The 115,343-nt window shown below is 43.3% G+C and carries 89 protein-coding genes and 1 tRNA gene (2 of these 90 running past the window's edge); 25 read left to right on the forward strand and 65 right to left on the reverse strand.

Going from position 1 to position 115,343, the window contains the following annotated elements; translation table 11 throughout:
- The 3 genes from QK890_RS06965 to QK890_RS06975 form a co-directional block, all read left to right on the forward strand.
- A protein-coding gene (locus QK890_RS06965; RefSeq protein ID WP_367627268.1) for a TonB-dependent receptor crosses the window boundary here: on the forward strand, window positions 1-525 show its final stretch. It extends 2,175 nt beyond the left edge of the window; only the last 525 of its 2,700 coding nucleotides appear in the window; its start codon lies beyond the left edge, outside the window; the stop codon is at window positions 523-525.
- 78 nt (window positions 526-603) lie between these two features.
- Window positions 604-1,878 (forward strand): hypothetical protein, encoded by a 1,275-nt coding sequence (locus tag QK890_RS06970; protein WP_367627269.1) that lies wholly within the window; start codon window positions 604-606, stop codon window positions 1,876-1,878.
- A 169-nt stretch (window positions 1,879-2,047) separates the two neighbouring features.
- Complete coding sequence (locus QK890_RS06975; protein WP_005818443.1) at window positions 2,048-3,196, forward strand: hypothetical protein; 1,149 nt, start codon at window positions 2,048-2,050, stop codon at window positions 3,194-3,196.
- Between the two features lie 482 nt (window positions 3,197-3,678).
- Here QK890_RS06975 and QK890_RS06980 read toward each other — a convergent pair whose 3' ends face one another.
- The 21 genes from QK890_RS06980 to QK890_RS07080 form a co-directional block, all read right to left on the reverse strand.
- A complete protein-coding gene (locus QK890_RS06980; protein ID WP_259444569.1) occupies window positions 3,679-3,813 on the reverse strand; it encodes a hypothetical protein in 135 nt (44 codons plus the stop codon).
- A gap of 32 nt (window positions 3,814-3,845) precedes the next feature.
- Window positions 3,846-4,976: a Rid family hydrolase gene (locus QK890_RS06985; RefSeq protein ID WP_234058647.1), complete on the reverse strand. Its 1,131-nt coding sequence runs from the start codon at window positions 4,974-4,976 to the stop codon at window positions 3,846-3,848.
- Window positions 4,977-4,979: 3 nt separating this feature from the next.
- Window positions 4,980-6,440 (reverse strand): PD40 domain-containing protein, encoded by a 1,461-nt coding sequence (locus QK890_RS06990; protein WP_005818439.1) that lies wholly within the window; start codon window positions 6,438-6,440, stop codon window positions 4,980-4,982.
- A 6-nt stretch (window positions 6,441-6,446) separates the two neighbouring features.
- A complete protein-coding gene (locus QK890_RS06995; protein WP_367627270.1) occupies window positions 6,447-8,210 on the reverse strand; it encodes a DUF6057 family protein in 1,764 nt (587 codons plus the stop codon).
- Between the two features lie 69 nt (window positions 8,211-8,279).
- On the reverse strand, window positions 8,280-9,458 hold the full coding sequence (locus QK890_RS07000) for an AGE family epimerase/isomerase (protein ID WP_032540861.1): 1,179 nt from the start codon (window positions 9,456-9,458) through the stop codon (window positions 8,280-8,282).
- An 11-nt stretch (window positions 9,459-9,469) separates the two neighbouring features.
- A complete protein-coding gene (locus tag QK890_RS07005) occupies window positions 9,470-10,849 on the reverse strand; it encodes an MFS transporter (protein ID WP_032531190.1) in 1,380 nt (459 codons plus the stop codon).
- 25 nt (window positions 10,850-10,874) lie between these two features.
- Window positions 10,875-12,047, reverse strand: coding sequence for a 4-O-beta-D-mannosyl-D-glucose phosphorylase (locus tag QK890_RS07010; RefSeq protein WP_367627271.1), 1,173 nt, complete (start codon window positions 12,045-12,047; stop codon window positions 10,875-10,877).
- A gap of 36 nt (window positions 12,048-12,083) precedes the next feature.
- A complete protein-coding gene (locus QK890_RS07015; RefSeq protein WP_032540826.1) occupies window positions 12,084-13,208 on the reverse strand; it encodes a glycoside hydrolase family 26 protein in 1,125 nt (374 codons plus the stop codon).
- A gap of 91 nt (window positions 13,209-13,299) precedes the next feature.
- On the reverse strand, window positions 13,300-14,304 hold the full coding sequence (locus tag QK890_RS07020; protein WP_367627272.1) for a uroporphyrinogen decarboxylase family protein: 1,005 nt from the start codon (window positions 14,302-14,304) through the stop codon (window positions 13,300-13,302).
- 6 nt (window positions 14,305-14,310) lie between these two features.
- Window positions 14,311-15,012, reverse strand: a complete 702-nt coding sequence (locus tag QK890_RS07025) for a vitamin B12 dependent-methionine synthase activation domain-containing protein (protein WP_080714286.1) — start codon at window positions 15,010-15,012, stop codon at window positions 14,311-14,313.
- 2 nt (window positions 15,013-15,014) lie between these two features.
- Window positions 15,015-15,653 carry a B12-binding domain-containing protein gene (locus QK890_RS07030; protein ID WP_005810278.1) on the reverse strand — a complete coding sequence of 213 codons (639 nt, stop codon included), beginning with the start codon at window positions 15,651-15,653 and terminating at the stop codon, window positions 15,015-15,017.
- 153 nt (window positions 15,654-15,806) lie between these two features.
- Window positions 15,807-17,060, reverse strand: a complete 1,254-nt coding sequence (locus tag QK890_RS07035) for a uroporphyrinogen decarboxylase family protein (RefSeq protein WP_032531150.1) — start codon at window positions 17,058-17,060, stop codon at window positions 15,807-15,809.
- 5 nt (window positions 17,061-17,065) lie between these two features.
- Window positions 17,066-19,510, reverse strand: coding sequence for a glycoside hydrolase family 3 N-terminal domain-containing protein (locus tag QK890_RS07040; RefSeq protein ID WP_367627273.1), 2,445 nt, complete (start codon window positions 19,508-19,510; stop codon window positions 17,066-17,068).
- On the reverse strand, window positions 19,507-20,808 hold the full coding sequence (locus QK890_RS07045) for a beta-galactosidase (RefSeq protein ID WP_032540823.1): 1,302 nt from the start codon (window positions 20,806-20,808) through the stop codon (window positions 19,507-19,509). The genes QK890_RS07040 and QK890_RS07045 overlap by 4 nt, the downstream gene beginning before the upstream one ends.
- A 121-nt stretch (window positions 20,809-20,929) precedes the next feature.
- On the reverse strand, window positions 20,930-22,045 hold the full coding sequence (locus QK890_RS07050) for a glycoside hydrolase family 26 protein (protein ID WP_022011981.1): 1,116 nt from the start codon (window positions 22,043-22,045) through the stop codon (window positions 20,930-20,932).
- Window positions 22,042-25,260: a carbohydrate-binding protein gene (locus QK890_RS07055; protein ID WP_367627274.1), complete on the reverse strand. Its 3,219-nt coding sequence runs from the start codon at window positions 25,258-25,260 to the stop codon at window positions 22,042-22,044. The genes QK890_RS07050 and QK890_RS07055 overlap by 4 nt, the downstream gene beginning before the upstream one ends.
- A gap of 2 nt (window positions 25,261-25,262) precedes the next feature.
- Window positions 25,263-27,044, reverse strand: coding sequence for a hypothetical protein (locus QK890_RS07060; RefSeq protein WP_367627275.1), 1,782 nt, complete (start codon window positions 27,042-27,044; stop codon window positions 25,263-25,265).
- Window positions 27,045-27,172: 128 nt separating this feature from the next.
- On the reverse strand, window positions 27,173-28,315 hold the full coding sequence (locus QK890_RS07065) for a glycan-binding surface protein (RefSeq protein WP_022011984.1): 1,143 nt from the start codon (window positions 28,313-28,315) through the stop codon (window positions 27,173-27,175).
- On the reverse strand, window positions 28,315-29,982 hold the full coding sequence (locus QK890_RS07070; protein ID WP_044300147.1) for a RagB/SusD family nutrient uptake outer membrane protein: 1,668 nt from the start codon (window positions 29,980-29,982) through the stop codon (window positions 28,315-28,317). The genes QK890_RS07065 and QK890_RS07070 overlap by 1 nt, the downstream gene beginning before the upstream one ends.
- Before the next feature lie 25 nt (window positions 29,983-30,007).
- Window positions 30,008-33,145, reverse strand: a complete 3,138-nt coding sequence (locus QK890_RS07075) for a TonB-dependent receptor (protein ID WP_044300148.1) — start codon at window positions 33,143-33,145, stop codon at window positions 30,008-30,010.
- Window positions 33,146-33,523: 378 nt separating this feature from the next.
- Window positions 33,524-35,692, reverse strand: a complete 2,169-nt coding sequence (locus QK890_RS07080) for a glycoside hydrolase family 3 C-terminal domain-containing protein (protein WP_367627276.1) — start codon at window positions 35,690-35,692, stop codon at window positions 33,524-33,526.
- Window positions 35,693-35,869: 177 nt separating this feature from the next.
- Here QK890_RS07080 and QK890_RS07085 point away from each other — a divergent pair, with 177 nt between their 5' ends.
- Complete coding sequence (locus QK890_RS07085) at window positions 35,870-36,871, forward strand: aldo/keto reductase (protein WP_032537188.1); 1,002 nt, start codon at window positions 35,870-35,872, stop codon at window positions 36,869-36,871.
- Window positions 36,872-37,022: 151 nt separating this feature from the next.
- On the opposite strand, the gene QK890_RS07090 is transcribed toward QK890_RS07085, so the two are convergent.
- The 27 genes from QK890_RS07090 to upgY all read right to left on the reverse strand — a co-directional run bounded on the left by QK890_RS07090 (window position 37,023) and on the right by upgY (window position 62,894).
- A complete protein-coding gene (locus QK890_RS07090) occupies window positions 37,023-38,294 on the reverse strand; it encodes an ATP-binding protein (protein WP_032540816.1) in 1,272 nt (423 codons plus the stop codon).
- Window positions 38,295-38,568: 274 nt separating this feature from the next.
- Window positions 38,569-38,661 (reverse strand): smalltalk protein, encoded by a 93-nt coding sequence (locus QK890_RS07095; RefSeq protein WP_005784981.1) that lies wholly within the window; start codon window positions 38,659-38,661, stop codon window positions 38,569-38,571.
- Between the two features lie 21 nt (window positions 38,662-38,682).
- Window positions 38,683-39,162, reverse strand: coding sequence for an HU family DNA-binding protein (locus tag QK890_RS07100; RefSeq protein WP_122130248.1), 480 nt, complete (start codon window positions 39,160-39,162; stop codon window positions 38,683-38,685).
- 179 nt (window positions 39,163-39,341) lie between these two features.
- A complete protein-coding gene (locus QK890_RS07105) occupies window positions 39,342-39,437 on the reverse strand; it encodes a helix-turn-helix domain-containing protein (protein WP_367627277.1) in 96 nt (31 codons plus the stop codon).
- A 106-nt stretch (window positions 39,438-39,543) separates the two neighbouring features.
- Window positions 39,544-40,677, reverse strand: a complete 1,134-nt coding sequence (locus QK890_RS07110) for an aminotransferase class I/II-fold pyridoxal phosphate-dependent enzyme (protein ID WP_234213812.1) — start codon at window positions 40,675-40,677, stop codon at window positions 39,544-39,546.
- 84 nt (window positions 40,678-40,761) lie between these two features.
- Window positions 40,762-41,775, reverse strand: coding sequence for a ketoacyl-ACP synthase III (locus tag QK890_RS07115; protein ID WP_269116004.1), 1,014 nt, complete (start codon window positions 41,773-41,775; stop codon window positions 40,762-40,764).
- Between the two features lie 8 nt (window positions 41,776-41,783).
- The gene (locus tag QK890_RS07120; RefSeq protein WP_032532707.1) at window positions 41,784-42,536 is read right to left on the reverse strand and encodes an SDR family NAD(P)-dependent oxidoreductase; all 753 of its coding nucleotides are present in this window, start codon (window positions 42,534-42,536) and stop codon (window positions 41,784-41,786) included.
- 2 nt (window positions 42,537-42,538) lie between these two features.
- Window positions 42,539-42,769: an acyl carrier protein gene (locus QK890_RS07125; protein WP_008769455.1), complete on the reverse strand. Its 231-nt coding sequence runs from the start codon at window positions 42,767-42,769 to the stop codon at window positions 42,539-42,541.
- A gap of 36 nt (window positions 42,770-42,805) precedes the next feature.
- Window positions 42,806-43,447 (reverse strand): acetyltransferase, encoded by a 642-nt coding sequence (locus QK890_RS07130; protein ID WP_367627278.1) that lies wholly within the window; start codon window positions 43,445-43,447, stop codon window positions 42,806-42,808.
- 5 nt (window positions 43,448-43,452) lie between these two features.
- Window positions 43,453-44,061, reverse strand: a complete 609-nt coding sequence (locus QK890_RS07135) for a sugar transferase (protein ID WP_367627279.1) — start codon at window positions 44,059-44,061, stop codon at window positions 43,453-43,455.
- A gap of 2 nt (window positions 44,062-44,063) precedes the next feature.
- Window positions 44,064-45,272, reverse strand: a complete 1,209-nt coding sequence (locus QK890_RS07140) for a glycosyltransferase family 4 protein (RefSeq protein ID WP_032540806.1) — start codon at window positions 45,270-45,272, stop codon at window positions 44,064-44,066.
- 10 nt (window positions 45,273-45,282) lie between these two features.
- Window positions 45,283-46,467 (reverse strand): non-hydrolyzing UDP-N-acetylglucosamine 2-epimerase, encoded by a 1,185-nt coding sequence (gene wecB / locus QK890_RS07145; RefSeq protein ID WP_250736765.1) that lies wholly within the window; start codon window positions 46,465-46,467, stop codon window positions 45,283-45,285.
- 7 nt (window positions 46,468-46,474) lie between these two features.
- Window positions 46,475-47,626, reverse strand: coding sequence for a capsular polysaccharide biosynthesis protein CapF (locus tag QK890_RS07150; protein WP_149920648.1), 1,152 nt, complete (start codon window positions 47,624-47,626; stop codon window positions 46,475-46,477).
- A 44-nt stretch (window positions 47,627-47,670) separates the two neighbouring features.
- Window positions 47,671-48,690 (reverse strand): polysaccharide biosynthesis protein, encoded by a 1,020-nt coding sequence (locus tag QK890_RS07155; protein WP_250736762.1) that lies wholly within the window; start codon window positions 48,688-48,690, stop codon window positions 47,671-47,673.
- Between the two features lie 368 nt (window positions 48,691-49,058).
- Window positions 49,059-50,162, reverse strand: a complete 1,104-nt coding sequence (locus tag QK890_RS07160; RefSeq protein WP_032540797.1) for a hypothetical protein — start codon at window positions 50,160-50,162, stop codon at window positions 49,059-49,061.
- A gap of 7 nt (window positions 50,163-50,169) precedes the next feature.
- Window positions 50,170-50,946: an ATP-grasp fold amidoligase family protein gene (locus QK890_RS07165; RefSeq protein ID WP_230590531.1), complete on the reverse strand. Its 777-nt coding sequence runs from the start codon at window positions 50,944-50,946 to the stop codon at window positions 50,170-50,172.
- Window positions 50,947-51,069: 123 nt separating this feature from the next.
- Window positions 51,070-52,254, reverse strand: coding sequence for an O-antigen ligase family protein (locus tag QK890_RS07170; protein ID WP_367627280.1), 1,185 nt, complete (start codon window positions 52,252-52,254; stop codon window positions 51,070-51,072).
- 21 nt (window positions 52,255-52,275) lie between these two features.
- Entirely contained in the window at window positions 52,276-53,445 is a 1,170-nt protein-coding gene (locus QK890_RS07175) for a glycosyltransferase (protein WP_367627281.1), read from the reverse strand.
- Complete coding sequence (locus QK890_RS07180) at window positions 53,442-54,521, reverse strand: hypothetical protein (protein WP_032540792.1); 1,080 nt, start codon at window positions 54,519-54,521, stop codon at window positions 53,442-53,444. The genes QK890_RS07175 and QK890_RS07180 overlap by 4 nt, the downstream gene beginning before the upstream one ends.
- A gap of 4 nt (window positions 54,522-54,525) precedes the next feature.
- Window positions 54,526-55,632, reverse strand: coding sequence for a polysaccharide pyruvyl transferase family protein (locus tag QK890_RS07185; protein WP_032540790.1), 1,107 nt, complete (start codon window positions 55,630-55,632; stop codon window positions 54,526-54,528).
- 1 nt (window position 55,633) lies between these two features.
- Entirely contained in the window at window positions 55,634-55,864 is a 231-nt protein-coding gene (locus tag QK890_RS07190; RefSeq protein ID WP_032532694.1) for a hypothetical protein, read from the reverse strand.
- Window positions 55,861-57,045 (reverse strand): Coenzyme F420 hydrogenase/dehydrogenase, beta subunit C-terminal domain, encoded by a 1,185-nt coding sequence (locus QK890_RS07195; protein ID WP_137570005.1) that lies wholly within the window; start codon window positions 57,043-57,045, stop codon window positions 55,861-55,863. Before QK890_RS07195 ends, QK890_RS07190 begins: the two co-directional genes overlap by 4 nt.
- A gap of 15 nt (window positions 57,046-57,060) precedes the next feature.
- Window positions 57,061-58,032, reverse strand: a complete 972-nt coding sequence (locus tag QK890_RS07200; RefSeq protein ID WP_032539565.1) for a glycosyltransferase family 2 protein — start codon at window positions 58,030-58,032, stop codon at window positions 57,061-57,063.
- Window positions 58,033-58,034: 2 nt separating this feature from the next.
- Window positions 58,035-59,498 (reverse strand): polysaccharide biosynthesis protein, encoded by a 1,464-nt coding sequence (locus tag QK890_RS07205; protein WP_234212701.1) that lies wholly within the window; start codon window positions 59,496-59,498, stop codon window positions 58,035-58,037.
- A gap of 1,004 nt (window positions 59,499-60,502) precedes the next feature.
- Entirely contained in the window at window positions 60,503-61,822 is a 1,320-nt protein-coding gene (locus tag QK890_RS07210; protein ID WP_032539567.1) for a nucleotide sugar dehydrogenase, read from the reverse strand.
- A 27-nt stretch (window positions 61,823-61,849) separates the two neighbouring features.
- On the reverse strand, window positions 61,850-62,338 hold the full coding sequence (locus tag QK890_RS07215) for a UpxZ family transcription anti-terminator antagonist (protein ID WP_032532688.1): 489 nt from the start codon (window positions 62,336-62,338) through the stop codon (window positions 61,850-61,852).
- Between the two features lie 19 nt (window positions 62,339-62,357).
- Window positions 62,358-62,894 carry a capsular polysaccharide transcription antiterminator UpgY gene (gene upgY / locus QK890_RS07220; protein WP_005784914.1) on the reverse strand — a complete coding sequence of 179 codons (537 nt, stop codon included), beginning with the start codon at window positions 62,892-62,894 and terminating at the stop codon, window positions 62,358-62,360.
- A 1,047-nt stretch (window positions 62,895-63,941) separates the two neighbouring features.
- On the opposite strand from upgY, the gene QK890_RS07225 reads away from it, so the two are divergent.
- Window positions 63,942-64,289, forward strand: coding sequence for an SH3 beta-barrel fold-containing protein (locus tag QK890_RS07225; RefSeq protein WP_250736755.1), 348 nt, complete (start codon window positions 63,942-63,944; stop codon window positions 64,287-64,289).
- A 145-nt stretch (window positions 64,290-64,434) separates the two neighbouring features.
- Complete coding sequence (locus QK890_RS07230; protein WP_367627282.1) at window positions 64,435-65,307, forward strand: DUF4373 domain-containing protein; 873 nt, start codon at window positions 64,435-64,437, stop codon at window positions 65,305-65,307.
- Window positions 65,308-65,606: 299 nt separating this feature from the next.
- On the opposite strand, the gene QK890_RS07235 is transcribed toward QK890_RS07230, so the two are convergent.
- From QK890_RS07235 to QK890_RS07250, 4 genes are read right to left on the reverse strand one after another with little or no spacing between them, the layout of a single operon-like run.
- Entirely contained in the window at window positions 65,607-66,500 is an 894-nt protein-coding gene (locus tag QK890_RS07235; RefSeq protein WP_005775503.1) for an AraC family transcriptional regulator, read from the reverse strand.
- A gap of 41 nt (window positions 66,501-66,541) precedes the next feature.
- Window positions 66,542-67,789, reverse strand: coding sequence for a mechanosensitive ion channel family protein (locus QK890_RS07240; protein WP_005775502.1), 1,248 nt, complete (start codon window positions 67,787-67,789; stop codon window positions 66,542-66,544).
- The gene (locus tag QK890_RS07245; protein ID WP_005810390.1) at window positions 67,761-68,777 is read right to left on the reverse strand and encodes a DUF4435 domain-containing protein; all 1,017 of its coding nucleotides are present in this window, start codon (window positions 68,775-68,777) and stop codon (window positions 67,761-67,763) included. The genes QK890_RS07240 and QK890_RS07245 overlap by 29 nt, the downstream gene beginning before the upstream one ends.
- Window positions 68,778-68,798: 21 nt before the next feature.
- A complete protein-coding gene (locus tag QK890_RS07250) occupies window positions 68,799-69,626 on the reverse strand; it encodes an AAA family ATPase (protein ID WP_005810392.1) in 828 nt (275 codons plus the stop codon).
- Between the two features lie 91 nt (window positions 69,627-69,717).
- On the opposite strand from QK890_RS07250, the gene QK890_RS07255 reads away from it, so the two are divergent.
- Entirely contained in the window at window positions 69,718-70,626 is a 909-nt protein-coding gene (locus QK890_RS07255) for a DMT family transporter (protein WP_005775500.1), read from the forward strand.
- 109 nt (window positions 70,627-70,735) lie between these two features.
- Here the strand turns inward: QK890_RS07255 and meaB are convergent, their stop codons facing one another.
- From meaB to QK890_RS07270, 3 genes are all read right to left on the reverse strand, one after another.
- Window positions 70,736-71,827 (reverse strand): methylmalonyl Co-A mutase-associated GTPase MeaB, encoded by a 1,092-nt coding sequence (gene meaB, locus QK890_RS07260; RefSeq protein WP_032539570.1) that lies wholly within the window; start codon window positions 71,825-71,827, stop codon window positions 70,736-70,738.
- An 8-nt stretch (window positions 71,828-71,835) separates the two neighbouring features.
- Window positions 71,836-72,924: a DUF1573 domain-containing protein gene (locus QK890_RS07265; RefSeq protein ID WP_022012231.1), complete on the reverse strand. Its 1,089-nt coding sequence runs from the start codon at window positions 72,922-72,924 to the stop codon at window positions 71,836-71,838.
- A 271-nt stretch (window positions 72,925-73,195) separates the two neighbouring features.
- Window positions 73,196-78,976 carry an alpha-2-macroglobulin family protein gene (locus QK890_RS07270; protein ID WP_367627283.1) on the reverse strand — a complete coding sequence of 1,927 codons (5,781 nt, stop codon included), beginning with the start codon at window positions 78,974-78,976 and terminating at the stop codon, window positions 73,196-73,198.
- A 224-nt stretch (window positions 78,977-79,200) separates the two neighbouring features.
- Between QK890_RS07270 and QK890_RS07275 the strand changes: the two genes are divergently transcribed.
- The 4 genes from QK890_RS07275 to QK890_RS07290 are packed head-to-tail and all read left to right on the forward strand — an operon-like array spanning window position 79,201 to window position 85,549.
- A complete protein-coding gene (locus tag QK890_RS07275; RefSeq protein ID WP_367627284.1) occupies window positions 79,201-79,941 on the forward strand; it encodes a hypothetical protein in 741 nt (246 codons plus the stop codon).
- Window positions 79,938-82,688, forward strand: a complete 2,751-nt coding sequence (locus QK890_RS07280) for a TonB-dependent receptor (RefSeq protein WP_250745952.1) — start codon at window positions 79,938-79,940, stop codon at window positions 82,686-82,688. The genes QK890_RS07275 and QK890_RS07280 overlap by 4 nt, the downstream gene beginning before the upstream one ends.
- Before the next feature lie 4 nt (window positions 82,689-82,692).
- Window positions 82,693-83,844 (forward strand): DUF4249 domain-containing protein, encoded by a 1,152-nt coding sequence (locus QK890_RS07285; protein ID WP_022012227.1) that lies wholly within the window; start codon window positions 82,693-82,695, stop codon window positions 83,842-83,844.
- A 22-nt stretch (window positions 83,845-83,866) separates the two neighbouring features.
- Window positions 83,867-85,549, forward strand: a complete 1,683-nt coding sequence (locus QK890_RS07290; protein ID WP_367627285.1) for a hypothetical protein — start codon at window positions 83,867-83,869, stop codon at window positions 85,547-85,549.
- A gap of 629 nt (window positions 85,550-86,178) precedes the next feature.
- On the opposite strand, the gene QK890_RS07295 is transcribed toward QK890_RS07290, so the two are convergent.
- Together QK890_RS07295 and QK890_RS07300 are read right to left on the reverse strand one after the other, a co-directional pair.
- Window positions 86,179-87,636, reverse strand: a complete 1,458-nt coding sequence (locus tag QK890_RS07295; RefSeq protein ID WP_005818342.1) for an aminoacyl-histidine dipeptidase — start codon at window positions 87,634-87,636, stop codon at window positions 86,179-86,181.
- Window positions 87,637-87,839: 203 nt separating this feature from the next.
- Window positions 87,840-88,841: a lysylphosphatidylglycerol synthase transmembrane domain-containing protein gene (locus tag QK890_RS07300; protein WP_005818341.1), complete on the reverse strand. Its 1,002-nt coding sequence runs from the start codon at window positions 88,839-88,841 to the stop codon at window positions 87,840-87,842.
- A 49-nt stretch (window positions 88,842-88,890) separates the two neighbouring features.
- On the opposite strand from QK890_RS07300, the gene rsmA reads away from it, so the two are divergent.
- From rsmA to QK890_RS07315, 3 genes are all read left to right on the forward strand, one after another.
- Window positions 88,891-89,733, forward strand: coding sequence for a 16S rRNA (adenine(1518)-N(6)/adenine(1519)-N(6))-dimethyltransferase RsmA (rsmA, locus tag QK890_RS07305; protein WP_022012224.1), 843 nt, complete (start codon window positions 88,891-88,893; stop codon window positions 89,731-89,733).
- Between the two features lie 61 nt (window positions 89,734-89,794).
- Window positions 89,795-91,135 carry a magnesium transporter gene (gene mgtE / locus QK890_RS07310; RefSeq protein WP_005775486.1) on the forward strand — a complete coding sequence of 447 codons (1,341 nt, stop codon included), beginning with the start codon at window positions 89,795-89,797 and terminating at the stop codon, window positions 91,133-91,135.
- A 118-nt stretch (window positions 91,136-91,253) separates the two neighbouring features.
- Window positions 91,254-93,104, forward strand: coding sequence for a DUF349 domain-containing protein (locus QK890_RS07315; protein WP_032539576.1), 1,851 nt, complete (start codon window positions 91,254-91,256; stop codon window positions 93,102-93,104).
- Window positions 93,105-93,247: 143 nt separating this feature from the next.
- Here the strand turns inward: QK890_RS07315 and QK890_RS07320 are convergent.
- A tRNA-Gln gene (locus QK890_RS07320) sits at window positions 93,248-93,318 on the reverse strand.
- Window positions 93,319-93,620: 302 nt separating this feature from the next.
- On the opposite strand from QK890_RS07320, the gene rsfS reads away from it, so the two are divergent.
- The 3 genes from rsfS to QK890_RS07335 are packed head-to-tail and all read left to right on the forward strand — an operon-like array spanning window position 93,621 to window position 96,872.
- Entirely contained in the window at window positions 93,621-93,980 is a 360-nt protein-coding gene (gene rsfS / locus QK890_RS07325) for a ribosome silencing factor (protein ID WP_032539577.1), read from the forward strand.
- A 48-nt stretch (window positions 93,981-94,028) separates the two neighbouring features.
- Entirely contained in the window at window positions 94,029-96,017 is a 1,989-nt protein-coding gene (ftsH, locus tag QK890_RS07330; RefSeq protein ID WP_005818338.1) for an ATP-dependent zinc metalloprotease FtsH, read from the forward strand.
- A 15-nt stretch (window positions 96,018-96,032) separates the two neighbouring features.
- The gene (locus QK890_RS07335; RefSeq protein ID WP_005775482.1) at window positions 96,033-96,872 is read left to right on the forward strand and encodes a phosphatidate cytidylyltransferase; all 840 of its coding nucleotides are present in this window, start codon (window positions 96,033-96,035) and stop codon (window positions 96,870-96,872) included.
- Between the two features lie 109 nt (window positions 96,873-96,981).
- On the opposite strand, the gene QK890_RS07340 is transcribed toward QK890_RS07335, so the two are convergent.
- The 3 genes from QK890_RS07340 to surE form a co-directional block, all read right to left on the reverse strand.
- Entirely contained in the window at window positions 96,982-97,722 is a 741-nt protein-coding gene (locus tag QK890_RS07340) for a NigD-like protein (RefSeq protein ID WP_032537219.1), read from the reverse strand.
- An 88-nt stretch (window positions 97,723-97,810) separates the two neighbouring features.
- On the reverse strand, window positions 97,811-98,944 hold the full coding sequence (gene lpxB / locus QK890_RS07345) for a lipid-A-disaccharide synthase (protein WP_032539578.1): 1,134 nt from the start codon (window positions 98,942-98,944) through the stop codon (window positions 97,811-97,813).
- Complete coding sequence (surE, locus tag QK890_RS07350; RefSeq protein ID WP_032539579.1) at window positions 98,941-99,708, reverse strand: 5'/3'-nucleotidase SurE; 768 nt, start codon at window positions 99,706-99,708, stop codon at window positions 98,941-98,943. The genes lpxB and surE overlap by 4 nt, the downstream gene beginning before the upstream one ends.
- 504 nt (window positions 99,709-100,212) lie before the next feature.
- Here surE and QK890_RS07355 point away from each other — a divergent pair.
- The 5 genes from QK890_RS07355 (at window position 100,213) to QK890_RS07375 (ending at window position 106,387) form a co-directional block, all read left to right on the forward strand.
- Window positions 100,213-100,980 (forward strand): ParA family protein, encoded by a 768-nt coding sequence (locus tag QK890_RS07355; protein WP_005784850.1) that lies wholly within the window; start codon window positions 100,213-100,215, stop codon window positions 100,978-100,980.
- A gap of 8 nt (window positions 100,981-100,988) precedes the next feature.
- Complete coding sequence (locus tag QK890_RS07360) at window positions 100,989-101,879, forward strand: ParB/RepB/Spo0J family partition protein (RefSeq protein WP_005775476.1); 891 nt, start codon at window positions 100,989-100,991, stop codon at window positions 101,877-101,879.
- Complete coding sequence (locus QK890_RS07365) at window positions 101,880-102,749, forward strand: DUF5683 domain-containing protein (protein WP_032537221.1); 870 nt, start codon at window positions 101,880-101,882, stop codon at window positions 102,747-102,749. It begins immediately after the preceding gene.
- 24 nt (window positions 102,750-102,773) lie between these two features.
- A complete protein-coding gene (locus QK890_RS07370; RefSeq protein WP_032537329.1) occupies window positions 102,774-104,072 on the forward strand; it encodes a lytic transglycosylase domain-containing protein in 1,299 nt (432 codons plus the stop codon).
- 68 nt (window positions 104,073-104,140) lie between these two features.
- Window positions 104,141-106,387: a bifunctional (p)ppGpp synthetase/guanosine-3',5'-bis(diphosphate) 3'-pyrophosphohydrolase gene (locus tag QK890_RS07375; RefSeq protein WP_032539580.1), complete on the forward strand. Its 2,247-nt coding sequence runs from the start codon at window positions 104,141-104,143 to the stop codon at window positions 106,385-106,387.
- Window positions 106,388-106,430: 43 nt separating this feature from the next.
- On the opposite strand, the gene QK890_RS07380 is transcribed toward QK890_RS07375, so the two are convergent.
- The gene (locus QK890_RS07380) at window positions 106,431-106,796 is read right to left on the reverse strand and encodes a MerR family transcriptional regulator (protein ID WP_005775470.1); all 366 of its coding nucleotides are present in this window, start codon (window positions 106,794-106,796) and stop codon (window positions 106,431-106,433) included.
- A 14-nt stretch (window positions 106,797-106,810) separates the two neighbouring features.
- A complete protein-coding gene (locus QK890_RS07385; RefSeq protein WP_250712227.1) occupies window positions 106,811-107,779 on the reverse strand; it encodes a M23 family metallopeptidase in 969 nt (322 codons plus the stop codon).
- Between the two features lie 103 nt (window positions 107,780-107,882).
- Here QK890_RS07385 and alaS point away from each other — a divergent pair, with 103 nt between their 5' ends.
- Window positions 107,883-110,501, forward strand: a complete 2,619-nt coding sequence (alaS, locus tag QK890_RS07390; RefSeq protein WP_101602585.1) for an alanine--tRNA ligase — start codon at window positions 107,883-107,885, stop codon at window positions 110,499-110,501.
- Between the two features lie 183 nt (window positions 110,502-110,684).
- Here alaS and QK890_RS07395 read toward each other — a convergent pair whose 3' ends face one another.
- Window positions 110,685-111,698 carry a BF3164 family lipoprotein gene (locus tag QK890_RS07395; protein ID WP_250712228.1) on the reverse strand — a complete coding sequence of 338 codons (1,014 nt, stop codon included), beginning with the start codon at window positions 111,696-111,698 and terminating at the stop codon, window positions 110,685-110,687.
- Window positions 111,699-112,447: 749 nt separating this feature from the next.
- On the reverse strand, window positions 112,448-113,302 hold the full coding sequence (locus QK890_RS07400) for a response regulator transcription factor (RefSeq protein ID WP_250712229.1): 855 nt from the start codon (window positions 113,300-113,302) through the stop codon (window positions 112,448-112,450).
- A 149-nt stretch (window positions 113,303-113,451) separates the two neighbouring features.
- Between QK890_RS07400 and QK890_RS07405 the strand changes: the two genes are divergently transcribed.
- Together QK890_RS07405 and QK890_RS07410 are read left to right on the forward strand one after the other, a co-directional pair.
- Window positions 113,452-114,645 (forward strand): multidrug effflux MFS transporter, encoded by a 1,194-nt coding sequence (locus QK890_RS07405; RefSeq protein WP_220576647.1) that lies wholly within the window; start codon window positions 113,452-113,454, stop codon window positions 114,643-114,645.
- A 504-nt stretch (window positions 114,646-115,149) separates the two neighbouring features.
- Window positions 115,150-115,343: the beginning of a GH92 family glycosyl hydrolase gene (locus tag QK890_RS07410; RefSeq protein ID WP_250712230.1), read on the forward strand. It continues 2,008 nt past the right edge of the window; 194 of the gene's 2,202 nt are visible here — the first part of the coding sequence; it begins with the start codon at window positions 115,150-115,152; the stop codon falls past the right edge of the window.

Here is a 115,343-nt window from a genome sequence, read left to right on the forward strand (position 1 = left end):
TCGGGCGGAACAGTGATCCGTTCTTTCCGCAACGCCGAAGACGGAATAGCCACGGGAGTGGAAATCGAGTTCCGCAAAGAACTGTTCAAGAATCTCCGTATCGGTGCCAACGGCTCATATATGTATACAAACGTCATCCTTCCTGAAGGCGGGGTATATACCGACTCGGAACGCGCTCTGCAGGGAGCCTCCCCGTTCCTGATCAATGCCGATATCAGCTACACTCCCCAATTAAGGGGAGAAAGCGACCTGACACTGGCACTGGTTTATAATGTGCAAGGGCCACGCATCGAGACAGTAGGTATCTACGGAACAGGCAATATCAAGCAACAGACCCTGCACACGATGGACTTCATAGCAAGCTATGCCATCAACAAGCATCTAAACCTGCGCTTACAGATGAAAGATTTGCTGAACAGTACCATCCGTTTCAAGCAGGAACTACCGGCAACGGGACAAAAGGTGGAAGTAGAATCATTCCGTCCGGGAACAAATGCGGAGATAGGAGTCTCGTACAGATTCTAAGGCTCGCCACAGGGAGAGACAGAATCACACAGAGTATTTATATTAATAATCAAACAGATAGTATAAACCATAAACAGTATGAAGATGAAAATGAATTATCTAAAACTCAACTCTTGGGCCGTAGCAGCCCTGATGGGAATGTGTTCGCTTGCAGCTTGTAGTGACGACAACAACGGCGAAGGTGGCGGAAACGGCGAAGGCGAAGAAGTGGTAGCCAACAACGGAACACTGAAAGGAAGCGTAGACGGATCAAAAACCGTGATCCTGACCAAAGGCTACAACTTCTCCCTCGACGGAGAATATATCATCAAAGCCGGTTCTACCCTGAAGATCAGTGAAGGTGTGACAATCAGCGCCAAGAGCGACGATGCCACCATCGACTACATCCTCGTGGAACAAGGGGCCAAGATCGAAGCGGTAGGTACTGCCTCTGCTCCGATTATCATGACCTCCGACACCAAAGAACCCGGAGCATGGGGCGGTATCCATATTTGCGGTAAAGCCCCGATCAATATCGGATCGACCGGTAAATCGGAAGTAGGAGACGCTACTTACGGTGGTTCCGATCCGGCAGATAACTCAGGTATCCTGAAGTACATCCGCCTGGAATACGCAGGTTATAAGTTCACCACAGAAAAAGAGTGCAACGGTTTCACCTTCTACGGTGTAGGAAACGGCACTACCCTCGAATATCTGGAAGCATACAAAGGTACGGATGACGGTTTCGAATGGTTCGGAGGTACGGTCAATGCCAAGTATCTGGTATCGGTAAGCAACAGTGACGATTCTTTCGACTGGACAGAAGGATGGAGCGGAAAAGGTCAATTCTTTGTCGCCTACCAGGAAGATCCCGCCACTTTGGGATATACATGTGACTGCCTGATCGAAGCCGACAACTATGACAAGAACATGGATGCCACTCCGATTTCATGCCCCACACTGGCTAACCTGACACTGATCGGCGCCAACAATGACGAAGGTAAAAGAGGCATCCGCCTGCGTGCCGGAACTCAGGCCAAAATCTACAATGCTCTGGTTACAGGCAAAGCCAATAACCTGACTACCGAAACAGAACAAACCGAGAAGTACTTGGTGAATGGTCCTTCGGTATTGAACTACATCGCTATCGCGGGAGATATCAAAGCCAGCGGTGACGGCGGTTACTCTTCTGCCCTGTTCACAGCCGCAGAGAATCACAATGCCATCAACCAGACTTTCAGCTTCAGCAACACCTTCATCGGAATCCAAGAAGGAGGAGCCGACCTCTCGGCAGACAGCTTCTTTGAGAAAGCGGCTTATAAAGGCGCAGTGAAAGCAGACAACGAATGGACCAAAGGTTGGACAAAGTTATAAATCACATATACACTCACAGAATGAAGAGGTAGTGTCGAAACTCTTTTCACCACAGAGTAACACAGAGCATCACAGAGTTTTTCAGTAATAATCAACAATTTAAAATTGTCTCTGTGTTACTCTGTGTCCTCTGTGGTGGATTTTGACACATTTACCTGTTTTTCAAACTATGAACAGATACAGACTAAGGATTATCGCACTGACAGCACTGGTTTGCCTGACCGGCAGTAGCTGTACGGACGACGAGAACGGCGGACAGGGTAACAACATTGTTTACGGTGAAAACATCATCGGAAACGGAGAACAGACCTTTGAGATAAAAGATCATCAATACCTGAAACGAGGCACTTACCTGATGAAAGGTTGGTGTTACGTCACATACGGCTCCACACTGACCATTGAGGCAGGCACCGTCATCAAGGGCGACAAAGAGACCCGTGCCGCCCTGATCATAGAACCGGGCGGAAAGCTGATAGCCCAAGGAACAGTGGATGCACCGATTGTATTCACTTCCGAAATGCCTGCCGGAAAGCGGAAACCGGGCGACTGGGGAGGGCTGATTCTTTGTGGCTATGCCCGGAACAACGAAAACATCATGCAGATAGAAGGAGGTCCGCGCACCACGCACGGCGGTCCGAACAACGCAGATAATTCGGGCATCCTGAGTTACGTCCGCATAGAGTTTGCGGGGTATCCGTTCAAGAAGAACCAGGAGATTAACGGAATCACTTTCGGCTCGGTAGGAAACGGTACGCAGATAGACCATCTGCAAGTATCCTATGCCAATGACGATGCTTTCGAATGGTTCGGCGGAACGGTCAATGCGGAATATCTGGTGGCCTATCATTGCTGGGACGACGACTTCGATACAGACAATGGTTACAGTGGTACGTGCAAGCATCTCTTGGGTATCCGCCATCCGCGAATAGCCGACATCACAGGTTCTCATGCCTTCGAATGCAGCAACAACGGTACAAACAGCCCGGCCACTCCCACCACAGCCGCCACCTTTGAAGATGTCACGATCTATGGTCCCGCCTCGGGAGACGCTTCATTCGTAAACCGTCCCGACTTCATCAATGGCGGCGGACTGCGGCCGGAGAATGAAAGTATGTTGGGATTGTTCGGTTCGGCACTGTATCTGGGGACCAATACGTCAGTAACTTTCCGGAACTGCCGGATCAACGGATATCCGTCGGACATAGAAGGGACACCTGCCGTAATGGAAAATGTAGTGTTCAGTGAAAAGGAAGAAATCAGCTATCCGGAGTGGACAAAAGGATGGTGTAACTTTAATCCGCAGGAAACGGAGTATTGAATTCACCGGAATGAGGTGAATCAAAACCCTTTTCACCTCTGTGTTACTCTGTGTCCTCTGTGGTGAACCTCGGCACACTTCCTGCGGTTTTGACATTCTGTCAAAATGATACTTCAATCCTCTCAGATTGCTTTCTTTCGGCCCGTCATAAAGCCGCAGGACTAAAATCGCCTTCTATGGCGATCGCTGTTTTTACTTTTATCACCCGAACAGCCGATGGACGAACAAGATAACACCGTTTCTGCAAAAAGCAGGACCCATAGACGGGAATTGCCCCAAAGATCCGTTTCTTTGTCATTTCCACTTCGTTCGTTCCGGAGTAGCAACCAGGAGAATTCCAGTCTCTTTTGGAGTTCCGATCGGAAACAATAAGAGTAATCCGGAAAAACATTAGGAGATATTTCAAAAAGAAGTAAGCATTTGCCCCGAAAGAAGTAAGCATTTTCGGCAAATGCTTACTTCTTTTTCCGAAAAGCCCGGCTCTATTGACTCAACACCCCGGCTTTCGGAGCCTTCAAGCCCGGCTTTCCAGCTTCCAAAGCCCCTTTGAGGAAGGCTTCTTCTTCCGGATCTATCAAAAAAAAGAAATGCGCTGTTTGGCAAACAGCGCATTTCATATCTTTTAGAAAGCGAAATAGAATAAATTCTATCAAAACGACTGATAACTGGAGTTATCGCTTCCGGCTACTGCCATACATTCCATCTCGATCAGCCAGGTAGGGCGGCACACGGCAGCGGCAACGAACTGTATGGGTATTTGCGGAAAGCGTTCGGCAAACATAGCCCGGACAACCGGATAATCGGAAGCGTCACGAAGATAGACTATTATTTGCGCCACATCGGCAAAACCTGCCTTACCTTCTTCAAGCAACTTCTCCACATTCTCCCACATCCGCCGGGTCTGTTCCCGGACATCGCCTACATGAACCACTTCACCGCGATGATCGATACTCGCCGTACCGCTGATAAAGAGATGACGACGGTCGCCATACTCTACGGAAGTTCCCCGTTCGAAAGTCACTCCATACAAGGCTGTCGGGCTGAGGTGAGACAGCGCATGCAGGTAAGTCACCTGTCCCGGCTGCAATCCTTTCACCGCATAGGCATCGAGCAGCACATGTACCTTCGGATCGGCATGCCGCCCCTCTATGCCGGTACTGGCTATATAATGGGTCGATTCGGTCAGTCCCTGCCCGACAAAGTTTTCACGGCGCGCCTTGACAATGCCCGCATAATTCACATCCACGTTCTGCACAAAGATCCAGGTACGGATGCAATCGGAAGCCAGCGTACAGCCTTTTCCGGTCAAATCGGCTTCGTAAGATTTTAACAAGGTTTTCATCTGCTGCTCCGAATTACCGCAAGGCACACCCGCACCGGCTGTCCAGTAATGCTTATAAGCGGCGTTCCGTTCGGAGGTCAGATAGACCCACAAAGCAATCTTACTTCCATCCAACGGAGGCTGTTGCACAACTGAGACAGCATACGATGGCTCTTCCTGCAAAACAGCTTGCAAAACCTCCCACTGATTGGCGGCATCACTCAGAAAGTAACGGCAAAACGCCGGCACCATTCCCCTGAGTTTTATCTTCCTGCCCAATGTCTTATGATATGCTTTGCAAATAGCCGTCAGCTGCTCTTCATAACTCCCCGCTTCCGGATCGACATGAAACATCAGATGCGCCTCCTTCGTTTCTCCCTCACCCCCAAAAAGGGAATATTCAACAGTAGTCTTTAAATACTCTATTCTATGTTTTCTGTATTCCATACTCTTACTCATCTTTTATTTCACTTTAACTCGCTCCTTCGACATCAGCCCTTTGGCTATCTCCCGCTTGTCCCATTGCACCGGAGCGGATACAAACTCAGGAACATTATACGAATAGATCAACTGATCGTAGAATATATACGGATCTTGCTGAGGCAACAGGAAAGGCTTCCCGATACGCCCCTGCTCGTCCACCGAGGCGATATAAAGGCGGGTGTACAACCCGTCACCTCTCCGGCTGCTGAACACAAACCAATGTGAATTACTGCTCCAGTTGTGATAACTTTCCGTGTCGTCACTGTTCACCTCCTCCAGGTTGCGGAAAGCCCCGCTTCTCAGATCCAAAAGCCAAAGATCGGCCTCCTTATGCCAGATGGAGAAGTTTCCATAATCCGAAAGCGTAAACATCAGATACTTTCCGTCGAATGAAGGTTTGGGAAAAGAAATGCTTTTATCCAGTGTACGGGCGGAGATTAATGTATCGATCCGTTCGCCAAATGTTCCGTCCTCCGGATGGAAAGCAATACTGCACAAACTGTATTTCACCTCTTTATACCGGGCAGGCATCTCTTTCTGCTCCGCCGAACAGAAATAAAGTGTCCGTCCGTCGGGCGAGAAGGCGGGAAATGTTTCGAATGCGGCGGTACTCAGCAGAGGAGTAGTCAGTATCCGATGTGACTGCGGATGGTAAACTACCACATCCGAAGCCTGGTCAAAAACCTCGATAGGCTTCTTCCCTCCCAGATGGAAAGTCTGGTTGGTCCGGTTCACCGAATAAGCGATGTATTCGCCCGAAGGATGCCAATAAGGATAAACACAGGCAGAAAGCTGTCCGTCAGCTTTTGTATCGAGGAACTCGCTCTCTCCACCGATGGTCATCACCGTGGCTCCGTGTCCGCCTCTGACATGCAGGCTGGACGGATCGGGGTTCGTCTGATTGAAAGCATGGCAATTGACGCAGGCGGCCGTCACCTGAGTATTCTCAAACAAAGGAGTCTGGCGAAACGTAGAAAGTTCGCGCTCATAAATACCCATCTTGCTGTATATTTCGTATCCCGGTGCAAGCAGGCGGTACACCAATCCGTAATCAATGGGAAACGGGCTGATATAGAACGGGAAAGACCGATACGCTTTCCATTCTCCGTTTTGACGGATACATACTTTCACTTCAAGGCTGTCCCCTTTATTGTTCTCCAGCAACTCGCTCCATTTTCCGGCAGGGATCTCCACAGATTCTCCGCTTGTCCGGATGGGATCTCCTTTCTTTCCGGAAATCACGACATCTACCGCCTCCGCCCCATCGGCAGTCACACGGAAGTTGAGCGGTGCAATGGTAGCGGGAATCGTTACCCCCGCATAGTCGGGCCATATCGGAGGAAGTGCATCTACCGGAACGGGCGATACCACCTTTTGCCGGCAGGAAACCACCGTTAATGATAACAGCAGGATACCTAAACACTGTTTTATCTTATTCATAATCTTTTATCTAAAATGTACATAGAACCAGTAAGTATCTCCAAACCGGGGTGCCAACGCCTCCTCAGACCGTGTAGAAGTGTAAATGCGCGCATACTCCCGCAATCGCTCTCCTGTCTCCCGGTTAATCTTCCAGGGGATTTCCTCTCCCGGCGTATGCTTCTGCATACTCCAGCCAAACAGCAGTGCCTCCTGATAACTCTTCGGTATCGAGCGGTAGCCCAGTTTCTCTCCCAAAGGATAATAGTGAACGAATCGTCCCATGTCTTTCTTCAGAAGGGTAATGCCCATCAGATATTCATAGGCCATCCGGTTCTCCGGATTTGCCTGCAACAGCAATGACAACGTCATCTCCGGTTCTGCCGGATTGAAAAACAGGTCGGTTTGCAGGGTGAGTTTTCTCAGGCGTCCGTACTCGGGATGTGCATCGATCCGCGCCTCATCGTCCATACAAGCCAGCATCTCCGTGGCCCAGTCTTTATAAAAAAGGGTATGTTGCAGGATACGCAGATATTTGCCTGCCACTTCATATCTTCCGTTTATCAGATTTGTTTCGGCAAGCCGCTTAAAACAGCGGACGCTCTTCTGATAATCGGGGATGGCCTCCATCGCTTCAAAGACAAGTTGTTGGGCTGTGTTCACCATTCCCAAGTAATAATAGGGTTCGGCAGCTACCAGAGGAATTGTAAAGTCATTGACAAACGACATGAACAGCCCCTCTTTTCCACGCTGGCGATAGTGAAACATGCGGTCGGCCAATTGCCCCTTCATCCCTAAGGCAAGGTTAAGGCAGGAAACCGCCATGGGAGTATCGGGTAATTTCTTCCCGGCCAGGGCAATGATACCGTCCCAATCCTGCATACGTACGTGATAGTCGTAGGCCATTACTGCCTCTTTATTCATCGCGATGCTGCGCTTGCCAAGGAGATTCATGGCCAACAGCATCAACAGGAACTGCCCCGTAAGGGCCACAACATAACGTCCCCGGGTAATCTTCCCAGGCAGGCGGGCTACTAACGGTGAAACCAACACGAGAGCTATCCAGGCAATCACTTGTGCTTTCGGAAAGAATAAAGGGAAACGATAACTCCCGATTCCCCACAACAAGCGGTCCATCGGATAAGGAAACAACCACCGGGAAGCCCAGATTGTGACTCCGGCAACAAGAATCGCTCCGCCTGCCGGAAGCCATAAGGAAGAGTGCTTCGTGCCGAAGCGCCAAAACTCAACCATCAAAGCCAGCGGGATGAACAACCAGGCACAACCTCCCGCCAACATATAGAGTACCGGAATGCCTGCCCAAAGGGAGATACGGCGTACGACAGGATTGAAAATACAGGTATATCCCGCAACTGCCCCCAACACCATGCAAGCGGAAAGGGCTCCCGAAAGGAGATAGTTCTCGTCACAAAGAAGAATAAAGAAACACAAAGAGGGCAGCAGGGTAAGCGGATACCACAAAGAGCACTCTCCCATACGTCCGGCAATAAATGCAACCAAACGTTGCATGCCCCACAATACACCTGCCAGAACAGCGGCTCCCGCCCACGAATAATAATAAAACTGAGTGAGGAAATTACCTAAATAATCCGCCACTCCACCGGGATGGGATACCCGTTCGACAAAATACCCGGACGTGAAAAGAAACATCTGGAACTGTTCCTGATAGTGCAGATGATAAGGATAATATACTCCAAAGAAGATAAAGACACCTGCTCCCAACAGGATGGAGAGAAGCAGGTTCACTCTCTTGACGTGTTTGTTTTTCATATTCGCTAAATTGTGCCCAAAAGTACAAAAAGTTTGGAAAACAATCTAACGAAAGGGGAAACAATGCGTTTATCCGCCCAACAGCTCAATGCACATACGCCCGTTATGATAAGGGCATTTCCAGAATCCGGCTTTGTCATCATCCCGGTTGACAGTGCCGTCGGCCCGAAGGCTCCAGAACCATTCACCGTGGACATCGTCAATCAGATGTTGCCTGATGAATCGCCAACAGACCACGGAACGCTGTAAAGCTTCGCAATCACCGAAATAGCGGAACAGGTTATAGTATCCGGCTACGGTTTCGGCTTGTACCCACCAATGACGGTCGCCATCCACATGTCCCGTAGCGAGGTTCTTTTCATACACCATTCCTCCGTCGGGAGTGAAACCTTCGGATGCGGCCGCAGCGATCTTCTTCACAACAGGTTCCACTTCGGCAAGGAGTTCGGCGTCTCCCAGTACGCGGGCAGCTTCGTGCAACAGCCAGGAGGCTTCAATATCATGCCCGTACGAAATAACGGCATATTTACTTTGCCAGTCATCATCAAAAAAGAGTCGCAGATGGAATGTATCGTTGTCCAATATCTTCTGCATAAAAAGTTCTATCAGGTTACGCAACTGCCGTTTCAGCCCCTCGTCTTTCCAAACCCGGTATAAGTTGGTATAAGGCTCAAGAATGTGCAGATGGGTATTCATCGTCTTGCGTTCATTGGCATCTTTCTCGCTAAGGCGCATATCGGCTATCTCGTTCCACTCCCGGGTAAGCGCTTCACAGTAACCGTTCTTTATTCGGTCGAAGCTATGGGACTCTATGTCATAGAACAAACGGACGGCATACTCCAATGCTTCCGGATCTCCGGTGGCCCGGTGATATTCGCTCAGACCATAAATGGCAAAACCGATGGCGTAAATCTGTTTTTTGGTATCCAACGGCTCACCCCTGTAATCAAGAGACCAATAAACTCCTCCGAACTCCGGATCATAAAAACGGTCGATAAGGTAACGTTCGGCCCGGGTTGCCATCTCTTTGTATTCTTCTTTGCCCAACAGGCGGTAAGCGGCAGAGTAGGTCCACAGAATACGTGCATGCAGAATGGCTCCTTTCTCTGCCTGAGGCATCCGTTCTTCCTGTCCGGTGATACGTCCGTAAAATCCACCGTTTTCTTGATCCACCATCCGTTCCATCCAGTAGGGAAGGATGTGGGTGGTGAGTTCTTCCAGCATTTCCTGTTTAAGAATCTTGTCCATAGTATTTTGAATCATGATTGAGCAGTTTGTCTTTTCTTCTCCAATTCCGAGGTCACCTCTTTCATTCTCTTCTCCGACAGTGGGTACATGCTGATAAAGATAACAGACAGTACCGTCCCAACGGCCGGCAACCAACTGAGAAACATCTTAATTCCGTGAATGGCTTCTACACTCTGCACCTCGTTGGCACGAAATCCGAAGTAAGCCAGTAGCCAACCGGTCAATGCACTTCCTATAGCCCATCCGAACTTCTGGCTCATGGACGAAGAGGAAAAGATCAGCCCCGTAGCCCGATTACCTGTCTTCAGTTCGGAATAGTCGGCACAATCAGCGTACATCGACCAGAGCAAAGGGAAGATACTTCCGGCACAAATGCTGATGAGTACCTGGAAGACAAAGATCAGAGCAATATCTCCTTTTCCGAACCAGTAAAAAATGACGGAAAGTATGGTAGCCAGGCTCATGGCTCCCATATATGTATTCTTTTTGCCAATGCGGTTGCTGACCGGCGCGGCAAGAATCACCCCCACGATATTGGCAGCCTGCCCCACTGCCAGGTAAAGCCCGCTCAGCACAAAAGAGACCCCGAAGAGGGAGACTGTTGAATAATCCTCTTCTACCACAAAGTACTTAAAATAATAAACCGTAGCTCCGTCACGGATGGAGTTGAAGACTAGGGCCGCCACTCCGGCACCCAGCAAGATCCACCACGGGCGGTTGTGAAGCAGATCCCTCAAGTCATCTTTCAGAGAGCCCTGCACTTCCCGGATCGGTTTCACCCGTTCACGCGTCAACGCAAAACAGAGATAGAACAGAACCGCACACATCACAGCGATCACCACTACACTCAACATCCAGCCACGCTGTTCATCCTCCGCACCTCCAAACAGATTTACCATCGGCATGAACAGCAACAAAGCGATGAAACTGCCGATATAGGCAAAAGTCATGCGATAGGTGGACAACGTGTTCCGCTCTTTCGGATCGGGACTCATCACTCCCAGTAGAGAAGCATAAGGCACATTGATAGCCGAATATACCATCATCATCAAAGAATAGGTGATGTAGGCATAGACAAGTTTTCCCGTATCGCTCAGTTGCGGAGTGGTGAAGGTAAAGATACCTATCAGCGCAAAGGGGACAGCAAGATACAGCAGGTAAGGACGAAACTTGCCCCAGCGGGTCTGGGTACGGTCGGCAATCACTCCCACAATAGGGTCGAAAGCCGAATCCCACACCCGGGTAATCAGAAACATGGTTCCTACCACAGCGGCTGGCAGCCCGAACACATCGGTGTAAAAAATCATCAGATAAGAACCGAACAGTTTCCAGAACATGGATGAAGCCATATCGCCCAATCCGTAGCCGATCTTCTCTTTCAGTGTAATCATGGTGGTCATTCTATTCTTGGTTTTCTTATTTCATCAGTTTCAGGTTCCGTTCAATCAGGTTTTTGAGTACCTCCACCGAAGCCGAGGAACAAAAACCGTCCTGAGGGGTATGCAGGCAATAGTCCACCAACCGTTCGACAGTCGAGGTGGCCACGTGCATCCGGGTATCCGACGAGGCATAGTAGATAAACACTTTCCCGTCATCATCGGCTATCCAGCCATTCGAAAAGAGTACATTCGATACATCACCGACGCGCTCTTCTCCTACCGGAGCCATAAAGTAGCCGGCCGGAGAGGCTATCAGCCGGGTAGGGTCTTCCAACGAAGTCATATACATATACAGCACATACCTCAGTCCGGCAGCACAATTGCGTACCCCATGAGCCAGGTGAAGCCATCCCTGAGGGGTCTTGATGGGATGCGGCCCTTCACCGTTCTTCACCTCTTTGATGGTGTGGTAATAGCGTTTGTCGATAATCTTCTCTTCACTCACCTCTGCATGAGTCATGTCGTCAATCAGTGCCCACCCGATACCTCCTCCGCTACCGGTATCTATGAATCCGTCTTGCGGACGGGTATAGAGTGCGTACTTTCCATCCACAAACTCGGGATGAAGCACCACATTGCGTTGCTGGCTCTTTGTTTTCAGATCCGGCAGACGTTCCCAATTTTTCAGGTCTCTGGTGCGAGCGATACCGGCCGTGGCAGTAGCCGACGACAAGTCACCGGCAGGAGCATCATCATCATGCCGCTCGGCACAGAAGATGCCGTAAATCCAACCGTCTTCGTGAGCGGTGAGACGCATATCGTATACATTGGTTGCCGGAATCACATCTTCGGGCAAAGTCACCGGATATTCCCAGAAACGGAAATTATCAATACCATTCGGGCTTTCGGCAACAGCAAAGAATGATTTGCGGTCGACTCCCTCTACCCTCACCAGCATCAGATATTTCTCCTCCCACTTAATGGCCCCGGCATTCAGCGTTGCATTCACGCCGATACGCTCCATCAGGAAAGGGTTCGTCTCCTCATTCAGATCGTATCGCCAAAAGACAGGCGTATGCGCAGCGGTCAGCACAGGATAACGGTAACGCGTTATCACTCCGTTTCCTTCTTCTATCGGTTCGTTCCTGCGTGTTAACAGTGCTTCATGCCCGGAGAGCAATTTAGCAACTTTATCATTAAACAGACTCATAATGGACAGTGTTTTTATCGTTATTTATTTGATTTTCTATTTATAAAGGTCTTTCACGTCCGAGACAAACAAAGTTTTCGGCTCACGGTAGAACTTCACAAAGTCATCGGCAGACACCTGCCCGGGATAAGGAGCATAATAGTGATTCACCCGTTCACGTGCATTGCGCCATACCAGCACATAACTGATAGGGTACTTGCTGATTACCGGATAGAGTGTCTGTGTCCACCAGGTAGAATCGGGAATAGCTTCGAAACCGGTTTCGGTGATGGCGATAGGCTTATTGTGCGACTGCCCCACTTCTGTCAGGATGGCAAGTGACTTATCCAGTTGCTCCATATACTGCGTCCGGTCGAACTGATAGGTGTCAAAGCCCACCAGGTCGATGATGTCATCTCCCGGATAACGTTCCAGATAAGCTGCCGAATCCTTTGGTTCCGATCCCGGGGAATAAGCATAAAGCAAGTTCTTTACTCCTTTGGCATGCATACGTTCATACGTCATCCGCCAGAGGGCTTTGTATTGTTCAGCCGTACAAAGATTTTGTCCCCACCAGAACCAGCTTCCGGTATGTTCGTGCCAGGGACGGAAAAGAACCGGTATCTTTGTCCCGTCTTCTGTTTCCAGAGTATTCATAAAGGCCGCAACGGCATCGAGCCAACCCACGAACTTGGTGTGATGTGTTCCACCGGGAAGTATGGAGGCAACGACCGTCGTGTCACTCACATCCCATGCGTCTTTGCCGGTCGACGGATTGTCGAGGTGCCAGCTGAAAGAAACCATTCCGCCACGCTTGTACTGGTTAATCGTTTCCTGCCGTATTTTACGGAACTGCACATGATCCAGACTTTTCTCACCTTCCAATTCTATATGCCCCAGATCGAACGACATAACCGCAGGATAGTCACCGCACACACTTTTCACGTCACTGCGCCCTTCGTCACCTTCCCAGCCCACACCGTAAAGCGGATCGTCATGGTGACCGAACATGAATCCTTGTCCGGGAATCTGCCGGAGATTATTCAATAAGTTCACCGTTTCCGCTGTACGCAGGGTATCAGCAACTGTTTCCGACCCCGTTTTCTTTCCCGAAGGAGAACAGGCACCCAATCCTGCCATCAGCAGTGCACCTGTAGCCAATATCTTTATTCTCTTAATCATAAATCGTTTATTTAGCAATGAATACTTCACAAAAGTAGGAGGGATTCCCCCCGGAAACAAGTACAATATTATCCAATACTGGTATTATCATTCATCTCCCCTTATTGTATTTCTCTACAGCCAGATAAAAAGCCTGAATGTTATCAAAAGGTACTTCGGACGGAGTGTCGCAACCGGTAGAGACAATAAAGTTAGCGTATCCGCCTGTACGGCTCAGAAGTTCTTCTGTCTGCGCGAAAACTTCTTCGGGAGTTAACATCCTGAATACGCCCACAGGGTCCAGATTCCCCATCACCCATACATCCGAAGGGCACTCGCGGAGAGCGGCAAGCATATCCGCTTTATTACCGAAATGATATCCTTGGGCACCGGTAGCCAGCATAGCCGGAGTACAATGTCCCGTATTACCGCAATTATGCAAGATAACCGTAAACGAATCGTCCTGCACGGCATCGATAATGCGTTTCACGTAGACAGACGAATATTGCAGGCAATCTTCGTTCGAAAGAAGCCCCGCAGCCGGTTCCGCCATAATGACCCCGGCTACGCCGGTCTCCTTAATGGCAAGACAATAGCGCAGAATGAACTCCGTACATTTTTCAAGCAATAGCCGGGCTGTTTCGGGTTCTGTATAAATAGCCATCATGATTTCCGTCATATCATACAGACGTCCTGCCAAAGAGTAAGGACCGATACATCCCGCCAGTACGGGCTTATCTATCCCTTTTGCCGCCAGGCGGTCGGCCTGCAAGTATTGAGGCACACGCCCGGATTCAAGTGAAGGAACCTGCAAGGCCTCTACATCCGCATATCCGGCAAGCAGGCGCCCGGACACGCTGGGTACTTCATTGGAAGACATACTGAGTTGTGCTCCAAAGGCTTCTGCCTCTACTGTAAGATCCATAATGGTGGTACAAGCCACCGATTGCGGAAAACATTCATTCAAGGCACGGATGGCGTGATAATGGATTTCTCCGTTCGTTACGGCATCCAGCACCCGTTTACCCAGTAACTCGATGCCCGGATGGGTCATGATGGGCATTGCCACCCGTTTCTCTGATACTAATTTATCTTTTATATATTGTGACAGTTCCATAGCATTCTATCTTTTTAGTTTATTTCTGTTTTTATAGCAATCGGCTTTGCCGCACAGTTCGCATCCATATTTCCGCTTGGCCATGCGGGGACCATAAGCAAGAATACCGCTGACCGACTTAATGGGTGACATCAGGGAAGAATCACTCAACCGAATCCCACAAGGAGATTCGGGCAGGCAACTGAAAAGTAACTGTTGCTGTGTGACATGCCACCCGCAATAACCGGGACTGTAAGGATGGCTCACCCCATAGCCTAAAGCGAACATCTGTGTTTCCACCTTCCGGCACACCTCACGGACGACAGCTTCGGCAATCGCCGAACCATAGGCATCCAGAAGAAACTCCCGCAGAATGTCACCCCGGGCGCACGTTTCATGCTGAAAAGCCTCAAACTCACGCCCCGCAGTGGCCACAAAGAGCGCATAGCCCGCAGCATCTTTCAGATAGGGAGTAATAACGGCTCCCGTCTTCAGGCAAATCCCATTCACTCCCACTTCGCAAGTACCGGCCGGTTCGGAATCGAACAGAATATACAGAAACCGGGGAATACAAATGCCGGCAATCTCTTCTTCGAGTGCACGGCACATTGCCCGCATCTCTGCGTCGGGCACGTAACCGGCACCCATCGAAAGACTGATGTCCTCCGGATCGAGCCTCAACGAGGTGAAAGGCAGGCATCCTTCAACGATATGGGGATTCATAAACATGTTCAGCAGGCGTTTATCAACTTTTTAGCCATGATTACGGCTGCATTGGCATTACTGGTATAGGCATCGGCACCGATAGACCTGGCAAAAGCATCGCTGACAGGCGCACCTCCCACCATCACCTTCACTTTTCCCCTCAATCCGGAGGTTTCAAGGGCATCGATTACCTCCTTCATATAGTTCATGGTAGTGGTGAGCAACGCGGACATACAAATGATGTCTGCCTTGTTCTCCAGTGCCGCAGAGATGAATTTGTCACTCGATACGTCTACTCCCAGGTTGATGACTTCAAATCCACACCCTTCAAACATGGAGGCGACCAAGTTCTTACCGATATCATGCAGATCTCCCTTGACCGTACCAATCACAATCCTGCCAATGTACGAATCGATCTTCCCCTGCATCAGTGGTTTGAGTATATCGAGGGCACCACGCATGGCACGTGCGCTCATCAGGAGATTCGGCACAAACACCTGTCCCGATTCAAAACGTGCACCGATGGCTTCCATGGCCTTGATCATATATTCATTGATGATCTCCTGAGGTGCAACTCCTCCGGCAACCGCTTCTCTGGTAACACTGACTGCCTGTTCCAATTTACCCGCCAAGATGGCTTCATATAATTCATTGAGGTTATTCATGGCATTTATCATTTATAAGATTAATAATGTATATATATGTACTCTTTCCCAACGAACCTCTGACATAGATTCATTGCATTGATGTATCCTCATCCGGCAACAGTTGCCGGCAGATTTTCATATTGTCAATAATTATAGCCTCACAAACGGTCCTCAGCGGAAATCCTTTAAAGCATCGAACATCGCAACTACATTCTCGACGGGAACATTGGCCTGAATGTTATGGACGGCATTAAAAACAAACCCTCCGTCACGTCCCAATATCTCACACTGCTCCTTTACATGGCGACGTATCTCGTCCGGAGTACCGAAAGGCAGTATCTTCTGCGTGTCGACCCCTCCTCCCCAGAAAGTCAGCCGGCTGCCGAACTCCTCTTTCAACCTCCGGGAATCCATGTCTTTGGCATTAATCTGAACCGGATTGATAATGTCGAATCCGGCTTCGATCAGCCCGGGCAAAATGGGAATGATAGCTCCGCAAGAGTGCTTGAATATTTTCCAGGTGGTATGCTGATGTATCCAGTCGTTCATCCGCCGATAGTGCGGCAACCAAAGTTCGCGGAAGGTATCTATGGAACAAAACTGCGACTCTTGTGAACCGAAATCTGTACCACATGTCAGCACCACCTCTATTTTATCTCCGAGTGCAACCCAAAGTTTCTCATAATTAGCAATGGCAATATCAATCTCTTTCTCAAATACCTGATGCAGATAATCCTGCCGCATGGCTGTAGACATATACCACTCCACCACACTCCGGATCCCCTTCGGCTGCTTCAGCCCCATACCGGGAACAAAAGCAACGTCTCCCAAGGCTGTGCCTCCGAAACTGGCCACGACGGCCCGGCCGGTCTGATATGCTTTATCTGTCTCCGAACGGTAATAAGCCAGATCTCCCTCCGTCAGCAATCCGAACTCTTCCACATTGTCTTCCGGATTCAGCTGTTCTTCGTCAATGGGGTGCTGACGCTCGATGGCATTAATAAAATAGCATCCTTTGGGCATCACGGCACTGGGGGGATAGCTTTTATCTCCTCCGGCATACACATAAACATCTCCTTGAGCATCGGGAGTAAGATCCATCGCTTCAGGCACCAGCACCAGTTGTCCCCAAGGTGTTGTCTGTTCACGCATACGGGTTACATCCAGATCGAAAATATCTTTAGGGCCTCCTATACCGATACAGTCCACCCCGATCTTTTCAGCCAGTTCCGCATCTACTTCCCCTAACATTTGAAAGGCATCCACAATCTTTACCGGCCGGGGTTCCAGCCCATAATAATTCCTCAATGCTTCTACAATGCGGCAATGAATGCCTGTAACCGCTGTTGCACCGAAATCGACCGGTACACTACCTGTATTCCGGTGATTGAGCGCACTGCGCACTTTATCTCTTGATCCGTTCATAGCATTTACATTTTAAAAGTATATTTTCGGTTTATCTCAAATTCCTGCTGACAGGCAATGTCTTCGGAAGAGCCTCCTGCCATGACTGTAAAACGTCCCGGTTCCACGGCCCATTCACCGTCCCGCATATACAGGGCCAACGACTTCTTGTCGAGAGTAAAAGTTATTTCCCGGGTCTCACCTGCTTTCAGGCGTACACGGCTGAAAGCACGCAGCTGTCTGTCAGGGGTTGTAAAGCTGCCGACTTCATCCCGCAGATAAAGCTGCACCACTTCGTCACCATCCACTGTACCCTGGTTGCGTACAGTTACCGATACATCTACCCGGCAGTGATTGCTTTCTTCACTCACCCGAACCTTCATGCCGGTATAGGAGAACGTCGTATAGCTAAGGCCATAGCCAAAAGGATAACGGGGAGTACCCGCCTCTTCTATATAGCGACTGCGATTTCCCTTACGTTTCGTATTATAGTATACCGGAAGCTGTCCGACCGAACGCGGAACGGAAAGTGTGAGACGACCTGCCGGATTGTAATCGCCAAATAGCACATCTGCCACAGCATTTCCTCCCTGCATACCCGGATACCAGGTATCAAGAATTGCATCTGCTTCCTGAATGACTCCCTCCATCAATAACGGGCGCCCTTTGATCAGGACCAATACCATCGGCTTGCCCAATTTGCGAACCTCTTCCAGCAATTCCAATTGTCTGCCCATAAGATGAAGTGTGGCACGGTCATATCCCTCTCCACTTTCCATATCACTGACCCGGTTTGCAGAGACCTTGGCGGCTCCTGTCTCTTCATATTCCGAAGAAAAATCCCGGGCACTCGATCCTCCTACTACCATCACCACGACATCGGCACTACGGGCAGCCTCTATGGCATCGGCAAATCCGGTACGGGAAGAATCCCGCACGGCACAACCTTTGGCATAAAGCACACGGGTGTCTTTAGAAACTTTTTGCCGGATGCCCTCCAGAACAGTCACCACAGAACCGTCTGCCTGAGGAGCTGTATAGTCACCAAGCATATTATAACCATTATCGGCATTGGGACCTATGACGGCAAGGGTACGAATATCCTTCTCCAACGGTAACAGCTTGTCTTCATTCTTAAGCAGAACGATTGACTGACGGGCAACTTCACGAGCCAGTCCGATATGCTCGGGAGAGGCAACCAGTTGTGCCGGACGCTTATCATCAACAAACGGAGCATCAAACAATCCCATGTGGAATTTGAGAGATAATATGCGGCGTACCGCCTTATCTACTGTCTCCATAGCGACATCTCCTTTTCGAACTGCGGCAACCAGTTGTTCCGCATATACATTCGTCCCCAGATCACTATCCACCCCGGCATTCACAGCTTTCACGGCTGCTTCATAGTCACTGCCTGCAACTCCGTGTTCCCGTAATCCGCCAATAGCATACAAATCGGACACGACAAAACCTTTGAATTGCCAACGGTCTTTCAAAATATCTGTCAGCAAATAGCGGCTTCCGGTACACGGATTACCGTCTATTTCATTATACGAACTCATCACCGACAATGCTCCTGCCCCTACAGCTTCACGAAAAGGAGGGAAAATAGCTTCTTCCAGTTCACGTTCGCCCAGATGGGCAGTACCTCCGTTATGTCCCCCTTCGGTCCAGCCATACGAGGCAAAATGCTTGAGAGTGGCAATTACGCTTTTACGCCCCCTTAGTGTGTCCCCTTGAAAACCGCGTACCAAAGCAGCTCCCATCACTCCATTCAGATAAGGGTCTTCTCCGTAAGTCTCTTCCACACGTGACCAACGCGGATCGCGGGCTAAATCGAGTACCGGTCCATAACCGATATGCGCTCCCTGAGCACTTGCTTCGGTTGCAATAACACGCCCCATCTGCCGGATCAGCTCCGGATTCCAGGTACTGGCCTGACCAATGGAAGTGGGAAAAACGGTTGTACCAATCGCCATATGTCCATGAGGGCATTCTTCCGCCAGGAACAACGGAATGCCCAAACGGCTATGCTCCATGACAAAAGCCTGAAGACGGTTGGAGGCGCGGGCAGCCAATGAAGGATTGAGGCCGGTATGCAGTGTGCGCTGTGTCCATGGATCGGCCCGCATAAAGCCCCAGAGTGCCCCGATATGATATTCGCTGATTTCCTTTTCCAACCGTGCAGTCAGGCGAATTTCCTCTCCCACCCGTTCGTACATCGGCCACCCCAATGAAGTAAGCATCTGGCCTACCTTTTCTTCCAGCGTCATCTGTGACAGAAGGTGCTCCACACGCTCTTCTACTGGAGCAGAGGGGTTTTCATAGGTATCCATCTGCCCGTTCTTATTCAGATCATAAAAAAGGAGCCGCGTTGCTTTATCTTTTTTCTTCCCGAACGTATCCTTGCCATGGATCGGGCATATGGGAATCACTCCCAGCAACAGAATACACAGTAATTTCATTTTCATTGTTTCTGAATTATCTGGTTAATATCATTTACCGTCTCTCTAATCATATCCACTGTCGAATCCGTTGCATAAACCGAATTCAACCCTTGTTCTTCCTGCCCGGGATCTCCCATGTAGTCATCTCCTTTTTGCCAGAAGAGGTGGCGGGGTTGTGCAAATCCACCCCATGCCCAGAAATTACATCCTTGAAAAACACCTTTCCCGGCAGCATGCTTTTTGACGATATCAAACACTTCCCTATAATAAAGGTCTCGTTGGACAGTCGGACTGTCCGAGGCAAACTTTACGCTGTCTCTCGGCAAACCGAACTCTTCAAGCACCAACGGCTTGTTTATTTTATAGGCCTCTTGGGCATGTATGTCAATATAAGAGCAAGTATTCTTTATGGCCTGTCCGAGAGTTCCCGGAATATCTTTCTTATCGATCCATCCCCAATTGTTCGGCCAGATATGAATCGTGGCATAATCGATATTGGCATCGGCATGAATGGAAGTCCAAAGTGAAAGATCTCCTTCACAACCGGCCATTCCCTCCGATCCGACCGAGACCAGATGATTAGGGTCCAATGATTTAATAAGTGCCGCACAATCCGCAATCCACGCCGCAAAACTTTCCTTATTCTCCTCACCGAACGGACGGGGCTCATTTCCTATCTGCCAGGACATGATCGCAGGATCTTCACTGTATTTCTTTCCCGTGTACCGGTTGACACGATTCACGACGTGGGTGACATGATTCCGGAACAGACGGTGTGCTTTTTCAGACTTAGCGTATTGTGCCACATAACCGGAGAAAGCATCCCACCCGGCTATATTCGGCATCGGTACCTCACCGTGTCCCGCCCAATAAAGGTATTGGGAATATCCGCCCGACCACTCCCAACTATTGTTCAGGAAAAGCACAGCATACATATCCCGTTTGCCCAACTCCGATAAGAAATAATCGAGTCCGTCGAAAATAGTATCGTTATATACGCCCGCTTCTATCTGAAGCGCAGGTTCAGCTTTTGTCGGGATACCATCTTTTCCGTCGGCCCCGACAAGAACACGCAGGTTATTGATTCCATGGGCTTTCAGGTGATCGAGTTCACGAAGCAGCCTTTCACGATTACCCCCCTGCCCCTGTGACCCCAATATGGCTCCATACCAGAAATTGGTCCCAATATAATAGTAAGGTTTTCCATTCACCGTCAGACGCCCGTCTGACACACGGACAAAAGGATCGGAAGAAATCCGGGGAGAAGTACATGCCCCGAACACGACCAGCAAGGTCAGTAGTATACTCGATAGGGTTTTCATAATTATCAGATGTTTTATTTATAAGATTCTTTTCACTCTGTAACTGATATTGCAAAGATAAGCGTCGTCCGCATATATACCTAATACTATCTTAGCATTCCATGATATTATTATAAGCAGGTTAAGGCCAAGTATAGAAATCGGGAATCTCATCTGCAAAAAGTATCAGGGAATCTTCCTTAAACCGGCAAAAATCGGTTGCAGCCGGATGTCCTTTATAAGGAGCAAACCCGGACCAGCTACACACATAGTTCAAAGCTACTCCTTCCGAACGCAGGATGGACAACAATTGCGTATACCACAACGAGTCACGGGTCTGTGTACCGGTCTCGGTAATAGCCGAAAGTTTTGCATGCTGCCGGGCATACTGAGTCAGTATACGTGCTTTCAAAACAACCAGAGAAGTGTCTCCTCCATCCGGACGAAAATCCCAGTAATTATCCATTCCTACCACATCTACATATTCATCTCCCGGATAGCGTTCCAGGTATTCGGCTTCGGTAGTAAAGCCACAATCAGGAGAGAAAGCATACAGAAAGTTATGTACCTGCAGAGAGTCCCTGAGGTAAGTGACCGTAAACCTATATAATTCTTTAAACTCCTCAACCCGGCAATGATTTCTGCCCCACCAGAACCAGTTGCCATCAAACTCATGCCAGGGACGGAATATAATGGGAATCAATTCTCCGTTGTCGGCTTTTGCATTGTGGGCAAAGTCGGCAATGATTTTCAGGTCAGCCTTAAATATAGCATGATGGGAACCTCCCGGTAAGATATGGCGGACCACCCGGGTGGTATCATAAAAGTTTCCACCGGTCACCGGATTGTAATAATGCCAGCAGAATGTAATCACGTTACCTCGGTTATATGCAGCATGAAACTTCTGCCGGATGTAATCCGGGTCTTTTGTTTCCCAACTACGGGGATTTGTAAAATGAAGAAAATCAAAGCTGGCCAAAGCTGGATAAGTTCCCGTCACATCGTATGCGTCACATCGGTTCGCTTCATCCCGCCAGCGTGTGGTATCCGAGTCAAACCCATCCATTTCATAATTATGTTGTCCGTAAACAACCTGTTTCCCGGTCAGTTGGCGCAAGTTATAAAACAAAGCTGCCGTCCGTTCAGTTGCGCCTGAGTCAACCAGCATCTGTCTGGTTTCTGTCAGCAAATTCCTTTGCGGGGGAACACAGGACAAGATGCAGACCACAGTAGCAATGTATATTCCAATTCTTTTCATTGATAATCTATTTGAATGATATCTGATGCCTCACTTTCACAATCCCACCGTGATACGGAAGTCAGGCGATAATAATAAGTCCCTTTTAAAGGAGTTCCGTCAAAATCGAATCCATTATCGGCAAAGGTGCATGTATTTCCAGCTACAAACGTCACAAACGTACCTGCCCCGACTGCAAAATCGGGAGTCTTAGCACGATAGATGCGATACATTTCCGCATTCTCCGTACAAGTCCAGTACATACGGTTATTATCGATTTGTTTTACCACCGGAGGTATCGGTTTATCATTCCCCTGTACTCCCGTCACCACTACCGTATGATTCCGGAACGGAGCAGAGGCCGGATAAAAGGAGGTATTGTGAGAATCGGAAACAGAAATATAGTATTCTATTCCTTCTTCGGTAATCCCGGAAGCAGGCAACGTCAATGTGAAGACAGCTCTGACCCGGCGTTCAAACGGCAACTCTTTCCATACTTTATCTCCCGGTTTCCGATAGTGAAGTGTTCCGGATACAACTTCGGGCAACCGGTCTTCAACCACAGAAAACCGGATATGCAACGGAGCTCCCTTCATTACGGAAGTCACCGGAGAATTAATAACAATAACCGGTGCTTCACGATCTGCATTTCCAGCCGGACACCGGGCAGGTATTCCCAAAGGACTCTTATGCCCTTCAACATCCACCGTGTACACCGAATAGACAGCAACTCCATGAAACATATCCCGATAGCATGTCACACCGGCTGCCAATGTATCAATTTCTTCTCCATTACGACAAACAACAAAAGCCTTTGCCGCCGGTTCTTCATTACGCCAACTGACCAATGCTCCCTCACGGGTTCCCTTGGCTGTGATATGCGAAGGTGCCTGTACCCGCTGTTGCTTACGAAGTTGATTGATTTTCGCTACATAATTCTGTTTGACAAATCTATTCTGAGTACTCATGATATTCCCGTAGGACGAAATATCCTCGATACGATACAGGAAGCTGCGCGCCCATTCATCCATCTTTCCGGGTAAATCATCCCACCGATAAGCTTCAAAACCGGCATTCAACGCAATGTGGCAAGCAGCACCCTGAATGCGCGCGCGCAACCGGGAAAGACGCAACCTCTGAAGTGCATCCGAAGTAATCGCCATACAACTATCAATGGTTTTCAATTGTGCTTCAGCTAATTTTTCCGCCCCGGCTATCACATCAAAAGGTTGAAAACGAATATACAATGTATGAATACCTTTCAATCCGCTCACCGGAACCGTCAGCGTTCTCCAAGATTGCCACCCTTCCGTATTCTTTACCTCAAACCGGGCGATAACAGGGCCTTCCAGACGGTCCAGACAAACAGTGGCAACCCCACCCGAAGATGCAGAAGCGACCCGAACGGACATCCGCTCAGGACTATTACTAAAATCAACCGCAGGATACTCCAACCAGTCATCCGCCATAATATACCCTACACACTCACCACCTTCATCACAAGGGGCATTTTGGGTACCTTTCTTCTCTTTGTATCCAGTAGCTTCTATCTTTACGGTTTCTCCATTTTTCCCGATAAAAGCCATCGAACGAAGGTTCATCAACGGATAAGTATGCACCACCTGATTAAATCCGGGTGTTTCCTGACACTCGCCAAAGTCAGTGGCAAAAGGCTCGTTTTGATTGATAATACCGGTAATGGCATCGGCTGCATTTTTCCCGTAACTGGCACATGCAAAATCCCGATATACCTTCTCCGAAGAATCCAGTACTTCACGCTTATACCAGGGGGCCTTACTGATATACCACATTTTAGGAGAAATAGCGTCGGCCAGTCTCCACGTCAGTGCATAAAAACCATTCATATTGGGAGAAGCATCTCCAAAGGCCCGGATGGTTTCCGAAAGATCCACATTATAAGGATAGTAATATTCAGAACTGTTAAAATCCCGTTCCAACCAGGGACATCCCCAGTATTCACGACTGCCATACACACTTCCCGGTTCGAACGCTGCCGAATAATAAGATATGGGAGCACAAATAACATCTTCGGGCAGACTATTCACTGATTCCGGGGTCAGCCCCCACCCCGATACAGCTATACGGGTAGAAGGCGACATCCGCTTCATCTCTTCATAGAATCCATCAAAAACTCTCCGCCAGCGGGCATAAAAAGCTTCATTCTTCTGACCCTCAGACTGGAAACAAAGCAGATAATCCAGTTCCGGATATTCACAGGCAATTTCTGTAACCTGTGCCTTAATTACTTCTCTATTATCCGGCTCAGTCTGATATTCCGGCAAGAGGACATCGATATCCAATCCTAAGCCTATTTTCACACCACGCAAATGTGCATAGGCGATCACCTTGCGGAATATAGTTGCTCCTTTCTCTTTGATCTGGCTATTCGTCAGCGTTTCATTATGTAACCCATAATCAGCTCCAAAATCATAGTCATCATAAATCCCGGATGCTCCAAAAAGATATTCATTGACATCCCATCCGGGGCAACACCATCCGTGTCCGGTCTTTATGGTAGGCATCCATCCACGTGACAAATGACCTTTATACTCAAAATTATGAAACAATTCATTATGCCCGCAAAACCCGTTATAATTATGAATCATAATAAAATTCATCCGCATCCGCGCAGCCTGATCTATGATGTAACGCCAATCATCCCATGAATAAATCGTAGCCGATTGCGGAAAATTAGTCCAGGGAAGAAATCCGCGAACGGTCATTGTCGGCGTACGTTCATCCCGGATAAACGGTAACTTTGTCTGCGGCTTTTTTTTATCGGGATACACATCCCCGTTCATATAGAAACGCATTCCTAAATGATCCTCCAATAACCCATATACGCCATAAAGCAGTCCACTGGCATCCGCACCGGCAATAACCACCAGTTGCCTGCTTTTTTCCTTCACTGTCCGAATGACATACCCCTGTGCTCCGGGCACTGATGCCAGAGACAGCACTCCATTGTCTTTCCAAGAAGTCATCAACGGATGATCCAGTCTTGTAAGCACAAATTCCGTTTTCCTGTCCGGCACCTCTCCATGTCCGACAGATAATAGCCGCCCGGACAACTGATAGTAATATCGTTGAAGCTCTGCTGCCGCATATTCTTCGACCGGTGTACCCGAAGTAACCAATAAAATCTGTGCTTTGATTGTCGATGCTGTCATTGCCAGAATCAAAACAGCCAGCAGGTGATATGCCATTCGTCTCATTTCTATTTTATTTTATTTTCCAGATAAGTTTTAAGTTCATTGTATTCACGCCACACACGCTGGTTCAAAGAGCTAAGAACGCCCAGTTCTCCACGTGAATGAACCCGTTTCACATAAGTATCGAACATCTCTTTGATTGGTGCTGAAAGCAATAACCGGTATGCATCCGCATATTCCTGTGAAGCATCTATTTTCTCACCTTGCGCTTCTTTCTTCTTTAAGGTAAAAGCAGGCATCATAGCCTGATCCACCTCTCCCAAGAGAAGTTCAAAACGAAACATTGCTATGAAACGTTCCAGATTATCCCGCTGCTCCCCTTTTAACTTTTTCAATAATGATTCTCCGGAAGACACCAGTTCTTTCCGTATCCGCACATTATTTTCGTCCAGCAGTCCCCATTCCGGAGTATAGGCGTAAAACTCCGGCGAAGGCACATTCCACTGAATTTGTTTCCGATCCATTCCGGCAAGCAACGGGGTCATTTTTTTAGCCGCATCTTTTCCGAACTCCTCCGTCAGAAATCTGTCATACAACTGCTCCACACTTTCTTTGGCATCTTTATCCGAAGCAAAATGGGCAAACGTTCGGAAATTAAAACGAGGTTCCTCCGTACGCCAGTGGATAGCAACCACTCCGTCCAGATTCTGTTTAGCGGCAAGTTTCACATGTTCACGCATCATATGGACCCTTGGCTGAAAATGCCACAACTGGTGATCGCCTTCCAACCAGGGAACTGCCCATACATTACGGTTCCGGGCAATCTCTCCCAAAAACTCCGGTTGTGGACTTTTCCCCAGATCTGGATTGAGACAACTGAAAATAATATCTTTGGGCAAAGCTCTGTCCAATCCTTTCAGCAATGAAGGTAACTGATGTCCTCCCCCCCAGCCACCAAGGATCAATTTGGCATGCGAACCCTTTGATTTCAGATAATCATAAGTCAGTTTCATATATTCCAGCGCCCACACTCCGACAAAACGGGCCGATGAATCGGCCGCTTCCTCAAAGAAGCTTTCATTTTCCCGATAAGCACGAGCAAAAGGTACATTCCTCAATGCTTTCTGAGTATCGACTCCCATAAACGAATGTTCATTCAGCCACATCCAGATATAATCAATATCCGGATAAGCTTTCAGGATATCATCAATTGCAGCATAATGTATCTCGGCTGCTATCTGGCTTTTCGGATTCGGAATCATATTCGATTCACCCGGCCAATAGAAACAGTCTCCGGCTACATTCAAAGAAAAGTATTCGGGAGGAATCACTCCGAATTCAAATCCCATAGCCATACGAATTCCCCGTTCATGTGCCATTTTCAATACATCACGCATCAGCCCCTGGCCCCTTTCGTAATGCTCCCGGGGAGAGTGCGAGGTAACCGAACCGTCATTACCGAAAGCTTCTGCCCCTGCAGGTAAGTGGAATGCTTTTCCCGTATCATAAGCAAAGTCTTTCACAGCCATAGGCAGATAGCCCCAACGTGCAGTCAGAGAATTATCAAAACAGGCTTGAGGAAGAATATTCTTATATTCTATTTTTATCATAGGTTCCACATAAGTGGCATAACGCTCACCACCCCCCGTATAATTGTGGAAACCAATGAAGTTGATACCATTTTTCTGACATTCATCCAGATAATTCCGGTAATCTGACAAGTTCCATGAAGTAGGTCCTGACAAGAAATTATGCCAGGGAAGTACCCCCCTGATATTAAATTTCTCCTGTGCCTGTATCCCCAGACAGAAGAACAAACCGATAAACAAATATTGAATTTTCCGCATTGTCATTCTTTTTTTATTCATATTGCGGAGTGAGTTAAAAAGAGGGATAGTTATAAGAAAACTGCCCCTCTTTTACCAACTCTACCCTACATCAGGCAGTCAATAAACTACCTTTCACTAAACACACCTTAATCTTTGGGAACAATACGGAAATTATCAAAGCAGATATCCGTATCTTCCGCCCAACTATTACCCATAATCTGTAAAACTCCATCATTAGGAATGTCCCCTTTCCACATTTCTCCCAGGTCAATAGAAACCGTTTTCCACTCTCCGTTCGTATTCAAGGCGAGTCCCGATGCAAAAGGTTCCCAATCGTAATTAATCTGCGAGAAGTAAAATCGGATCTGTCTTTTGGTCAATGGCTTGATTGTATTTACTTCAAACTTCAGCAAATATTTATCCTGATCGGCAATAACCTCGGGAAAGTATTCGACAGCACACTGTGCAATAGTAGTCACCTCGTTCCAGTCCCAATCATTCGCATCTCCCTTATTAATCTTGAAACGGGAGAATTGTCCGCTGTACGGAGCAGGAACGGGACCATTTATCACATATTTACCACCTCCCCAACCGGTGAACGGGTCAAAGTCACACAGCATATTGCCCTTTTCCATATATTTACCGGGAACCATGACTTCTCCACAAACCGGGCTGACTAATTTAATTTTTGAACCTATTACGGCATCCTCCGGCAACACAAAACTCAGACTGTTACCGGTTGCTTTTGTTATCTCCGCTTCTTTTCCACCAAAGAACAGCTGCCCCGATTCGGTCGTTATCTCATAAAGATCAAAATAATCGCCAACCACCTGCATCGTATCACCTGCCGGCGTAAATTCATTGAACATACCGTTCACCTCCAATTCAGGAATAAACACCGATATCGGAGTAGTTACGGTAGAATTTCCGTTTCCTAAAGTTATCAGATTATTTACCTCTCCCGGAATTACCCTGGGGATCGGAAAAGTTATTTCTCCCGAAGTGATATACGCATCTCTCAAATCAACCTGTACATCATTTACCAGAATCGAATTAACAGCATTCAATCCTGTACCTTGCACAATGATATATTGTGCAAGATTAGCCTGATCGATCCCCTGTTCGCGATCGAGTACCGTAGATACCCGGGTGACAGCCAGAGGGGCATATTCCACTTCATCATCTTTACACGATGCAAACAGACCACAGCCCAGAATCACCCATACGAATAAAATATATCTAAATGTTTTCATTGTATCTTCAATTTTAAATGTTACGAATGTATTCATTACCATCCCGGATTGTTAGAATCAATCTTATCATTAGAGTTCACCTCACTGGTAGGTATCGGATATAGAAGATTACGCTCCAAACGACGTTTAGTCACATTATGCTCATCCATATCGATGGCATTCATCACATCCAGATAGATACCCCAACGGAAAAGATCATAACGGCGGTCAGCTTCATAGGCCAATTCACGGGCACGCTCTTCCAATACAGCCGAACGGAATTCATCCTGATTCATTCCGGAGAACGGAGTGGCATGGGCACGCGTACGAATGCGGTTCACCTGATTATAGGCCTCAGCGTCCGGTCCGCCATTCAATTCATTGACAGCCTCAGCATAAACCAACATTATATCCGGCAAACGGAGCAACGGAAAGTGAAAATCACTGTTTTTTTGTTTCCGGTCTGTAACAAAAGTAAATTTCGTCAATTTCGCCAATGTCCACCCCTGACCTTCATGATAGACTTCCGTACCATCAAAAGCATTGCCCTGACTGTCATATACCTCCTTATTCTCTACTTTATCTGCATACCAACGGGGATAATAGTTATAGATAACCTTACCATTGGATATTCCATCCGACGCATATCGGTGAATAACTCCATCGACAATACGCGTATCCTGTTCTTCGAAAAGCAGATACCAGTGATCGCGCATACCATACCAGTTACCTTCCATCGTACCGTCTTCTTTGAAAATGCCCACATAATCCTGACAGATCGTGTTTCCAAAGTCCTTATCACCGCTGATGGCCTGTGCCATCCAGATGTGTTCTCCCTTATTACGGTTTCCTATGGCCCATACGTCCATATAATTATCAAACAGGGTATATTCGTTTATCACCTCCCAAGCTTTGTCACGTGCCAACGCATAATACTTGGCCGGATCAAAAGACTCATAACCTGCAACAGTCTTTGCAATGTGCGTGATAGGTTGTGGTTCAAATATATTCGGATCTCCTCCCTTAACCACGATAGGCACACCGGACATCGCCCCGGAAGCCATAGTAACATATACTTTCGCCAATAACGCTTTGGCAGCTCCGCTCGAGGCACGTCCCGCTACAAACCCGGCATCATCTTTCGAATACATTCCTTCAGCTTGTTCCAGCAATTCAATGATATGTGTGTATACGTCCGATACCGAGGCACGAGGCTGGCTCATAGCTTCCCCTTCCGATATTGATTTCCGGAAAATAGGCACAGGACCGTAATTTCTCACCAGGTTAAAATAAGCCCATGCTTTAAGGAAGCAGAGTTGTGCCAAAGCGTCCTGTTTACTCTCCGGAGTCAGGTTATTCATAGCCGAGATCTTGGATATACCCAGATTTGCCCGGTGAATCAACGTATAGCTGCCCTGCCACATATGATCTATTCCCCAGAATCCTTGTGGATTACCTGCTCCGACATTACCAAATGCCCATGATGCACCCGACGCATAGTCACAATCCATATTGGTCAGATAAAGATAAGAACCCGGAGCAATAAAGCTGGTGATCACTGTATTATAAGTACCTGTCACAAGCTGGGAAGCCGCACTCTCACTGTCTCCCAACTGTTCGGGTGACACAAAATCATAGGCCTTTTCTTCCAGCAAATCATTGCATGAACATGCCAACAGGACTGTCCATAGCAATAAAAACGATTTGAATATTATTTTTTTCATGACTTTTCTTGATTTGAGTTAAACATCAGAACGTACACTGTAAACCAAATGAGAAGGTGCGACTACTTGGATACGAGAATAAATCTACGCCACGGCGAGAAGCATCACTACCGAAAGAGTTTACATCCGGATCATACCAGCTATATCCCGAAATGGTGAATACATTGCTGACAGAAGCAAACAGATTGATCGATTCAATTCCCTTGAATGGAGAGACAAACTTATACCCCAGATTAATATTCTTCATTCTCAGATAAGATCCGTCTTCTACATAACGATCAGACAGTTTCATCGTTCTTCCATAGCCGGCATAAGCTTTCGGCCATTTGGCATTCTCCCGGTTTTCGGGTGTCCAGCGAGATTCATATATATTCAGCGGAATATTACCAATACCACTCATAGTCACCTCGAGTAAGTTCGCATTGAAAATATCACCTCCGACACATCCTTGCAGGAAAAAGCTTAAAGAAAAGTTCTTATAAGTAAAATTGTGAGTCATACCGAAAGTGAAATCCGGATTCGTATCCCCAATTACCTGGCGATCGGCATTTGTAATACCGGCTACTCCATCCAAATCTTTATATTTCACCTCACCCACCATTGCTTTACATACGGCTTCTGACTCTTTTGCATAAAACGGGTCGGCTCTTACTTCAGCAATATTATCATAAAAACCATCTTCCACAAATCCATAAATGGTTCCGATCGGCATTCCGTTGCGCTGTAGGAATACATTATCAGCCTTACTCCATCCCTGGGCAAACTGATCTCCCGGAAGTCCGCTGATCTTGTTACGGTTAAAGGAAATATTAGCATCAAAATCCCAGTTGAAGTTCTTACCGGTAATCGCATAGAACTTTCCGGTAATTTCAAGTCCCTTATTCGTTACATTTCCAAAGTTAGTCGTCATATTCGAGAAACCTGTACTTTGTGGTATCTGTATATTCTGCAATAAGTCAGATGTCTTTTTGTAATACAGATCGACAGTCAAATTAATTCTGTTCTGCAGGAATCCCATATCCACACCCACATTATACTGGCTGGTGGTCTCCCACTTCAAATCCGGATTGGCAGGTCCTCTCCAGGTAAGATTGGCAAATCCACTGGAAAGTGCACCGTTAATCGGATAATTGGCCACAGTCAGATAGTCACGGGTAGCATAGGCGCCTATCGCCTGATTACCAGTCTGCCCGTAGCTTGCACGGAACTTCAGGTTACTAAACAAATTCAGGTCCTTAATAAACTGCTCTTCCGATGCTCTCCAGGCAATAGCTCCTGAAGCAAAGTTAGACCATTTGTTGCCCGGTGCAAACTTACTGGAACCATCCCGACGGAAAGAGGCAGTAAACAGATACTTATTCATCAGGTTATAGTTGGCACGTCCCAGGAAAGACACCAGAGAAGTCATTCCGCGTCCACTGGTCGGCTTCTGCGGATTCACAGCGGCACTCATATCAAAGTCTTCCGTCAAGTCTTGAGGAAACCCGGTAGCTACCATTGCTTTATTACCATAATCCCCTCTTTCATAAGAGAAAGCAGCAACCACATTCAACGAATGATTCTTATTGAAAGTTTTGTTGTAAGTCGCCATCGTTTCAAGTACCAGATTCTTCGCCCAGTTATCAGCTTTTGAGGCGTATCCGTTTGTCGGATCTTTACCTTCCACCGTCTCTCTGTTATAGTACACATCACGTTCGTTTATATTATAGGAGAAACCCACATTCTGACGAACTTTCAAATCCTTATACGGTGTGATTTCCACAAATGAAGAAGAGAAGAAACTATTCGTTGCCAGTTCATCTTTAGCTGCACGGGTATATACATAAGGATTCGATGAGAACCAGTTCAACTGGGCATTATTCGTTTCATCGTCCAAGGGTGCTGTAGCCGGATAGAACAAAGCCCCCCGGATAATACCATCACTGACAGAATTGGTTTTGGCAAGCTTGTTCAATGAGTTGGTAAAACTCATATTCGTACCGATTTCAATCCAGTCGTGTACCTTACGAGCGAGATTCGCACGGAATGAATAACGTTTGTATCCGGAGTTATGAATGATACCGCTCTGATCCAGTATATTACCGGAGATTGCATAATACCCCTTATCATTCGAACCGTTCACGCTCAGATTGTATTCCTGGGAAAAAGCTGTTTCAAATACTTCATCCTGCCAGTTTACACTGGGATACGTACCATTCCGGTAATCTTCCGGTCCCGGAGAATAAACCGATTCACCGGTATTCGGGTCCACTTTCGAAGTGCCCGGATAAGGAATAGCTTCATTTGCATTCTCGTATTCATTAAACATCCGTGCTGCTTCATTCCTATACAATGCATATGTATATCCATCCAGCATATCCAGTTTCTTCACTACCTTTGAAATTCCGAAGTTAGCACTGAAACTGATATTGTCTTTTCCCTTCGCACCACGCTTGGTGGTAATCAATACCACTCCGTTCGCACCGCGTGATCCGTAAATAGCCGTAGCTGAAGCATCCTTCAGGATCTCAATAGACTCGATATCCGACGGATTAATCGTCGACAACGGATTGGCCGTCTGCATCATACCATCTTTACCTGTTCCGGGCATTCCACTACTGGTAAAAGGAATACCATCTACAATGTAAAGCGGTTCTGTAGAAGTTGAAAACGAGTTCGCACCACGAATCTGAATACTCACGCCTGCTCCGGGAGCACCATCATTCTGGTTGACCTGCACACCTGCAATACGCCCCTGAAGTCCCTGGTTGATACTGATCGGATTGGTTTTCATCAAGTCTTCGCTTTTGATACTGGTGACCGATCCTGTCAAGTCACTCTTCTTCATTGTACCATAGCCTATGACTACCACCTCATCCAGCAGTTCAGTATCTTCCTTCATTGTCACATTGAGTATTTTCTGTCCGGGTTTTAAAGTAATCTCCTGTTCTTTATACCCCACACACGAGAAGACCAGTACCTTCTTGCCACTCGGAACGTTTACACTGTATTTACCGTCCACATTGGCAATAGAACCGGTTCCGGCACCTTTGACCAGTACATTGGCTCCAATCAATGGAGATCCATCGTTAGCATCGGTGATTACGCCTGTAACAATGGTTTGCTGAGCCATCATATGGCTGCTCATCAAGAGCGCCATCAGAAACAACATCATGTTCTTCATACTATTACACTGATTTAAAATGATTAATTTTGTGATAATGCAAAAATAGAGTCAACCGGAAGAACAAACAAGTATGATTTTATCATTCACTTATGCAATTCAGACAAACACTCTTTATTTCTTTTCTGCCTTCAATGCATCCGTTATTCTACCATAGTTTATCTAAAAGACGAAATCGAGACTTGTTTTATCCCAATATCGGAGAACTTTCTCAAATGTAAAATTAGTGCAGTTATCATTAACAATCCAGTATTATTTTATCCGATAGTGATACAATCAACACACCCTTACATCAGAGAACAAGTACATAAAGAAATTACCTTCAAACAATCTTTCCTTAAAAAAACACTACTACCTCAGAACCTGTAAAAACCAACCTTATTGTATCTTAACCTCAAAACCTTTCGTAACACCCTTTGCCAGTCCCGGTTGTCCGGAACCTATAAACAGCGTATACTTTCCGGTAAGCATCCTCCAGTTTCCATTTTCCCAGACCGACAACTCCCGGGGAGGTATATTAAATTCAACTCTCTTCTTTTCACCTGGAGCAAGTTTCACCTTTTTAAACGCTACCAATTTTTTCAACGGATATGTATAGACAGGAGTATTTTCTCTGGAAACATACACTTGGACGACTTCTTCTCCGGTCCATTTACCGGTATTGGATAATTCAACCGAACATTGCAACCTTGCGCCCGATTTCAAGGTATCACTTCCTTGTATACCATCGAACCCAAATGATGTATAACTCAACCCATGACCGAAACCATATAAAGGATCTTCCTTCATATAACGATAAGTACGCCCTTTCCACATATCAAAATCCAGGATATCCGGCAACTGATCTTCCGCCCGATAAATAGTCATAGGTAACTTACCCGATGGATTTTCGTTCCCAAACAATAAATCGGCCAGGGCTCTACCAGCTTCCTGCCCGGGGTACCAGGCCTGCATAATCGCCGGTATATGCACATCCGCCCATTCAGAAGTTAGCGGATTTCCCGAATGGAAAACCAATACGATCCTTGGGTTCACTTGATAAATAGCTTTCAGCAGTTTCTCCTGTTCTTCCGGTAAATAAATAGAAGTCATATCATGATTCTCTCTTGCCATTTTTTCATCACTTCCCAAAGCTACAAGCACCACATCCACTCCTTTTACCGCAGCCACAATAGAATCCCTGGAAGCTCCTATACCGTTCAAATAGTTGACTTTTCCTCTTTTACCCATCAAATCTTTCACCCCTTTCAAAAGTGTAACCGAATAAGGAGGCTGTCCACTATATCCACCTAAATAATTATGATCGGCAAACGGGCCTACTACAGCTACCGATTTAGTCTTCTCCTTACTTAAAGGCAACAGATTTTCATTTTTCAATAGCACAACCGACTTGACAGCCGCTTCATAAGCAAGTTCCGCAAACTTCTTGCCGGCCAATAGCTTCTTATTGTAATGATTATAAGGCACAAGTTCCATCGGATCAAATTCTCCCAACTTAAACCTCGCGGTCAGCACCCGCGTTAAAGCCTGATCAATAGTAGCTTCCGAGATTAAGCCCTGTTTCACTGCCTGAACCAATTTCTCTTTATATGTAGTGCCACATTCCAAATCACACCCACTGTTGACACCCAGCGCTGCCGCTTCCTCCAACGAATTCACGACCCTATGCTGCCAATTCATCACCCCAATGGCCCCGCAATCAGAAACTACAAATCCGTCAAATCCCCACTCTTTTCTCAACACTTCACCGAGCAGCCAACGAGAGCCACTGGGAGGCACACCGTTAAAAGCATTATAAGCCGTCATTACCGACTGCACGTCTGCCTCTTTCACGCAAGCTTCGTAAGCCGGAAAATAATATTCATACAACTGTTTCGTCGGTATTTGCGAAGAGCTGGAAAAGCGATTGTTCTCTTCGTTGTTAGCCACAAAGTGTTTGATTGTTGCGACAGTTTTCAGATAAGCCGGATGATCACCCTGTAGCCCCTTCACAAAGGCTACTCCAAGCCGTGAAGTCAGATACGGATCTTCACCATAAGTCTCTTCACTTCTTCCCCAGCGCGGATCACGAGCCATATTGATAGTAGGCGACCAGTAAGTGAGCCCCTTTCCTATTTCCAGATATTTCAGTCGCGCCTCCGTAGAAATAGCAGAAGCCACCCGCTTTACCAATACCGTATCCCAGGTAGAAGCCAGATTAATAGCCTGTGGAAAAACAGTCACTTCACCTGCACGAGCCACTCCATGGAGACATTCATTCCAATAATTATAAGCAGGAAGGTTCAGCCTGGGGATGCTATCACTTTCGCTCACGAGTTGAGATACCTTCTCTGCCAGTGTCATCTGTTGGATGAGTGTTTTCACGCGAACGGCAATCGGTTGCGACAAATCTCCGATAATCCTCTCTTTCACACCGCGGACTTCCACTTTTCCTCCTGCATTAAAAGCCGGACAATCCTCACACCCTCCATTGTCTTGAGCTCTCAACATTATACCGGCAGAAAGTAGAATCCCTATCATTACTATTTTTGTTTGCATGTCTTTCATATTCTATCTCCACTGTTTTTAGTTCATACGCTTTTCAATAATGCAAAATTATCGGGATTCCATCAAACCATCCAGTATTATTTTATCCATTCATAATACAATTATTATTTTGATAACTTATGTTGCTTTATAAATCCATTATCTTTGCACATAGTTAATCCTCAAATACTCCAGAATATGATCAATCCTATTTATTCAGCAGATAAGGCGAGATACTCCGGTGGAATGAAGTATCGCCGTTGTGGCAAAAGCGGTATACTGTTACCGGAAGTTTCCCTGGGCCTCTGGCATAACTTCGGTGATGTAGATACATTAGCCAATAGCCTTCGAATGGCTCACTTTGCATTCGACAAAGGCATCACACATTTCGACCTGGCTAATAACTACGGTCCCTCTTACGGCTCAGCCGAGGAGACGTTCGGGCTAATCATGAAGAAATCCTTTATGCCCTATCGTGATGAGCTATTCATATCCACCAAAGCCGGGCATGATATGTGGGAAGGTCCTTACGGGAACTGGGGCTCCCGAAAATATCTGATGAGCAGTCTCAACCAGAGTTTAAAACGCATGAATCTGGAATATGTAGATATTTTCTATACCCACCGTTACGATCCCGAAACCCCACTTGAAGAAACTCTTCAGGCACTCGTCGACATTGTTCGGCAAGGTAAGGCCCTCTACATCGGTATTTCCAAATACCCCAAAGAAAAAGCAGAGTTTGCCTACCGATATCTGGAAGAGCGAGACGTGCATTGTCTCCTCTATCAGGGACGATATAACCTGTTTAACCGTGAACCGGAAGCACAAGGTATCCTCCGGCAAGCCCAAGAGAACGGTACCGGCTTTATCGCCTTTTCTCCTCTGGCTCAGGGTCTGCTCACTAACCGATATCTAAATGGAATTCCTGAAGATTCAAGGATAGCCCGCGGAGGTTTCCTGAAAAAAGAACAACTGACCGATCAAGTATTAAATAAAATCAAAGCATTGAATGAAGTGGCAGGCAGTCGCGGACAAACCTTAGCCGAAATGGCATTAGCCTGGATATTGAAAGATGATCTGGTAACCTCCGTCATTATCGGCGCCAGTTCCGTCAGTCAACTGGCAGACAACCTGAAAGCGACGGAAAACTGTAAGTTCAGTCCGGACGAGCTGCAACGTATCGGGAGCATTCTTCAATAAACTCTTTTTCATCACAGATTAACAGATCACACAGATGTGTAATATTCAGATTATCAATCAGATTAATCTCTTCTCTGTGTTAATCCGTGTAATCTGTGGTGAGTTTTGAAACAGCCCCTGTCAATGACGACTTCTCTGCAATCATCTCTGCCTAAAACCCTTCAATATTCAGCAACCACTTCCACACAGGTACAACATCTATTAATATTCCAGCAATCTCTACTGTCCTTTCGTTGTCATAAGTCACTATAATGAATTTCTCCACATCAAAGCTATTTGCGATTTTTACCAAAGCCTTAGTTTCTCGCTCAAAAGTAGAGCTATCGGAAATACTAAACGAGGCTTGCACAGCCATCTTCTGCGACGGAAGATAGAAGTCCACCTCAACGTTCTTATTATAATAAGATAGTTCTTCATTACCGTACCGCTTCATCAGTGCCAACGCCACGATATTTTCCAATAGCTTAGTCTCCGGATCTGCCAAAAAAACATTCAGTAGCCCGTTATCACAAAAATATCGCTTTTGAGATATCTCACGATCACTCAACGAGTCCGTAAAATTAGAGATACCAAAAACAAGATAGGCATCTTTCATATATCCAATGTAATCCGCAATCGTATTTCGGCTCACCTTAGCTCCTGCAGAACTTACGATATGCTGTAATCGACTTAAAGCTATTGGCTGCATTACACTTTCGGCCATTTTTTTAGCAAGCAAACGGATAGCATCCGCATTGCGGATCTCATTCCGGCTAATAATATCCCCTAGAAGAATCTTTAAGTATAATGAGTTTATCCAACTTCTTTTATCTCTCAAATCAAATGTTTCAGGAAATCCGCCAAAGTGAAAGTAATCATCAAAGAGCTTTGCAACTGTAATCCTCTCATCAGAATATTCCCAATTTTTAGAAAGCTTGACTCCCTTATAGGTCAGATATTCCGAAAACGAAAATGGGTAAACCTCCTTGATGATAAATCTGCCTCCAAGTGTTGTTGCAATATCCCGACTCAACATTTTAGCATTACTTCCGGTAATGTATACTCTATATTTGGAGTCTGCTAAACGTCGGGCAAAATGTTCCCATCCTTCAATATTTTGTATTTCATCCAGGTATATCAATGGCCGTTTATTTTCGTATAATTCACGATACGACTCAAGAAGTAGATTTAGCTCCTCCATTTGAATGGAGGATATTCGCTCGTCCTCAAAATTGATGTATAAGATATCTTCAATAGTCGCTTTGCCGGATTTTATCATTGATTGAATATGTTGGAACATCAAATATGATTTTCCGGCACGACGAAGCCCTACAAAAACATAGTTGCAGACTTCCTCCAAAAAGATGGGTCTTTCTACTAATTCAGTCGTAGCAATCTCCTGTTGCTTTTCACTGATTATGATTTTAATGATTCTCTTTTCCATGAAATCGCTCTTTATACAGAGCAAATATAAGCAATTTCCGTCAGTATACAAAGCATAAAAGCAATTTTCTTAATACGACCATGCGTCTTATATCATCCTGAGAGAGGATATCCCTCCTTAGCTAGAATCAGAACTCTTTTTCACCACAGATTAACAGATCACACAGATGTGTAATATTCAGATTATCAATCAAATTAATCTCTTCTCTGTGTTAATCCATGTAATCTGTGGTGAGTTTTGGCTCTATTATTCAACCGAAACGATCGGTCAGTTATCAGAGCAGTCCCTGCCCTCCTATCACTCCGGCAATGGCACTTGCCACAGCTATGATCACCTTTAAAAGGATATTCCAGCTATTCTTCTTCATATATTTATCTGATTAAAGTTATTATGCAGTCGGATCATCCACAATGTCTCCATCACCATTTCCAGAGCCATTACCGCCCGAAGTGCCGATACTGCCTATCTTCTGAAACTCAACACCCTGAAGCAAAGCACGGGTAGTGCCAATAGCGGCAGGCCGGGTATATTCCGGTGTGAAGTGACAGAGAAGTGCTCCCACCTGGTTCGGATTGACATCCTCCTCTTTGTCTACTCCCCTTCCACGGCTACGCGCCTTCATCGTAAAAGTACCCAATCCTTCCAGGCGTACCGTCTTACTGTTCAATAACTCGCTGCGCATTGCCGTCATTAAGTTCCGGACCACATTATGTACATCACCCGGGGTCAATGACGACTTCTCCGCAATCATCTCTGCCAGTTGCTGGGTGGACACCGTTTTACCTATCTTCACCAGATTCAAATGCCACTTCTTGTCACCGGCCTTAGTTGCCATGGTCGATTGCACTGCTTTATAAAATAAAGTCATATTCCTAATCTCCTTTTCTTCATGTTATTACTACTGATTTTATTCACATTTCGTTGATCAACACCACAAAGGTGAACATTTACAAGAAGATGACAAAGGAAAACAGGGCATCCGGAACCGATCCCTCAGAGAAAGTTATAAGTATCATATTATCAACAGTTTCAACGCATGTACAAAACCTAATCTACACCGGCTTTCTCTGACAGTTCCACCTGTATTAGTCCGGTTTCCCTACGCATTTGTTTTACGTATTCTGCTATCGTTTGATTTTCCATATTATACCCGTTGGGGCACAAGTATAATAAAAGACTCCCACTTTTATACCCGATATGATATAAAAGTGGGAGCACAGTATTTATTTATACCCCAACGGGTATACTTTTACATATCTTGTCTGATCGTATCTACTACTCTCCTAATATCTTCATCCGTCAATGTCGGTCCTGAAGGCAGACAAAGCCCGATATCAAATAAGTGTTCACTCGTACCGTTTCCATAGAATGGAGCATCTACAAATACAGGCTGAAGATGCATAGGCTTCCATAACGGACGAGTCTCTATATTCTCAGCATCCAGTTTCAAACGAATGTCCTCACGAGTCTTACCGGCAACACTCGGATCAACCAGGATACAAGTTAACCAGAAATTTGAATCAAACCTCCCATCAGGGTTTTGAAGAACCGTTATACCGGGAACGTCCTTAAGCAACTCCGTATAAAGAGTATGTATAGCCCGTCTTCGGGCAACATGTTCATCGAGGACAAACATCTGCCCACGACCGATACCCGCACAAATATTACTCATCCGATAGTTGTAACCGATGTGGGTATGCTGATAATGTGGAGCGGCATCACGAGCCTGCGTCGCATAGAACTTTGTTTGCCGGGCCTCTTCCTCCGTGCGACAAATCAGAGCCCCCCCACCGGAAGTGGTAATCATCTTATTCCCATTGAAAGAAAGCGCTGCCAGTTCACCAAAGGTTCCACATCTCTGTCCGTTCAATTCCGAACCCAACGCCTCGGCAGCATCTTCCAGAACCGGAATCCCATAACGACCGGCAATCTCCATGATCTCGTCCATCTTGGCAGGCATACCGTAAAGGTGAACGGGAATGATCGCTTTCGGCAACCTGCCCGTCTTGCGCAAACGGTCCTTTATGGCCTCCTCGAGCAATACCGGATCCATATTCCAGGTATCCTTCTCACTGTCCACAAAAACAGGTTTGGCCTCCAGATAAGAAATCGGATTGGCAGAGGCGGCAAAAGTAAAGCTTTGGCAGATCACTTCATCACCGGGTTTTACATCCAGAAGAATCAAGCCCAAGTGAAGTGCAGCCGTTCCCGCACTCAAGGCCACCACATGGCGGTCTTCATGTAAGTATTCGGCCAAAGATTGCTCAAAAGCATCCACGTTAGGCCCCAAAGGGACAACCCAGTTCGTATCAAAGGCCTCTTTTATAAAGTCTTGCTCACGGCCACCCATGTGAGCAAGCGAAAGCCAGATTCGTTTATTCATAAATAATATAATATTTAATTCATTGCTTTTTACCTCGATTACGCCATACGTAATAAGGGACAAACAACCAAAAAAGAAACAACCTCATAAATTAAAATAGAGAATCGTACTTCCCCAGGAATAGCCAACACCAAAACCGGCAATAGCCACCTTCATCTTACCATTAATAGCTCCGTCATCTAAAGCGGTTTTCAAAGCAATAGGAATACTATTAGAAACAGTGTTACCAACCTCAGACAAGCAATAATAAAAACGTTCTTCTTCAATATGTATCTTCTTTCTTAGAAAGTTCAACATATATTTATTAGCCTGATGAAAAACGTACAGATCTATATCATCTTTAGCTAAACCGTTCTTAGACAACACATCGTCAATAAGAGGAGGAACATTATCCAATGTGAAGGTAAATATCTCGGCCCCATTCATATATAAATAATCAGATGAAACAGGATTACGATTTTCATCGAACGACAGATCGCACCGCTTTTCAGGAATACGCATGCCACCAGACCGCACTATCAAATTATCGGCTCCGCTACCATCCGTCCCCAAACTAAAATCACCGATTTCCGAAATCCCGTTTGTACTGATCACAGTAGCCGATGCAGCATCGCCAAAAATAGTTCTATTACCTTTATCTTTGGGATGAAGATGTTTATTATATGTTTCGCCTGTCAACAAAAGGACTGAGTTTGCAACACCACATGATATCAAACCTTTCGCCAAAGACAGACCATAGACATATCCTGAACAGCCTAAATTGAAATCAAGTGCACCGATATTACGACGCAAACCTAATTTATCTTGAATAATACAGGCAGATGTAGGTAAAAAATAATCTGGACTCTGAGTACAAAATAGAACATAATCTATTTCATCCCGAGAAACTTCACCTTTGGCAAAAAGACGTTCTGCTGCCTTTATTGCCAAATCGGAGGCCGTTTCATTTTTTGAAGCGACATGTCTCTTATTTACGCCCACCTTCCGAGCAATCTTTTCAACACTCCACTCAGGAAAATCTGTAACGATATCTTCATTGCTCACAACATCGGCAGGAAGATAATAATCTATTTGTTTTATATATGCTTTTCTTACCATTACAATTTCTACAATAATGTATATCCGCCGTCTATCAGAAGGTTAGTACCCGTCACCCAAGAGCTGGCATCAGAAAGTAAATAAACCACAGCATAGGCCACTTCTTCCGGTTTACCATATCTACCCAGAGGATAACGTTTGGCATCCTCGGACAATTGATCGTCTGTGATCACACCATCCTCATAAATATTCGTATCAATCATCCCGGGATTGACACTGTTTACACGTATACGTTTAGAAGATAACTCAAGAGCCATACCTTTTAAGAAGCCATTAATTGCTCCTTTAGATCCGGAATACAGACAACCGCCAACCGAGGAAACATAAACTCCGGATATAGAAGAAATGAAAACAATAGAGGCATTCTTATTGATTTTCTTTCGTCTGACTAACTTTTGAGACAGAAGAACAGGAGCCTTATAATTCACATCCATGATAGCGCTTATATCTTCCGAAGAAATAAATTGAAAAGGCTTTGGAATAGTAAAACCTGCACATTGGACAACACCATCAAGCTTTCCTTCAAGAGAGTCAACCAAATTGTCGATTTGGTCGGCAGAAGACAAATCTGCAGTTAAAGCGGTATGATGATTACACTGATCCAAAAATGATAATGTTTCCAACAGGCGCTTTTCGTTACGTCCTGTAAGATGCAGGTGTGCGCCCATACGGGAACATTCTATTGCTATGGCACGTCCAATCCCAGAAGAAGCTCCTGTTATAAGAATGCTCTTATTTTCCAATGAAAAAGGAGAATACATACTTACTGGCGGCTACGTACAATGTTATATAAATCCTGAATTGTTTCAGACAACTTAATGTCATCACCTTTTATACGAATACCATATTCTTCGTCTACCATCGCTATAATAGATAATGACATCAAAGAGGACCACTCATCCAATGATTTGAAACAAGTATCGCCCGTAAAATCATTCACGTCAGTTTCATCAAACTGCTCCGAGAATTTCAAAATAAAATCATTTAAATCCATATTACATTTAATATATTATACTTTTAATCCTTTATGTTAATACTCTACTTTCAAAGCCGGGCTTCCAACATAGGTAAACCCGTCCTTTGTCTTCTTTATAATCAAACTGTTAGCTCCTACGACTGTATTATTGCCAATAACAATCTGCTGAAGGACAACAGATGAAACGCCAAAGAAATTACAATTACCTATTTTTACCTCACCCGATATCTTGGTAGCGGGCATCAATGAATTGAAGTCTCCCAATACTGAATCATGCCCAACGGTAACTCCCACGTTCAATACATTAAAATTACCGAAGTGTACATTACAACTTAGCCAACAGTTCGAACAGATCAAATTTCCTTTACCCAAAGTAATGTTTTCTTTATCCAACAATAGAACATCCGGAGCTATGATATTGGGAAAATCGATTAAAGGATTGGTGATTGAGGATACCAAGACAGATACCACTTGGGGATTACCAATAGCAATCACTACAGAAAGCATTTCGGAATAGTGATTTAACTCTTGTAATCCTCCCAGAATTTTCCCATATCCTGTTTCATAACCGGTGATTTTTCCATCGTCAAAAAAACCAACCAAATCCCAAGTAGGGGTTATATTGTTTATGTGTCTCAACATGCAAGCCACTTCACGGCCAAACCCACCGGCACCATAAACTGCTATCTTTTTCATAAATACTAATTATTACCAGTGAAAGGCTCCATCGTAACAGAAGTATCAGAACTGATACCCTCACGCACAAAAACCTTTTTAATGGTCAGAACAAAAATTTTCAAATCAAGTAAAAACGAACAATGATCTACATACCACACATCCAACTCAAACTTCCTTGTCCATGAAATAGCATTACGCCCATTTACCTGAGCCCAACCGGTTATCCCGGGACGAACTTCATGACGGCGAGCCTGTTCGCTATTGTATAGAGACAAATACTGAGGAAGCAAAGGACGTGGCCCAATCAAGGACATATCGCCTTTCAAAACATTGATTAATTGTGGAAGCTCGTCAATCGAAGTAGAACGAACAAACTTACCAACCTTCATTAATCGTTTATCATCCGGAAGTAAGTTCCCTTCTGCATCACGTTCATCTGTCATGGTTTTAAATTTGATGACCTTAAAGATTTTACCATGCCGCCCGGGCCTCTCCTGAAGAAAAAAAGCACCGGCACCTTTATTGGCAAAATAAAGCCAAAAAGTTACGAGAAACAATACAGGCCAGACAATGATCAAGACAAAAAATACGACAATAAAATCAATTAATCGTTTAATAACATACTGATACATACTTACTCAAAATGTTTCATTATCATCCGGTACCCTCTTTCTACTGTATAATTAGATTTCAGGTATTCATACCCTTTCTCGCCCATCACTTTTATTTTTTCCCTGTCTGCAGATAAAGAATCCACCATTTCCATAAATGTATCCAAATTCCCATTTTCTGTCCAAAAGCCATAACCATTCCGTTCAGCGATCCGCCCGATATCCGTATTCATGTCTGTAGCCAATAAAACGGGCATCCGGTTTTCTAAATAAGAAAGTAAACGGGAAGGATAATTGGGGATGGTAAAACGTCTATCAAGGAAAATCAAACCGACGTCACAAGCCTTTACCAAATCATCATACTCTTTCTTTGGAAGTGAAGAAAGCAGCATTGAATTATCCGGATTATTTGTCTCAAACCAAGACTTTATCTTGCCATATTCAGTGCCACTGCCTACAATGATGAAATAACTGTCATTACGTTCCTCGTTTGCGGCTATCACGTCCAACAAGAAAATCAGACCTTGTGGACGCCCCAAATTGCCACCATATATAAAAAGAGTCTTATTAATTGGAATATGCAATTTCTGCAATATGTTTTTTCTTGCAGTTGAAGTCATTAATGGCTTCTCTAACAATTTAATACTATTGGGGCATATCTCTACTCTATCAGCCTTTATTTCCGGATTATGTGTCAACACATAATCCACATTGGCAGGAGACATACAGCCTATAAAGTCCGATATCTGATATAAAACCTCCTCTTTTTTACGGAAAAGTCTATAAATTAAGCTTCTCTTTGAAAACATTCCCAAATCAACGGCATTTTGAGGAAAAATATCTTTCAATAAAAGATAACTTTTCGCCTTACAGCGTTTCTTTTGTGAACTGATGACCCTATTGAAAGTAATGGGAGGAGTTGAATAAAGTATCAAATCAAACTGGATATCCTTCCAATATCTCTTTATGGCACATTGATACTGCATCTCCAATAACAATGTACCGATGCCTTTCTCCACCACATTGCTCTTTTGGATATTCAATGTCTTCACCCTCAAAATTTGAGCGCCACAACTCTCTTTTATTGAAGTAGATTCATGAAAGCGACGTTCGGCGGGAACAACCATATAGACCCTATGCCCATGACAAATAAATTCCCGCATCAAGTCCGTGTATATCCCCCGTTCAGAAAGATCTGAAATACGGTTAAGGGTCAGAAACAAAATATTCATTTCGATATTATCAGGATTTTCTCCAGACGATTTTGTTTACTATTCCTGTATAACTTTGAATCAACGTCACCACCTTTGTCGATACATTTCGATCCATATAATCCGGAACAGGGACACCATTATCACCATTCCTATTCATTTCCACAGCAGTATCTACAGCTTGAAGCAAAGAGGCTTTATCAATCCCCGCAAGAATAAAACATCCCTTATCCAAAGCTTCAGGACGTTCGGTACTTGTGCGAATACAAACAGCCGGAAAAGAATGACCGACAGAAGTGAAAAAAGAACTTTCCTCCGGTAATGTCCCGCTATCACTGACCACGGCATAAGCATGCATCTGCAAGCAGTTATAGTCATGGAAACCCAGAGGGGCATGCCGGATCACCCGGCTATCCAATTCGAAACCACTTGATTCCAAACGGTTACGGCTACGAGGATGGCAACTGTAAAGTACAGGCATGTCATACTTTTCAGCCATCGCGTTTATGCCTTCAAACAATGAAGCGAAGTTCTTGTCAGTATCAATATTCTCTTCCCGATGTGCAGACAGCAGGATATATTGCCCTTTCCTCAAACCCAATCTGGCGTGGATATCCGAGGATTCTATAGCAGAAAGGTTCTCAGACAGAACCTCGGCCATCGGAGAACCGGTTACATAAGTACGTTCCTTTGCCACACCCGAAGCATTCAGATACCGTCTGGCATGCTCCGAATAGCAAAGATTCATATCAGAAATAATGTCTACAATACGCCGGTTTGTCTCTTCAGGAAGGCACTCATCAAAGCAACGGTTACCGGCTTCCATATGAAAAATAGGAATATGCAAGCGTTTAGCGCTGATTACACTTAGGCAAGAATTGGTATCACCGAGAACCAAAACGGCATCAGGGCGTAAGTGTGACATCAGTTTATAGCTCGTATTCAAAATATTACCCATTGTCGAACCCAAATCATCCCCTACAGCATCCATATAGACATCCGGAGCCTGTAAGCTCAGGTCATGAAAAAAGACTCCGTTCAGATTATAATCATAATTCTGTCCGGTATGAGCCAAAATACAATCAAAATATCGACGGCATTTATTTATTACGGCAGCCAACCGGATAATCTCCGGACGGGTACCGACTATAATCAACAGTCTCAGCTTGCCATCATACCGAAACTTGATATCTGAATAATCCAGTTTGATTTCCATAATGCTATTAAACTTCTTCAAAATAAGTATCCGGCCTACCGGGATCAAAACACTCGTTACACCACATAAAAGTTACCATATCCGTATCACCCAGGTTCTCAATATTATGGGTATAACCGGTAGGAATATCAATTATTTCAAGCTTATCACCTGAAACAAAATATTCTAGAATCTCAGAGGATGAATCATACATGTTACGAAAACGGATGACACCTTGGCCACTTACAACCACAAACTTTTCGTTTTTGGTATGATGCCAATGGTTACCTTTTGTAATATGTGGCTTGGAAATATTAACCGAGAACTGTCCCCGGTCCGTACTGCGGATAATCTCCGTGAAACTGCCACGGGCATCCACATTCATCTTCAAAGGATAGCCAAATCCATCTTTCGGCAGATAAGAGAGATAGGTGGAGTAAAGTTTCTTAGTAAAAGCATCTCCCACATGGGGAACTCCCAAGTTGTTACGGTTCTCACGAAAAGAATATAGCAATTCCACAATTGCTCCCAAAGTAACAGTGTATACAGCAGATACTTTACAATAAGCTCCTTCCCGATGTTCATTGCCCGTCAAAGCAGAGATTAATTCATCCACAACATCATCTATATATACAAGATTCATCTCCACATTCGGATCATTGACCTGAATGGGAAGATCATGTGCTATGTTATAGCAAAAAGTAGCTATTGCACTATTATAATTAGGGCGGCACCATTTACCAAAGACATTGGGAAAACGGTATACCAACACTTTCGATCCCGTTTCCCGGGAATACTCAAACAACAATTGTTCACCCGCCCGTTTAGAGGCTCCATAAGGATTATCCAAAGCGGCTTGTGTAGAAGAGGATATCATGATAGGGCAAGTATTTCCATGTCTCTTCAATGAAGCAAGAAGCGTAGAAGCAAAACCAAAGTTCCCTTTCATAAATTCAGACTGATCCAGTGGACGGTTTACACCGGCCAGATTAAAAATAAAATCAGCCTGTCGGCAATAGTCATCCAATTCAGAAGGGTCACTATCTACATCATATTCAAAAATGATCAACTCGTTTCCGGACAAAGCGTAATTTTTTGCTTTGCCACTTTGAATATTGCGCAATTGGGATACAAGATTCCGCCCGACAAAACCTTTCGCACCGGTTACTAAAACTTTCATAAATAAAGAGGAATTAATTTATTTGACCTTGATTGCTATCAATTCTATTTTTCAAGGCCAAGATCTTCGCGAATAAAATCAAGTTTCAAGAGAAGTTCTTTCATCCCCTCAACATCAAGACGACGGGTATTATGAGAATGGTAATCTTCTATTTTGGAGACCTCCTCACTTCCTTCCACAAAAAACTTATCATAATTTAAATCACGCGTATCACATGGGATACGATAATAATCACCCATATCCTCTGCTTTAGACATCTCTTCACGGGTAACAAGAGTTTCATAGAGTTTCTCACCGTGACGGGTACCAATCACTTTGACATCCGCGTTACTATGGTAAAGAGACTTTAATGCATCGGCTAATACATCCAGAGTAGCAGCGGGCGCCTTCTGAACAAACAAATCACCATTTTTTCCATGCTGAAAGGCATAAAGCACCAAGTCGACAGCATCATCCAAAGTCATCATGAAGCGGGTCATGTTGGGATCGGTTATTGTTATTGGATTACATTTCTTAATTTGCTCTACCCACAAGGGTATCACAGAACCACGACTGGCCATAACATTCCCATAACGGGTACAGCAAATCGTTGTTCCTCCACAATTACCCAACTGACGACCTTTGGCGATAGCAACTTTCTCCATCATGGCTTTGCTGATACCCATTGCATTTATAGGATAGGCAGCTTTATCGGTAGAAAGTACCACCACATTTTTAACACCGTGAGCTATGGCGGAATCCAACACATTTTCTGTACCGAGAACATTTGTCCTAACCGCTTGTGTGGGAAAAAACTCACAGGAAGGGACTTGCTTCAGCGCAGCGGCATGGAAGATATAATCCACTCCATTCATAACTCCATCCACAGAGCGCTTGTCACGGACATCGCCAATGTAAAATTTTACTTTGGGATTCTGAAGATGGTGACGCATATCATCTTGTTTCTTTTCATCACGAGAGAATATACGAATCTCCCTGATATCAGAATCAAGAAAACGACGTAGTACGGCATTACCGAAGGAACCTGTTCCACCGGTAATCAATAAAACTTTATCCTTAAACATGTATTTATATTACAAATATATTATTTTTGAGTAAGCACTCAATTTTGTGTACACCCCTTTGAAGGGGCACATAAATATGCCCTAAACTGAGTATTGTGTTAGCGTCCAATTTTGACATATCATCTATATATAAATTATACCAGATATCTTTTGTGGACGCTAACACAATACGTCATTTTTAGACGCTAACAACTTTGTTCTTAACACAAAATGATTGGATAGATTCTCCATGAGGCAAAGCCTCGGCCTAGAACTGAAAGTAAAATCTTTCAAGATCTTCACCACTATACATAATTATAAAATTTTGTTCACAGCGAAGATATATCTTTCAATCAATAACCAATTTTTGACTGCTTCATTTACCCAATTCAATTCTTTCTTTTCTCGCATATCTCCTCAAGTAATGTTGAAAGATTATCCATACTGTCAAAAACCTCTTCTCGCTCTATTTCATATTCCTTTCTAGAAATATTGTTAAGTTGCTCTATTGTCAACAGTCTGAGCGAATCACGTATTGCCTCTTCTGTCGAAGAGTCTATGCTGATGCCACAACCATAACTTTCTATCTGTTCAGCAAGAAAAGTCCCCTTAGTAGCAATCAGCGGACGACAGAAAAAAATGCCCTCATACAATTTGTTTGGATCCAAGATAGTTTCGTTGAGCGATTCTACTCCATATGTCACCACCACAACATCTACAGAATTATAAATATGTTCGAAATCATCAGGATTTTTGAAAGCACCAAACAATTTGATATTCGGGTACAATTCCATCATATCATCAATAGCTTTCTGGGTCGATTCCACATTTGCCACTCCATGGAAGTGAAACTCATGCTGAGGGAAATACTTTCCTATGGTTCGGGCAAAACGCATCATTGAGGCGTAACGTATCGAACCCACAAATGAAAATATAAAGTGCCCATCCTTCAGGTTGAGCGGTTTGCGCTCCACACCAATAATCTTACGGTTTACCTTGTTTGGTTGAACAATGAATCTAGCCTTTGGCTGGTTAAGGAATCCCTTGAAACCTTCAGATGTCAGCAAAGTAAATTGAGCATTCTTTACAAGATTACGGTCGATAGCCCGAAGCAAAGGACGGACTTTACTGAAAGAAGGAAAGCCGTATGCTATATCTGAAATCTCGTATGCATATGGAACACCTTTCAGACAAAGGAAAAAACTCTCGAAGTAACCAAAGGAATAATAAAGGCAATTCTGTCCCTTGTGTTTCTTTACTACACTATCAATATCTCGCTTTACGGTTCTAATCTTTCCAAGATACCCATCACCTTTTGACATCTGCCCTAAGATGGTCACCGGTATTTTCACAGAAAACTTATTGCAGTTATACTGCACTCTATCATATCCGTACACCTCTACCTCATATCCGAGGGCTGCTATAGATTCCACTCTGCGTATAGCACGAGGTTGAGAGAGTGAACTAACTAAAAAAACTATTTTGTCGTACATCTCTTCTTTATTTTCTTTTTGCCAATGACAGATCCACCAAATCCCCCATCTCTCGCAGAAATTTGGATGTATAGAAATTCATAAATCCACCAGCTGACGAGAAAGTCATCTCGCCGAAATATGGTTTGCCATCAACTTCATACAAATCCACTCTAACCTGAGGTATTCCACATGAAAGTTTTGAGACAATCTCAAGCATTTTATCTAATGACACAGGTTTTGGCAAATCTGATTGGGCTTGCTTATAATGTGAAGTAAAAACGCTACACTCATCGTGTCGTTTCCAATCTAAGTCATAGGTAGCCACCTCTACAGATCCTTGATGTCTGTTGAAACATGCCCATATATGATGAGGCTTTCCATTAAAGCACCAAATTTTGTAGTCTATCAGCGTGTCTGTTTCTATCGGCTGTTTCTTGCAGTCAAGCACTTCTTCGGCTATCATACAAGGTTTCATGGCAGCATAGTGAGGCTCGCCATTTGTCTCACTAAACGATTTTGAGAGCAATGCAGAATACAACCTAACTGTATTTTCTATATCCAGTTTGCTTTTGTCTTTACAGACAAGGATATCACCACTTCCGTTATTTGTCTTCAGAACAAAAGAATCCGGAAGAGAATCCCAATCCACATCCTCTGCTTTTTCCCAAACACCATATAGTTTCACAAGAGTATCATCAAGCCCTTTCTCGTGAATATATTCACGCACACGATATTTGTCAGCACACAATGTCCACAAACTCATGTCAGAATTAAACTTCAGCCAGTTGATTTTCTCGTTCAAATCTTTTGGACTGAACCAGTTCAATAGCCTATGGAAATGATAGAGAAACTGAAGACTAATAAGGAGTCTTGGACTTACATGATAAAAAAAAGATTTAACATTCATAATTACAAGCTATTTGTATCAAACCATTGCTTCTTTTCTTTGTCGAAGAGATGATATAATTAACGCCATTAAAAACCATAAAGAATCATTTGCCCAAATATCGCCTCCCGTAAAACTTCTTGGAAAGACGAGGCAGACGTACATAATAATTATATCATGATTTAGGCCGGATGTTCTACAAATACCTTTTATAGTTTGTGAAAATAGATAAAGAATAACAAGGCTACCCAATATCATTCCATATGTAACGAAAATGCTGAGGTACATGCTATGAGCGAGTTCTTGTATTGCCACTTCATCACCAGCAACACCCAAACCTAAAAAAGGATCATTTAGGACTATATCCCACAACTCGTCATGAATCTCATCTCTACCTGTAGTAATATCTACAGTATCTGCATTTATCAGATAATACAGGGTGCGACTTCCGAGACCAAAGAAATCAAGCATTCCTCCAACAAAAGAAAGTATTTCTTTGAAGAAAAATAATACAATCAAAACAAAAGAAACAAAGAACAGTTTGATGGCGATTCCAGATGAACTCTTCCTTTTCGAATTGAATAATATTTTCATCGAAACAAAGAAACCAATAGCTAAGAACGGATTTCTTGATCCATATATAAATATTATCACAGAACCAATAATGGCAGCAATAAGTGCCAGCTTGTCTTTTGAACCGAAATATGCATTTAACTGCCAAAGTACAGACAAGAGTAACACATTTGACATAGTCATAGAATACGTACTCCAATCAGAAGTGGTACTATGACCTATAACGCTGATAATCTCAGCATATAATACGCCACTCAAAGTTATCAGGAAAGAACCTTTGACGAAATACTTACAAAGATATTCAAAAGTAGACAGTTTGCTTACAAGCAGAAAGGTAAAGAAACAAACTACAAGTGTTCTAAGAATAGTGGGCTGAATGTATTTTACGTTTTGAGAGAAAAACATATAAGTAAACAAATAGGTCACCCCTACAAAGAATAGAACAACTATAGTTTGAACAGGTATTCGCAATTTTCCCGTTGTTAATAAAGCATACACATACATCAGTAAGGAGCCACCCATAATTACGACATTCAACATATCGTTTATTTCATAAAAGAATGGAAACCCTTGCACCAAGATATTTTTACATCCTTGAACTATCACCTGAAAGGCGACAACAAAAGAGATTAATTTATTTGGATCCTGCATTGGATATAAAAATCAGCACTATTAATCATTCTTTAGTTCTTTCAGCCATTGTGCATAAACCACATCAAGTGAAAAACGTTTTATACTCTCTACTGCTTTCATACTCATTTTCTCTCTCTTCACTGGATTGTTCATCAACGAATCAAGCTTGTTAGCAAAAGCATTGTTATCAAATGCTGGAACTAGATAACCATTCTCACCATCCTGAATAAGCATAGGAGCCGGACTGAAAGCGTTATTTAATATAGGCACACAACCTGCTCGTTGAGCCTCTAACGTTACAAGTGAAAAAGATTCATGGACACTTGTGACACACAAAATTGAAGACTTTTTGTAATATACCTCAGGTTGCACTCTACCGCTAAAAGAGACTCGTTGCAGACCTAACGATTTTGACAGTTCTTTCATCTCTTTCCATGATGGTCCATCACCCAACATTAACAGATTCCAATCTGGATGTTTGGATTCAACCTGTTTCCATATACGCAACATGTTGTCAGGTCGTTTAACAGAATAGTCAAATGTACCTACCCAAACAACTATCTGTTCCTTACACTGTGGCTGTTCAATATTTATATCTATACAGTTAGGGATGACGCGTATTTTTTCAGAAGATGTAATACCACACATTCGATACAGCTCTGACCGTTGTCCGTCACACAACAACACAACTCGATCACTATTCTGGACGGTTGAGAGGTAGTACTTACGATACTTACAGATATAAAACGCAGTCATTATGGACGATATAAGACGAGTTTTCATCAAGTAAAAAAGCCATCCAAAACCTTTTGTTTTTAAAAGATACTCTTTTTGGTAAGCTCCATTTAATACTGGAGTAAGAATAGAATTATGAAAACATGACACCAACAGGAAATCTACTTCTTTTTTGCATAAAGCAAGAAATTGAGCGATACGATGGTCAAGGGCACATTGGTTGATTATTACATCTACCTGATGCTTTTTTATAAAATTAATAATATATCTAATATTCTCATCAGCAAACAACTCAGATGACGGCAGGAAACTCTGCCAACTACAATATTTCTGCCCTTTATGCTTGTCTTGCGCTCCAATATGCCATACATTATTGCCTTTATCAACGAATAATGCACCCAGAGTATCTGTTATACGAGAAATACCTCCTAATGTAGGCACTATGCCATTACCATGAAAAAAGACTATATTCATTGCAGTTTCTTTAGCAATTCATTAAAATCCATTGTGATGAGATACAGTTTGTTGAGAGCCCTGTCATCAACATCCTGAGCAGTATAATAGAGAAAGAATCTGCTATCCACAACTCCGGCAGTAGGCTTATATATTCCCACTTTTCCACAGGTGTCATTAGTCATAAGCGGCTTCTTAAAGAAACGGAAATGTACTCTATCCTTACTCTCCGCAAGACAAATATCAGCATTACACTGGTTGCTCTGTACGATTGCGAAAAGCTTCCTTTGACACTCAAAGAAATCAATATGCCAAGGGCGGTAAAGCACATTCTTATCTTCAAATTTCACCGTACCTTCTAAGTGAAACTTTCCGTTCACCTTGTCGCACGACCATTGAGCAATGCCATGAGCCTTCTGCTGACTCCAGAATCCCATCAAATCAGATATGAAAATTACAGGATTAATGATCTTCCGCAAAAAAACAGGCAACCGTTTGATGGTCTTATTATGAAATGTGATATGTGTGGCAAGACAACGATATGTGCCATCTTGTTCTTTTATAAAAGCAGGGCTTGTTTCTGGGCCAACTTCTACATCCTTTGTTCCTACAAGAGGTCCGAACACGTCTCCTATACCGTCTTTAAGGACGTCTGCTCCAAAAGTAGCACGAACATATCCCGCTTTATCGCATCTTTCTGTCATATTCTCTCGCCACATGACATACATTTTCCCATTGTCATAGAATAGTGTAGGATCAGAGTTGTAACCTTTTGCTGGCTGTCCTTGCACCTGATACGCTACTATCCAGTGTGTAGGAGGGTTGTTCGTCTCATTGTCTCCATAACAGAGTATTGGGTTCTCTGTCTTGTCGTTAGCAGCATAATAAGGCGTATAGACCATCCACCACTTATGGCCAAGATAACCTTCAGGAACATACCGGACACAGGGATGCACCACATCTCCATGATTGATTTCCTCCTCAAAAGGAGTATGTGTGCACAACTCCCCTGGGGGCATCGTACCATATTCTAAACGTCTGCAAAGCTTATATTGGAGTTTGCGGTATGCTGATAATATGTCTCTTGATATACTCATTATCTTAACGTCTTAACGCCTTTTTTAGAAACTCTCTTGATGGTATACGGAGTTCTTGTAGTTTGAAATTAACACCCTCCCAATCGACATCTTTTTGTTTCTTGTTCAGAGGCAGTGAAACTAACCTGTCTGTCAGATTCAATTGCATCAATAAATCTTTAGCTCGCGAATCTACTTCATCGCTAATTGATACAACATTAAACGGACGGTTAAACATAAGAGAGAATGCTGTACCATGGAAGGATGTTGTAATAACAAATTGCGCATATTTGAACAAGCTAACAAATTGTGTGGGATTCTGCAGTTCCTTTGATATAGAGAATTTACCTTGACTACATATATAGAGTCGCGAATTCTTAATTTCCACTATATCCCATCCTGCTCGAGATGCCATTTGTTTTGCATATTCACTAATCAACGCATCTTTAGTTCGGATCACTTGGTAAACCAAAACATACTTTTTTTCCAAAGGCACTTCGTCTGCGATCAATTCATCAAAGAAATCAACTCCTGCCATGAGAGTCGGATCTAAGACCTTTTCTATTTTTTTATTTGGTATCTGTGTTTGCAGATAGCCTTGCAATTCCTTTTCTCTTACACTAATGAAATCGAAAGACTCAAGTAATTTAGCATTCTCATTAGAATAAAAAGAATCGCCCATATTTTCTGCTGCTGAACCAGCATATGAAATCAGTTTCGCACCATTCCTGTTAAACTGCCCCCAATATAGATTATCAATTCCACCAGTAAAACAGATACTCCATACCTGATCACTTCCTACAATATAAGCATCCATGCGTGGAAGATCGCCTGAAGACAGAACAATGTCGGTCATTGGAAGAACTTTATTAATATATTTCCAGAACATTTCTCTTTTCTTGTACCTAGTCAAAAGAGAAGGCAACATGAGCAAGTTAAGCACTATTCTCTTAATCTTCTTTAAGAACCCCGGAACGTTTATTGGTGCATATAATATACCCATTCCTTTGGGCTTATAGTCCACAATCTTTGCATCATAACCCTGATTAATAAGATATTGGATCAATGCATAAGCCTGAAGGATAGCGCCATAATTTGTGGCTCTATGAAATGTCAATATACCGACTTTCATATTAAATAGTTTTTAAAGAAAGTATCATATAAATAATAATTAAAAGTCTCTTTACTTTCTGAATAATACTTGGTACGTTTATCGGACGGAATAAAGATGCCATCCCTTCTGATTTGCAATCAATAATTTCAGTTTCATGACCTAAGCTTTTGAAATAAGATACAAGTGCATATGCTTGTAAAGTCGCACCATAATTTGTAGCTCTATGGAAAATTATTATTCCTATTTTCATTTTAGTGTTCTTTGAATAATCCACTTATATGCAAATGGTATGTAGGTTTGAACTATTGCCAGTACTTTCTGTCGTATAGTAGTAGGTGCAGCATATTTAGACTTAAATTTCCAATAGCTCATTTTTTTTGCATCGCTATAAATTTGGGAACGACTCGATGGCTTTTTAAAGGGGATAGAAAGTTGATGATTGATTTCAGCCTCATATTGCAAATCTAGATATGTATAAAAAAAATTCTTTTTCACCATACTCCATAAATAAGTTCCATTTGAATTGTTTACAATTATCGAAGATTTACTTTCATTAGGGTGAAAATTTGGATATAACTTTGCAGAATCACAATCGCCGATAGTAATATCTCCTACTCGATTTAAATTTGCATAATGACACTGATAGCATGATAATCTAAATGACTCACCTTTCATAAAGGTAGCAAAATAAGGATCATAACTTGACGAATAAAGGCGACTCATATTTTGCTTTTCTATTGATAGAATGAAAGAACTCTTACCCTCATTACTCATGGGGTTTCTCCACCTAAACCTTACATCGCTTAATCTTTCAGGATGCTTACAATAATGCTTTAAATCTTTTAAAAAAAACAATGGACTAGGAACTCCATGGCAAATAAGATCTAAAGTATAAAGATTTGATGGGCGTTCTCCCAAAAAAGAGTAAACAGCTGCTACTTGGCATGGAGTACCACAAAATAAAACAGTTTTCTGCTTATCCTTAAGAATTCCTTTGATTCTTGGTAAACAATCTTCTAAAGAACTTTGAACATATTTCGATCCCTGACATTTCTTAATATCAGAATAATCTTGAGTGATAATATGCCTTACAGCCCCTTTTACGAAGGATGCTGCGCAAACATAAGCATTTCTCTCGTTTACTAAACTTTTTGCAACTGTTCCAAACACCCCTCCTGAAGCTGATATTTTCTTTATATTCGCATCTTTTGTAAGTACAATATAAGCTTGCTGATTATCTATTGTTTGTACTTCCTTTGTTTGTGGACAAACATTCAAACATGCCCCGCAATCCACACAATTATAATTTACAAAAGGCTGAATAAAACCTTCATCATCTGCCTTTAACGTAATTGCACTCTTTTTGCATATATAGAAGCAGTTACCACAACCACAGCAGTCTTTTCCTATTTTAGCAATATTTTTTAACATAATTTTTTCGCTGGATTAGCGCGATCGTAATTTATTTATTACATTATTCAAAAATGGAGTTTGTACCAATAAGTATTTAACTAAAGCTTTTGGGGTCACAGCTTTATTTTTTCGAAGTTCATTAAAGAATATTTTTGCTTTATTCTTATCACAATAATCAAAAGATCTTCCTAATTTTTCTTCCAAATAATGATTGTGAACCATTTGAATATACATACTACAATTAGGTATATTCATATGCTTTACTGTCTCAGTTATTGACTCCTCATACATATCATACCTATGAAGTACAGTCTCTAAAATATCATTTGTTTGATCAGACATACTACCTTTACGTATATAATATTCATATAAAGGTTCATCAATAAATCCACATTTATATTTATACATGATTGGCAATAACATCTGCCAATCTTGGCCTCTTCGCGTTGGAAATATATAGCGATTGGGATTAGCATCATCAAATGCAGACATTCTAACCATAAAACATCCAGGCTGAAGCCAAGCACCTCTTGATAATAGATAATCCTCAAAAAGATTTTCCTTGTTAGGATCAAATTTAAAAGATGGACCAATCTCTGAATGATTAAAGCCTGTTCCCTCAATTATCTTCATAAACCTTGTACGAACAAGTCCATATTCCGCCTTTTGCTCTAAATAAAATACCTTTTTTGAAATTGAATCGACCGGTAGTGTGTCATCTACATCGGGCCAAACTAAATACGACCCTTTAACATATTTGATACCTTCTGCAATTGTAGCTCCTAATCCTAAATTATCATGGTAATAATATTCAAATGAAAAGCCTTTATCTTTAAATTGCTTTTCATACGACATAATAAGCTCTTTTGAATTATCAGTAGAACCATCATCCATAAAAATGAGCTGACAATTTGAATAGTCTTGTGCTAATAATGACTTTGCATATCTATCAATATACTTAGCTCCATTGTAACAAGGAGTTAATATACTTACTAATATATCCATGATTATTTAAAGTTATGAACTTTTGATTTAACTATCTTATTAATGAAATCTCTCTCAGTTGAATCCATTAATATAGAATATGAGAGAAAGAGTAATATTATACTGCTAATACAAATTATAAAAAACAGTGTTCCCCAACCTTCTACTAATAATGTATGAATTATATAGGTCAATCCATAGGTTACTAAGCCTATAACAGAACATTTGATAAAAATCGACACGAAAAATTTCTTAAGTTTAAACGATTGAACCAGAATGCTTAATGTCCACATATTGCATAACAGCCCTATAATAACAGCTATGATATTAATAACAAATGGCAATAGTGGTCCAGCTCCAATATATTTATAAATCATATAAGTAATTGGTATTACAAGAAGATATATAGTTCCGTTTATCACATTAGGTCTTCTAACATTTCCTGTAGCATGAATACCCATAATCAAAACAGCCGATAGATTAGATAACATATTAAAAAGAATAGTTAAACGACAAAGGTCTGCAGTATATTTGGGCCAATCTCCTAACCATACTGTTAATACAAACTCCATCTCTATCATTAAGGGTATAGAAGTAAGAAGCATCAATACTGTTGCAAACTTTCCTGCTGCGAATGTAAGTTGATTCATCCGATCAAAATCGTCAGATGCATAACTTTTGATAATTTGAGGCTTAAACGCAGTCATTACATTAGCTGCAAAACTCATAGCTGCACCCTGTACCTGTGTCGCAATACCATTGGCTGCGTTAAGTACAGGACCAAAATACATATTCAAGAGCATATTTACACCCTGAGTTCTCGCTACTACACTAGCATTGCCATAAAAATCCCAACCGGTAAAGGCTAACATCGGTTTTAGTATAACTCGATCCAATTTTGGACTAAAATTTGCACCAGTACATCTAAAATTAGCGTAAACTGCGTAAATAAGAAAAACAACGACACAGGTAGCAAGATATAAATATGAATATGTTATCAGTTTATCATATGTAGCATACATCAATGCTACAACTATCAATAATTTCAATATTACATTAAAAATTTCTATATAGGCATACATGTCCATCCTCTCATAAGAGACAACAATTGCTCTATATGGCACCTGAAGAATATTAATAAGCGAAGCAATAATTGAGACTTGAAGTACAACATTGGCAGCAAATAATCTATCTTCAGGAATTACCATTTTGGAGTTTAAGAACCAAACTCCTATGCTCTCACATAAAAGAAAGATAACACCAATAATAATCAAATGAGTCGTCAATGAAACAGAAAAAATAATTGATATTTCAGAATCCTTCCCTTTGCCAATTTCAAAAGTAAAAAATCGAGATGTCGCATTGCTCATTGCAGTATTCAGGAACAAAAACATTGAAACCATGCCTCCAATTACGTTATAAATGCCAAAATCTTCTATACCAAGAGTAGTCAGGATTAATCTTGAAGTATACAACGTAATACCCATTGAGAATATCATTCGAAAATACAGAAACGCAGTATTCTTTACAATTAGATTATTATTTGATGAAGAAGAGTTTTTTGCCATTATTATTTTTGCAGTATTCTTTATAGATATAACAGGAGTTTTTTTGTCATCCTTACCATGGTGGATATACCTACGATAGTATTCTTACCTTCGAGTTTAGCCATTCTCCCTTTCGGTGACTCGTTTTCATCCAGTGCTTACAATAAGCGTTCCCCAGCGATAGCTTATGAGTTCATTATAACTCAATTTAAAAGTAAGTGTTGTATTTTTCATGTTAGTTATTTTACCCCAGATTCTCGCATGAAGGGAGAAAACAAAAGCAATTCTCTGTGTCATCCAAGCCATTTTGACTACCACCACGCCCAACTTTGGTCAAATCTCGACTAGTGGCCACAAACTTCAAATTGTGAAGAGCATCATAGAAACCACGATATTTAGCAGTTTCACGAAGAGGTTTAGCCAAACTTTTGCATTAGCAACTGAATCAGTCTGCAACTTTTTCAGATTTCTACCCTAAGCATCAATCGGAACTTTCAATGAATAGAGACTATATCTTTCCAATCTACCCAGTAAGCACTTTTATCCCCTTAAAATCTTATTTTCATGCAATCACCCCTCGCTTGCAAAGGTGCAAGTTCGAAAGTTGAAGACTGTTTCTCAGACATCAACATACAAACGCTACGTCCATCCTTAGACAAAAAGAAGGTTTCCTCTAAAGCTTCAGAGGTCGACATAGCAATAATATCCACTGAAACTATTGTTTTCTTGCGACTAGAAGGTCATTTGTGAAATGCTGAATTAAGTAACTCCCTACTGGAAAAAGCTTTCTATCAATACATTTTTAGACTGATTCCTCTAATTAACAGAAGAATCAAAGCTTTTCTAAATCTCCACTACTATATACTATCGTTATTTTGATAACTATGCAAAGCTATGACTATGACAACTAATCTGAACAGGAAGATGTGAAAATTAAACGTTTACTAGTCTCTGCAGAAAATATCGCGAGTGAATACTTTATCTGCCACATCATCCAAACAAGCATCGTAACGATTAGCAATAACGGCATCGCTCATCTGTTTGAACTTGGCTAGATCGTTTACTACCGTACTACCAAAGAAAGAAGTACCATCTTCGAGCGCAGGCTCGTAGATGATAATCTGGGCACCTTTGGCCTTGATGCGCTTCATAATACCTTGTATAGATGACTGACGAAAGTTATCAGAGTTGGATTTCATGGTAAGGCGGAAGACACCAACAACGACATCTTGTTCTTTCTTGGCATCCCATTGACTGGAAGCAGTGTAATAACCGGCTTTCCGCAACACCTGATCGGCGATAAAATCTTTGCGGGTACGGTTACTCTCCACAATAGCAGTCATCATGTTCTGAGGTACATCGGCATAGTTAGCAAGCAACTGCTTAGTATCTTTGGGCAGGCAGTAGCCACCGTAACCGAAACTGGGATTGTTATAGTAAGTACCAATGCGCGGGTCGAGCCCTACACCTTCTATAATAGATTGTGCATCCAATCCTTTTACTTCGGCATAAGTATCGAGTTCATTAAAATAACTGACACGTAGCGCCAAATATGTGTTAGCAAAAAGTTTCACCGCTTCCGCTTCCTTAATGCCCATAAAAAGGGTAGGGATATCTTCTTTTATTGCTCCTTCTTGCAGCAAAGCTGCAAACGTTTTGGCGGCTTGCACGAGCATAGGTACATCGGTTACTGCCCGGATGGCTTGGTTCTCAGCGTCAAAACAGCTACCGTTCATCATCTTCGGAGTTCCCACAATGATGCGGCTGGGATAGAGATTATCGTAAAGTGCCTTGCTCTCGCGGAGAAACTCGGGAGAGAAAAGCAAGTTAAGCTGCTTGACTCCTCGCTGTGCATACTTAACGTATAGACTGCGACAGTAGCCTACAGGTATGGTAGATTTGATAACCATTATGGCATCAGGATTGACTCTGAGCACAAGGTCGATGACATCCTCTATGTGGTGAGTGTCGAAGTAGTTCTTTACCGGATCGTAGTTTGTAGGAGCAGCAATAACCACAAAGTCGGCCTTAGAGTATGCTACGGTTCCATCAAGGGTCGCTGAGAGACGCAACGGTTTCTCGGCCATATATTGTTCGATGTAATCATCTTGAATGGGAGAAATCTTCTGATTGATTTTCTCTACTTTCTCAGGCAGTACATCGACTGCCACCACTTCGTGATGCTGTGCCAGTAAAGTGGCAATACTCATCCCGACATAACCGGTTCCGGCTACGGCAATTTTTATATTATTAAATTCGCGCATGAAAAAAATTAGGTTTAATAATAATCTTTATTCTTCAACATACTCCCACGGATAAGGATTATCCACCACAGTCTGAAACTCGTTGATAGCCTCTTGCTGTTCAGTAGTAAGTGATACCGAATCCCAAGAAGCGATAATTGCACGGGCTTCGTCAGCCAAAGGCTCGTCGAATACCTCACCATAGCAGGCAGTAAGCAGGCGAAGCTTCAATAGCGAAGCGGGAAGAGTATCGAGGATATCCCAGCAACGATCTAATATCTTCTGGACATGTTTGCGCTTTTCTCCGTGGTCGATGAACGATGCATTGTAACCCATCAGGAGAGCGAGACAGACAGAGGCCTGCTCTTCAACCGTGGAACCTTTGACACCGGAATTATACAATGTTGTGGTCAAGCGGTAAACTTCATTGTTACGGCGGGACAAGTCATCGCTGTAAATGGGACTCCCGTCCATGCCCAAATACATCAGGTCGTGCGCGGCACGCTGAAGGGAAGCTACTTCTTCGGAAAGAGTCATAATAAATTTGAATTATGAATTATTTGATTACTTCTATAAGATCAGGATGAATGGTGGCCATGGCAACTGCTATGACACCTTGTATAGCAATGACCACGCGACGATCCCGGGCGCCTTTCACTTTCAGGAAAACACCTTCCTGACCCTCGAAGTCACCACCCGTAATACGGACTTTGGTGCCTTTGGACAGGTTGAGTTCATCGGGTTGAAAGTATAGGAGATGGTCACTGTAGGTGCCGGCTACAGCGATGAAACGCTGCATTTCATTGTCGGGGATAATTATCTTCTTGCCGCTACGGGTATCGGTGATATATTGCAAATAAGCAACCATAGACTTGACACGCTTCACTTCGGAAGGACAAGCGTGAATAAAAATCAGATTGTGAATGATAGGAACCAAGACACGGACTTTTTTTCCTTTCTTTATACTTATCTTGTATTGCATGGGGACAAAACAGCCCAAGTTCTCTTTCGCAAGCAACCGCATAGCGTCAGTCTCACGACGGTATGTGGCACGCATAGCGAACCATATTTCGGTCTCTTTCTCCACTTCCATTATTCGATTATTTCAGAAAAGGACATTCTCCCGGGGCTTTGAATTTCTTGCACATACTTGAAATTCAATCACTTGCGAGTACTTTATGTAATATACGGCAAGATTTGTACTCTCTTGCCACGGTTTCTTGCAGCTACTCATTACCTATCTGGTAAGAAACTATAAACGAACGAATTACACTAAAAAAACGTGTTTTTAAACGTTCGTCTGATTGAACACTGTTTTTGTATTCATTTATTCATTATCGAGAAATAAAATCAGACAGATAAAAAAAAGATTTTTATTCAGAAGTATCTGTTTGGCAATTAATACATTAAAGCAGAAAGTCAAGAGTGTAAATCATTTTTTTTATTAAACATTTTGCTATTATGAAAATACCCCTTATCTTTGCGTTCAAATAAACGAACGTTTTTTGAAACATCCCTCCTCTGCCAAACTATCGCATTATAAATCATCAATTTACCGACAAAAAGAAATCAAATTCCACAATTTATCCTGTATTTGCAAGTTTACTAAATTTTTCGTCCATACCTTTGCCATATTTTACACAAATAAAAATCACTAAAATTAAAAAGAGTATGAACTACGAAAACAAACAACAAGAAGAAAAAAAAGGAACTCAAAAAAAACAAAACAGACAACAAGCAAACATCTGACAATAAAAGTCTTAAGTCAAACAGGGGACGAAAAAAGGAGAAACCTATACAAGGGATTGTTTTGAAACACTACGAATGCTTAAAGCTACTAATCACACTCTATCAAAATGGAGCAATGGGTATAAAAAAAGAGACATCACAAATTGCGTTAGCCCGATATATAAATGACAAAAAACTATTAGGAAATATTCGAAACGGAATATTCATTCCATTGAAGCTCAGCACCATTCTAAAGGAAATAAACACCATCTGGAACGAAACATTACAAGATAAATCCATTGGCATAAAATAGACAAGAAAACACACCATGAATTATTATACTCCAACTTAATCGGCAAACACTCTACCTTCGGGCCGACAAACAATTTATAAACTTTAAAATCGTATATGTATGAAACGAAAAAAAAGGCCGGCATCACAAAGTGAAGCCATGAGACTAAAATGGGAAAGACGTATCGTCTTCGAGAAAGGATACACCGAATCGTGTGCGGAATGGATGGCGGAACGCCTGGAAGCGTTATTGGATCACATGCAATATGGACATGCGGCAGTGGCTTACCGAAAACAGAACGGGAGTTTCCAACTGGCGAAAGCAACACTGATTTATTACGAAGCGGAGTTCCATAGGGAATATGATCCCACAGAAGTAGAGGGGGCGGTTGTGTACTGGAATGTGGACGAACAGCGGTGGACGACGTTTCAAGTGGAGAATTTCATGGAGTGGAGGCCGGTGGTGTAAAAGCGGACACCGCAGATTACACGGATTTCCACAGATAATTATTCATCCTAACCGACGGATCGATTCTGATATTCTATGCGAATCTCGTGTAATCCGCAGTAAAAGTATTGCAAATAAAGCAAACAACTAATCTAAAAAAACAAATATGGCAATAGCATACGACGGGATCAATTATTTTCCGGTGAGCGTAAACTTCATGGAAGAGAACGCAATGGAAGTGATAGAAGTAAAATATGGAATAAAAGGGTCGGCAATTGTGCTGAAACTGATGTGCAAGATTTACAAGGAGGGATACTACATACGGTGGGATGAAGAACAGTGCCTGATTTTCGCAAACAAGGCAGGGAGAGAAGTGCAAGCAGAAGAGGTGAAGGGAATCATCAAGATTCTGTTCATCAAAGGAATACTGGACGAAAACAGTTATCGGGAAAACGGAATACTGACTTCAGAAAGCATACAAAAGGTATGGCTGGAAGCTACGAAGCGAAGGAAAAGAGAACTGTCGAAGCTCCCCTATCTGATAGTAAAACCGGAAAAGGAAAACGGAAAACCCGATGCTCCTTCTACACCACAGGAAACTCAGCGACCGGAGCTGTTCAAAGAGGAAAAAACACCTGTTAACCCGAAAAACGTAGTACATCATGTAGCCGTTGACGCAAAAAATGCATGCGATTCCGGACAAAGTAAAGTAAAGGAAAGTAAAGCAGAGGAAAGTAAAGAATTACCCCCCTCAGCTCCCCCTGAAGGGGAGGGGGAAGAGCGGAAGGAGGATTCTGCTTATCTACAGATACCGGGATACGCCTTCAATACAATGACGCACAATTACTCGGGACTGATGGACACGCTAAAGAGATTGAGCGTTACCGACACCGGGGAAGTAAACTCCATACTCAGGCTGTCGGACTATGGGAGGAAGGGAACGACGGTATGGAAACTGATTGCAAACACTTGCTGGAGCGATATCGGAGCCAAAGGAAGATATCTGATAGCGGCGCTAAACAAGGCGAAAAGAAGATAGCAGGGAGTGTCAGTCCCCGATTTGTAGTTGACAAAAAAACAAGTATACAGGCTTTTGACCAGAAAGGGATTCAGTGAAACAAAGAAGTAAAGAGTGTGCTTAACAAACTAAAACACAGTGTTTTTAAAGCACAAGATTTCTCTCGCCCAAAGCTTTGTTTTAACGCTACGTTAAAGCTTGTTCTTTAAATGCAAATAGCAAGTGTTTTAAATGTAGAAGGCTTGTTATTTGCACATAAATAAAATAACGGAGAAATGGCGTTAACAATGTTAATTGAGGGTAAGTATTCTCACATAAGATTATACCAGTTTCTTTTTCTTCCTGTAGTTTTCACGAAACTCTTTGGGTGAACATTCTTTCTTCTTCTTGAAAATCCGATTGAAATTAGAAAGATTATTAAACCCGCATTCATAACAGATTTCAGCAATAGACATAGTAGAATCAACCAGCAGACGGGCAGCAAACCCCAAACGAATATCAATGATATAGTCCGAAAGGTTCTTGCCGGTACGCAATTTAAAGAAGCGACTGAAAGATACCGGAGTCATTCCTACCATATCGGCCAGCTGATTCAGGCGGATCTCTTCCTGATAATGGGCATTAATATATTCCTGCACCTTCTGTACGCGACGACTATCCGAATGAATGCCGATTTTAGCAAAAGAAGAACTTGACAACGTACGAGCCTCTTCGTTGAAAAGTGACAGTTCGTAAAGGATAGTCAGGAATTTGATAACAGCATAAAACCCCTGTTTCTCGGATGCCAGGGTATCGAGCAGAGGATAGATTTTAAGGATGGCCGACATCGGAAAACAAAGACCTTTCTGAGCTTTCTCAAGCATATCACGAATGGAATCGAACTGATTCTTATTGATAAAGCTTTTAAAAAAGAGATCGGAGGAAAACTGGATCGTTATTTCACGGATCTCTTTTGAATGGCAATCGTGCTGCTCCCATACATGTTCCAGGTCTTTTCCAGTAATCAGAACCAAATCATAATCACTGATCACTTCTGCCGAATCGCCGACAATGCGACGTACTCCGGCGGCTTTCTCCGTAAAGTTCAGCTCAAACTCGGCATGGTTGTGAATGGGATAGGTAAACTCCGTTTTATACCGTTCGGCAATATAAAAACAATCCTTGTCAGACAACGGAGTGATCTCCCGGATAATGTTGCTTTGTAGTGCATTCATAGCTAATATAGTATTATTAGCTACAAATATAATACACTTTTTTAATTTCTTCTACTCCACTCCCTAAAATCTTCTCCCGTAGGATTCTGGAATACACGTAATCCGAATTCCGGAATAATGGCAAGCAGATGATCGAATACATCGGCCTGGATTCCTTCGTAAGGTACCCACTCTTTCACAGCAGAAAAAAAGTAAAGTTCGACCGGAATACCTTGTTCGGTGGGCTGAAGATAGCGTACCATGCAAGTGAGATTTTTATTCACGTCGGGAAGACTTCTCAGGTAGTTCGTCAAATAGGCGCGAAACACGCCAAGATTGGTCTGGCGTCGCCCATTGACCAAAATAGAGTTGTCTATGTGATGTTCTTTATTATACTCTTTCACCACCTTCTCGGTCTGCTCCACATAATCGGTCAACAATTGGATTTTCTTATATTTAGCCAGCATTTCGGGGGTACAGAATCTGACACTGTTCATATCGATATTGATAGAACGTTTCACACGCCGCCCACCGGACTCCTGCATACCCCGCCAATTCTGAAAAGAATCACTGACCAGCAGATAGGGAGGAATGGTAGTGATGGTATTGTCCCAATTGCGCACCTTCACTGTATTGAGCGTCACTTCAATCACCGTACCGTCAGCTCCGTATTTGGGCATAGCAATCCAGTCACCTACTTTCAGCATATTATTTGCAGAAAGTTGGATGCCGGACACAAATCCCATGATACTGTCTTTAAACACCAACATCAGGATGGCAGCCGAAGCACCAAGCCCGGTGAGCAGCACCATCGGAGATTTATCTATCAATACACTGATAACAACAATTCCTCCAATGAAAAATAGTATCACTTGTGCTGTTTGCAACAAACCTTTCAATGGTCGATCACGAAACTGCTCTCGCTCACTGTATACATGATAAACAGCCGATAGAAATGCGCTGATAAAACGTAGAAAAACCGCAATGATATAAATCATGCAGATACGACGAATAAAATCGAGGGCACTTACATTTGGAATTGCCAAAGGAATCAACACATAAATAATGATGGGGGGGACAAGATGACTGAGATAAATCAGTACTTTACGATCGAATACAATATCATCCCAGGTTGCCTTGGTCTTTTTCACTAATTTAGCAACCACTTTCAAAAGGATATGACGGCAAATAAGGTCAGCCAGAAAGGCAACACCGATAATCAGTATCAGTGTTATAATAGGACCTACTTCATTGCTGTTAAATCCCCAAGAAACGAATAAGTTATTTATCTTTTCGGTTATTTGTTCCATATAAAAACTCTTTAATATCTTCTTTCAACCATTGATAGAGGTATAAATCTTTGTATGCACTGTTTTTGCGGAGCATTACTTCCACATTCACCTGACTGTTCTGATAACAAGTCAGTTCGTTATGAAATTGTTCATTGTGTTCTGCCAACTTCTTGATTTCCTGTTCACGCTCGCGCCTTAAAGCCGTACAGACGGGAGTCAGCACTTTCATCACTACATTATCCATAATATGATGCCCTTGAACAAACAAATAAGTAGTATCAGGAAGTACTCCGAGCCTTTCAAGTTCGGCCGATAATCTGTCGATCTCTTCGAGCCCCTGCGGAAAGCGTGTAGACAATTCGGACAACTTAGCTGTAACCGAACGTCTCACCACTTCCAGAGAGCGTTCCGGATGTCTCAGGCTAACATCGTGCAAGCGAACACAGCCATTAAACTCACTCATGGAAAATGTATAAGTATCATGGCGGCGATAAAACCAGACAGACCATAGGAAAAGCGGATAAACGATCCGGGAGTATCGCTTCATAAACTCGTTGAAATCAATGAGGTGACGGTCATTCAAAGTTGCCTGTACACAAACCTCATGCAAGCTATCGGCGTAACAATGATAGTTCTCAATGGCATAGGCATAGGTCTGAAAAATATATTTGTTACGGTTAATCTTACGCGAGGTGGAGGTAGCTCCCTGCAACAGAAAGTCATAGTCACTATCTACGCAAGCAATCAGGCTTTTCCCGAGCTCAGCGGTATTGAGAGTATTCATCAACACCATCTTCTTGCCTTTGGCCAACGATGTAGCGGAAGGAAGCATCACTTGAAAATAATGTTCTTCGTCCTCAAACTCTTCAAGCAGGGTACGCCAGAAAGCTACATCATCATAACTCTCAACATAAGCAACGATTCGGCGGCGTGCCTTTTTAGAGTACAGCTTATGGGCTGCACTGAAGTAGGAAGAGGTCAGATTATCTTTAAGACTAATTGCCATAGGTCGTGTTTTGGTTAAATGCTATTTATAACTGGTTGCAATATCACTGACTTCGGTTACTGCATCGAGCCATCCCTCCATGATGACTGCAGGCGAATGAGTGGTAAGTATAATCTGTACATTCGGATTCAGTTCACGGATCATCGCAATCAATCTTTGCTGCCATTCGATGTGCAATGAAGCTTCGGGTTCGTCCATAAACAAAACGCAATGGGCATTGTCCTGTACAAGTACGGTAAGCAGGATCACCAACATCTGTTTCTCACCGGAAGAAAGCTTATAAGGAAACAGAAGTTCACCATCCTGATAAAAAGCAATATCATTGCGTTTACGGTCTATTTTTTTACGGGTATAGCTGAACAGTTCATCGACCATGTCTTGAAAACGGCGCTTGGCTACTGAAAGAGTAGCTGCTTTGCCGCGCTCTTCTTCGTTATTACTACTCAGCAGATCGATCATCTTATTGCCGATATTGACCTGGTAGTCAAGGTAGCGGCGCTGTAACAGGTAAAGTTGCCAGTCGAGCTCGGATTTCACATTCTTATCTGCCATACGGGCTGTGAAGTCTCCCATAATAAGCGGACGATCGTAACTGCGGATCACGTCATACGGAATGTAAGTAGCTTCCGGATTATCAAAAAAGACACGTACCCCGTTTTTTTCATCGCTCTTTACTTCGCCTGATAACTGTTCAAGATAACCGACCGATCGATTCAGGATAGTAGTTTTTCCTACTCCATTGATACCGGATAGTATATTGACATCCGGACGAAGGTCCCAGACTATGTTGAACCGGTCCCATAATCCGTTTATTTCAATTCGTTTGATATAATTGGCTGATAGTTCCATAAATGGTTGCATTTAAATTAAACAAATATAGAAAATTCAAACGATAAATTAGTTACTTTTGCATCAGTTTTCAATAAAGGTAACATTCGGTATGGAGATTGATAAGAATCTGAAAGGACATGCACTGGCATTTACGGCCAACGTGATGTGGGGATTAATGTCCCCTATCGGCAAATCGGCATTGACAGAGTTTTCGGCACTTTCGGTAACCACCTTTCGCATGGTAGGGGCGGCAGCAGCTTTCTGGATACTTTCCGCTTTCTGTAAACAAGAGCAGGTAGGACACCGTGACATGCTGAAAATTTTCTTCGCTTCTCTGTTCGCCCTTGTTTTCAATCAGGGAATATTTATATTCGGCCTGTCTCTCACTTCTCCGATAGACGCATCTATCGTAACAACGACTTCACCTATCATCACCATGATTGTGGCAGCTATCTATCTGAAAGAACCGGTTACAAACAAAAAGGTATTGGGAATTTTCATTGGAGCAATGGGAGCATTGATCTTGATTTTAAGCAGTCAGGCGACAAGCGCAGGAGGAGGAAGCATCTGGGGAGACTTACTTTGTATGATCGCCCAACTCAGCTTCTCTATCTACCTGACCGTATTCAAAGGATTATCCCAACGCTATTCGGCCATCACAATTAATAAGTGGATGTTTATTTATGCATCTATATGCTATATTCCTTTTTCTTATCAGGATATAGCGGGCATCGAGTGGAACAGTATTTCGACCGCTGCCATTTATCAGGTACTTTATGTGGTACTATGCGGAAGCTTCATTGCTTACATCTGCATCATGACTGCACAAAAACTGATGCGCCCTACAGTAGTAAGTATGTATAACTATGTGCAACCCATTGTTGCTTCCATAGCGGCGATCTTAATGGGAATCGGAAGCTTCGGCTGGGAAAAAGGAGTTGCGATTGCATTGGTATTTCTTGGAGTCTACTTTGTGACTCAAAGTAAATCGAAGGCAGATTTGGAAGGTGTGTCATAACTCACCACAGATTACACAGATTTACACAAAATGATTTTAATCTACTGACAACCAATAATAATTATCTGTGTAATCTGTGGTGAATACGAATTTTGACACCTCTTCATCGTTATTTCAGATCTTCGAAATAAGTATCGAGTAAGCTCTTGGCAGCAACAAAAGAGGTGAGATTTCCCTTGAGCACCTGTTGCTCCTTTTCTTGCAACATCGATTCAATCTTGGCATTGTGATAAAAGCTGTCACGTAACTGTTCATTGATGCTCTCATACATCCAGTATTTGCTTTGTTCGTTACGACGATATTCAAAATAGCCATTACCTTTCACAAAATCGATGTACTCGTACACCATATCCCATATTTCCTTTACTCCAAGATTATAGAATCCCGAATAAGTAAGTACACGCGGTGTCCATCCGGAATCCGGAGCCGGGAAAAGATGTAAAGCATTACGGAATTGCGCAGCCGCCAACTTGGCTTTGTCAATGTTATTGCCATCAGCTTTATTTATCACAATACCGTCAGCCATCTCCATAATCCCTCTTTTAATGCCCTGTAGTTCATCTCCCGTACCGGCCAACTGAATCAACAGGAAAAAATCGACCATTGAATGAACTGCCGTCTCACTTTGTCCCACTCCTACCGTCTCCACAAAGATCTTATCGAACCCTGCAGCTTCACATAGAATAATCGTTTCACGAGTCTTACGGGCCACTCCTCCCAACGAACCGGCAGAGGGACTGGGGCGTATAAATGATTTAGGATGTACAGAAAGCTGCTCCATACGGGTTTTATCACCCAAAATACTTCCTTTGCTGCGTTCACTACTCGGATCAATAGCTAAAACAGCTAACTTACCTCCTTTTTCAAGAACGTGTAATCCAAAGACATCAATCGAAGTACTTTTACCGGCTCCCGGCACACCACTGATACCTACACGAATCGAATTACCGGAATAAGGCAGACATTTTTCAATGACCTCCTGTGCGGTAGCCTGATGTTCGGGACGCACACTTTCCACTAAAGTTACAGCCTGACTCAGAATCGTCACATCCCCTTTGACAATGCCCTCCACAAACTCATTAACCGACAACTGGCGTTTTTTTACTTTTCGCTTCAGATAGGGATTTACAGATGACGGTTGTTCAATGCCTGCATTCACAACCAAACCTTTATATGCTTCGTTATTTTCAGGATGTTCCATGGCAGATATTAATTATGTGATTCGTTACTCGTAGCTTTTACATCGATCTCCACTTTCGGCTGTACCGGATCATTGGTGATCATCAGAATTCGCAAGTGTCTCTTCTTCTTTCCAAGATTCTTTTTCAAGACAGTCACTCTCAGGCGGGTACTTTCGCCCGGCTGCAGTATAGTCTTCTTCAAAGCAACACCTACCGCAGGATTGAATACTTGCAGTTTACTGATCTGCAAAGGAGACTTACCTGTGTTAGTGATAACAATGTCATGTCGGGCTTTGTTTTTCTTAACCAAAACCCGGCTTAAATCAATCTTGGATTCGGACAGACGAATAGCAGGAGCTAAAGCTTTATCTTGCTCGGTCATTCCTGAAAAGTCAGGAAGAAGTATTGCTGACACGGGGATTTCATTTTCCTCACTCACTTTATCACCGGCAAAGCGAGCCAGATAAACAGAAGACTGAGTCAAACCTAAATCCATCAGTTGTTTGGTATCAAGTGTCAGGGTAATGGTTCCTTTCTTACCTTTCAAAAGGACGGTAGGATTAGTTTCCATTTTCAGATAAGGCGGAAGGTGCATCAATACAGGTTCGTATGGACGATCGGAAAGATTGACTACCCCCAATGTAATGACCGGTTTCTCTCCGCTGTGTACATCAGGAAAATCTATATCTGTACGGTCAATCCGGATTTGTCCGATTGCATAGGGATGGGTTTTAGTAAAATCCTTGATCTCCTGAACCACCTCTCCATCGAAGTTCAGATAAACCAAACCAGGCTGCGCATTGCTGTAAATGCCGATTGATTTATTGAAATGCCCCAACGCTTTTGCATCAAACGTAGCACTAACCGTTCCTTTTTCTCCGGGAGCAATCGGAGTTTTCGTCCAGTTAGCAACCGAACAAGCACAAGAGGTAGTAACATTAGTCAGTACCAAAGGTTTATCACCAGTATTGGTAATAGTATACTCTACAGAAACCGGACGCTTCCATTCAATCTGTCCGAAATGATGGGTCTCCTTATTAGAAGAGATACGAGGTTGAGCTACAGCCGATAAAGTAATAGTAAGTAAAGTAAATATGAAGAGTAAACTACGTTTCATTCGTTCCTATTTTATTATTGTTAGTTGTTTAAAGTACAAAAATAGGAGTTTTCGTCGAGAATCTGCCACTGATTACATATTTTTAAGCACAGGACATAGTGGCTTTACTCAAAAAAAACAGGGGCTGCGTCAAAACTCACCACAGAGGACACAGAGTAACACAGAGACGATTTTAGGTTGTTGATTATCAATAAAAAGACTCTGTGATACTCTGTGTTACTCCGTGGTGAAAAAAATTTCGACACACCCTCCTGAAAATATTTAATTTTATTTATTGAGATACGTTACAGCGAAACGAAGCTGAGTGGGCTGCATATTCGGGTGCATATGCACTCTGAATAGTAGCAATTCCTGTTTCGTAACTTCCTGCACGATCGACACGGTAACTATACTCTAAAACATAAGTTCCTTTATTCAAGGTATCGAAAAAGAAATCAGTTGAAGCATCTTTTACTGCTACATAACAACCGACATCACCAACATTGCGATATCCGGACAGAACTTCAATCGGTTCGAGACAGGCAGCGCGCTGGTCTTTCAACTGTATAAAATCCATCGTACGATCAAGACGGACAGTCAGACGGACTACCACTTTATCACCAACCTTTAACTGAGTTTTACCAATAATCGGTTGCAACTGACGATTGTTATGAGCAATCGTTTCCACATATAATTTCTTATCTACATCCAGACCGCTCCCTTGGCGAACTACTTTATCAAGACTCTCTTCGAACTGTGCATATACTGCTCCCCAGGCAATACCCGGATCTCGTTTTTCAACAATAATCTCAGCGGCATCTACGGTCTTTCTGTCCGTAAAAGTCCTCCGAACATAGCCCAATCCCGGAACAATCGTTTTGGCAGGACTTACCGTTTCCAACACTTCATTGCCAAGAACAATACGGACATCTCCTTGATTATCCAGTAAATTAGTTCCATTGTAAAGCAGAGCATAAACAGCATCTGCAGTAGCTACCGGAGAATCCCATTGCTGGGTCTGTTTCTGCTTTAAAAGCCACATTTTCATTTCTTCAACAACCTGTGCATCCTCTCCCACTCGTTCAAAAGCTTCCATTACATCCACATGGGCAGGTACTTTCAGGTTATTCCAAGTATATGGACTGTCGGCTGTATCAAAAAACATACCCTGGTCATCTGTCCGAGTGAGATATTCTTTAAGGGATGCCATAAACTCCTGAGCCTCTTTCACCTTGCCTACTTTCTGCAAGATAATGGCCGACCAAGCTTTTTCGGTTACAGACTGCTGAGACAATGACGGAGCAACTCTTGAAAGGAAATAGGTATATGCTTCTTTCATGGATGCCGGCACTTTTTCGTCAGAAATAGCAACCAGATAGAGATACTTTAATGCACTTCGTGAAATTCCTTGTGATTTACTGCCGTTTTTTTCGGCTTCACGAATAGAACGATATTCCTGTAAGGCCTCTTTATGAAGATAGTTGAAAGCCGACCGTTGCATATTCAAGGCTGCGCCTTCCAGTGGTTTTCCTGTAAGCAGGGCTATACGTGCATTCTGCTCCACAATAAAATCGGTAACAAAAAGACTACCGTCCATTCCTTTATACCAACTCCACGAACCATCAGGTAATTGGAGTTCCTGTAGTTTCAGTAAGGCTGCTGCATTATTATTACGGATATTATTCAAATCGAATAGAGTGGCAATGCGTTCTTTTTGTTCGCTTTCCGAGGTAGCTTCCATCACCCAGGGAGATTCGGAAAGAAGGATATTCTTCACTTCCTGATTCTTTTCCAAATTACTCAGGAAAGTTTCTTTGGTGCCTCCCCCGAGTTTCCAACTGTCAAAAATAGCTCGAATACGTGGTTGGGCATTCATTATGTAAGAGGCCATTGTGTTGGCATACCAGGAAGTAGCCCATGAAATGGCATCATCATTTCTGGGTTGCGACAACGCTGGCAATGCTTGTACGGCATACCAAGCCGGATTGGCAGTAAACTCAACGGTTAAACGCCGGTTGGTTGCAGTCTTGCTATGATGATTGAAAAGGTCTGCTAAAGAGAAAGTACGCGTTTGTTCACCACGGACAGGCATAGGTAAGGTCTCTGTCAGATTCTCTTTATTGCTGAGAACCGGAAGCAGGTGTTGTTCACCATCGCTCAAATTGCCTCCTTCGGCTATCATCCGGCATCCCAGAACTTCATATTTATCAGTAACCGTAAACAGGAAATCCACCCCGACAGTCTGTCCGGACCCGGCATTAAATTTCTTTTGCTGGGTAGATATCACCTGATCCGTCATAGGATTGAAAAGCACAAGTTTCACTGTACCCGACATGCTTTTACCTGTGAGATTGCTGACAGAAGCAGCGATGGAAGTATGGTCTCCCACCCGGACAAACCGCGGCAGATTTGGGGTAAGCATAAACTCTTTACTGGTAACAGCAGTAGCATTTATCTGACCCGTCATCATATTCTGTGTGTGGGCATAACCACGGAAATTCCAGGTCGTAAGGCTTTGCGGCATACGGAAAGAGAAGCTGACCTCACCCTGAGCATTAGTATGAAGTTGCGGATAGAAAAAAGCTGTTTCAGCAAAGTTGGTACGTAACTCTATATCTGCAGCCCTATTCACTGCCGAATGGTCTGCCTGATTTACAGCCCCCGCGTCTTGTGAAACAGAAATCATTTCGGATTCAAAAAGAACATCGTCTGCGGCCTCGCTTTTCATTTGTTGTTTCATAGCTCCCATTCCACGCATACGAGCATAACGGGTAACCGGAGCGGCATCATTGGTTATCGACAACACCTCGGCAACAGCATATCCGACAGGAGGTAATACAAAATGATCGTAACTGAAAGAAGGTACTTTCAAACTACGCTGACGGAAACCAAAATAGAAATAGTTCGAATCTGCATAGTCCCTCCTCCAATGGGAAACAGGAACGGAAAGATGATAATATAGCTGCAGAGACTGGTCAGCTTTCCAGATTTTATCCAGTGAAGCATCGTACATGGTAGCCAACATCTCGGCCAAAACCGGTGATCCTTGTGGATTCCGGATCGTCAGCTTCCATTCCTCTTCCTGTCCGGGACGTAATTTGTCACGGAATACATCCCAGCGTATATTCAAAGTATAATCGGGCAAACGCTTTGTCAGACTTACTTCCTGTTCGTAAACTATTCCTTTACGAACAAATGCAAAAGTAATGCCCAAACCATTTCCATAAGCCTCCCGATAAGGGTACTCAAAACGGACAAGCGAATCGGACAAATGAAGAAGTTTGCTCTCCAGATGCTTGTTACCACTGAATACATCCATAAGTACATAAGCATCCTTTTCGGAAGTTCCAAAGTAGAATAGTGCAGGATGTTCTGCATCAAACCGGGTATTTACCTCATAATACCATAAAGGCATGGACACCGGTGGACGTTTATCATTCAAAGCGAAAAGGATCACAACCTTTTCCGTTTCTGATTTACGTCCCTGGGCATCCGTCACAGAAGCTACAAGTTTATAAGCACCGGAAGGTAGTGTTTTCCAGTCGGACAATAACGTCTCTTCATTGGATCTGAACGAACCTGAAAGGATTGCCTGAGCAGAAACCTTCTGATCTTTCACAGCTTTGGATTCCTCATAACCTGAAATAGAGAACAATTGGTAACTGCCTTCGACGGCAACCGGTTTACGTTCCAGATTATTTACCTGAAAAGTAGCTTTTATGGAATCGTCTTTACAGATAAGTCCGTTTATATCGGCAAATAGCAGCAAGGAAGTCTTTCCGGCCCGCAGGCTGATTTCCGAAGTCTGCGTTTCGCCCGCAACATTCGTGACCGAGACCTGTACTTTATAGTCATAATAGGAAGAAGTGTCATCACCATCGTCAAGGTCGGAGCCTGAAGTATCGGATTTCAGGTCAACAGGGAGCTCAAAATTTCCATCTGCCCCCAGACGCACGGTGTCAGAAGCCAATATGACGGGATTCACTCCCCACATCCGCCAGGAACAAAGGGAACGGGTTATGGTATAAGTAACCGGAATATCCTGTAAAGGCACACCGCTGAAAGTCTTGACATTCCCTTTCAATTCGACACGGTCCCCTAAACGATAACTTTCAGTCACCGGCTCAAATGTAATGTCAAATGTAGGACGTTTATAATCTTCAACCTGAATGGTACGGAAACCATTTTGAGTATTCAGGCTGAAAGTGCCGTTCAAACAAACGGATGGTAATACGAATTCAGCGGTAAAAGAGCCGAAATCACCGGTACGCAACTTCTTTGTACCCACTTCCTGCCCATTGGCATCTGTAAGTGTCAGTGTATATTCTCGCCCGGCAAGCACATGGGCAGAATCCGGATACTGTTCATAAGCAATCCCTTTCACATAGACAGTCTGTCCCGGACGGTAAAGAGAACGATCGGTAAGCAAAGTTACGCCAGAAACCGGCTTTGTATCATCTGTAAAGTTATAATTCCCACCCCATAAATAGATTTGAGGCATAGCCGTATCGGCTCCTTTGGCAGCCGTCAGATATCTGTACTCTCCTGATGAAGCAAACTGTGCTTTCCCCTCAGCATTAGTGGTAGCGGTCAGAAGCTGTTTGTTCTGTCGGTCGAAGACTGAAAGCAGAACCCCCTCTATAGGCTTCCCACTCATCTCATCGAGTACAGCTACCTCACTTAGCTTGGAAGGCAAAGAGCGGGTCAGCACTTTGAAGCGGGTGGAAGACAGAAACTTCGCAGAATTAGAACGAACATCAGCATCCGGAACAATACGGAGGGCATAGAGACCTGTTTCAGGAGCTTTCATATGAAATATAGAGTCTTGCATTTTATAGTCACCAGACGGGAAAAGGACATAATGCACCGACGAAAGCAAGCGCCCATGTTTCTTTAAGAATGTTTCATCAGGTACTTCCACTGCATTGGGGCGAACCGGCAAATTGATCGCATACAACTGAACTGCGAAACTCTTCAGATTCTTAAAACTGACTTTCAAGTCGAATTCCTCACCGGGATAAACCGCTGACGGCGTCTGCACTGTAAAATCCGGGCTCAGGATATCCTGCTTCAGCTCTCTCAAGGCATTAATACGGTGATAAGCCGGATAGCGGGAAATGGCCTCATCACACAATTGCAATCCGGAAGCAGGTACGCCGGCATTCACCGCCTCCTGGGCCTTAAGTAAATAAACCTCGGCACAAATGTCACGTGACTGGTTCTCAGCAATCAGTTTATTCAATGCTCCCAGATAAGGATCTTGCGTCAGCCCGATTCTACCCTCAGGAGCATGATAAGGACGAAAACCGGGATCGGTGCGCCTTTTCCACTGCAGATAATCCAAGTTAGTAAGCAACAGAGCGTCCGGATTATCGGTCCGGCGATATGAATCCATCATGTGTCGATAAATCCCTTCGATACGTGCATTTATCAGAGAATCACTGCCCAACCCGGATAAACTCTCTAATGAAGCAATGGCACGGGAAGCTAAGAGATGATACATATCATGATGATAATAATCACTTGTTACCCCCAGCTCGACAAAAGGAATGTAACTTCGGGATGAAGTATCGAGCAGTAACAAGGAATCCTGAAACGTTACGGCTGCCTCTGACATCACTTTCGTTACAAACTGATTTTTACTCCACTCCCGGATATCATTTGAGGGAGTCACTTCCTCCAAATCTGTACGGCGGTTTAGTTTCCAACGATTTTGAGAAGCATAATCGGCATACATACTGCCGATAAGCGAATGCAGAACCGCACGGTCCAGTGGCTTATCTGTAGTTTTCACCCACTGCTCTAATCCGTTCAACGACACATAGAAACTATCCGGAGTGATTTCTTCCCTGAATCTCATCTGCCAGACATAGGCTTTCAGCATTTGAGGAGAGTTCTTCTCAATTTCAGCTTTCTTATAAATTTCACCGGTCAACCGGACGATAGTCTCGGGCAGGCTTTTCTGTTGGGCCTGCTCCACTTGCTTCCATAACTTATCGTATGATTGGGCATGTGTCCATGACATCATTCCCATAGAAAGTAACACGATAATACAAATTAGTCTAATCTTCATATCTTAAAAGTTTAAGTATCAATACATAATTAACAAAGTAACAAAATAAAGTTTAAAGATTTGTTCTTTTTCTTATAAAAAAAGAGAACAGATCGGGCATATTTCCATAACCAGCATGAGTAAAATTAAGAGCTTTTAACGCAAAAGTGAAAACGACAAGACTTTTTCAGTTAACTTTGTAATCGCAACCATTAATCTAATCACAAACCAACACACAACATCTTATGAAAAACAGACATTACTTGAAGTATATGCTGGCGATTACCGCATTATTATTCAATGGAGAAGCAATCTACTCACAAACCCATCCGATAGAAAGTTATCTGAAAGCGGCAGGAGACCATGCAACCATTTATAATGGTGAAATAGAATTTACGTACAGTCTTGCTCAATACGAAAATCTCCCTTATTTTCAAAGTGACGAATTTACTTCCGGAGAGATCATCTTCAGAGGTAACCGGTATCCGGGTCTGGCCCTTCACCTGGATTTGTACAAAGACCAACTTTCGGCTCTGAATCCCGGTAGCCGTCATAGCATTATTATTAATAACGAAGGAATCGAACAGGTAAAACTACACAATGCTACATTCATCTACTTCCGTCCAACGCCAAATACAAATCTGGACAAAGGATTTTACGAATTACTGCACAATGGAAAAGAATTGAGACTATTGGCACGCAAAAAATATTATATTGCTCATATCAGTGCGGAAAAAATAATAAAAACCGGCAAACACCAGACTGAATATTTCACGTACAAAGCAAAATATTATCTGGAGTACAACGGAGTATATTATTCCGTCAGTAACAAAAAGACGTTTGCCAGGATCTTTTCGGAACAGCGTAAACTGATAAACCGCTATGTACGAAAACAGAAGCTAAACTTCCGTCATGATACTGACGCCTCCCTGACAGCCCTTACAAACTATTGTGAAGAATTGATAGCCCCCAAACAGACACGATGAAAAAGAATATATACCTATGGATGCTGCCCCTGTTATTCTGGTGGCCGCAACAAGCAGTGGCACAACAGCCGCTCTCACTTCCTGCCGACAGTATAACCATTGATACCCTACTGGAATCAATGGAGAAAAATACATCCTACAGAATTTATACTACCATTGACACCTCCTTCAAGGTATTGGTAAGAGGAAAGACTACGCCTTTACAGCAGTTGAAAGAAGCACTGGCACCGACACCCTATAAACTATCGGTATATGGGAACATTTTATTCGTGCTGAAAGAACAGGAGCTTATCACACTATTGCCTCCCACACTGACAGGCGAACCGGAAAAAGATGAAGGTTACTATGGGGATGTATATACTTATCTGAGAGACGAACCGGAAAAAGCATCTTCAGAAAACAAAGTATATAATGTAGGAGATGTACGGATCAAACAACGCCCCCGGAAAGCGACACTCAAAGGGCAAGTGACTAACTTTAAAACCGGTGAGCCCATGATCGGTATCAATCTGATTTTAAAGGACCCATGGATAGCGACAACAACAGACGCAAAGGGTAACTTTACCCTTGAGCTTCCTACCGGACATAAGCAATTGGACATAAAAGGATTGAATGTAAAAGATACGCGACGTCAAATCATGCTTTTCAGTGACGGAACACTCGATATAGAACTGGAAGAGAGTACACATATGCTGGACGAAGTAACCATTACTTCCGGACGCATACAGAATGTAAAGAGCACACAGCTGGGAGCTGAGACTTTGCGCCCTACACAGCTGAAAAATATCCCAATGGCTTTGGGGGAAGTGGACATTCTGAAGATGGTACAAGCCTTGCCGGGAGTAAAAACAGTAGGTGAAGCTTCAAGCGGATTCAACGTACGTGGCGGAGCTACCGACCAAAACCTGATTTTACTTAATGACGGAACCATTTATAACCCCAACCACTTATTTGGCTTCTTCGCCGCTTTCAATTCGGACATGGTGAAAGAGGCCGAAATATATAAAAGCAGCATCCCCGCACAATATGGCGGACGTATCTCGTCTATTCTGGATATCACCGGCAAAGAGGCCAATAAAGAAAAGTTCACAGGTTCGGCGGGTATCGGACTGGTGACAAGCAAGCTGAATCTGGAGATTCCGGTCATCAAAGACAGGACATCTGTCTTACTAAGCGGACGTACTACATATTCCGACTGGATTATGAAACAACTTCCGGAAAAAAGCGGTTACAAAGACGGCACCGCCGGTTTTTATGACCTGGGCGCCATTGTGGCACATAAGTTCAACGATAAACACAGCCTTAATATTTACGGATATTATAGCCATGACCGCTTTGCTTTCAACTCAAACGAAAAATACGGTTACAACAACCTTAATGCCTCAGCACGATGGAGGGCTGTATTTAATGAGAGACTGGTGGGATATTTCTCGGCCGGATACGATCACTACGACTACAATAACCGGGAAACAGTCAATGCCTCAAGCGCATATAAGCTATCGTTTGACATTAATCAATATTTCGTTAAGGCAGACTTTACAAACAAACTGACCGGCAATAATACATTAAACTTTGGTTTTAAATCAATGCTGTACAATATCAATTCGGGAACTTACGAACCTGAAGGAAGTGAATCACTGGTGAAAAAGGATGCTTTGCAAAAAGATAAAGCCCTGGAAACGGCGTTCTATTTGGGTGATGAATGGGAAATCACTCCCAAACTGTCTGTCAACGCAGGAATCCGCTATTCGCTATTCAATGCGTTAGGGCCACGTTCGTATTATAAATATGAACCGGGTACACTCCCGCACGAATCGACTATAACAGATACTATCACTGCCGGAGCAGGAAAAGTGATGAAAACCTATCACGGACCCGAATTCCGGCTATCCGCACGATACTCCTTCACGGATGATTTTTCAATTAAAGCAGGATTTAATTCGATGCGGCAATATATACATAAACTGTCGAATACTGTCATCATGTCGCCAACCGATACATGGAAACTAAGTGATGTCAACATTAAACCCCAAAAAGGTTGGCAAGCCGCGGCAGGACTTTACCTGAATTCTCCGAACGGTATCTGGGAATACTCAGTGGAAGGTTATTATAAGCGGATGTCCGATTATCTGGACTATCGCGGAGGAGCCAAACTGCTAATGAACCACCATATTGAAACTGATGTTATCAACACGCAAGGACACGCCTACGGTGTGGAACTGCAGGTAAAAAAACAGGTTGGAAAACTGAACGGTTGGATGAGTTATACCTATTCGCGTACTTTCTTGAGACAGAATGACAAACGGATCGAAAAACCGGTAAACAACGGTGACTGGTATCCTACGGAATATGATAAGCCTCATGATTTCAAGTTTGTAGGTAACTATAAATTTACGCACCGCTACAGTATGTCGATCAATGTGGACTACAGCACGGGACGTCCGACAACCATTCCTGCCGGACAATATTATGATGAGTCGACACAATCGATGCGGGCTTATTACACGGAACGAAACTCATACCGTATACCGGACTACTTTCGTACAGACATCTCTTTCAATATAGAGCCCAGCCATCACCTGACGCTACTAACGCATAGTTCTATTTCTATCGGCATATACAACGTCACCGGAAGAAAAAATGTTTATTCCGTTTATTATGTGTCGGAAGAAGGTCAGATAAAGGGGTACCAGATGTCTATCTTCGGAGTGCCGATTCCTTTCATTACATATAACATAAAATTCTAACACCATGTTGAAATCAAAATATATTATCTATCTATTGCTACTCTGCCTGACAGGTTGTGTCTCCGAATTTAACGCACAACTTCCCACTTCCGACGAAGAACTGTTGGTAGTGACCGGCGACATCATTGCCAATACGGAAGTCGTATTTTCATTAAGTAAAAGTGTCCCACTGTCCGAAGAATCCCCGGAAAACTATCGAGACATTGAGGCCAAAATCATTGTAACCGGCAGTGACGGCTATCGGAGTAATCCCGGTAAGGCTATCGGAGAAGGCAAATATCAAATCAGCATCGGGGAATTACAGAACAACGTATCTTATGGAGTAGAAATAGAATATAATGGAGAGATTTATATCTCTTCTCCCTCCGAACCGATGGAAACTCCTGAAATAGACAGTGTTTCATGGATACAGCCCGTAAAAGAACAGCCACTGACCATCCGGGTATCTACACATGGTGATCCCGGAAAAACCCAATATTACATGTGGAATTACAAAGAAGACTGGGAGATTAGAGCTAATTACATGACAACTTGTTACTTCGATCCGGAAACAAACCGCATTTACGAGGACAGCAGTTACCCTACCTTCTATTGCTGGAAAAAAGAATTATCCAGAAATATATTGATCAGTTCAACCCAATCACTGAAAGAGAACCGGATCATAAACAATAAGCTGTTTGAAGCACCGGTAAAAGGAGATAGATTTACAGTGTTATACAGTGTACTGGTACAACAACGGACACTGAGTAAAGCAGGGTATGAATATTATCTGAATGTACAACAGCAAAATGAAGACATGGGAGGAATCTTTACTCCACAACCTTCCGAAGTTCAGGGAAATCTCAGTTGTACCACTCAACCTGAGCGAAGAGCCATCGGCTATGTCGGGGTTTACAAAAACATAGTCGAAAAGAGAATCTATATTCGCCCCAATGACATAGAACGTCCTCCCCGATACACAGATTGCGAGGAACTGACGGACGATGATCTGAACGAAATGGGCTACAACACCTATCTGACAAGATATCTGGCTGGCTATCGTCCTGTTGGAACAGGTACACACATCGATAACTGGACGCTGCAAAGATGCACAGAATGTGAATATAACGGAGGAAATAAAAACAAACCTTCGTTCTGGCCCAACGATCACCAATAACTTAAAAAGAAAGGAGACAATCATGAAACGAATCTTCACACTATATTTCTTTGCATTGTTTTGTCTGATTTCACAGGCACAGGAAGAACTATACGAACGGGTGTATGTACATACGGACAAAACGTGTTATCTGGCCGGCGAAGAAGTTTGGATCAAGTTTTATACCACTGACACCCACTTCCAACCATCTTTTTTCAGCAAAGTGGGATATGTAGAAATATCAAATGCCGAACGCCCACAGGCCCAGTTAAAATTAGCACTTGACAATGGCAGCGGTTCGGGAAAAATAAAGATTCCGGCTGATGCTCCCTCAGGTATTTACGAGTTAAGCGGATATACCCAATATATGAGAAATGAAGGGGAAAAAATCTTTTTTCGAAAGCAGATTGCCATAATCAACACTTTCCGGATTGCGGAATCTGACCCGATAACATTAGCCGATTCTACGGAAACATACCCGAAAGAAGTACCGGCTATGAACGGAAACATTCGTATAAACACTTCCCGGCCGTCGTATAGTATGCGCCAACCTGTAGAATTGACCATCAATGGCCTGCCCGAAGAAGTATCCGACCTTATCGTTTCGGTAAGCCGCAATGATTCACTGGTCATACTTCCACATCATGAAGAATCTGTCTGGAGACAGCAAGTTACCAGTACGCCCGGCACATTCTCCGGTCAATGGGTACCGGAATATGAAGGACATATCATCCGCGGACAAATACAAACTCCCGAAGGAGAAACACTGAAACAGATACAGAATAAACATGTGTCAGCAGACATCGCTTTTGTAGGTAAAGATATCCGGTATGTACAAGGACAAGTAGACGTTGAAGGGAATGCACGATTCTACACAAGCAATATATTTGGAATCAATGACATAGTGGCTGCCGCATGGGGAGCTAATGGAGAATCTTACCAAATGAATATTTTATCGCCTTTCTGTGAGAATCTGCCGAAAAATCTCCCCCAACTTAAACTCTATCGAAATAAAAAACGATTATTGGAAAGAAGCATAGGCATACAGCTACAACAAGTTGTCATGCTCGATTCTCTTGACCATGGTATCCCTCTGCAATCTTGTTACGGGCTCCAACCTTATCTGAACTACAATCTGGATGAATACACAAGATTCAGCACGATGACAGAAACCTTTGTAGAATTTGTACGTAGCGTGATAATACGCAAAGTGAATGGTAAACGCAGGCTAAAAGTACTCAAAGAGGGAGAAAAAAGATTCAATGTCGGAAATACATTAGTGTTATTGGATGGTGTTCCTATTCACGATCACGAAGATATTCTGAAGTATAACCCCAAATTGGTGAAAAAAATCAATATCTATAACAGCCGCTATGCTTTTAGCGGTGAAACATTCGAATGTATGATTTCCCTGACCACGCAAAAAGGAAACCTGCCTTCCATACAGTTAAGTGACGACTCGCAACTGACAGTATATGAATGTCCTCAATTGCCCGTTGCATTCAGCATGCCCGAGTACAAAAACGAAGTTGACAGAAAATCACGCAAACCGGATTTCCGGCATACATTATACTGGAACCCCTCCGTAAAAACAGAAAAGGGAAAAGCTACCACACTCCTTTTTTACACATCCGACCTTGAAGGAGAATTTAAAGTAGTGGTGGAAGGCTTTACGCACCAAGGAAAAGCAATCCGAGGTGAAACGAGTTTTCGTGTAGGAGAATGACCCTCGCAGTCCAATGGGTGAAGTAACTCCCCAATAAAAAAAGTGGGGAACACTTTTATTTAGTGTATCCCCACTTCATCATTTCATTTCTGCCGGCTTCTCTTAAACATCTTTCCAGCAGATGCATTACTACTTTTTTCATTGCTTCAAATACTAATAATAATTACCTTAATTAATAAACACACATCGAAAACCTAAAGGGGAGAATGCTTAAAGCGTTACATATCCCCAGATGTTAGGATTGGCATTTGCCAAATTCTTTAATAAACTTCTTACAATCTTCATAATCTTTTTACCTAAAAAAACTGTTACCTAAAAACTATGTTATCCTAATTCTTATGTTTTACAGCACAAAAATAAAGCCTAAATAGATACGTTGTACTCAAAAAGGGAAGAAAAATATGTTTTAAAACATATTTCTTGATATATATCAAGAAAATCGGTTTCTATTGGCAATCATATGACAAAACCGGACATAAATAAAGTCAGAAAGGCAGGTTGCCATTGACAATTCTGCATTTGGATGACAAGTCATCATGAAACAGGAAAACAAAAAGAGATCCTTAAAAAAGAAGAGAGGCAAACGCTTGTAACGCTTGCCCCTCATTCGTATATTCGCTGATGAACCTTTATTTAATCGGTGTCTGTTCTAACGTAGCAACCAGAAAATCATAGAATTTCTGCACAGTCGGAATCAAGGCTCTTTCATCAGGAGAGTGCGGTGAACGCAGTGTAGGGCCAAATGAAATCATATCCAGTCCAGGAATAATAGCCCCAATGATACCGCATTCCAACCCGGCATGAATAACTTTCACTTCCGGCTCTGTACCAAACTGCTTTTTATAAGATTCTTTCATTGCATGCAGAATCGGAGAATCGATGTCGGGTTGCCATCCGGAATATCCTCCCGTCATCTCCACTTTCATACCCGCCATAGAAAAGCAACATTCAAGGCTGGTAGTCAGACATTCTTTCATGCTGTCGCTGGAACTACGTGCCAGAATCTTGAAAGAAGCTTTTCCACCACCAATATTAATGATTGCCAGATTTGAAGAGGTTTCTACTGTATCGGGAATTGTAGGAATCATTCGCATCACACCATTCTGACAAGCAAAAATAGCATCGATCAGATTATCCTGAATCTCTTCAGGTACTTCTCCTGCAGGCAGTTCTACCCGCTCGGCAGTGAAGCTGATAGGAGTTTCGATTGCTTTATACTCTTCATTGAAAATATCTTCGCAATACTTCACTAAACCCAATAGTTCTTCTTCATTTTCAGCGGGGATAGTTACTACCGCATGGGCTTCACGGGGAATGGCATTCCGCATATTTCCACCTTCCCAAGTTGCCAGGCGAGCTTCATAACTTGCTACAGCTTCACGCACAAAACGTACCAGTAATTTGTTGGCATTGGCACGTCCCTGATTGATTTCCAGTCCGGAATGACCGCCACGAAGACCTTTCAAACTTACCTTAATGGCAATATCACCACCTTCCGGAGCCACTTCCTTATACTCAAGAAATGCGGTAACGTCCATACCACCGGCACAGCCGATGTAAAGTTCACCTTCGTCTTCAGAATCGAGATTAAGCAGTATTTCTCCATTCACAGTACCCGGTTTCAGACCAAAAGCACCAAACATACCTGTTTCTTCATCCTTTGTAATCAAAGCTTCCAACGGTCCGTGTTTCAGATTCTGATCTTCAAGAACAGCCATGATAGCAGCTACTCCCAAACCATTATCGGCTCCAAGTGTAGTACCTTTAGCTTTCACCCATTCACCATCTATATAAGTTTCAATCGGATCTTTCTCAAAATCGTGAACAGTATCATTGTTTTTCTGTGGTACCATATCCATATGTGCCTGAAGGATTACTCCTTTTCTATTTTCCATCCCCGGAGTGGCAGGTTTACGGATAATCACATTGCCGGCTTCATCTACAAAGGTTTCCAAGCCGAGACCTTTACCGAAATTTACCAGAAACCCGGTAATTTTTTCCATATGTCCCGACGGACGCGGAATCTGCGTCAAAGAATAGAAGTGCTTCCATACATTTTGTGGAGCTAAATCAAGAATTGTGCTCATAAATGAATTATTTATAGGTTTTAAATCAATTTCTAAAGGTCAAAGCTACTAAAAAGAATGGAAAAGAAAGAATTACCGGAAGAAATTCAAATAAAAAAAGTTCAAAAACCGGATTTACAGATTAAATATGTATAGCAATAACACACATATTGTTTTAAGTTAGCAAAGCGCATTTCCTGAAACACAATTGTTATCAGCAAATATTATTTTCGTCGGAGGAAGGAAATAGCCGCCAACCCGTAAATGCCTAATAAAACGACCAATAAGGTTTGAATGCCATGAACGATCAATGCAAATATTCCGGCATCTGTCGCATTTACCCCATAAAGCATCATCATGGTGATCACTGCAAAATGCCACGGACCGGCCCCATTCGGAGTAGGAACAATTACGGCAAATGTTCCTCCGACAAACATGACCAATGCAGCAAGAAGTCCCAGATGTGCCGTAAAAGCAAAACAATAGAAAGTGAAATAAAAATGGAGAAAATAGCTGAGCCAAATCAAAAAGCTATAAAGCAGGAAAAGCGGAAGATTTTTCACATTCCGCAGTGACATAATGCCTTCACAAACATTCAGTACAACTCCTTTCACTTTCTCGAAAAAAGAAAGGGTACGAATCAAATAATAAAATAGCACAACAACTCCTATTCCACAAAACAGAATGATATAGAACCAAACAGACGTAAGTAAATGCATCAATGAAGGAATCTTCGTACCGGTTTGTTCAAGAAAGGTGACAAATACAGGCATTTGCAACAAAACCGTGACACCGGTAATCAAAAGAATAGTCAGTGTATCTACCAAACGTTCGGTTACCACAGTACCTAAAGATTTAGCAAAGGAAACATCATCGTATTTTGCAAGTATCCCACACCGGCTCACTTCTCCTACCCGCGGCACCACCAAACTGGCTGCATACGAAATGAAAATGGCATTGACGCAATCACTTCTTCGGGGAAACGCTCCCAAAGGTTCCAGCGTCTGACGCCAACGCCAACCACGAAACACTTGTGCCGATATGCCGAAAAGAAGTGAAAAAGCCATCCACCACCAGTTTGTGCCGTGTTGCAAAACCTCCGCGGCTTTTACAAAATCGAAGTCACGATAGACCCAATATAAGATAAAGCCTCCCAAAACCAATGGTAAGATAAGTTTCAGTGTCTTTTTTATTAGTTTCTTCATCCCTAATTCTTTATTCTTCATTTAAAAGAATTACCTTTGTCTGCTGCAAAAGTAGTTATTTAGTTGATAAATGAAATTAGTAAAGCCTAAAAAGTTTCTCGGACAACACTTCCTGAAAGACCTGAAAGTGGCACAGGACATTGCCGATACAGTAGATACATTCCCCGAACTGCCGATTCTGGAAGTTGGGCCGGGAATGGGTGTGCTCACTCAGTTCCTTGTCAAAAAAGAACGGTTGGTAAAAGTGGTGGAGGTCGATTATGAATCGGTAGCCTATCTGCGAGAAGCCTATCCGTCACTGGAAGACAACATCATCGAGGATGACTTCCTGAAAATGAACCTGCAACGTTTATTTGGCGGACATCCGTTCGCATTAACCGGAAACTATCCTTATAATATATCCAGCCAGATATTTTTCAAAATGTTGGATAACAAAGACCTGATTCCTTGCTGTACAGGAATGATCCAAAAGGAAGTAGCCGAACGCATTGCGGCCGGGCCGGGCAGTAAAACATATGGCATTCTCAGCGTTCTGATACAAGCCTGGTATCGGGTAGAGTATCTTTTCACTGTAAGCGAACATGTGTTCAACCCACCTCCAAAAGTGAAGAGTGCAGTCATACGAATGACACGTAACGAGGTACAAGACCTTGGTTGTGATCCGAAGCTATTCAAACAGGTAGTGAAAACTACTTTCAACCAGCGTCGAAAGACATTACGAAACTCCATCAAACCGATCTTGGGTAAAGATTGCCCGTTGACAGAAGACGCTCTATTCAACAAACGCCCTGAACAACTCTCGGTACAGGAGTTTATAGACCTGACAAACCGGGTGGAACAAGCGCTGAAGTCCCCGATAGAAGCAACTTCTCAAAAAGAAATTCCCAATGGGGAAGCCGGATTATCGGACTGAACAAACGTAGTATACTAAACGTGACTTCCTCGATTTACGGGAAGCAGGTAAGGATGTAATTATGAACGAAGAATACATTGACAACGTAAAAGAGCTTATCGGAGAAAAAGATGCCGATAAAGTAAAAGAGCTTCTTATCGATCTGCACCCTGCTGATATAGCGGAGTTGTGTAACGAATTGAATCCGGAAGAAGCCCGCTTCGTCTATCGATTACTTGATAATGAAACTGCCGCGGACGTACTTGTAGAAATGGACGAGGATGTTCGTAAAGAGTTTCTTGACATCCTGCCATCAGAAACCATTGCCAAACGTTTCGTTGACTATATGGATACGGACGATGCCGTAGATTTGATGCGCGAACTGGATGAAGACAAGCAGGAAGAGGTACTTTCGCACATTGAAGACATCGAACAGGCAGGAGACATTGTCGACCTGCTGAAATATGACGAAAATACCGCCGGTGGTTTGATGGGTACGGAAATGGTGACCGTCAACGAAAACTGGAGTATGCCCGAATGCCTGAAAGAAATGCGTCAACAGGCAGAAGAACTTGATGACATCTATTATGTATACGTGATAGACGATGACGAACGTCTTCGCGGAATATTTCCACTGAAAAAGATGATTACGTCACCCTCTGTATCCAAAGTAAAACATGTGATGCAGAAAGACCCTATCTCGGTACACGTAGACACACCTATCGATGAAGTGGCACAAATTATCGAAAAGTATGACTTGGTTGCTATCCCGGTTCTCGACAGCATCGGCCGGTTAGTAGGACAGATTACCGTCGACGACGTCATGGACGAGGTTCGTGAACAATCGGAGCGCGACTACCAATTGGCATCCGGTCTCTCGCAGGATGTAGAAACGGACGACAATGTACTTCGTCAGACTACAGCCCGCTTGCCCTGGCTATTAATCGGTATGATTGGCGGCATAGGTAACTCTATGATATTAGGTAATTTTGATTCTACTTTCGCCGCACATCCCGAAATGGCTCTTTACATACCGTTAATTGGCGGTACAGGTGGAAATGTGGGAACCCAGTCATCGGCACTTGTCGTACAAGGCTTGGCAAACAGTTCTCTCGATGCTAAAAACACGTTCAAGCAAGTCAGCAAAGAAGCTGTAGTTGCATTGATTAATGCCACAATCATCTCTTTACTGGTATATACCTATAATTTCATTCGTTTCGGTGCAACGGCCACTGTTACTTATTCGGTATCCATCAGCCTGTTTTCAGTAGTGATGTTTGCCTCCATCTTCGGTACTCTGGTTCCAATGACACTGGAAAAGATGAAAATAGATCCTGCTATAGCTACAGGGCCGTTTATTGCCATTACAAATGACATCATTGGTATGATGATGTACATGGGAATTACGGTGTTATTATCGTAAAAAACAGCTATAATGAAAAAAAATAAAGGAAAATAGTATGAAGTAATCATTTTATTTCATTAATTTGTGACCTAATGGATTTAAGGACAAATCCTGTTTTCCTAAAAACGAATATACAATGATGGACTCTCATGACACTAACCAACCTTTGAAACAAGGGGAATTAGAAGAAGAAAAAAAAGCAGTTGAGGTTTCTGAAGAGATTACAGAAACTCCGGCTGAAGAAACGATTGCTGAAAAATCAACCGAATCAGGTTCAAGACTGAACACTAAAGAAGAAGTGCTGTCCCGATTAAAAGAAGTTGCCCAAGATGCTGAAAATGCAAGTAAACAGGAGCTGGATGGTTTAAAGCAGACTTTCTATAAAATTCATAATGCCGAACTCGAGGCTGCGAAAAAGTTATTCGTAGAAAATGGTGGTGCCGAAGATGAATTTATTGCACAGCCTAACGGTGTAGAAGAAGAATTCAAAAGTTTAATGGCAGCCATCAAAGAGAAGAGAAGTGCTTTGGCTGCTGAGATTGAAAAACAGAAAGAAGAGAATCTTCAGGTCAAGCTGTCGATTATCGAAGAATTAAAAGAACTGGTGGAATCACCCGATGACGCCAATAAATCCTACAATGAATTTAAAAAGCTACAGCAACAGTGGAATGAAGTAAAGCTGGTACCACAGGCTAAAGTAAACGAGTTGTGGAAGAATTATCAACTGTATGTTGAGAAGTTCTACGATATACTAAAACTGAATAATGAATTCAGGGAATATGATTTCAAGAAGAATCTGGAAATCAAGACACACCTTTGTGAAGCTGCAGAGAAACTGGCCGACGAACAAGATGTAGTCTCCGCTTTCCATCAATTACAGAAACTACATCAAGAGTTCCGCGATACCGGCCCGGTTGCCAAAGAATTGCGTGACGAAATATGGAACCGCTTCAAAGCTGCCTCTACTGCTGTCAATCGTCGTCATCAGCAACATTTCGAAGCATTAAAAGAGAGCGAACAGCATAATCTGGATCAGAAAACAGTTATTTGCGAAATAGTAGAAGCAATCGAATTCGATCAACTGAAAACATTTGCTGCATGGGAAACCAAGACGCAAGAAGTAATCGCCCTGCAAAACAAATGGAAAACAATCGGTTTCGCTCCACAGAAAATGAACGTGAAAATCTTTGAGCGTTTCCGTAAAGCTTGCGACGAGTTCTTCAAGAAAAAAGGAGAATTCTTCAAGTCTCTGAAAGAGGGTATGAATGCCAATCTGGAAAAGAAAAAAGCATTATGTGAAAAGGCAGAAGCTCTGAAAGATAGTACCGACTGGAAAGAAACAGCCGAAATCTTGACTAAACTACAAAAAGAATGGAAGACAATCGGCCCTGTTTCTAAAAAATATTCGGATGCAGTTTGGAAACGTTTTATCACTGCATGTGATTACTTCTTTGAACAAAAGGGCAAAGCCACCTCTTCCCAACGTTCTGTAGAACAAGAAAATCTGGAAAAGAAAAAAGCAATCATAGCCCAGTTAACCTCAATTGACGAAACAACAGATGCTGATGAAGCAAGCAAAGAAGTTCGTGAATTGATGAAAGAATGGAATAATATCGGGCATGTTCCTTTCAAAGAGAAAGATAAGCTTTATAAGCAATATCACGGTTTGATTGACCAGCTTTTCGACCGATTCAATATCAGTGCATCGAACAAGAAACTGAGTAATTTCAAATCTTCTATCGGTAATATTCAAAGTGGAGGTTCGCAATCTATTTATCGTGAACGCGAAAAATTGGTTCGTACGTACGAGAACATGAAAAACGAACTCCAGACCTATGAAAACAACTTGGGCTTCCTCACTACCTCTTCCAAAAAGGGAAACAGCCTTTTGACCGAAATTAACCGTAAGGTAGAAAAGCTCAAAGCTGATCTGGAATTGGTATTGCAGAAGATAAAGGTAATTGATGAATCAATCAAAGAAGAATAAAGGAAAATAATTTTTAGTTCTATGTAAAGCGAATCAGAAGGCATAAGCCCCTTTGATTCGCTTTTTTTATATACGAAAATTATAAATAGGAAAGAATACCAACAAAGAGAGCGAAGTTTTATATAAAAACTTCGCTCTCTTTGTTGGGCTATCTGGACTCGAACCAGAAATGACAGGACCAGAATCTGTAGTGTTACCATTACACCATAGCCCAATGTCGCTTAACGATTCACATCCTTTGTTTCTCGTTTGCGGTTGCAAAGGTACAAAGTTTTTTTTAATCACAAATACTTTTCGCTCTTTTTTTGCAAAAAAATATCTAATACGCCGGATTCCAAAGAGATGCATCCCTAAAAAAAAACAAAAAATGAAATAGATTTAGCATATAACTTTCCTTGATACAATAAATCAGCGTATATTTGTAAAAAATATCACGTTTATGACAGGAAAACAAAGAATGCCCCTTCCTTGTTATAAACAGAAACTAAACATTGATTATTTAATTTCAACCTATAAATGAACGAAACGAAAGTATTAATAGAAAAGATAACCGAAGGTATACAAGAAAAAAAAGGTAAAAACATTGTCATAGCAGATCTGACAAACATTGACGACACGATATGCCAATACTTTGTAATCTGTCAGGGGAACTCCCCCAGCCAGATCGTTGCCATCGTAGATTCCATAAAAGAATTTACCCGAAAAGGTGCCGGCACTAAGCCCTCTGCCATCGATGGACAACGAAACGCAGAGTGGGTAGCTATGGACTTTTCTGACGTATTAGTACACGTATTCCTGCCGGAGGCCAGAAACTTTTATAATTTGGAGCACCTGTGGGCAGATGCCAAACTAATCACTATTCCCGACATTGATTAATCTATCAGTATGGACAATAACAGCAAGAAAACCAACAATAAAGTAAATATGCCCAAGTTCAATCTGAACTGGATGTATATGATTATCGCCCTGATGCTTTTAGGGCTGTATTTCGCTAACGGAAACAGTTCTGTTAACAAGAACATCTCTTATGATGAATTCCAACAATACGTACGTGACGGGTATGTCAGTAAAGTGATTGGCTATGATGACAACACAGTTGAAATTTATATTAAGCCACAGTATGTAGGAGCTGTATTCAAACAAGATTCTACACGTGTAGGCCGGAATCCGATGATTACCACCGAAGCTCCTTCACGCGAAAATCTGGATAACTTCCTGCAAAAGGAGAAAGAAGAAACACATTTCGACGGTTCTGTCAGCTATGATAAGAAGAAAGACTACTTCAGCGCAATACTTTGGAATGTGCTGCCTATTGTCTTTCTGATTGCCTTGTGGATATTCTTCATGCGCCGCATGGGCAGTGGTGCCAGTGGTGGAGCAGGTGGCGTATTCAATGTAGGAAAATCGAAAGCACAGCTCTTTGAGAAAGGTGGATCCATCAAAGTGACATTTAAAGATGTAGCCGGCCTGGCAGAAGCCAAACAGGAAGTAGAAGAGATTGTCGAATTCCTGAAAGAACCCCAGAAATATACGGATTTGGGAGGTAAAATTCCTAAAGGCGCCTTGCTGGTAGGCCCTCCGGGAACAGGTAAAACATTGCTTGCAAAGGCTGTAGCCGGTGAAGCCAATGTACCTTTTTTCTCTTTGGCCGGTTCCGATTTCGTTGAAATGTTTGTCGGTGTAGGTGCATCCCGCGTACGCGACCTTTTCAAACAGGCTAAGGAAAAGGCTCCTTGTATTGTTTTCATCGATGAGATTGATGCCGTAGGACGTGCCCGCGGCAAGAATCCTGCGATGGGCGGCAATGATGAACGTGAGAACACGTTGAACCAGCTGCTAACTGAAATGGACGGTTTCGGCTCAAACAGCGGTGTTATTATTCTGGCAGCCACTAACCGTGTGGATGTACTCGATAAAGCATTACTCCGTGCCGGACGATTCGACCGGCAAATTCATGTAGATTTACCGGATCTCAACGAACGTAAGGAAGTATTTGGTGTGCATTTGCGCCCCATCAAGATAGACGATACAGTAGATGTAGATCTGCTCGCCCGCCAGACCCCCGGATTTTCGGGAGCTGATATTGCAAACGTATGCAATGAAGCAGCCCTGATAGCTGCACGACATGGAAAGAAATTCGTAGGCAAACAGGATTTTCTGGATGCTGTAGACCGTATCATCGGTGGACTTGAAAAGAAAACCAAAATCACCACGGAAGCCGAACGCCGCTCTATTGCTTTGCATGAAGCCGGACACGCAAGCATCTCTTGGTTATTGGAATATGCCAACCCATTGATTAAGGTAACCATCGTTCCTCGTGGACGCGCATTGGGAGCTGCATGGTATCTGCCGGAAGAAAGGCAAATTACCACCAAAGAGCAAATGCTCGATGAGATGTGTGCCACTCTGGGCGGACGCGCAGCAGAAGATCTCTTCATTGGCCGCGTATCCAGTGGAGCTGCCAATGACCTTGAACGTGTGACCAAACAGGCTTATGGCATGATCGCCTACTTGGGAATGAGTGAAAAGTTGCCGAACTTATGCTATTATAATAATGATGAGTATTCGTTCCAACGTCCGTATAGCGAAAAGACTGCCGAACTGATTGACGAAGAGGTGAAAAGAATGGTTAACGAACAATATGAACGTGCCAAACAAATCCTCTCGGAACACAAAGAGCAGCACAACGAATTGGCGCAGCTACTGATCGATAAAGAAGTAATCTTTGCCGAAGACGTAGAACGAATCTTCGGTAAACGTCCTTGGGCTTCCCGTTCGGAAGAGATCATGGCAGCCAATAGCAAACAAGAAAATACCGCCCACTCTACGGATGGAGAAGATACCGATACTCCACAAGCAACAGAGTCTCAAGAAGACAATGCGCAACAAGAACCGGCGGCATCACAAAACTAAAAATGTAACAGCACCTTGAAAAACAACTTTTTACAACGCGCCATAACAGGAATATTATTTGTAGCCATCATAGTGGGTTGTATACTGTACGATCCACTGGCTTTCGGAACACTTTTCGTTATTGTCAGTGCTTTGACCATACGTGAGTTCGGTCATCTTGTCAATCAATCGGGGGAAGTAGCCATCAACCGGACCATCACCATGCTGGGAGGAGCTTATCTGTTCCTTGCTCTCATGGGATTCTGCATTGATGCTGCCGATTCCAAAATATTCATTCCTTATCTGGTATTGCTCATTTACCTGATGGTAAGCGAATTATACCTTAAGAAAAAGAATCCGGTACTCAACTGGGCTTATTCCATGTTGAGCCAGATGTATATCGCTCTCCCTTTTGCTTTACTGAATGTACTCGCTTTCCAGAATGATCCGGAAACAACCAGCGTCTCTTATAATCCGATATTACCGCTTTCTATATTTGTATTTCTATGGCTGAATGATACGGGCGCCTACTGCTTCGGCTCTCTGTTTGGCAAGCATCGTTTATTCGAACGTATTTCTCCGAAGAAGTCATGGGAAGGTTCTATCGGCGGCGGTATCGTAGCCATTGCCGCTTCGTTTGCATTTGCCTATTTCTTTCCGGTCATGACTTGGGCTGAGTGGGCCGGGTTGGCACTGGTCGTTGTTATTTTCGGAACTTGGGGAGACTTAACGGAGTCACTTCTGAAACGTCAATTGCAAATTAAAGATTCTGGAAGCATTTTGCCGGGACACGGTGGTATGCTCGATCGCTTCGACAGTTCGCTTATGGCCATACCGGCAGGAGTTGTCTACTTATATGCACTGACCCTGTTCTAAAATCGATAAAAAATAATAGCCGCAAATAAAAACGGGCTACAAACGTAAAGCATCTCGCAGAATATAGCGAAACTTCCGTTTGTAGCCCGTTATTTACAACTCACCCTTTTTACATTACCTGAACTTCGTTTGAAAGCTCTATATTCTTTGCACCCTCGGGTATCGGCTGTTCTTTTACATCAAAGACTACCTCAACTTCTCCGTTTTCAACAGAATTCAGTTTCACTTTAATGCCTTTCTTACCGGTCAGATCCAACGAATTCAAATTAAAAGATACCGCACCGTTTAAACAACGCTTAGTCACATCACCATACGTATTATAACGATATTCCAAATGGATATACCCGTCATCACCATCTTTAGCCATGTTTCGCGTATCGCGAACCAGACTGAAGCGATGTTTTTCTTTGGCCGGTAAGCACTGGCGAAAAATGATGTTCAGATATCCGCCTCCAATCCACATCATATCTTTATATACAAGAACAGGGTCATTGCCTATTTCCGCTTCATTGTCGGCAGTCAGGTCCTCTATTTGTTTGGTCAAGACGTCATAGTTACACTCTACTTTTACCCCATGATCGTATCCTTCATAATTATCATAAAGAGGATTGAAATAAGTAATCACACGCTGTCCGTCTATCGGCCTATAGCCCGGAATCGCGGTCGCAGCAGGCCAAAGACTTCCCCAATGGTCGGCATTCAGTGCATACGTATCACCACCGACTACCCGGACTGTAGCCCAGTCTCTTGCTATATCGCCCAATGAATAACCGTCACCGTCATCACACGACTGCAATGCCGGCAGTATCAGCGTCAGCATTGCCACCCAAAGTAGTTTAACTCTTTTCATATCTATTCTTAATTTATTCCTTTTACCCTATAAATAAAAAAACCGGGCATTTACTGCACCGGTTTCTGTCCTATTATTGAATAAAAAACTATTTTTTAAGCAATTTCACCATTTCGCGGGCAGCATGCCTCGGGGCTCCTGCCGGTCCGAGCAACCGTGCCATTTCTTCATAACCATCCAACATTTTCCGTCGATAGTCTTCTTGAAACAACAAACGTTTCAGCTCGTTCCGCATATTCTCCACCGTCATCGTATCAGCCACCAATTCCCTGACTACTTCCCGTCCGGCAATCAAGTTGACCAACGAGATAAACTTCACCTTCAAGATATGTTTCCGGAGGAAAGACACCAGCTTCCCTACGGGAGTATGATAGCAAACCACTTGCGGTACGCGGAAAAGTGCCGTCTCAAGAGTGGCAGTTCCGGATGTCACCAAAGCGACATCCGCCTGTTGAAGCAAGCGGTAAGTCCGGCCAAAGATTACTTGCAGATTTGTCCCTTTTACGAATTCAGCATAGTATTCCGGAGAAATGCCGGGAGCGGCAGCCAGCACAAGCTGATAATCCGAAAAAGCCGAGGCTGCCCGGATCATATCGGGGAGATTATCCTTAATCTCCTGCTTCCGACTTCCGGCAAGCAAAGCAATGATAGGCTTATCCGCTAACTCATTATCACTGATAAAATCGGCAAATGTTTCCGGATTTGCAGCCTTGAAAGCGGTAACTTCATCCACCGTCGGATTACCAACGTAATGAATCGGGTATTGATGCCCTTCAAAAAACTCAACCTCAAAAGGGAGAATGGAGAAAAGCTCATCTACATCTCTTCTTATATTTTTGATGCGATATTCTTTCCATGCCCAAATCTTGGGAGAAATATAGTAATAAACCGGAATCTTCGTTTTCGCATGCACAAACTTGGCAATATCGAGATTAAAGCCCGGATAATCCACCAAAATAACAACATCCGGCGACCATGCCACGATGTCCTCCTTACATCTCTTCATGTTGGCAAAGATGGTTCGCAGATGCAGCAATACAGGGATAAAGCCCATGTAAGCCAGCTCCTTATAATGCTTCACCATCGTTCCTCCTACAGCAGCCATCATATCACCGCCAAAGAAACGGAATTCAGCCCGCGGATCCTCCTCTTTCAGTGCAGCCATCAAGTGAGAAGCGTGCAAATCGCCCGAGGCTTCACCAACAATCAGATAGTATTTCATAATTCCCAGGATTTCAATTCGTCCATAAAATGATAAGCAGTCATATCCACTACCGTCGGTGTGATGGCTACATATCCGTTGGCCAACGCCCAATGATCGTTCTTCTCGTTCTCCGGTTCGTGATCGATAAACTCTCCGGTCAGCCAATAATAATTCGTATCGTCTCTCCGTGGACAGACCTGCCACTCTCCGCTCCAGTGCCCTTTGGCCTGTTCGCAGATTTTCACTCCCTTCAGTTCCGGAGTATTGGGAAAATTCACATTGAGACAAGTCAGTGGCGGAAGTCCCTTCTCAAGAACCATTGCCGCTATTTTCCGCACATAAGGTCCTGCAGCATCAAAATCAGCTCCGGGGGCATGGTCACAAATAGAAAACCCGATAGAAGAAATTCCGTTAAGGCAACCTTCGATTACAACCCCCATCGTGCCGGAGTAGTGTACATTGGTAGCAGAATTGTCACCATGATTAATCCCACCGACAACCAGATCGGGTTCACGGTCAAGTATCTGATTTCGTGCCAGTTTTATACAATCGGCCGGCGTACCAGAACACTTATAAACAGTCAACCCCACATCTTTCTTTAATAACTGATAATGCACCGGCTGTGTCACCGTCAGTGCACATCCACTGCCGGAACGGGGAGCGTCAGGAGCCATTACTACGATCTCGCCCAGCGGACGAAGAAATTTAATCAGTTCGCTAATACCTTTTGCCATAATACCGTCGTCATTGGAAACGAGGATCAAAGGCCTTTTATTTTCCATACAATCTTACCTTATCTATTATTTTATGTTTTCGAAATGCACAAAAGTAGCAAAAAGAACTTGTATCGACAACAGAACCAAATAAGAAAGCGAAGGTCTATTAATATTGTATTCACAGCAGATAAGAAACAAGAGTGTAAAACATCCGGATGTTCTTCACAATAACATCCGGATGTTATTAGATATAACATGGGGATCTTGTTATCAAAAACATGGGGATGTTTTATCAGCTAACTCTTAATGGAAGTCTTGAAACCATCTGATGGTTAGCCATGCAGACTACCCGTTTACAAATCTTAATCTTCTGCAAGTGAGTAAAAAAAGGAATTGATATTCAATTTTAATACGTATATTTGTGAGCTAAAAAGAGAAAAAATGCCCGTATCTCGCCTGGCAGTTATTAACAAAACAGGTGACTTATCAACAGATTAAGCAAAGTTTCTATTTTTTAGTAGGCGCTCTGAGGATTTATCACTTATTTCGCTGCCAATAAATTTAGATAATATGGGAAAAATAATTGCTTTGGCCAATCAAAAAGGTGGTGTAGGAAAAACAACGACTACGATTAACCTCGCAGCTTCGCTGGCTACGCTTGAAAAGAAAGTACTGGTTGTTGATGCAGACCCACAGGCAAATGCCTCTTCCGGATTGGGAGTCGACATCAAGCAATCCGAATGTACTATCTACGAATGCATTATCGACAGAGCCAACGTACAGGACGCTATTCATGACACTGAAATTGATTCGCTGAAAGTCATTTCATCGCACATCAATCTGGTAGGCGCCGAAATTGAAATGCTAAATCTCAAAAACCGCGAAAAGATACTGAAAGAAGTGCTGACTCCGCTAAAGGAAGAGTATGATTATATTTTGATAGACTGTTCTCCTTCGCTGGGATTGATCACAATCAACGCCCTGACGGCAGCAGACTCGGTGATTATCCCCGTACAGGCAGAATACTTTGCCCTCGAGGGAATCAGCAAACTGCTGAATACCATCAAGATTATCAAATCAAAACTGAACCCGGCACTCGAAATAGAAGGCTTTCTGCTGACGATGTACGACTCACGCCTGCGCCAAGCCAACCAGATCTATGACGAAGTGAAACGCCACTTTCAGGAACTGGTGTTCAAAACCGTCATCCAGCGCAACGTGAAGCTCAGTGAAGCACCCAGTTACGGACTGCCCACCATCTTATATGATGCAGAATCTACCGGAGCAAAAAATCACCTGGCACTGGCTAAGGAACTAATAAGCAGAAATAGTAAATAAACGAAGATATGGCAACACAAAGAAGAAATGCATTAGGCCGCGGGCTCGACGCCCTGCTCTCCATGGAGGAGGTGAAAACCGAAGGTTCTTCGTCTATTAACGAAATAGAACTGTCGAAAATCTCCGTCAACCCCAACCAGCCGCGTCGCGAATTTGATGAAACGGCACTGGAAGAGTTGGCCGATTCGATCAGGGAAATAGGAATTATCCAACCCATCACCCTGCGCAAAGTCTCGGACGACGAGTACCAGATCATTGCCGGGGAACGTCGCTACCGCGCTTCACAGAAAGCCGGACTGGACACGATTCCTGCATACATCCGCACAGCCGATGATGAAAACGTGATGGAGATGGCGCTGATAGAAAATATACAGCGCGAGGATCTTAATTCGGTAGAAATCGCACTGGCTTACCAACACTTGATAGAGCAATATGACCTGACACAGGAGCGGTTAAGTGAACGTGTCGGCAAGAAACGCACAACCATTGCCAACTATCTGCGTCTGCTCAAATTGCCTGCACCGATACAAATGGCACTGCAGAACAAACAGATAGACATGGGACATGCCCGGGCATTGATCACACTGGGCGACCCGAAACTACAAGTTAAAATTTTCGAAGAAATTCTGGAACACGGATACTCTGTCCGCAAAGTAGAAGAAATAGTAAAATCACTGAGCGAAGGAGAAGCCGTGAAGAGCGGAACCAAAAAGATTACCCCGAAGCGGGCCAAACTGCCCGAGGAATTCAACATGCTGAAACAACATCTATCGGGATTCTTTAACACCAAGGTACAACTGACTTGCTCTGAAAAGGGCAAAGGGAAGATCAGTATTCCTTTTAGTAATGAAGAGGAACTGGAACGTATCATGGAAATCTTCGACTCACTGAAGAAATAAATGACGAAAAAAAGTAAAACATATCAGCTATACATTGCCCTGCTTCTCTGTTTCTTTCAGGTAGCAGGGATTGATGTGTATGCACAGGAGCCTGTAAAAACAGTCCAGGATTCCATCTCTCCGGTCCGCGAGGCTCCTAAAGCACGGGCACGCCGCCATCGTGAACCGGTAGTTTCTTCGCCGGTCGCCGACAGTGTAAAAGTGGATAAAGCGGTTATCCTCCCGCCGATAGACAGTTTGGAAAACCGGAAACCCGCCATTGTTACGGCAGACAGCCTCGAGGAAGTCAACCGGCAGAACCTGGAAAAGATAGAAACACCTGTCATTCCGTCAGTCGTAAAGACAGATAGCCTGCCGCCTCCCATCATGCCTAAAAAAATGTTCGTACCTAACCCGACGAAAGCAACCTGGTATGCCATCGTGTTTCCGGGTGGCGGACAGATATATAACCGCAAATACTGGAAACTACCTATTATATATGGTGGATTCGCCGGATGCGCCTACGCATTAAGCTGGAACGGGAAAATGTATAAGGACTATGCTCAGGCTTATATGGACATTATGGACAATAATCCAAATACGAACAGCTATCAGGATTTACTTCCGCCAAATCACAATTACACCGATACCCAGCTGAAAGATATACTCCGCAAACGGAAAGATACGTATCGCCGCTATCGTGACCTCAGTATATTCGCTGTCATCGGCGTATATCTGATTTCCGTTATCGACGCCTATGTAGACGCGGAGTTATCCAATTTCGACATATCACCCGACCTAAGCATGAGGGTGGAACCTACTATTATAAATAATAACCCGTTACAACCCGGCAGTAAGTCGGTAGGCGTGCAATGCAGCCTCAGATTTTAACCCATGAAGATTGAACAAATAAGAATGAAGAAATTAGCAAACTATTGCCCCCTGATTTTATTGTTTTTGTTTGCCACCCCAAAGGTAAACGCACAGAGTGTAGACGTAGTGATTCGCGACAACGGCAAAGAACGCCAGGAAAGCATCGAGCTTCCGAAAAGTATGACTTATCCCCTCGATAGTCTGCTCAACGACTGGAAAGCCAAAAACTACATTGACTTAGGAAAAGATTGCAGTACGGCGGAAATCAATCCGTTGTTCAGTGACTCCGTATATATCGACCGCTTATCGCGCATGCCGACCGTAATGGAGATGCCATACAACGAAATCGTACGTAAGTTCATCGATATGTATGCCGGCCGCCTGCGAAATCAGGTATCTTTTATGCTGAGTGCCTGCAACTTCTACATGCCTATCTTCGAAGAAGCTCTCGATGCGTATAATCTGCCATTGGAGCTGAAGTATTTACCTATCATCGAATCGGCTCTGAACCCGTCGGCAGTATCACGCGCAGGTGCAGGAGGTTTGTGGCAGTTCATGATAGGAACCGGCAAAATGTACGGGCTGGAATCGAACAGCCTGGTGGACGACCGTCGTGACCCGATAAAGGCAACTTGGGCAGCAGCACGCTACCTGAAAGATCTATATGATATTTATCATGACTGGAATCTTGTGATCGCAGCATACAATTGCGGACCGGGCACCATCAACAAAGCCATCCGCCGTGCAGGAGGAGAAACCGACTATTGGAGCATCTATAACTACTTGCCCAAAGAAACAAGAGGATATGTACCGGCATTTATAGCAGCCAACTATGTAATGACCTATTACTGCGATCATAATATCTGTCCGATGGAAACCGATATTCCGGAAAGCACCGATACGATTCAGGTAAACAAAAACCTTCACTTCCAACAGATTGCCGACTTGTGCAATGTTCCGATGGATCAAATCAGAAGTCTCAATCCACAATACAAAAAAGAGATAATTCCGGGTGAAAGCAAATCTTATACTTTGCGCCTTCCACAAAACGCCGTAAGTTCGTTCATCGATCGCCAGGACACTATTTACGCCCACCGTGCCGACGAATTATTCAAAAACCGGCGTACAGTAGCCATTAAAAATGACAGTCCTGCTTCCAGAAGGAAAGGTAGCTCTGCCAAAGCAGGCAATGGTACACCCACATATTATAAAATCAAAAATGGAGACACCTTGGGAGCTATTGCAGCAAAATATGGTGTACGCGTAAAAGATCTTCAAAGTTGGAACGGACTGCGGGGAACTAACATTTCCGCAGGAAAACGTTTGAAAATATACAAATAAATCCCCTTTCGCTTGCCTGATGTTTAAATTTGATTATTTTTGCAGAAAAGGAACGAAAGGACTAAATTATGGACACTGAGAACCAGAAAGAAATAGCTGAAGAGCAAATGATTGAACAAGCTTTTCAAGAATTGCTGAACGATTATCTTGCTACCAAGCACCGTAAACGTATTGAGATTATAACCAAGGCCTTTAATTTTGCCAATCAGGCACATAAAGGCATCAAACGACGCTCCGGGGAGCCTTATATCATGCACCCCATTGCCGTCGCAAAAATCGTATGCAACGAAATCGGGCTTGGTTCGACTTCCATTTGTGCAGCCCTTTTGCACGATGTCGTAGAAGATACCGACTATACGGTAGAAGATATCGAAAACATTTTCGGAGCTAAAATCGCACAAATTGTCGACGGGCTAACTAAAATTTCCGGAGGTATCTTTGGTGACCGCGCTTCGGCACAGGCAGAGAACTTTAAAAAGCTCCTGCTCACGATGTCCGATGACATCCGGGTGATCTTAATCAAAATAGCGGATCGTCTGCACAACATGCGTACCCTCGGCTCTATGTTACCCAACAAACAGTATAAGATCGCAGGCGAAACATTGTATATTTATGCACCTCTTGCCAACCGCCTGGGACTGTATAAGATCAAAACAGAGCTGGAAAACCTCAGTTTCAAATATGAACATCCTGAAGAATATCAGGAAATTGAAGAAAAGCTGAACGCAACAGCGGCCGAACGTGACAAGGTATTTAATGAATTCACCGCCCCGATACGAGAGCAACTGGATAAGATGGGGCTAAAATACCGTATCCTGGCACGCGTGAAATCAATCTACTCCATCTGGAACAAAATGCAAACCAAGCATGTTCCCTTTGAAGAAATTTATGATCTGCTGGCTGTACGAATTATCTTCGAACCACGCAATATGGAGGAGGAACTGAATGATTGTTTTGACATCTATGTCTCAATCTCTAAAATCTATAAGCCCCACCCCGACCGCCTGCGCGACTGGGTGAGCCACCCGAAAGCCAATGGATACCAGGCACTGCATGTCACCTTGATGGGAAACAACGGACAATGGATCGAGGTCCAGATACGTAGCGAACGGATGAACGATGTGGCCGAACAAGGATTTGCCGCCCACTGGAAATATAAAGAAGGAGGAGGCAGCGAAGATGAAGGTGAATTGGAAAAGTGGCTGCGTACCATTAAAGAAATACTCGACGATCCGCAACCGGACGCCATCGACTTCCTCGATACAATCAAATTGAATTTATTTGCTTCGGAGATTTTTGTCTTCACTCCGAAAGGAGAGCTTAAAACCATGCCACAGAACTCTACTGCGCTGGATTTTGCATTCTCCCTGCACACAGATATAGGAAGCCATTGCATCGGCGCCAAAGTCAATCATAAACTGGTGCCCCTAAGCCATAAATTACAAAGTGGAGATCAGGTAGAGATACTGACATCCAAGTCGCAACGTGTACAGCCACAATGGGAAGTATTTGCCACTACTGCAAGGGCAAGGGCAAAGATTGCAGCTATTCTGCGTAAAGAACGAAAAACCTTCCAGAAAGAAGGAGAAGAATTGTTGAACGAATTCTTTAAGAAAGAGGAGATCCGTCCGGAAGCAGCTGTCATCGAGAAGTTATGCAAACTGCATAACATGAAAAACGAGGAGGAGTTTCTTGTAGCCATCGGCAACAAAACCATCGTATTGGGAGACGCCGACAAGAATGAACTGAAGGAGAAGCAAAGCAGTAACTGGATGAAGTATCTGACTTTCTCTTTTGGCAACAACAATAAAGACAAACAGCAGGAAGAAAAAGAACCGCAAGAAAAAGAGAAGATTAATACCAAACAGATTCTTAAACTGACGGAAGATGCCCTGCAAAAGAAATATATCATGGCCGAATGTTGTCATCCCATCCCCGGTGACGACGTACTGGGATATATGGATGAAAACGACCGCATCATCATCCATAAACGCCAATGTCCGGTAGCGGCTAAGTTAAAAAGCAGTTATGGCAACCGTATCATTGCCACAGAATGGGATACACACAAGAAACTTTCTTTCCTGGTATATATTTATGTAAAAGGCATAGATAATGTAGGATTACTGAACGAAATCACGCAGGTCATTTCACGCCAACTGAACGTTAATATCCGAAAGCTGGACATGGAGACCAATGACGGCATTTTTGAAGGAAAAGTACAGTTATACGTGCACGATGTGGAAGACGTAAAAGCCATTTGCAACAATTTGCGCAAGATTCCAAATATAAAGTCAGTGACACGCGTAGAAAACTAATGAACCATCAACGATGAACGATAACAGGAGTACCAACCTGCGTTCATCGTTCCTCTCCGTTCGTCGTTGAAAATCTATCAAGGGCATTCCTCATTCCAAGCAGTTCTTCTCTAATCTGCTTAAGACGATTGATAATCTCAAAGTTCCGGATTGTTGCCTCTCTATTATCTTTCAATTTTTGGCGGGCTCCGGGCAAAGTCATCCCCCGTTCCTTCACCAAGTGATAAATCAGACGGATGGTTTCTACATCCTCTTTCCGGTATTGGCGTACCCCACGGCTACCCTTTTTAGGGGCAATTTGCGGAAACTCCTTCTCCCAAAAACGAAGCAACGACTCATTGACATCGAACATCTGGGCAACTTCACTGATAGAGTAATATAATTTCAGATCCCTTTCTGTATTTTGCATAATTCTCTTTTTGTTTAGTCAAACACTTTACCGTGGTTGGCAGCTATCTGAATCATACGTTCATAATCTTCCGCACTTAAATCCATGAAGTAATAATTAACCGGATTCACCACTTGCCCCTTGACATGCACTTCGTAATGCAAATGCGGTCCGGTGCTCTTTCCGGTGCTTCCCACTCCGGCAATCACCTCACCGCGTACCACTTTTTTACCCAGTTTAGTACGAAACTCCTGCAAATGAGCATAACGGGTACGATACCCGAAGCCATGATCAATCTCAACAGTATTGCCATAACCGGTCTCCCACCCCATTTTCACCACTGTCCCGTCACCAGTGGCATACACATCCGTCCCGGGATGAGCAGAAAAGTCCATTCCGGCATGAAACTTCGTCGTTCCGTAAATAGGGTCGATACGTGTACCATAACCGGAAGCTGTCTTCCGAAGATCTTTATTAGATATCGGCTGGATGGCAGGAATACACTTTAACATCTGGTCATGATTTTTACACATCGCCACCACATCGTCAAACGACTTGGATTGTATATAAAGTTGCTTACTCAGCACGTCCATCTTCTGAGTCGTATTAATCACCAGTTTTGAGTTGGCCATATCCATCAGTTCTTCATAACGGTTCGTACCGCCATAGCCCGCCTGACGAATGGCCGGTGAAACGGGATCGGCCATAAAAATGACCCTGTAAAGGTTATCATCACGTTGCTGAATGTCCTGAAGCACTCCCATTGCTTCGTCAAGACGACGAGAAAGAACATTATATTGTGCCAAAAGTTGGCTATTCTCTTTCCGCAACTCCTTCTCTGAAGGAGAACCGAAAATCAGTAACAATATAATGAAACTGCCGGCCCCCAGCCCCATCCCGATAAAAAGACGGCGGAGAATGCTCAATGCCCGTTGTCGGACAGTCGGATAAATCCGGTCATAAGTCTGCGTTTGCGGATTATAGATATAGTAAACTTTGCGCATCTTATAAATATTTCGCTTGTTAATACGGCAAAAATAATAAAAACAAGCTATCTTTGCACTGCTTTTTTCAGAATATTAACCTCAACAATAGATATATAGAAGTATGTTGACTGCAAAAGAAACCAGAGATTCGTTTAAGAATTTCTTCGAGTCAAAAGGACATCAGATTGTTCCTTCGGCTCCGATGGTGATTAAAGATGACCCTACCCTGATGTTTACCAATGCAGGGATGAACCAGTTTAAAGATATTATTTTGGGTAACCACCCGGCGAAATACCACAGAGTCGCGGACTCGCAAAAATGTCTTCGCGTAAGCGGAAAGCACAATGACCTTGAAGAAGTGGGACACGATACGTATCATCACACCATGTTCGAAATGCTGGGTAACTGGTCATTCGGCGATTATTTCAAGAAAGAAGCCATCAGCTGGGCATGGGAATATCTGGTAGATGTATTGAAGCTGAACCCGGAACACCTGTATGCCACGGTGTTCGAAGGAAGCCCCGAAGAAGGGCTGGAACGTGATAACGAAGCAGCTTCCATCTGGGAACAATTCCTTCCCAAAGACCATATCATCAACGGCAACAAGCATGATAACTTTTGGGAAATGGGTGATACAGGTCCCTGCGGTCCTTGCTCGGAGATCCACATCGACCTCCGCCCGGCTGAAGAACGTGCTAAGATTTCAGGACGCGATTTGGTGAACCATGATCATCCCCAGGTAATAGAAATCTGGAACCTCGTATTCATGCAATACAACCGCAAGGCCGACAGCAGCCTCGAACCGCTACCGGCAAAAGTTATCGATACCGGTATGGGATTCGAACGTCTTTGCATGGCTTTGCAAGGTAAAACATCCAATTACGACACTGACGTATTCCAGCCACTGATCAAATCAATCGCTCAAATGGCGGGAACAGAATATGGCAAGAATGAACAGAACGACATCGCTATGCGTGTGATTGCCGACCATATCCGTACTATCGCTTTCTCAATCACCGACGGACAATTGCCGTCGAATGCCAAAGCCGGTTATGTGATTCGTCGTATCCTCCGCCGTGCCGTTCGCTACGGATATACATTCCTTGGACAGAAACAAGCGTTTATGTACAAATTGCTTCCGGTTCTGATTGACAGCATGGGTGATGCTTATCCGGAACTGATTGCTCAAAAAGAGTTGATCGAAAAGGTTATCAAAGAAGAAGAAGAATCATTCCTACGCACTTTGGAAACCGGTATCCGCTTGCTCGACAAAACCATGGCGGACACAAAAGCCACCGGAAAAACAGAAATCAGTGGCAAAGACGCCTTTACGCTGTATGATACGTTTGGTTTCCCGCTCGATCTGACAGAACTGATTCTGCGTGAAAACGGCATGACAGTAAACACAGTGGAATTCGACGCCGAAATGCAACAGCAAAAACAACGTGCACGCAACGCCGCTGCCATTGAAACAGGCGACTGGATTATTTTGAAAGAAGGCACAACAGAATTCGTAGGGTATGACTATACAGAATATGAAACCTCTATTCTGCGTTATCGCCAGGTGAAACAGAAAAATCAGACTCTGTACCAAATCGTATTAGATTATACCCCGTTCTATGCAGAAAGCGGTGGTCAGGTAGGTGACACCGGTGTATTGGTAAGTGAGTTCGAAACTATTGAAGTGATCGACACTAAAAAAGAAAACAATCTTCCGATACACATAACAAAAAAACTTCCCGAACATCCGGAGGCTCCGATGATGGCTTGTGTAAACACCGACAAACGTGCAGCTTGTGCAGCCAATCACTCTGCCACTCACTTACTGGACGAAGCACTCCGTGAAGTATTGGGAGAACATGTTGAACAGAAAGGCTCCTTGGTAACTCCGGATTCTCTGCGCTTCGACTTCTCTCACTTCCAGAAAGTAACGGATGAAGAAATCCGCAAAGTGGAGCATTTGGTAAATGCAAAGATACGTGCCAATGTTCCATTGCAGGAACATCGCAACATCCCTATCGAAGAAGCTAAAGAACTGGGGGCAATCGCCCTGTTCGGTGAGAAGTATGGTGACCACGTACGTGTTATCCAGTTCGGCTCATCCATTGAATTCTGTGGAGGTACTCACGTTGCTGCTACCGGAAACATCGGTATGGTAAAAATTATCTCTGAGAGTTCAGTAGCTGCCGGTGTACGCCGTATCGAAGCATATACCGGAGCCCGCGTAGAAGAAATGCTGGATACGATCCAGGATACTTTGAGCGATTTGAAAGCTCTTTTCAACAATGCTCCCGACCTTGGCGTAGCCATTCGTAAGTATATCGATGAAAACGCAGGGCTGAAAAAACAGGTGGAAGACTTTATGAAAGAGAAAGAAGCCGCCGTCAAAGAACGCCTGCTGAAGAATGTACAAGAGATTAACGGCATTAAAGTCATTAAGTTCTGCCTGCCGATGCCCGCGGAAGTAGTGAAGAACATCGCTTTCCAACTCCGTGGCGAAATTACAGAGAACCTGTTCTTTGTAGCCGGAACAGTTGATGCCAACAAGCCAATGCTGACGGTCATGATCAGCGATAATCTGGTTGCAGGCGGATTGAAAGCAGGTAATCTGGTAAAAGAAGCTGCCAAACTGATTCAAGGTGGCGGTGGCGGTCAACCTCACTTTGCGACAGCCGGCGGTAAGAATCCGGACGGACTGAACGCTGCTGTTGAAAAGGTACTGGAACTGGCAGGTATCTAAAAGTCCCGACTCTCCACGAGAAGGGAGCCACGCTGTCCAAAATTTTCCATATAAAGCTGGAAGTCAGATCAAACCTCATAGTCTCCCGAGTAAAGAGCCCGGTATTGTGCCGGGCTCTTTCTATTTCATTCCCCCTTCATCGGACGCAAATATCATAAACTCACTTTATCCAATGGCAAAGCATTATTTACCTACTTCATAAGTATATATCTTATATGGCTCCTGTGTATTCAATGCATACAACCGACCGTCGGGAGAGACAGTAAAATTATCATAGATTTTATCAAATAAAAATCTCTTTTTCAGCTTTCCCTCCCAATCCCATACTTGCAATTCCGGTATTGTTCCTTCACTATATATTACTTTCTCAGTAACTCCTTGATAAAAAAGAACGTAAATTGCATCATCAGTAGCCACAGCCTTGCGCCAATAAGGATACACACTTTGTTCCCTGAACTTTTCATACGTATTATGCCTGTCCGGAATATCCTGCAACCTAATTTCCTGCAACAGCTCTCCCTTTATACTATACTTCCGTATAAGATTATGATACAAATAAAAATCCAATATAACCTTCTTTCCGATTTTTCCCGCTGTAAACTTATAATCGAATTTTGCTTGCTCCATCTTCTCTAAATCCGTAGAAGGATAATCTCCAAAAGGGGTAAATTCCCCTTTAGAATATATGAAATGCTCTTTACCCGAAGCTCCATCCGTTTTACCGCTCATGATATAATGCCCATGATCCAATCGAACCAGCTGATTTATTGCATCCGAAACGGCTATCGGAATATTATTTAGTATACAAATGCCCCTGTTTTCAATCTTGATTTCTCGTTCTATATCAGAATCTAAGATAAAGAAACTGGAATCGGAGCTTGTAAAGTAATCAGCGCGGGGACGAATCAGCTCATTGGGGCCTCCGCCTATATACCCCGATGAAAACTCATACTTCAAGCTGTCTGACGTCCAGAAAGAAAGTGTCGGATTGTTTTTTACCTCAACCAATATCAAGTGATGATCAAAATAAAAAAGTCCGCGCGGATATAAGATATTGGTAGAATCTAAGTCAAATTCACGAAAAGAACAGAATCCCAACTCCGCATCATTCAAACTTATTTCCTTAAAATGGGGAGAGGAGCAACCTGAACATAATATCATTGGCAATATACATGCCCAAAAACAAATATATTTCATACAATTTCTTTTTGAGGAAGAAAAAGTGTTTTTTGATGTAAATCACCTTTTTCCCGAAATTAGTTTTTCATAGTCCTGTTACTATGGTTGCAATAATAGCAAGAATAACCCGGAAAAGCAAGAATTATCTTTTTTATTCTACTCCCACTACACGGCTCTTTCATACCCCGCCTTCTTCTCATACAAAAAACACGTTTCGATCTTCCATCTTCCACCTTTTAGAATTCATATCGTTGATTGTGAGATGTATATATTGATGGAAGATGCGGTTTTTATACCATTTATCTTCCACCCCCATCTTCCATCTTCCACCCGCTGTTTTAGGGGAAATTTCAGTAGTAACGGTTTGGAAAACAAATGGATATATCCAATTTCTTATCCGTTTATCTCTCTAAAAGCATTTCATTTCCCTTACTCTCTTTAGTGCAAATGGTCGGATCTTTATCTCAGCCCAGGTATGCGGGCTCATCGGCCCGGATATACGGGCTCATCAGCCCGGGCATGTGGGCTCATCAGCCCAGGTATGCGGGATGGGATAAAGAGTTGTATTATAATGGTTAATCTGCTGGATTTCTTCGGTAATAGTCGGCCGGATTCTTTCTTAAAAAAGAAACAACGAAGCACTGCTTCCGCATCGCTGTGTGCGAATGGAAGGTTTTGTGGGGGAGGCAAGGGAGGAAGACGGTTGTTAAATGAAAGAGCCATGCTCCCACTATTACAATAACGGAGAAGAGTGGGCAGACTCAGCCTCATCCGAGATTCTTTATCGCCCGAAATTCTTTTGGAGAGATACCTGTATTCTTCTTAAAGAAATGTGTCAAATAGGATTGATCCGGAAAATGCAGTTGCTCAGCTATCTCTGTTACAGATAGACGGGGTTCATTCAACAGTACCTTTATTTCAGCCACCAACTGTTCATCAATAAGCTGCTTGGGTTTCTTTCCATCTAAATGCTGAACTGTAATTTTATGCAGGTAACGAGACGATATACAAAGTTTTCCGGCATAAAAAGCGACCTGATGTTCATGCATACTATATTCGCGGATCAATTGCATAAACCGGTGGCAGAGTAATTGAGTACGGCTATATTGCTTGCTGACAGCCCACTTTTCCGGAATCGTATTAAACAGCCACATGAGCAAACTTTGCAAAAAATTGTGCTCTTGTTGTCCTCTGAACTGCGGCATCGGTTCGGTAAACAACATTTGTGCCATATCCATCCACAAATTGATCTGGCGCCAAGTCTTCTGACTTCGTTCGTCAGCAGTATGGCGGTAACAGGGATGTTCGTGAGTATAATTAAAGTAGGGTGTATCAATAGGTAACATGGCATTTAGAAATGCTTCTTTAGGAAACATCAACATTTTCACCTGCAAATCCTCGGAAGCTTCAAGCACTTGCAGCAGGCTACCGGTCAGGAAGATCAGTTCTGTCTGTTCATTAAATATATATTTCTGCACACCGGTAGAGACAATGGCTTCCCCCCGCGTACAAATCAGATAGATACCACACCGGAAATGATATGGAGTCGATATCAAAGAAGTCAGATCGGTCTCTTCATATCGGATCGTTTTCGTATCGGCAAGCAATTGGTCTGTTTTCATAAAAGTCTGTTTTAGGCAACAAATGTAGGTTTATTTTTTGTATTCGGACTATTTTGTTCTGAAAACAACATATTTTGTACAGATTAGCCTACGTCCGGTTCCTAACAAATGAAGTAATTTTGCGACTGTATTGATCAAAGAGAATAGCAATGACTGACAGACAGAATTCCAGACGGTTCTTATTATTATTTTTAGGTGTATTAAGTGCCTTCGGTCCTTTTATAATGGATATGTATTTGCCTACCCTGCCGGCTATGGCAGATTTTTTCCAGACTTCATCTTCCATGGTACAATTAGGACTCACCACCAGTATGATTGGTTTGGCTGCCGGACAATTAATCTTCGGTCCCCTGAGTGACAAGTACGGACGGCGTTCTCCATTACTTCTGGCTATGATTCTGTTCCTGCTCGCTACGCTGGGATGTATCTTTTCACACACCATTTCACTATTTGTGGTATCCCGATTCTTACAAGGCATTGCCGGAGCAGGTGGCGTCGTGATTTCCCGCTCCATAGCTACCGACGAGTATTCGGGACACCAACTGGCCGGTATGCTCGCCATTATCGGGGGAATAAACGGAATTGCTACAGTCGTTGCCCCCATCGGAGGAGGTATTCTGGCCCAGATAACAGGCTGGCAAGGCATTTTTATCTGCTTATTCCTTATGGGAGTGGCTCTCCTATCCGGAAGTCTGCACCTGAATGAGTCGCTTCCGACAGAACACAGACAGGCTGTGAGTTGGCAAGCCCTATACCATCGTTTTGGAGAAGTCCTCCGCAACCGCCGTTATGTAGGCTACGTCCTGCAATATGGCTTTACCATGGGAATATTGTTTGCCAATATCTCTTCTGCACCATTCATCATGCAGCAACACTACGGACTCTCTCCCCTATCGTTCAGCCTCTGCTTTGGAATCAATGCGATAGCAATGGTTATCTCTTCAGCAATATCGATAAAATTGCCTACTATGGAACGGGCTTTATATATAGGAAGCCGGGGCATGTTGTTAGTATCTGCGCTGTCAATGGTGCTCTTGCCTCTGGGTTGTGATTTTTGGATCTACGAGTTATTGATCTTCGCTCTACTCTCCATGATTGGCATGACTTTTACGGCATCCAACACGTTAGCCATGGAGTGTGAGCGACGGAATGCAGGCATTGCTTCGGCACTTTTGGGAGCCACCGGGTTTGCATTCGGAGGTATCGTATCGCCCCTGGTAAGTTTAGGAGATATGATGACCTCTACCGGAATATTGTTTTTAGCAGGTTCTGTTTGTACCTATGCGTGCACGCGATATGTATTGTCACGATCCGCTCAGCCCTCCGGACTGCTATATCATTGAAAGCTTTCACATTCAAATATCTCTTCCTGACAAACGTCAAAAGGAAGTTCCAAATCCAATACGACTTACAGAAGATAAAGTCGAAACGTAGCATAAATTACAATTCACCTATAAACAGACCTTTAACTGCCCAAACATTAGTTTAAAAGCAAAAGGTCCTTCCTTTAAAACCAATGCCCCTTCGGTTTTAAACCAATGATTCCCTTCCTTTAAACCACCTATAGGAACTCTGCACAAATCACACTTATACATTCGATCGCCCAGGGGGGGAAGAAGTACTTTATCTATACATATCTATTTTCAAAACACAAAGAAGAGATAACCGAAACGGAAAATGTATTGTCTACACTCAGCAGTTTAGAATAGCAGTCCTCCTACCCCGTAATAACGAACCGAAAAACAAAAAGACGAATCAATCCACACACAAGTTCTTTCGTTTTACATTTATATTCTCTACCTTTGTACACTGAATCAATCAATTACTAAAATTCTAACCCAAGCCGCATGAAAGCATTTTTTCATTTATCATTTATTCTTTTATTCGTATTTACAGCCTGTACGTCTGCCCCCAAGCAGACAACCACTGATTACACACAATATGTAAACCCATTTATCGGAACAGACTTCACCGGTAACACATATCCCGGAGCGCAAGCACCTTTCGGCATGGTTCAGCTTAGTCCGGACAACGGACTGCC

Origin of the sequence: Bacteroides sp. NGMCC 1.200775, from assembly GCF_040798045.1 — a bacterium.
Lineage (GTDB): Bacteria > Bacteroidota > Bacteroidia > Bacteroidales > Bacteroidaceae > Bacteroides > Bacteroides hominis.

Excerpts from the sequence above, each read along its gene's own strand:
- QK890_RS07040 (WP_367627273.1), bottom strand. The coding sequence starts at position 19,510 with ATGAAAATGAAATTACTGTGTATTCTGTTGCTGGGAGTGATTCCCATA.
- QK890_RS07005 (WP_032531190.1), bottom strand. The coding sequence starts at position 10,849 with ATGATTACACTGAAAGAGAAGATCGGCTACGGATTGGGCGATATGGCT.
- QK890_RS06985 (WP_234058647.1), bottom strand. The coding sequence starts at position 4,976 with ATGAGTAAGAGTATGGAATACAGAAAACATAGAATAGAGTATTTAAAG.
- rsfS (WP_032539577.1), top strand. The coding sequence starts at position 93,621 with ATGAACGAAACGAAAGTATTAATAGAAAAGATAACCGAAGGTATACAA.
- QK890_RS07020 (WP_367627272.1), bottom strand. The coding sequence starts at position 14,304 with ATGGAACTGTCACAATATATAAAAGATAAATTAGTATCAGAGAAACGG.
- QK890_RS07365 (WP_032537221.1), top strand. The coding sequence starts at position 101,880 with ATGACGAAAAAAAGTAAAACATATCAGCTATACATTGCCCTGCTTCTC.
- QK890_RS07185 (WP_032540790.1), bottom strand. The coding sequence starts at position 55,632 with ATGAAAGTCGGTATATTGACATTTCATAGAGCCACAAATTATGGCGCT.
- QK890_RS07060 (WP_367627275.1), bottom strand. The coding sequence starts at position 27,044 with ATGCGGAAAATTCAATATTTGTTTATCGGTTTGTTCTTCTGTCTGGGG.
- QK890_RS07140 (WP_032540806.1), bottom strand. The coding sequence starts at position 45,272 with ATGAATATTTTGTTTCTGACCCTTAACCGTATTTCAGATCTTTCTGAA.
- QK890_RS07400 (WP_250712229.1), bottom strand. The coding sequence starts at position 113,302 with ATGAAAACAGACCAATTGCTTGCCGATACGAAAACGATCCGATATGAA.
- alaS (WP_101602585.1), top strand. The coding sequence starts at position 107,883 with ATGTTGACTGCAAAAGAAACCAGAGATTCGTTTAAGAATTTCTTCGAG.
- QK890_RS07070 (WP_044300147.1), bottom strand. The coding sequence starts at position 29,982 with ATGAAAAAAATAATATTCAAATCGTTTTTATTGCTATGGACAGTCCTG.
- QK890_RS07245 (WP_005810390.1), bottom strand. The coding sequence starts at position 68,777 with ATGGCAATTAGTCTTAAAGATAATCTGACCTCTTCCTACTTCAGTGCA.
- QK890_RS07045 (WP_032540823.1), bottom strand. The coding sequence starts at position 20,808 with ATGAAAACCCTATCGAGTATACTACTGACCTTGCTGGTCGTGTTCGGG.
- QK890_RS07085 (WP_032537188.1), top strand. The coding sequence starts at position 35,870 with ATGATCAATCCTATTTATTCAGCAGATAAGGCGAGATACTCCGGTGGA.
- QK890_RS07160 (WP_032540797.1), bottom strand. The coding sequence starts at position 50,162 with ATGTACGACAAAATAGTTTTTTTAGTTAGTTCACTCTCTCAACCTCGT.
- QK890_RS07010 (WP_367627271.1), bottom strand. The coding sequence starts at position 12,047 with ATGAGTCTGTTTAATGATAAAGTTGCTAAATTGCTCTCCGGGCATGAA.
- QK890_RS07265 (WP_022012231.1), bottom strand. The coding sequence starts at position 72,924 with ATGAAACGTAGTTTACTCTTCATATTTACTTTACTTACTATTACTTTA.
- QK890_RS07275 (WP_367627284.1), top strand. The coding sequence starts at position 79,201 with ATGAAAAACAGACATTACTTGAAGTATATGCTGGCGATTACCGCATTA.
- QK890_RS06995 (WP_367627270.1), bottom strand. The coding sequence starts at position 8,210 with ATGAAAAACAAACACGTCAAGAGAGTGAACCTGCTTCTCTCCATCCTG.
- QK890_RS07235 (WP_005775503.1), bottom strand. The coding sequence starts at position 66,500 with ATGAATGCACTACAAAGCAACATTATCCGGGAGATCACTCCGTTGTCT.
- QK890_RS07050 (WP_022011981.1), bottom strand. The coding sequence starts at position 22,045 with ATGAAAAGAATTGGAATATACATTGCTACTGTGGTCTGCATCTTGTCC.
- QK890_RS07125 (WP_008769455.1), bottom strand. The coding sequence starts at position 42,769 with ATGGATTTAAATGATTTTATTTTGAAATTCTCGGAGCAGTTTGATGAA.
- QK890_RS06980 (WP_259444569.1), bottom strand. The coding sequence starts at position 3,813 with ATGAAATGCGCTGTTTGCCAAACAGCGCATTTCTTTTTTTTGATAGAT.
- QK890_RS07195 (WP_137570005.1), bottom strand. The coding sequence starts at position 57,045 with ATGTTAAAAAATATTGCTAAAATAGGAAAAGACTGCTGTGGTTGTGGT.
- QK890_RS07270 (WP_367627283.1), bottom strand. The coding sequence starts at position 78,976 with ATGAAGATTAGACTAATTTGTATTATCGTGTTACTTTCTATGGGAATG.
- QK890_RS07015 (WP_032540826.1), bottom strand. The coding sequence starts at position 13,208 with ATGATTAAGAGAATAAAGATATTGGCTACAGGTGCACTGCTGATGGCA.
- QK890_RS07240 (WP_005775502.1), bottom strand. The coding sequence starts at position 67,789 with ATGGAACAAATAACCGAAAAGATAAATAACTTATTCGTTTCTTGGGGA.
- QK890_RS07225 (WP_250736755.1), top strand. The coding sequence starts at position 63,942 with ATGAAACGAAAAAAAAGGCCGGCATCACAAAGTGAAGCCATGAGACTA.
- QK890_RS07380 (WP_005775470.1), bottom strand. The coding sequence starts at position 106,796 with ATGCAAAATACAGAAAGGGATCTGAAATTATATTACTCTATCAGTGAA.
- QK890_RS07360 (WP_005775476.1), top strand. The coding sequence starts at position 100,989 with ATGGCAACACAAAGAAGAAATGCATTAGGCCGCGGGCTCGACGCCCTG.
- upgY (WP_005784914.1), bottom strand. The coding sequence starts at position 62,894 with ATGGAAGTGGAGAAAGAGACCGAAATATGGTTCGCTATGCGTGCCACA.
- QK890_RS07110 (WP_234213812.1), bottom strand. The coding sequence starts at position 40,677 with ATGAATAAACGAATCTGGCTTTCGCTTGCTCACATGGGTGGCCGTGAG.
- ftsH (WP_005818338.1), top strand. The coding sequence starts at position 94,029 with ATGCCCAAGTTCAATCTGAACTGGATGTATATGATTATCGCCCTGATG.
- QK890_RS06970 (WP_367627269.1), top strand. The coding sequence starts at position 604 with ATGAAGATGAAAATGAATTATCTAAAACTCAACTCTTGGGCCGTAGCA.
- QK890_RS07385 (WP_250712227.1), bottom strand. The coding sequence starts at position 107,779 with ATGCGCAAAGTTTACTATATCTATAATCCGCAAACGCAGACTTATGAC.
- QK890_RS07080 (WP_367627276.1), bottom strand. The coding sequence starts at position 35,692 with ATGAAAGACATGCAAACAAAAATAGTAATGATAGGGATTCTACTTTCT.
- QK890_RS07405 (WP_220576647.1), top strand. The coding sequence starts at position 113,452 with ATGACTGACAGACAGAATTCCAGACGGTTCTTATTATTATTTTTAGGT.
- QK890_RS07035 (WP_032531150.1), bottom strand. The coding sequence starts at position 17,060 with ATGAACGGATCAAGAGATAAAGTGCGCAGTGCGCTCAATCACCGGAAT.
- QK890_RS07300 (WP_005818341.1), bottom strand. The coding sequence starts at position 88,841 with ATGAAGAATAAAGAATTAGGGATGAAGAAACTAATAAAAAAGACACTG.
- QK890_RS07000 (WP_032540861.1), bottom strand. The coding sequence starts at position 9,458 with ATGGACAAGATTCTTAAACAGGAAATGCTGGAAGAACTCACCACCCAC.
- QK890_RS07100 (WP_122130248.1), bottom strand. The coding sequence starts at position 39,162 with ATGACTTTATTTTATAAAGCAGTGCAATCGACCATGGCAACTAAGGCC.
- wecB (WP_250736765.1), bottom strand. The coding sequence starts at position 46,467 with ATGGAAATCAAACTGGATTATTCAGATATCAAGTTTCGGTATGATGGC.
- QK890_RS07090 (WP_032540816.1), bottom strand. The coding sequence starts at position 38,294 with ATGGAAAAGAGAATCATTAAAATCATAATCAGTGAAAAGCAACAGGAG.
- QK890_RS07170 (WP_367627280.1), bottom strand. The coding sequence starts at position 52,254 with ATGCAGGATCCAAATAAATTAATCTCTTTTGTTGTCGCCTTTCAGGTG.
- QK890_RS06990 (WP_005818439.1), bottom strand. The coding sequence starts at position 6,440 with ATGAATAAGATAAAACAGTGTTTAGGTATCCTGCTGTTATCATTAACG.
- QK890_RS07065 (WP_022011984.1), bottom strand. The coding sequence starts at position 28,315 with ATGAATACATTCGTAACATTTAAAATTGAAGATACAATGAAAACATTT.
- QK890_RS07030 (WP_005810278.1), bottom strand. The coding sequence starts at position 15,653 with ATGAATAACCTCAATGAATTATATGAAGCCATCTTGGCGGGTAAATTG.
- QK890_RS07355 (WP_005784850.1), top strand. The coding sequence starts at position 100,213 with ATGGGAAAAATAATTGCTTTGGCCAATCAAAAAGGTGGTGTAGGAAAA.
- QK890_RS07075 (WP_044300148.1), bottom strand. The coding sequence starts at position 33,145 with ATGAAGAACATGATGTTGTTTCTGATGGCGCTCTTGATGAGCAGCCAT.
- mgtE (WP_005775486.1), top strand. The coding sequence starts at position 89,795 with ATGAACGAAGAATACATTGACAACGTAAAAGAGCTTATCGGAGAAAAA.
- QK890_RS07120 (WP_032532707.1), bottom strand. The coding sequence starts at position 42,536 with ATGTATTCTCCTTTTTCATTGGAAAATAAGAGCATTCTTATAACAGGA.
- QK890_RS07105 (WP_367627277.1), bottom strand. The coding sequence starts at position 39,437 with ATGGAAAATCAAACGATAGCAGAATACGTAAAACAAATGCGTAGGGAA.
- QK890_RS07280 (WP_250745952.1), top strand. The coding sequence starts at position 79,938 with ATGAAAAAGAATATATACCTATGGATGCTGCCCCTGTTATTCTGGTGG.
- QK890_RS07370 (WP_032537329.1), top strand. The coding sequence starts at position 102,774 with ATGAAGAAATTAGCAAACTATTGCCCCCTGATTTTATTGTTTTTGTTT.
- QK890_RS07200 (WP_032539565.1), bottom strand. The coding sequence starts at position 58,032 with ATGGATATATTAGTAAGTATATTAACTCCTTGTTACAATGGAGCTAAG.
- QK890_RS07315 (WP_032539576.1), top strand. The coding sequence starts at position 91,254 with ATGATGGACTCTCATGACACTAACCAACCTTTGAAACAAGGGGAATTA.
- QK890_RS07340 (WP_032537219.1), bottom strand. The coding sequence starts at position 97,722 with ATGAAAAGAGTTAAACTACTTTGGGTGGCAATGCTGACGCTGATACTG.
- QK890_RS07285 (WP_022012227.1), top strand. The coding sequence starts at position 82,693 with ATGTTGAAATCAAAATATATTATCTATCTATTGCTACTCTGCCTGACA.
- QK890_RS07150 (WP_149920648.1), bottom strand. The coding sequence starts at position 47,626 with ATGAAAGTTTTAGTAACCGGTGCGAAAGGTTTTGTCGGGCGGAATCTT.
- QK890_RS07215 (WP_032532688.1), bottom strand. The coding sequence starts at position 62,338 with ATGACTCTTTCCGAAGAAGTAGCTTCCCTTCAGCGTGCCGCGCACGAC.
- QK890_RS07255 (WP_005775500.1), top strand. The coding sequence starts at position 69,718 with ATGGAGATTGATAAGAATCTGAAAGGACATGCACTGGCATTTACGGCC.
- rsmA (WP_022012224.1), top strand. The coding sequence starts at position 88,891 with ATGAAATTAGTAAAGCCTAAAAAGTTTCTCGGACAACACTTCCTGAAA.
- QK890_RS07290 (WP_367627285.1), top strand. The coding sequence starts at position 83,867 with ATGAAACGAATCTTCACACTATATTTCTTTGCATTGTTTTGTCTGATT.
- QK890_RS07295 (WP_005818342.1), bottom strand. The coding sequence starts at position 87,636 with ATGAGCACAATTCTTGATTTAGCTCCACAAAATGTATGGAAGCACTTC.
- QK890_RS07135 (WP_367627279.1), bottom strand. The coding sequence starts at position 44,061 with ATGTATCAGTATGTTATTAAACGATTAATTGATTTTATTGTCGTATTT.
- QK890_RS07130 (WP_367627278.1), bottom strand. The coding sequence starts at position 43,447 with ATGAAAAAGATAGCAGTTTATGGTGCCGGTGGGTTTGGCCGTGAAGTG.
- QK890_RS07155 (WP_250736762.1), bottom strand. The coding sequence starts at position 48,690 with ATGTTTAAGGATAAAGTTTTATTGATTACCGGTGGAACAGGTTCCTTC.
- QK890_RS07190 (WP_032532694.1), bottom strand. The coding sequence starts at position 55,864 with ATGAAAATAGGAATAATAATTTTCCATAGAGCTACAAATTATGGTGCG.
- meaB (WP_032539570.1), bottom strand. The coding sequence starts at position 71,827 with ATGGAACATCCTGAAAATAACGAAGCATATAAAGGTTTGGTTGTGAAT.
- QK890_RS06975 (WP_005818443.1), top strand. The coding sequence starts at position 2,048 with ATGAACAGATACAGACTAAGGATTATCGCACTGACAGCACTGGTTTGC.
- QK890_RS07180 (WP_032540792.1), bottom strand. The coding sequence starts at position 54,521 with ATGAGTATATCAAGAGACATATTATCAGCATACCGCAAACTCCAATAT.
- QK890_RS07095 (WP_005784981.1), bottom strand. The coding sequence starts at position 38,661 with ATGAAGAAGAATAGCTGGAATATCCTTTTAAAGGTGATCATAGCTGTG.
- QK890_RS07025 (WP_080714286.1), bottom strand. The coding sequence starts at position 15,012 with ATGTTTATGAATCCCCATATCGTTGAAGGATGCCTGCCTTTCACCTCG.
- QK890_RS07055 (WP_367627274.1), bottom strand. The coding sequence starts at position 25,260 with ATGAGACGAATGGCATATCACCTGCTGGCTGTTTTGATTCTGGCAATG.
- QK890_RS07395 (WP_250712228.1), bottom strand. The coding sequence starts at position 111,698 with ATGAAATATATTTGTTTTTGGGCATGTATATTGCCAATGATATTATGT.
- QK890_RS07175 (WP_367627281.1), bottom strand. The coding sequence starts at position 53,445 with ATGAATATAGTCTTTTTTCATGGTAATGGCATAGTGCCTACATTAGGA.
- QK890_RS07230 (WP_367627282.1), top strand. The coding sequence starts at position 64,435 with ATGGCAATAGCATACGACGGGATCAATTATTTTCCGGTGAGCGTAAAC.
- QK890_RS07375 (WP_032539580.1), top strand. The coding sequence starts at position 104,141 with ATGGACACTGAGAACCAGAAAGAAATAGCTGAAGAGCAAATGATTGAA.
- QK890_RS07205 (WP_234212701.1), bottom strand. The coding sequence starts at position 59,498 with ATGGGTATTACGTTGTATACTTCAAGATTAATCCTGACTACTCTTGGT.
- QK890_RS07250 (WP_005810392.1), bottom strand. The coding sequence starts at position 69,626 with ATGGAACTATCAGCCAATTATATCAAACGAATTGAAATAAACGGATTA.
- QK890_RS07115 (WP_269116004.1), bottom strand. The coding sequence starts at position 41,775 with ATGGTAAGAAAAGCATATATAAAACAAATAGATTATTATCTTCCTGCC.
- surE (WP_032539579.1), bottom strand. The coding sequence starts at position 99,708 with ATGGAAAATAAAAGGCCTTTGATCCTCGTTTCCAATGACGACGGTATT.
- lpxB (WP_032539578.1), bottom strand. The coding sequence starts at position 98,944 with ATGAAATACTATCTGATTGTTGGTGAAGCCTCGGGCGATTTGCACGCT.
- QK890_RS07210 (WP_032539567.1), bottom strand. The coding sequence starts at position 61,822 with ATGCGCGAATTTAATAATATAAAAATTGCCGTAGCCGGAACCGGTTAT.